This window comes from Lentilactobacillus laojiaonis (genome assembly GCF_020616595.1).
Classification (GTDB): domain Bacteria; phylum Bacillota; class Bacilli; order Lactobacillales; family Lactobacillaceae; genus Lentilactobacillus; species Lentilactobacillus laojiaonis.
Genome location: NZ_CP085278.1, coordinates 634,385 through 749,727, shown reverse-complemented (window position 1 = coordinate 749,727; position 115,343 = coordinate 634,385). Strand labels below are relative to the sequence as shown.

The following is a 115,343-nucleotide window of genomic DNA, read 5'->3' as shown; positions in this document are numbered from 1 at the left end:
AATGGCTAAAAACAATAAGTTTATATTAAAAGTTGACAAACATTACCATAGTAAAGTAGAAAAAAATCATACTGCTACACATTTATTAGATCAAGCTCTAAGAAATGTATTGGGTGGCCATACTCAACAAGCTGGTTCATTGGTTGAACCTAGTTATTTAAGATTTGATTTTACTCACTTCGGTCAAGTTACTAAAGAAGACTTGGAAAAAGTTGAAGAATTGGTAAATGAACAAATTTTTAAAGAAATTGAAGTTAAAACAGTTGAAACTGACCCTAAAACTGGTAAAGAAATGGGAGCTATTGCTTTATTTAGTGAAAAATATGGTGATAAGGTTCGCGTAGTTAGCATCGGAGATTTCTCAATTGAATTTTGTGGTGGTACGCACGTTAAAAACACTAACGAAATTGGATTATTTAAAATAGTTTCTGAATCAGGAGTCGGTGCAGGGGTTCGAAGAATTGAAGCAGTAACTTCTAGCGAAGCTTATGAATTACTAAATTCTAAAACTGAAATGCTAAATACTATTGCTGATAATTTAAAGGTATCTCAAGTTAAAGACCTTCCTAATCGAATTGATCAACTACAACTAGAAATTAAAGAATTAAAACAACGCCAAGAATCTTTAGAAGCTCAACTTGCTAATCAACAATCACAGTCCATTTTTGAGCAAAAGAAAACTGCAGGAAATTACACATTGGTGACTGGAATTATAAAAGATTCTGGAATGGATCAATTACGTCAATTAGCAGATACTTGGAGAAGTAAAAATATTTCGGATGTTTTAGTGCTAGGTACTGGTAAAGGCGATAAGGCCAATTTAATTGTTGCAGTTAATGATTCTAGTATTGCTGCTGGAATTAAGGCTGGCGATTTAATCAAACAAATTTCACCAAAAATTAATGGAGGCGGTGGCGGCCGTCCAAATATGGCTCAAGCCGGTGGAAAAAATCCTGCGGGGTTAAATGATGCAATGCTAGCTGCTAATGAATGGCTAAGTAATCAAAAATAATATTACAATTTTATTATGTTTTTTTATGCGATTGTAGTTTAACTCAATTTCGTGTAAAATTAGATAAACAATTAAATCATAAAGAGGGTAATGCAATGAACTCATTAGATAACACCATGTTTTTTGATTTTAAAGAAGATAAGCCAAAAGACATTCGTGACACTTTGTTAATAGTTTATAAGGCGTTAGAAGAAAAGGGATATAATCCTTATAACCAAATTGTTGGCTATTTGATTTCTGGTGATCCTGCATATATTCCTCGTAATAGTGACGCTCGTAATTTAATACGTCGCCATGAACGCGATGAAATTATTGAAGAATTAGTTAGGTTTTATCTTGATAATCAAACAAAAACTACGAATACTGATATAAATTCAGAAGAGAGTAATTAATGAAATTAATGGGGTTTGATGTTGGCTCAAAAACAGTTGGAATCTCGGTAAGTGATACTTTAGGCTGGACGTCTCAAAGTATAGAAATTATTCCGATTGATGAGGAAAATGAGATTTTTGGACTTGATAGAGTTGAAGAGTTAGTTAAAAAATATCAAGTAGAAGGATTTGTTGTTGGTCTTCCAAAGAATATGAATAATTCTTTGGGCCCACGAGCAGAAGCTTCACAAAAGTATGGTAAAATGTTAAATGAAAGATTTAATTTACCAGTTGACTTTCAGGATGAGCGATTAACAACTGTTCAGGCCGAACGAATGTTAATTGAAAAAGCAGATGTATCAAGAGGCAAACGAAAAAAAGTTATTGATAAGTTGGCGGCTAGCTTAATTTTACAAAATTATTTAGATGCTAACGGAAAATTAACTAAAAAGTGAGGAATTTAATATGGCAGAACCAGTTCAACAACAAATTACATTAGTAGACGAAAACGGTGACGAAGCTTTATACGATGTATTATTTACATTTGAGTCAGAAGATTTTAATCGTTCATATATTTTTATTTATCCTACAGGTAAAGCAAATGATGAAGAAATTGAAATTTCAGCTTATGCAATGCCTAAGGGCGATGATCCTGCTGATCCACAAGGTGGAGAATTGCAAGCAATCGAATCAGAAGAAGAATGGGATATGGTTGAATCAGTATTGAACACCTTCCTTGGCGAAGATGAAGAAGATTCACATGACCATGATGAAAAATAAATAAGTTTATAGAAAGGATTGAAACAAAGCTGAATTAGTTTTGTATCAATCCTTTTTATAATTTTTAAAGGAGTTATATGATTATGGCAAATATAAAACAACGTTTTAAAGCAAAAATTAATGGAAAAAATTATACATTAGTTGGTAATAACACAACTGAGCATATGCAAGCAGTCAATAATCTTTTGAATGAACAAATTGATCAGCTTAAAGAGAGCATGCCTAAGGCTTCAGTGGAAGAGATTGCTATATTAATTGCATTTAATTCATTATCAAATCAATTATCTATGGAAGAAAGTAAAGCCCAATTTAATCAAAAGGAAGACTAATATTAAATATGTTTTTAAATGTGATAATTCTCTTAATAATTGTTTGGGGCTTGTACAAAGGCTACCATCAAGGATTCGTTAACGAAATAATCAATTTATTTGGTTATATAGTATCTTATTTAGGGGCTTTTATATATGCTAAGCCACTAGCAAAAATGATTTGGGATTTGATAGATCATAGTAATTATCTGACGGTTCCTTCTGTCTGTGTAACTATTAGTTTTTTTATAATTTTTACAGTAATCTGGCAAATTTTTAGGCTAGTAAAGAAAATACTAACTCCAATTACTAAATTACCAGTAGTTAATCTTGCTAATCGATTGTTAGGTGGATTAACTGGAGGAGTGATACGTTATTTAGTATTATTTTTAGTAATTCACTTGTTATTATTATTTCCAGTAAAAATTTTTGAAGATCAATATAACGAATCCCAAATTGCCCAATTTATTATTAATCAAACTCCAGTGATCTCAAATCAAATAACCAATCAATTTACAGTATATAAAAATGAGGTGAACATTTAATACATGAATAATAAAGTATTACAAACTCTAGAATATAATAAAATAAAAAATCAACTTAATGACTATATTGTCACTGATCAGGGTAAAAAATTTGTTAGTCAACTAGAACCACAAACGCAACCTAATATTATTAATCAATTATTGATGGAAACTTTTGATGGCGCTAATATTGTAAGATTAAAAGGAGAAATTCCTATACCTAAGATATTAGATATCAATCCCTATTTAAAACGCCTATCAATTGAAGATGCTAGTTTATCAGGTACGGAGTTATCCCAAATTCTTAAAGTCTTAAGAGCAGTGCAAGCAGTTCGGAAGTTTTTTGATAATTTTGAAGATGAAACGGTTGAACTAACCCAAATTCCAACCATTATTTCTACTTTAAGTTACTTGCCTGATATTACGGATCAAATGATTCGCTCAATCAATGAAGATGGTTCAATTTTAGATACGGCATCTGTAGAACTAAGTCATATTAGACAACAAATTGCAAAAATTCAAAATACTATTCGTGCTAAAATGAATCGCTATCTTAAGGGTTCCACAGCCAGTTACTTAAGTGAGCCTTTGGTGACAATTCGTGAAGAACGTTTTGTTTTACCGATTAAGGCGGAATACAAACAAAAATTTGGTGGCATTATTCATGATCAAAGTGCTTCCGGACAAACTTTATATATTGAGCCTAACGATGTAGTTGAGACAAGTAACGAATTAAGAAGAGAACAACTCAAAGAAAAGTATGAAGAACGTAAAATACTTTTAGATTTAAGCAATCAATTAAGACCCTATATTGATGAATTAAAAAATAATGTTAATATTTTAGGCCATTTGGATTTTATCAATGCTAAGGCCAAGTATGCTCATAAAGTAAAGGGGATTATGCCAAAAGTTTCTGAAGCAAACTTAGTGAGTTTAAGACAGGCTAGACATCCGTTGATTGATCAAAGCAAAGTAGTTGCCAATGACATTATATTGGGCGATGAGTACAAAACAATCATCATTACGGGTCCCAATACTGGTGGTAAAACCATTACTATCAAAACTTTAGGAATTCTTCAGTTGTTGGGACAATCTGGTTTGTTTATTACTGCCAATGAAAATAGCCAAATTGGTGTGTTTGATGATATTTTTGCAGATATTGGTGACGATCAATCTATTGAAGCTAACCTTAGTACTTTTTCTTCGCATATGAATAATGTAATAAGTATTTTAAACCAAGCAACTGATCATAGTCTTATATTACTTGATGAGCTGGGAGCAGGTACTGATCCTAAAGAAGGTGCGGCCTTAGCTATGGCTATTATTGATCAAATCGGTGTAATTGGTAGTGAATTAATTGCTACCACTCATTATCCGGAACTAAAGGCTTATGCTTATGATCGTTATTCAACTATCAATGCTTCCATGGAATTTGATATTGATAGTTTAAAGCCTACTTATCAATTGTTATTAGGAATTCCTGGACAAAGTAATGCATTAAATATTGCTCAAAAACTGGGAATGGACAATAATATTATTGACACGGCCCGTTCATTTACTGATGAGCAAAATCAAGACATTAATAATATGATTGATGAATTGGTAGAACAGAATAAAGAAGCTCGCCAAAATGCAGAAGAAACTAAAGCTGACTTAGAAGAAGCCCAAAAACTATTTAATGATTTGAAAGATAAATTTGATAAATATCAACTTCAAAAAGAAAAATTATTTGAGCAAGCTAGAATTGAAGCTAATCAAGTAATTTCAGATAGTAAACAAAAAGCCGATAAAATTATTGAAGATTTAAGACACAAGCAAGCCAATCTTGCTAGTGCCACAGTTAAAGAAAATGAATTAATGGATGCTAAGGGAGCTTTAAATTCCCTAGAAATTGCTCCTAATTTGAAGCACAATAAGGTACTTAAAAAAGAAAAAGCTAAGCATGATTTCCATAAAAATGATGAAGTTTTAGTTAAGTCATATGGACAAATGGGAACGCTAGTACAAAAAATTGGTGATAGTGAGTGGGAAGTCCAATTAGGTATTTTAAAAATGCGAATTGATGAAAGTGATTTAGAAAAATCAAAGGCTCCTAAAGAACCCAAGAAAGTGCGTACAAACGTCTCTAGAACTAAATCGGCAGGTATTTCACCAACGTTGGATCTACGTGGTGAACGCTACGAAGAAGCTATGTATCATTTAGATCAATATGTGGACTCTTCATTACTTGCAGGATATCCAAGCATTACCATTATTCATGGTAAGGGAACGGGTGCCCTAAGAAGTGGTGTTAATAACTATCTAAAAAAACACCCACGTGTCAAGAGCTACGGATACTCTGCTCCTAATGCTGGTGGCGATGGATCGACGGTAGTTAAGTTTAAGTAAAGATAGTTGCAATTTGTAAAAAAGTTGCTAGAATATTTTTAGACAAGGAGGTCGTAAAGAATGGTTACAGAAACAAGTGATAAAACATTTGAAAATGAAACAAATAACGGAATTACTCTAACTGACTTTTGGGCAACTTGGTGTGGACCATGTAGAATGCAATCTCCAGTTGTTGAGGAATTAGCAGAAGAAATGCATGAAGTTAAATTTTTAAAAATGGATGTTGATGCTAATCCAGAAACTGCATCTAAATTTGGAATTATGAGTATCCCTACTTTACTTGTAAAAAAAGATGGACAAGTAGTTGACTCAATTATTGGTTACCATAGTAAGGATCAATTAAAACAAATCTTGTCACAATATACTGACTAAAAAATAAAGTCATAAACCAATGTGGTTTATGACTTTATTTTTTAGTAACTTCTTCGTCTACTATTTCTTCTTGTGGAATTTCTGTCGTTTCATCAAGAACAAAATAGCTAGCACCTTCATCTGTTTGGACAGGGGTTTTGGTAATATAGGTAATAATCTCAACAGTAGCTTTGTTTTTATTAATTTTTTCAATTTCTGATTCACAATCAAATCTACTGGTTATTTGACAAGTTTCACTAATAAATCCTGCTTCTAAGAAGAAATCAGGACTGTCGATTAGACCAATTCGTTTTTTTATTAGTTCTCCGGATAACATCCACGTGATCTTTTGTCCGTTATCTTTTATTTTTGACAAAGTTCCTAATCCGAATTGCTCGAAGAATATTGGTAATTTATCGATAGAAGTTAGAGTATATTGACGAGCCAAATGTTTACCTGCCCAATATAGAATTTGATGAGTATCGTCGCCTAAAATATCAGGTAATAGACTATCTCTAATAAGTTCTTGACCTAAATAATTAGATAAATTTTTATTTTCTAAAAATTGCTTATATGTTTGATCATTCATAGTTGCAAGTCTCCATTTTTAATAGTAATTTCATTATACATTAATTTAGAATTTAGGGGTTATAATGTGTTAACATAATGTTTAGAAAGAGGCGATTAAAATGAATAATCAACCGATTGGATTGATGGATTCTGGAGTTGGCGGATTAACAGTATACAAACAAGTATATAATTTGCTACCTAATGAATCATATGTATTCGTTGGCGATCAAGCCAATCTTCCCTATGGCGAAAAAAGCCCTAAGGAAGTTTTAGATCTAACCAAAAGAATTACTGAATGGTTAATTAAAAATAAAAATATTAAAATGCTAGTGATTGCATGCAATACGGCAACGGCAGCGGCATTACCCAAAATTAAGAGTATGTTCGAAATTCCAATTATTGGTGTTATTGAACCTGGTAGTTACATGGCAGCTACTCAAACTAAAAATAATAAAATTGGCATTATTGCTACGGACGGTACTGTTAAATCAGGAAAATATAATGAATTAATTAGTGAATTTAATAATGAGGCCCAAATATATTCATTAGGTTGTCCTAGATTCGTACCAATGATTGAAGATGGGTTAGCCCATACTCCCCAAATGAAAAAAGTAGTTGATGAAGATCTTGCCTTTTTTGATAATACTGAAATTGATACTTTAGTTTTAGGATGTACGCATTATCCAATAATTCAGGAATTAATCCAAGATCGTCTAAAAAAGGTTGTTTTAATTAATCCTGGAATTGCTACTGCTAATACAGTCAATGAATATTTAGTAAATCATCATTTACTATCTGATCAAGTGATTGGTAATTCTGAATTTATTTCTACAGGAGATACAGAACAATTTACACAAACTGCTAATGAATTGCTCAATCGAAAGGATATAAAAGCCCAACATATTGATATTTAAAGGAAATTATTATGGAAAAACCAGAAAAAATTGTAATTGCTACAAATAATGAACATAAGATAAATGAATTTAAGGCAGCGTTTGAAAAAATTGGTATAAAAGTAATTTCTCAAAGCGAAATTGTTGATAATTTTTCAGTAGATGAAACCGGAAGTAGCTTTGAAGAAAATGCTAAGTTAAAAGCCCAAGGATTGGCAAATCTTACTAAGCTACCCACAATTGCTGATGACTCAGGATTAGTAGTTCCCTCGCTTAATGGTGAACCTGGAATTTATTCTGCTCGATATGCCGGTGATCACGATGATGAGGCTAACAACCAAAAACTGCTAAGAAATTTACAAACCAAATCTGATCGTAGTGCCTATTTTGAAACAGCCTTAGTTTTGATTGTTCCCAATGAACAAAGTATTATAGCTAAGGGCAGAGTTAATGGCAAAATTTTAAAAAGCCAACGTGGTGATAATGGATTTGGTTATGATCCATTATTTTATATTCCAGAATTTGAAAAAACTATGGCCGAAATGACCACTAATGAGAAAAATCAGATTAGTCATCGAGGACGAGCAATTGAAAATTTAATGGAAAAGATTGCAAATTGGAGATAATATAGTGAAAATTTTAGTGGTAAGTGATAATCACGGTGATTATGAAATAATTGAAAAAATAGTCCAAAAATTTAAAAACCAAGTGAATTTGATTTGTCATTGTGGAGATTCAGAATCATTACTTTCTGATCCGATTAATCAACAGATGGCTATAGTTAAAGGAAACATGGATTTTGAATCATTTGATAATAATCAATTAATTGAAATTGAAGATAAAAAAATTCTGCTTACCCATGGACACAAGGAAAATGTTAACCAGGGAATGCTGTCACTAGAATTACTTGCTAAAAGTTACCAAGCTGACGTGGTATTGTTTGGACATACTCATCAACTCCAAGCAATAAGGGATGATGGAATTTTATTTGTTAATCCTGGAAGTATTTCATATCCGCGAGGCGTATATCAAAATCTAAAAGGCACGTTTGCAATAATTGAAGAATGTCACGGCTCTTATCAAGTCCAGTACTATAATCGGGAATTACTGCCAATTGATGATTTAAAATTGGAATTTAGCTAATAATTAATTTTATTGATATAGAAGGTATTTAAATGATAAGCAAACCATTAGATGATGTAATGAAAAAATATAATAAAAGTTACATAATTACTGGTGAAAAAGTTGCTACTGTTAATGAAAATAATGATTTACAACACGTATTTTTAGTATTAACTAAGATAAAGTATTCAAAAATTCCGGTATTGGATAATGATAATCATTTTAAGGGATTTATTTCTCTAGCAATGATTACGGAAAAAATGTTATTGGAAAACAACATTAGTGCTAAGTATCTAGATACGATTACCGTAAAGGACGTTATGCAAACCAATGTCCCGGTAATTAATGATCCTAGTAACCTAGAAGTAATTATGCGATTTTTAGTTGACGAAAACTTTCTACCAGTAGTCGATGATAATAATGTATTTTTAGGAATCATTACTCGTAAAGAAATTTTCAATGTAATTAATTTTACTACCCATACATTTGATTATTACTATCAAACTAAAGAAAACAAAAAAGACGACTAATTAGGGTCGTCTTTTTAATTATTTTGATTTAGAATGATGGGGCTGTTGGGTAAACTGATGTTATTTTTTTGAAGGGCATCCAGATAAAGGGCTAAAAACTTATGTTGAACGTTTCCCTGAGCTCCATTCTTAGTTGTTATATTAACTTGATAGACTAAGCTACCATCTTGAAGTGAAATTAAACCAATTATATTAGGGGGAGCAATGATATCTTTGTAGTTTGAGATATTTTCATCGTTAACATTTTTAATAATGGAATTAATTTTTTCAATTGGTGATTCTGGAAAAACTCTAATTTGGATAATTGCCACCATGTTGTTTCGAGACATATTACTAATTGTTAAAATTAGTCTGTTAGGAATATAATTTTGTGAACCGTCAATTCCAATGATTTGGGTAGTACGGATACCTATGTAAGAAATGGTCCCGCTGATACCGTTAATTAATACGAAATCTCCTACTGCTATTTGATGTTCTAGAATAATGAAAAATCCACCTAAGATATCATTTACTAATCCTTGAGCTCCAAGCCCAATAACTAAACTAAAAATTCCGGCACTTGCCACTAACGTACCGATGGGAAAACCAAGCGCGGTTAAAATAGAATAGATCCATAAAAACCACATACAATATTGAAAAATATTTAGAGATAAAGTGTAGAAAGTTTTAATTCTTTTATCAGTAACATCATTGGCATGTTTTTTTTCATATTTTTTATAAGCATGGTCAATAATGATTTTACCGATTTTTTTAATTATTAAAATACCAATAGTTAGTATGACAATAATAAAAATTTTTTGAACTATTTGAGAAAAAATATTTTGCCAGTCAATTGACTTAATCAGATGGTTAACATTAGATTTAAAAAAGTTTTTCATACCTATCACTCCAGTTAACTAATTTTAACAAACAATAATTTAATTTCAAAATAAAAGTAGGTACTATATCATTGTAAAATTGCATTTCCAATGATATTCTTAATATAAATTAAGTGTTTGTATTGAGGAGGAAGTTGAATGACAGGTGGACAAATTGCTGGTTTAATTGCAGCGATTGCATTATTACTTTTAGTTATTTTTATTGGATTATTCTTATTAAAAATCAGTAAAACTGTTTCAGAAATTAATTTAACAATTCGTTCTTTAACAAGTGATGTTGATGTGATTTCTAAACAGACTGATAAAGTAATTGCAACAACTAATACTTTTGTAAAAGATGTTAATGAAAAAGTTAATATATTAACACCAGTATTTCAAGCAGCAGCAGATTTAGGTACGAGTGTTTCTGATTTAAATAATGCAACCCAAAACTTAACTAAAAAGGTTAAAGATAACAGTAAGACAGGGGCAAAAGCTGGAGTAGCTACTAAGGTTGGTAAAACAGCTTGGAATATGTACCAAAATCGTCGTCAAAATAAGTCAAAATTTTAAAATAGGGATGGTGTAAATATGAGTAAGAATTTAGCAAAAGGTTTATTTGTAGGGGTACTAGGTGCTGGTATGTATGCTGCATATCAAATGATGAGCGATCAAAAGAAAAATAAATTAAAACGTGATATTAAAAACGTAGCTAACAATGCCAAAGATCGTGCTTCCGACTATGCATTCTATGCTAGTGATTTAGTTGATGATTTAAAAGAAGTTGTTAATGACCAAATGAATTCAACTAAAGAAAATTTAAAAGTAGCTTCTAGTGATGTTAAAAACCAAGTTAAACAATATGGTTCAGAAAATTCTTCTAAACTACAAGAAGCTAAAACTCAATTTCATTCAGCTCAAGATCGTTTAAGAATGGAATTACAAGCTGCTAAGAATGACACAACTAATATTGATAAAATGCAAGAAGACATTGTTGTCTCTTCTGACGAAGCTTTAAAAAATTTGCACCAAGATAAAAAGGCTGATATTAAAAAAGATATCCAACCTAAACCAGCAACTGATCAAAATAATAACAAATAAAAAAGCTTAGGAATCAAATTGATTCTTAAGCTTTTTTATTTATCCAAAATATTGTAATTCTTTTGAAGTGTGTGTAAATGGTTCGTTACCATTTTCAGTGATATGTACACAATCTTCAATTCTAACGCCAGCAACGCCAGGAATATAAATTCCAGGTTCAATTGAGAAACACATACCCGGTTGAAGGATCATTTGGTTACCTTCCATGATAGATGGAAATTCATGTTCACTCATGCCCATTCCATGACCTAAACGGTGAATGAAGTATTCGCCATAACCAGCTTTTTCAATGATGTCGCGAGCAACTTTGTCAAGTTCCTCTGCAGTAATTCCTGGTTTAGCATAATCCTGAGCGGCTAATTGAGCTTCAAGACATACTTTATAAATATCCATTTGTTTGTCTGTAGGTGTACCAACAGCAATGGTTCTTGAAGCATCACTAATATAACCATCCCATACAGTTCCTAAATCAAATAATACTAATTCATTATTTTCAATTTTATTTGTACTAGTTGCTCCATGAGGTTCAGCAGCATGGGCTCCAGCTTGAACTAGAGTTTCGAAGCTCATTTGCATAATGCCTTTTTGCATTAAAGCATATTGTAATTCAGCTACAACTTCTTGTTCACTACGACCAACTTTGACTGCTTCAAAGCCTTTTTCAAATGCAAAGTCAGCCCATTGTCCAGCAATCTTTAATTTTTCAATTTCATCGTCAGATTTAATTAGTTTCATTTTTTGAATCATAGGAGTTAAATCTAATGAAAAATTAGAAGCTGGCAAAATTCGACGATATTCTTCGAAACGAGCAACGTTAAGATTTCCTTTTTCGATAGCAATTTCTTTAACGTCAACTTCTCTTTCTTGAATACGGTCATGAATCATATTCCATGGATTTTCATGATCTAAATATCCATAAACTGGGTTAGTCCATCCAGTATCTTTAATTGCTTCTACTTCTAAAGCTGGGGCAAAGATAAATGGATCTTGATGTTTAAAAATAATTAACATCAATACACGCTCAATCGGATCGCTATAAAATCCGGTAAGGTAATCAATGGTTTCAGGATCACTAATAATTGCTAAATCAGCATTATTTTCTCCGATCCATTGTTGAACTTGTTCAATTTTGGTCATAAGAATCACTCCTTAATTAAATTGTGTCCAGTATAACACATGATTTAAGCAAGATTACTTGTAAAATTGAAAAGGTTTTAATATTATGTATTTGTAACCGCTTACTGGTTTGCTATTGAAATTAATTTTTGGTATATTGAAATTTGTTATGAAAATAAATGAAAACTTATGTATCATGGTGAGGAAGGTGTGTCATGGAAAAACAAACGATAACCATATACGATGTAGCTAGAGAAGCTAACGTATCTATGGCAACCGTTTCACGGGTTGTTAATGGTAATACTAATGTAAAGGCTGACACTCGTAAAAAGGTAATGGACGTAATTGAAAAATTAGATTATCGTCCTAATGCTGTTGCTCGTGGTTTGGCAAGTAAGAAGACAACGTCAGTAGGAGTAATCGTCCCGGATGTTACTAATATTTATTTTTCTTCATTAGCTCGAGGAATTGATGATGTTGCTACAATGTATAAATACAACATTATTTTGGCCAATTCTGATGCTAATGACCAAAAGGAAATTAGTGTTTTAAATAACTTATTAGCTAAACAAGTTGATGGAATAATATTCATGGGTAATGAAATTACTGATAATTTAAGAGCAGCATTTCAACGTACTAGAGTACCGATTGTTTTAGCTGGTTCAGTTGATGAACAAAATACTAATCCAAGCGTTAATATTGATTATGTTAAAGCTGTTAAAGAAGAAGTTAAAGTCTTGTTGGATCATGGTAATACTAGAATTGCTTTTATTTGTGGACCGATGTCACAAGCAATTAACAGTAAGTTTAGGCTCTTAGGTTATAAAGAAGCTCTAAAAGAAGCGGGAATACCTTACGATGAAAATTTAGTTTTTGAAACTAATAATAAATATCGTGAAGGATTAGAGCTAAAGGATCAATTGATTGAAGCTAAAGCTACTGCAGCAATGGTAACTGATGATGAGTTAGCTGCAGGTGTATTGAATGGGATGACTGATGCTGGTATTGTGATTCCTAAACAATTTGAGTTAGTAACTAGTAATGATACTAAATTAACTGAAATTACTAGACCAACTATGTCATCAATCACTCAACCGCTTTATGATATTGGAGCAGTTGCGATGCGTTTATTAACTAAGTTAATGGATAAAGAAACTGTTGAAGATAAAGAAGTCTTGCTTCCATTTGGAATGATGAAACGAGATTCAACCAGATAGATTAATAACGGAAGGTGAAAGTCCTGAGAAAAACTAATTATAAAAATAATAAGCCGGGAATATCGGCATTGTTGGGTATTTTATTATTTATCTTTACGATTGGTCTTGGTGTCCAAGCAACTTTCCTAAATAAGGAAAGAATTGAAAGAGATGTTGTTAGAACAAATATAAGTCAAAGAGTAGTTGATGAAATTAATCAAAATTATTCTCACTTTAATAAGTTAACAATAACTGTAACTAAACCAGAAATTGATTCAATTTTTATTTCACAAATTGATCGAGTATGGAGCAATCAAAGTATAAACTTCAATAATTCGACTACTAGAAATCTAATTGAACAGAAGATTAAAAATCAATTTCCAGCAATTTCACCATCCTCAGCTGCATTTTCGTTGCTTTCTGAAAGAATAATTAATTTAACCGTCACTAGTTTAAATCAACAAGTTCAAAATATTAATGCTAATCAAGATGTACAAAAATTTCAATCGATTAAAAAAACAGTAAAGATTTTAACTGAAGTAATTGGTGTAATTTTAGTTGTATTAATAATATATATTCTTTTCAAGAAATTATTATTTTATACATTAGGTCATGGAATGATAATCTCTGCTTTTATATTATTAATTGTTGGCTTGATTACTTATATCTTTAAAAATAATATAACTTCACCGGTTCCCATTATTATGCAACCACTTAGTGTTGGCTTGGTTAGTTCGTTTATAACCTATATTATTTTAGCGGGAATTATTGAACTAGTTATTGGTATTGTGGCTTCATTTATTAGTTCTTTATTCAAAAAGTAGAAAAATAATTTGCCAAAAATAAAAGCAGGCTCTAATTTGTTTTAGAGGCTGCTTTTTATTAATTAAATTATGATTCGTAATCAATGAATTATCGAAAGTTCTAATTATATCAATAAATTTGCTAAGCATACTAAGTATACCTGCTAACCTTGAAACCATGCTCTTAGTTTGATAAAATAAACAGGTATGTAAACAGTAAATTAAATTAATTAAGAAAAGAGTTGTTTTAGATATGTCAGGACATTCAAAATGGCATAATATCCAAGGCCGTAAAAACGCCCAAGATGCTAAACGTGGTAAGATTTTCCAAAAAATTTCACGTGATCTATATCAAGCTGCTAAGGCTGGTGGAGTTGATCCAGATAGTAATGCTCAATTACGTTTGGTAATGGATAAAGCTCGTGCTGCTAATATGCCAAAAGATAATATTCAACGCGCTCTTGATAAAGCTTCTGGAGTAGGCGGAGCCAAGTTCGAAGAAATTACTTATGAAGGATATGGACCTGGCGGATCAGCTGTTATGGTTTCAGCTCTTACTGATAACAAAAACCGTACAGCTGCTGCTGTTCGTTCAGCATTCACTCACCATGGTGGTTCATTAGGATCAACTGGTTCAGTTTCATATATGTTTGATCGTAAAGGTTACATTGTAATTTTACGTGAAGAATTAGATACTGACGAAGATACTATGTTAATGGATGCTTTAGATGCTGGTGCAGATGACATGAATACTTCTGATGAAGTATTTGAAATCTTCACTGATCCAGCAACATTAACTGAAGTACGTGATGCACTTCAAGCTAAAGGTTATGACTTAGATACTGCTGAAGTTACATTGTTCCCAGAAACAACTACTGAAGTTCCTGCAGACAAAACTTCACAATATTCTGGTTTAATCGAAGAATTAGAAGAAAATGACGACGTACAAGATGTGTACGAAGCCGCTACTTTACCAGATGGTGAATAATTAAAAAGAACTAACTTTAATTAGTTAGTTCTTTTTTTGTGCAAAAAATTAATAAGTCACTGTCGTATTTTATATTAAAGGAGTGAAAATATGACAGTTGAAAATGATTTTCGGCAATTATTAATAAGTGCAATTAGTAAAAGGGCTAGTGATGTTTATATTTTGCCACGTGGCCAACATTACCTAATAAAGATTAGGTATCAAGATCAATTAGAGATTTACAATTTATTAAGTTTAGAATCTGGTAAACGACTACTTAATTATTGTAAATTTATATCTAATATGGCGATTAGTGAGCAGCGACGACCTCAGTTAGGATCTTATGAGTTTAACTATAATAAAAATAATTATGCACTAAGATTTTCTTCAGTTGGTAATTTTAACAATCAAGAGTCGTTGGTAATTAGGATAATTTATCCACTAATAAATTCTAATACACTATTTTTTAATCCAAGTAAATTTAATTATTTGGACGAAGTTATTCAGCAACGGGGCTTAGTTTTATTCGCTGGTCCAACAGGTTCCGGCAAGACTACTACTATTTATAGATTAGCTAAAAAGTATGCTGAACAAAAGATTATTATGTCGATTGAAGATCCTGTTGAAATCAAAGAACCCAATTTTTTGCAGCTACAAGTTAATGCAGAAGCTGATATGTCGTATTCAGAATTAATTAAAGTAGGATTAAGACATCGACCAGATATTTTTATAGTTGGTGAAATTAGAGATGAGAGTACTGCAAAAGCCACAATAAAAGCTGCTCTTAGCGGTCATTTAGTTTTATCAACCATCCATGCTAGTGATCCAATTGGAGTGATTAATCGCTTAAAGGAATTAGGGATTAGCCAAAATTTTATTAATCAATCTCTAAATGGAATAGTTTATCAACGTATTTTACCAACTTTAAAGGATTCAATTGGCAAGTGTATGTTGGTGGTACATAAATTTAAAGAACTAGACCATGAACAAAATTATAATTGGAAGGATTGGCAGGATGAATTGGAAATTTTATTTGAAAATAAACAAATATCTGAATATACCAAGCAAAAATTCTATTGGGGTTAAAAAATGGAACAGTCAGCAGCAAACTAAATTTTTTCAATTGATTTCAGAGCTATTACGAATGGGTTTTTCTATTCAGGCAGCATTAACTTTTTTAATGAATACGGAAAAAGATTTGTTATCTGGTATTGCCTATATTCTTGAGGAATTAAAGGATGGAAAAAGTTTAGTAAATGGATTATATCCACTAGTTAATTCGGAAACCTACTATCAACTAATGATTTCAGAGCAACATGGTGAACTGGTTAATAGTTTTGAACAAATCTCTAAATTTAATAAAATCAAGCTTAAGCAAATCAAGAAAATTCATGATTTGATGTTATATCCTATATTTTTAATCCTACTTTTAATTCTGTTAATGGTAGGGATTAATTTATTTATAAAACCTCAGTTAGATTTGATTACTAATACTAAAAATCCGCAGATAAATTATTTTAATATAGTGGCTTTGGGCTTAATAATTTTGGCATTATCGGGGGCACTTTTTGGCTACTATAAAAAATATGCATCCGTAATTCAAAGAATTGAATTTCTAATTAAAATACCAATTATCGGTAAAATAACCAAATATTACTTATCGTATTATATTGCTAATACTTTGGCGATTTTATTGAAAAATGGACTAAGTCTAAAAGAAATTAATTTTCTATTCAAAAGTTTTCCCAGAGATTCCTTACTATACTATTTAAATTTTGAAATAGAGAATATGCTAATTGAGGGGACTTCGTTAGAAAAATTTTCAAGGCAATATTCGTTTATTTCAAAAGACCTATTTAAACTTTTAGCAATTGGAAATAAGGTCGATGATTTAGCTAACAATATGTTTGCATATGCAAATTTGATGTTTAAAAAAATGATAAAAATTACAAATCGGCTAATAAGCATTATTCAACCGACTATGTTTTTAATAATTGGTATTACCATTATTTTGACTTATTTTCAGTTGTTAATGCCTCTATATAATTCTATGAAAGGAATTTAAGCAATATGAAAAGTAATCGTAAAGGATTTACCTTAATTGAAATGACCATTGTGTTATTTATTATTTCATTACTAATTTTAATAATTATTCCTAATTTATCGAATCAGCGAAAACATGCTAAGAAAATTCACACCTCAGCAATGGTTTCGGTAATTCAATCGCAAATTGATGCATATGGTAATGATTTTCCTAAAGACACGCAAATTAATTATGGAGAATTAAAGGAAAAAGGATATTTAACGGATAAACAAATTAACCAAGCTAAAACGGAAGGAATTGAAATAGTTAATAATGAAGCTAAGAAGTAGAAAGGGGTTTACATTAGTAGAAGTAATAATTGGTTTATTTATAGCTAGCAGTATTTTAATTACTACCTTAATGATTGCTGAATTAGTAACCAAGAATAAAATTTCTGAACGCCTATTTTTTCAAGCGTTTGATGCTAACTTTAATGATGTTCAAAGAAATTGCCAAATTAAGCATGAAAATGCAAAAATTATTTTCAGTAATCAGAGTGGAATTTTATTTTATAAAAATCAGGTTTTAGTTAATAAAATCAAAATCCCTAAAAAGTTATGTTTAGCTAGTTATCACCAAATTAATATTACTACTAATGGTTACGTAAAACCGCAAACTATCAATTGGCTAGATAATTCAAAAAATATTGCCTATAAGCAAATTTTTCAATTGGGATGGAGTGGATATAAGCTTGTGGAAAAATAAAAATGGATTTACATTAGTTGATTCAATTATCGGACTAACAATTTTATCAACTTTTATAATTTTATTTGTGCAGTCAAATAAAATTATGAATCAAAAAATTAAAGAACATGAAGTTCAAGTAATTAAATGGCGTAGTAAATATGAAAAAAGTTTTTAAACATCGAACAGGAGCAATTTTAATTGAAGAAATACTTAGTTTAACTATCTGCTTATTTTCATTAGTTTTATCAATGTCATTAGTCAGTGCAATTCAACATAATCATAAAAATTATATTTTAGAATATCATGATTTTTTATACACTATTGAATCCAATTATTATAAATTTGAAGTGATAAGTTGTGATAAAAAACATGTAATTCTTTATAATGCTAATAATGATAAAGAATATCATTTAGAAAAATATAAAAATATGCTTAGATTGACTGGTAAAAGTTTAGGGCATATTAGAGTTTTAAGTAATGTTGGGGATATATCTTGGTCATACCGACACAATAAATTATATACAAAGGTAATTTTTGATGATAAAACATCTTATGATAGCGTCTCATGGTTTAAAAATAAGTCCTGATAGACAGGGGACACTAACCGTTTATGCGATAATTTTCACAGCTTTTTTAAGTGTAGTATTATTTTATGAAATTTCTGTTTTTAACAATAAAATTGATAACTATAATAAAATAATTAGTTTTTATCAAATTAAAACTAATGAGAATTATAAGAATTCTACTTTTAAAGAAAAAAATTCACAAAGTGATAAAAATAAGTGAATTATATTTTGAATTTTCTTTTATAATATAGGCTTAGACTAATCATAAAACTAACTTGAATTAGTGAAGTCAAATCTGGTACTATTTACTAGTAAGATTAGGGAGTGATAAATTGTCTGAAAAACAGGTTGAACAACTATATGGAGTTCTAAATGAATCGGCTGCTTTTTTGCAGAAAAATGAAGAATTATCCTATATTGATTCATTGATTCAAACCATTAATCTCATCCAAGATGAAGATTATGATGGTTATGAACAATTAAGTGAAATAAAGAGTAATTTAGATTTATCTAAATTTTCATCTGAAGATATTAGAAAAGCAATTCAAATGGCAATTTTAACAGCTATTAGAATTGATAATATTCAACCAACTTATCAATTAACTCCAGATACCATTGGAGATATTATTGCGTACTTAATCAGCGTAATTTATCAAAATACTGAAAAATTAAGTATACTTGATCCAGCATTAGGAACAGCTAATTTAATTGAAACTGTTTATTATCAATTAAAACAAGCTAATCCTAAAATGCAAATTGATTTATCTGGAATAGAAAATGATGATGCAATGTTTGAATTAGCTGCACAAAGTTTAGAAATTCAAAAATTATCTAGTGACTTAGTTCATGAAGATTATATTCAAGATGTGGTTATTCCTAAAGTTGATGTAGTAGTTTCTGACTTGCCAGTTGGTTACTATCCAATTGATGAGAATGTAACGAATTTTGAAACTAAAGCTAATACCGGACATTCATATGTTCATCATTTATTAATTGAAAAATCAATGGACAATTTAAAAGATGGTGGATTTGGATTTTTCCTTGTACCTAGTCAATTATTTCAAACAACTGAAGCCAAAGGATTACTTAAATGGATGCAGGGAAATGTTTATTTACAAGGAATGCTAAATTTACCAGCTGAGATTTTTAAAAATAAAAAATCTCAAAAATCAATTTTGATTCTTCAAAAAAATGGTAATGGAATCAACCAAGCTGATCCAATCATGCTGGGTGAATTTCCTTCATTTAAGAAACAAGATGATTTTAAAAAGTTTTTAGATGAAATTAGCGCTTGGGAAAAGCACGAATTAAAATTAATTAAGTAATTAAGGAGATTTATTATATTATGGGAAAATCAATTGCAATTAATGCAGGAAGTTCAACTTTAAAATTTAAACTATACGACATGCCATCCGAAAAAGTTATTGGTAGTGGTGCGATTGAACGAATCGGACTAGGATCATCAGATGTGGAAATTAAATACGATGACGGTAAAAAGTTTGAGGATACCTTAGATATTGATAATCACGAACAAGCAATTCAATTAGTCCTAGATAAATTACTTAGTTTAGATATCATTAAAGACTACAACGAAATTACTGGAGTTGGTCACCGTATTGTTGCCGGTGGTGAAGAATTTACTGATTCCGTAATTATTAATAAGGAAGTCTTAGATAAGATTGAAAGCTTAACTGATTTAGCTCCATTACATCAACCAGCTGCGGTTAAGGGAATTAAAGCTTTCCATAAAATTCTTCCTGATGTAATTAGTGTTGCAGTATTTGATACTTCATTCCATACCACCTTACCAGAAGTTAACTATATTTACAGCGCACCATATGAATATTATGAAAAATATCGTGCTCGTAAATACGGTGCTCATGGTACTAGTTATCGTTACGTATCTCAAAGAGCCGCTGATATGCTTGGCAAACCTCTTGAAGATTTAAAACTAATTGTTTTACACTTGGGTGCGGGTGCCTCAATTGATGCTATAGTAAATGGTAAGTCTTATGATACTTCTATGGGATTTACTCCTCTTGCTGGAATTACTATGGCAACTAGATCTGGTGATATTGATCCTTCTTTATTACAATATGTAATGAAAAAAGAAGGCATTAATGATTTTAACGAAGTAATTGAAATTTTGAATAATAAATCTGGTTTAGTTGGTATATCAGGGGTTTCTGCTGATATGCGTGATATTGAAAAAGTTCAAGATGAAAATCATCGTGCCAAATTAGCCCGTGACATTTTCATTAACCGAATTGTTAGATATATTGGATCATATGTTGCTGAATTGGGTGGCATCGATGCCTTAGTCTTCACTGCCGGAATTGGTGAAAATGATATTACCATTAGACATGATGTTTCTGCTAAATTAGGTTACTTTGGAATTGCAATTGATGATGATAAAAATGATATTCGCGGTGTTGAACGTGACTTATCAAGTGATGATGCTAGTGTAGCTACATTATTAATTCCAACTGATGAAGAACTAATGATTGTTAGAGATATTGAACGCCTAAGTAAATAATCTATAAAGCAACGAAATTATATATTTCGTTGCTTTATTTGTTTATAATTAATTGAGATAGACCTATGAGTTTACGTGAAAGGAATCGGTATAATGGAAAAAATAAGCATTTTACATACAAATGATATTCATTCACATTTAGACAAATGGCCTAGAATTAGGCGATATTTAACAAACGTTAAAGAAAAACTATATCAAAATAATCATTACGATGAAGTTTTAACTTTTGATATTGGGGATGCAATTGATCGAGAACATCCTCTTTCCGAAGCGACCGATGGTAAATACAGTATTAAATTATTGAATGAAATTAATTATGATGGGGTTACTATAGGGAATAATGAAGGAATTACCAATTCACATGAACAATTAAATGATTTATATAACGATGCTAATTTTGATATTATTTTAGCTAATTTAATGGATGGTAAAAACACAATTCCCAGTTGGGCTAAGCCGTATAAAATTATTGAAACGAAACAGCATACTAGAATATTGGTAACTGGTTTAACTTCACCATATGTTGATACTTATAAATATTTAGGATGGAATGTTACCGATCCAATAAACTCATTGGAAAAATTATTAAAGTCACAAAACGGAAACTTTGATATGGTTATTTTATTATCGCATCTAGGTATTACTACTGACCGAAAATTAGCCAAGCGTTTCAGCGATCTAGATATCATAATCGGGGCCCATACTCATCATCTGTTGGTAAATGGTGAAATGGTTAATAATTCACTATTAGCAGCCGCTGGTAAGTGGGGTGAATATATTGGTCAAATTGATTTAGAACTTGAGCATCATAGAATAATTAAAAAAACTGCTAAAGTAGTAGAAACAACAACATTAGAAACAAACTCTGAAGATTTATCTGAAATTAAAAAGTATGTTGATACAGGTGAAAAACTGTTACAACAACATAGATTAGGATTGCTTACTTCACCAATGGAAACTAATTTAATTGGTCCTTCGCGAATAGTAAATGAAAGTCTACATGCTTTAGAAGAATCAACTGGTACGGAGGCTTCCATAATTAATTCCGGATTATTTTTAGATGGTTTACCTATTGGTATTACTGATGAAAATCAAATTCACAAAATTTTACCTCATGCTATGCATCCAATGATTGTGGAGTTAGATGGATATAATCTTTGGCGTATGGTAAAAGAAATGCTTAAAAATAAAAATTTCTTGGTAAAATATCAGCAACAAGGTATGGGATTTAGAGGAAAATATTTTGGTGAATTGAATTTCTTGGGAATTGATTACGATACGAAAAAACAACAATTATTTTGGCATGGTGAATTGGTCTTACCAACTAATCGATATAAGATATCAATGCCTGATCATTATTTATACATTCCATTTTTTCCAACCATTGAAATTATGGGAAAAAATGAAATACTTTATGATCAGACTTTAAGATCAATGTTTGGTAGGTATATTTCCAATCACTATCCTATTGAAAAAGGTGAGTAATATGGATCGAAAAAAGCTTGAAGAATTGATTAGTGAACAAAATGACGGCCGGTTTCCAATGGCTAAAATGTCTCAAGAAAGTGAAACGGAATTATTAATTAATGATCACCGATATTTAATAATTAGTGACGAAAATCATATATTTAATTTTGATGAATTTACTAAAAAATTTAATCCTGCATTAAGTAAGTATGATTATATTGTAGGTGATTTAGGCTATGGTCAGTTAAGATTACAAGGATTTTATGATACTAGTAAGGTGCAGGCTCCGGGACCGTTTATCGATGATCTTCAGACCTATATATATGAAAACTTCAATTTAGGAGCAAAGTATTTTGTTATTCATAATTTAGAAGCTAAAATCTTACCTAAGCGGAGTCGTAATTTTCATAATAGGCATCGTGATAACAATCGAAATTCTAAACGTCACAAGAATACTGATAAAGCTTATATTGATCAAAAAATTACTAAACAAAAAGCCCCTGTTAGTAAAAGAAAAAACAGGGTGGTTAGTGATAAGCAAAATGGTAAACATAAATTTGTAATTAAAGAAAAAAATTCTAAGTAAGGAGAACATTATGAAAAAATATGCTGGATATTTAATTGATTTAGACGGTACAATATATCAAGGAACTCAACAAATTCCTGCCGCTAAACGATTTGTTGAACGGTTGCAGTCTAATAATATTCCTTTTTTATTTGTAACTAATAATTCAACTAAGTCGCCGGAAGATGTAGTGGATAACTTAAAAAATAATCACGATATACAAGTGAATGAAAGTAATGTGTATACTTCATCCCAAGCTACGGCTGACTACTTAAGTGAATATAATAAATTAAGTAATCCCACTGTGTATATAATTGGAGAGAGTGGATTAAAAAATGAAATTTTAAAACAAGGTTTTATTTTTAATGACATTAATCCTGACTATGTCATTGTAGGGTTAGATACTGATTTAACTTATAATAAATTAAAAAAAGCTACGCTAGCGATTCGTAATGGAGCCAAATTTATTGGAACCAATCCGGACTCTAATGTTCCTAGTGAACAAGGTATGATTCCTGGAGCAGGTTCATTAATTCAACTCATTGAATATGCAACGAATGTTTCCCCAATTATTATTGGTAAACCAGAATCAACTGTTTTGAATAATGCTCTTATTAAATTAGGAACTGACCGCGATTTGACATTGGTAGTTGGTGATAATTATCATACTGATATTCAAGCCGCAATTAATAGTAAGATGGACTCGTTACTAGTTTATACTGGATTATCTAAACGAGAAGAGGTAACGGAAGAGTTAGTAGCACCTACTTATGAAATCGATAGCTTAGACGATTGGGAATTATGATAAAAAATATAATTAAATCCTGGATTGTTTTTATTAGTTTTTTATCTTTTTCCATATTTATTACAATTAATAGTATTTGGCTTTATATATGTAGTATAGGTCCCTTAAAGTTAGTTCAAGTTACTGGAGTGAGCAGCAATCACTTAATTAGTGAATATACCAATATAGTTAATTATTTAGAAAATCCATTTTATCATAATTTGAATTTTAAATATTTTACAAGCTCTTATAGTGGAATTTTGCATTTCCAAGATGTTAAAAAACTAGTTATGGTTAATAATTCTATTTTATTAATTACGGTGCCCATATCCTTTTTAATTATAATAAGAATGCTTAATAACCAAAATTTATGTGAATTTATATTACCAATTCGAACTTTAGCTGTCTTTTTGATTTTTTTGTCAGTAATGATGTTTATTAATTTTGATGGAGTGTTTATTGGCTTTCATAAATTATTTTTTAGGAATGATTACTGGATTTTTGATCCAAAGTTAGATCCAATAATTAATGCATTACCAGACAGCTATTTCGCACTATGTTTTGGATTTTGTTTATTAATCTTTATAGTTTTAACTACAATATTATATTTTTATGCTTTAAAGCAAATAAAAAAACACTACTAGGTTTAGTAGTGTTTTTTAAAATGCTCTTACTATTAAAATTATTCCATAGACTAGGAAATATAAACCAACTAAAAATACTAGTGATAAAGCAGAAAAGATTGGCGTGATTAACAAAATAATTCCTAAAATCAATCCGATGACCGAAATAGTTACTGAAAACCAATAGTAGCCTTTATTTTGTTGCTTAAAAAATTTAGAAGCCCATAAATCGGTTGCCGAATCATAAATAAACCAGATAGCAAATAAGATTGCTACAAAGACTGGGCCAAAATTACGGCTAAATAATAATATAATACCAATAATAATATCAGCAATACCATTAAATACAACCATTCCAGTACTTGTATTATCGATATTAGCAATTAAATTTTTTAAAGATAACTCAAATATTCCACCAATAATAGCTAAAATTCCTGCTAATACAATAATAGCCTGGTAGCTAGATATAGGATTTCGTAAAATGGTAATTGATGATAGTACGAATATAATACCTACAATTAATTCAAATAGGTTAAATTTCTTAGTGTATGAATTCATAGTATCGCTCCTTTTAAAAGTTTTCTTTAATAATGGTACAAATCAATGCTAGCATATTGAAAATATATTGGGTTAAAAGACGCCTATAGTTAATGATTAATTGTGAAATAGTTACCAAAAATCGATGGAAATTTATTAAAAATTGTGGTATATTTGTTTTAGATATTAACTTTATTGGGAGAATTAAATGATTACTTTAAATATAAATGGAAACCTTGGCAATCAACAAATTACTTTATCAGATAACTCAGTTGGTCAACTTTCTGGGGTTAGAGTATTTAGCTCATTTACTAGTGGAAGAGACGTCGTTCAATGGACATTTGTAACAATTGGTAATGTTCATGAAGGCTTCGTTTATGCTGGTGATTTCGCTGAAGGTCAAGAAATCTCTTCGATTAATGGAAATACAATATACAAAGTTCACTTTGTAAAATAAATTTTTTAGAGTAAGACTTTAGTTAATTAAAGTCTTTTTATTTTTATGGAGGAAATTATGATAGAAGTTGGAATTGATAAAATCGGATTTTATACTAGTAATTATTATTTGGATGTTGTAGATCTTGCTAAAGCTAGAAATGTTGATCCAAATAAATATCTAATTGGAATAGGTCAAAAAAAACAAGCTGTTATTAATCCAACTCAAGATGCAGTAACAATGGCTGCCAATGCCTCGATTAATTTTTTAACTGAACAAGATAAACAAGATATCAAGATGATTATTTTCGGAACGGAAACGGGAGTAGATAATTCTAAATCGGCAGCAGTTTATTTACAAAACTTATTAGGTATAAATAAGAGCTCTAAGGCCTTTGAAATTAAGCAGGCTTGTTATGGAGCAACTGCTGGTTTACAGATAGCTTGTGATTATGTAAGATTACACCCTGATGATAAGGTCCTAGTAGTCGGATCAGATATTGCCAGATACGGTATTAAAACTCCTGGTGAAATTACTCAAGGTGGTGGGGCAGTATCTATGTTGGTTACTGCCAATCCAGAAATTATTGCTATCAATGAAACAAGTACATTTTATTCAGAAGATATTATGGACTTTTGGCGACCAATTTATAGTAGAAATGCATTGGTTGATGGCCACTATTCTAATGAAATATATTTACAATTCTTCCAAAAAACCTACCATGAATATTTACAACAAACTGGTAAAAAAATTGATGATTTTGCTGCCTTACTATTCCATTTACCATTTACTAAAATGGGAATTAAGGGGCTTAAGTCGATTTTAGATGAAGATAGTGATGAGTATAAGCGTTTATTAGAGCATTTTGAAAACGCTAGAAATTTTAATGCTAATGTAGGGAACCTATATACCGGATCATTATATTTAAGTTTTCTATCATTAATTGCTAACGACCATGGTTTAAAAACTGGTGATTTAATTGGGTTCTTTAGTTATGGTTCTGGTGCCCAAGGCGAATTCTTTAGTGGAAATATAAAAAACATTGATAATGATAAATATCGTTTACCTATTGAAAATATGCTAAGCAAGCGAAAAAAACTAAGTGTTGCTGAGTATGAAAAAATCTATGAAATTACTTTACCTAATGATAATAGTGATTTTGAGTTTGATATTTCTGATGATAAGGCAAGATTTGTCTTAACCGGAAGAAAAAATGGTCATTTAGTCTATGAAGAACAATCGGATCGTATGTTATAATAAAAAAATCATTTACTCATAGCTGGTAATTATTAAGGAGAGAACTCAATGGCTAAAAAAGTATATTTAGCATCACCATTTTTTGATAAGGAACAACTTGAGCGAGTACAACGTGTAGAAGCTGCATTAGCTCAAAATCCTACAGTAAGTTCAGTATTTAGTCCTAGAACCGAACAATTAGAACAATTTGAAGAAGGTACTAAAATTTGGGCAAATGCTATTTTTAAAAATGATATTAATGAATTAGAAGATAGCGACATTATTTTATCTGTTGTGGATTTTGTAGATGATTTTGTTGATAGCGGAACTGCCTTTGAAGTAGGTTATGCAGTGAAAGCTAAAAAACCAATTGTAGTTTTCCATGAAAAAGATAACATTTTAAACTTAATGATTTCAGAAAGTTTAGTGGCTCATCTTACTAAAATTGACGAATTAGTAAATTATGATTTCGATAATTTAAAAGAAATTCCTTATAATGGAAAAATGATTTAAATAAAAAAGAGCTAGCCAATGCTAGCTCTTTTTTATTTAATATTTTTACGATACAATCCGATTACTTTTCCAAGGATACTAACATTGTTTAAGATGATGGGCTCGAATGCATCATTTTCTGGTTGCAATCGATAATAGTCATCTTCTTTGAAAAATCGTTTGCAGGTAGCTTCGTTTTCATCAGTTAGAGCAATCACAATTTCACCATTATTGGCAGTGGATTGCTTCTTAACAATAACATAGTCACCGTTTAATATTCCGCAATTTATCATACTGGTTCCTCTAATTTGAAGCATGAATAATCCGGATTCTTCATTGGCTAAATTAGGTGGCAAGGGGAAAAAACTAGTAGCTTCTTCAACAGCTAAAATTGGTTCACCAGCAGTTACCGTTCCTAACATTGGAATTTTATCCGTGTCTTTAGATATTCCAAGAAATTCAAGACCGGCTTCAGTAACTTCGAGGGCTCTTGGCTTGGCCGGATCCTTTAGGATTAATCCACGTTTCTCTAATCTTGAGAGATGACCATGGACGGTTGAAGTCGAAGACAGGTGGACAGCTTCACCAATTTCACGAACCGTTGGTGGGTAGCCATGTTCGCTAACTTTATCCCATATGTAATTTAAAATTTCAAATTGTTTATTGTGGGGGACTTTGTTCATTTTAATAACCTCATTAATGGAAATTTATTATAATTTAGAATATCATATCAGATAAGGGTTTGCAAACGTGCGTTCGTTAGTAATTGAGATGTTTATATAATAATATTATTTGTTATAATATTTATAAATTAACTTTGAGGAGAAAATTATGACTGATAAAAAAATTGATCAAATAGAAGATAGTGTCATGAAAGAAATCGTTCCTAGAATAAACGAATTAGCTCATAAAGCAAAAGCTGAAGGGCTAACTGAGTTAGAAAAAATTGAACAGGGCGACCTAAGAAAAAAATATCTTGCTCGTTTTAGAGAAAACTTTAAGACACAAGTTGAAATGATCAAAATGTATGATAAGAATGGAAAAGAAATAACTTCTGAAAAAGTTAAAAATATTCAAAGAAAAAAAGGTTTAAGAGACGATTAGTAATTGTTTTTTTAATTGTTCTTTTATTTTCCTTGTATATTGTGTAAAATTAATTAATGATAATGTACAAGGGAGGCCGAATAATTGGCAACTTGGATTTGGATTTTAATAGTTATTTTAGCTTTAGTCCTAGGACTTTTTGGCGGATTTTTCTGGGCAAGAAAATATATGGAAAAATATATTCAAGATAATCCACCGATTGATGAAAACCAATTACGTCAAATGATGCTTCAAATGGGGCAAAAACCATCTCAAAAGAAGCTTAATCAAATGATGAATACAATGAAAAATCAATCAAAGCGTAAAAAATAAATTTTCAAAATAAAAAGGTATCCCTTTGGGATACCTTTTTATTTTGAAACATCTTCATATTTAAAATCAGGATTCACTGACTTATCTAATTTATCAAAAGCAGCTTGCATTTGTTGCTCTAGTTCTTGTTGATATGTATCGTCTAATTTACGTTTACGGTCAACATAAATAGGGTCACCAAACGCAACATAGACCGGTTTTCTACTCAATAGCTTCTTAAAAGTTAAAGGACCTTGATAAACAGTAGGCACTAATGGAACTTTAGAAAGTTGTGCTATTAAATTAGCTCCACCCTTTAATTCACTAGAATGTCTAGTACCAGATGGAAACATAATCAAGGATAAGTCGGTCTTTTTTAATGTTTTAACAGGAGTTTTAATTGCGGATGGACCTGGATGATCTCGATCAACAGGAAAAGCGTTAGCGTTGACTAAGATCCATCGCAAAATAGGGTTTTTAAATAGCTCTTTTTTGGCCATAAAACTAAATTTCTTAGGACTAGCTGCCAAAGCATAGTAAATTGGATCAAACCAAGTTCGGTGTGGACCAACCAAAATGTAATTTCCTTTGGGTAACTTTTCTTTATTTAAATAGTGTGAATTACCATTTATAATAAAAACAATCATTCTTACAATTACTCTAGCAAATGAGTAAAACATACAAATTCCTTCTTTTTAATTGGTATTTGATAATGTTACATTATAATGATAGGATTTGGCAAGTTAATTAAAGAGTAAATAAAGGTAGAAATTATGAATATTGATTTATTAAAAAATGAAAAAATTGATCAACTATATAGTAACAACGTTAAAATCATTCAAAGTACTGAAGTGTTTTCATTTTCATTAGATGCAGTATTACTAGCTGATTTCACCAAAGTTAGTTCAAAAAGAATTAAGAAAATTGTTGATCTATGTGCTGGAAATGGAGCAGTTGGGCTATTTTTAAGCCAGAAAACCGCTGCACAAATAACCGAAATAGAAATTCAACCTCGCTTAGCGGATATGGCTAATCGTAGTATAAAATTAAACGGCTTAGAGAATCAATTTAACGTAATTAATGATGATTTAAGTAAATCTTTGGATTACATAAAAAAGGATTCGGTTGATGTGATTACCTGTAACCCGCCTTACTTTTTAAATTATGATACAAGTAAAAAGAATGACAATGAGTATATGGCAATTGCTAGGCATGAAATAAAAACTAATTTAGACAAGATCATGATGATTTCATCTAGTATGCTAAAAACTAATGGAAAAATGTATGTAGTATTTCGCCCTGATCGTTTATCAGATTTGCTTATAAATATGCGCAAATATCATTTGGAACCTAAACAGATTAAGTTTGTGTATCCACAGCAAGGAAAAAATGCCAATATGGTATTGGTAGAAGCAATTAAAGATGGAAAAATGAATGGATTAAAAATCCTTCCTGAAATTGTTGTTTACGATAATGGATCCTATACAGACTATGTAAATGGTTTAATTTATGGAGAATAAAATTTCTAAGCATTACATGTATGTTATTGAATGTATGGATGGTTCTTTATATACTGGATATAGTTTAGATGTATTTAGAAGATATCAGCAACATGTTGATAAAAAGGGTGCTAAATACACTAAGTCACATCCACCTAAGCGCTTATTGTATTTTGAAGAATTTGATAATAAACATGATGCAATGCATGCTGAATACCAGTTTAAAAAACTAACAAGAAAAAATAAGATTAAATATCTATCTAAAAGGAAAATTTATTTATAATGGTATTTAATATTAATGATTGGAGAGTTTGATTATGAAAATAATGGCCTATGGAATTCGTGATGATGAAAAACCATTTTTAGATCAATGGATTAGTGAAAATACAAATGTAACAGTTGAATCAACTGCAGAATTACTTGATGAAAACACTGCTAAACAAGCTGCAGGTGCTGACGGGGTGGTTGCCTATCAACAAATGCCCTATACAGCAAAGGTGTTAGATACATTAGGTGAATTAGGTGTTAAAAATTTATCATTGAGAAATGTTGGTGTTGATAATATCGATGTAGCAGCGGCTAAACGAAATGATATAAAAGTTACTAACGTACCAGCTTACTCTCCAGAAGCTATAGCTGAATTCACAGTTACTCAGTTATTACGTTTATTGAGAAATACGAATACGTTTGATAGAAAACAAGCTCAAGGAGATTTGAGATGGGCACCAGACATTGCTGATGAACTAAATCAAAAAACTGTTGGTGTTTATGCTACCGGTAGAATTGGTCGAGCAGCCATAAAAATTTATCAAGGATTTGGTGCCAAAGTTATTGCATACGATATTTATCGTAATCCTGAGCTCGATAAACAAGGTATTTATGTTGATACTCCTCAAGAATTATTTAATCAATCTGATGTAATTTCTTTACATGCTCCAGCTACTAAGGAAAATTTCCATATGATAAACGAAAATTCTATTAATCAAATGAAAGATGATGTAATTATTTTAAATCCCGCTCGTGGTGATTTAATTGATACAGATGCTCTAATAAAAGCACTTGATAACGGTAAAGTTAGAGGAGCAGCTTTAGATGTTTATGAAAACGAAGTTGGCGTATTTAATAACGAATTTGATAATTTTGAAGCAATTCCAGATGAACGCTTAAAAAATTTAATGCGTCGAGACAATGTCTTAGTAAGTCCTCATATCGCTTTTTATACTAAAAAGGCAGTGCGAAATATGGTATATTTTGCCATGAATGCCAACAAAGATCTGATTGAAAGTGGTACATCTGACAAATTAGTTGAACTATAAATTTATGCTTGCGATATTAATGAAACTTAGATATACTTTTATAAGTATTGAAATACACACCTAGTGTGATTATCTTAACAGTTGCCAGTATGGTTATTGAGGTAGTTGATCACTAGGGAGGAAAAAACAAATGGAGGCTATATAATGGCTGTTATTTCTATGAAACAATTATTGGAAGCTGGTGTACACTTTGGTCACCAAACTCGTCGCTGGAATCCAAAAATGAAACAATTCATCTTTACTGAACGTAATGGTATCTACATCATTGATTTACAAAAAACTGTTAAATTAATTGATGTTGCTTACAACTATGTAAAAGATGAAGCATCAAAAGATTCAATTTTCTTATTCGTTGGTACTAAAAAACAAGCCCAAGACGCAATTGCTGAAGAAGCAACTCGTGCAGGCCAATTTTATGTAAACCACCGTTGGTTAGGTGGAACTTTAACTAACTGGAATACTATCCAATCACGTGTACGTCGCCTTAAAGAACTTAAAGCAATGGCTACTGATGGAACTTTTGATCGTCTTCCAAAGAAAGAAGTTTCATTACTAATTAAACAACAACAAAAATTAGAACGTTTCTTGGGTGGTATTGAAGATATGCCACGTATCCCAGACGTTATGTTCGTTGTTGACCCACGTAAAGAACAAATTGCTGTTAGTGAAGCACAAAAATTAAACATTCCTATCGTTGCTATGGTTGATACTAACTCAGACCCAGACCAAATTGATGTTATTATCCCATCAAACGATGATGCTATTCGTGCAGTTCGTTTAATTACTGCAAAAATGGCTGATGCTATTATCGAAGGCCGCCAAGGTGAAGATGATGTAAACGAAGAATCATTCGTTGCAGAAGATAGCAAAAACGATTCAATTGAAGAAGTTGTTGAAAACAACGACTAATAAAAATAATTATTAGCATTTAGGCTGACTCAAATTTAGAGGACCGTATTGGCCTTAAATTAAGTCAGCTTTTATTATAATTAAGGAGGCCATAATTATGGCAAATATTTCTGCATCTCAAGTTAAAGAATTACGTGAAAAAACTAGTGTTGGTATGATGGATGCTAAAAAAGCTTTAGTTGCTGCTGATGGTGACTTTGATAAAGCTATTGCATTTTTACGTGAAAAAGGTATTGCAAAAGCTGCTAAAAAAGATGGTAATGTTGCTGCTAACGGTTTAGCACAAGTTGCTGTTCATAATAACGATGCAGCAATTGTTGAAATTAACTCTGAAACTGACTTCGTTTCAACTAATGATACATTTAATGACTTAGTTGATATGGTTACTGATGTAATTGCTATTAAGAAACCTAACTCAATGGAAGGTGCTTTAGCATTACCAACTCCAAAAGGTACTATTAACGATGCAATTATTGAAACAACCCAAATTACTGGTGAAAAAGTTTCTCTACGTCGTTTCGAAGTAGTTAACAAAGATGATAACCAAAACTTTGGTTTCTATTTACACAATGGTGGTTTAATTGCTGCTTTAGTTGTTGTTGAAGGTGCTGATGAAGCTACCGCTAAAGATGTTGCAATGCACGTTGCCGCAACTAACCCAGAATTCTTGGACAAAGACCAAATTTCTAGTGATCGTTTAGCTGAAGAAAAAGAACGTCTTACTCAAGAAGCTCTAAAAGAAGGCAAACCTGCTAATATCGTTGAAAAAATGGTAGACGGCCGTATGCACAAATACTTAGCAGAAATCTGCTTAGTAGACCAACCATTTGTAAAAGATCCAGACCAAACTGTTGGTCAATACGTTGCTTCAAAGAATGGAACTATTAAGAGTTTTGTTCGCTATGAAGTTGGTGAAGGTATTGAAAAAGTTGCTAAGAGTTTCGAAGATGAAGTTCGTAGCCAATTAAAATAATTTTTAATTTAAATAGGGATTGTCCAATTGTAATTGGACAATCCCTATTTTTTGTTAAGAGATTTCAAAGTTATAAGAATTATTGTTGATGTGGCGCAATATATGATAAAATTAGATCTGACTAATTACATGAATTGTAGGAGGCAGTACAATGGCCAACATAAAATATAATCGAATTATTTTAAAATTAAGTGGTGAAGCATTAGCTGGTGATCGCGGAAATGGTATAAATCCGCCGGTTATCAAAGATGTTGCCCAAGAAATTAAAAACATTTATGATCTAGGCATCCAAATTGGTATAATCGTCGGTGGCGGTAATATGTGGCGTGGAGAAGCCGGTGCTGAAATGGGAATGGAACGTGCCCAAGCAGATTATATTGGTATGTTAGGAACTATTATGAATAGTTTAGCTTTACAAGATATCTTAGAATCATTAGGAGTTCCAACAAGGGTCCAAACTTCTATTGAGATGCGTCAAATAGCTGAACCTTACATTAGAAGAAAAGCCGTACGACACTTAGAAAAAGGTCGTGTAGTAATTTTTGCTGGTGGAACTGGTAATCCATACTTCTCAACTGATACTGCGGCAGCATTAAGAGCAGCTGAAATTGGAGCGGATGCAATCTTAATGGCCAAAAATGGAGTCGATGGAATTTACTCAGCAGATCCTAGAACTAATGAAGATGCAGTTAAGTATGATAAATTAACTTATATGGATATTTTGAATAAAGGACTTAAAGTAATGGACTCAACCGCTAGTTCATTATCAATGGATAATAAAATTCCATTAGTAGTATTTAATTTAAATGAAGCTGGTAATATTAAAAAGGTTGTAACTGGTGATACTATCGGAACAACTGTTGAGGAGAAGTAATTATGGCACAATCAGAAACTATTATAAATGATGCTAAAGAAAGAATGAAAAAAGCAGAAGAGGCATTGAATCGCGACCTAGGTGGAATTCGTGCTGGACGAGCAAATGCAAGTTTATTAAACCGAGTAATGGTCAATTACTATGGGGTTCCTACTCCGTTAACTCAGATTGCATCAATTACTATTCCGGAAGCTCGTGTGATCTTAGTGACACCGTACGATAAAACTGCTTTAGAAGATATTGAAAAAGGAATTTATGAAGCTGATTTAGGTTTAAACCCGGCAAATGATGGATCGGCTATTAGATTAGTTGTTCCAGTTTTAACAGAGGAAAGACGTAAGGAAATTGCTAAACAAGTTAAGGCATCTGGTGAAAGAAGTAAAGTAGCCATTCGTAATATTCGTCGTGATGCTATGGATTCTGTTAAAAAGAGTAATAAAAATGATGAATTAACTGATGATCAATTACATGATGCTGAGGAAAAAATTCAAAAAGTAACTGATGCTTCAATTAAGAATGTTGATAAACAAGTTGCTGATAAAGAAGCTGAAATTATCAACGACTAAAGGAGATTTTAGTATGGCAAATGAAAATGAAAATTTCGAGGTAGTACCAGGATCAGAAGAATTTTCTAAAATGCTTTTTAAACTAAACGAACCATTAAATGATAGAAATTTAAGTATCTTAAACTACGGTGGTAATTCGTTACAAGAAATTCAAGATAATTTGTTTACGATGCCCGCTTATATTGCAGATAATTTTAATTTATTTTTTATTGTTTCACCATTGATTGAATCTGACTGGGTAATTGCATTTTCAACTGCAACTATTGAAAATGGTAATGAAATTACTGATTTATCAGAACCAATGACTACTGGTGAAGGGCTAAATATGTTAGGTGAAGTTAGCCCTGAAGATGCAAACCAATTATTAAAATATTTTAATACATTAGTTGAAGCCAATCGTGGTCAATGGCGAATGGTAGAAAAAAACTAAGGTTTAGAATTGTTCGTTATTAGGGATGAGTTTAAAACCTCATCCTTTATTTTTTAACATGAGAAGGTGAAAAAATGTTTTTAAATTCTAAAGAATCAATTTCTCTAGATGTTAACAATGTTCCTAAGCATGTCGCCATTATTATGGATGGTAACGGTCGTTGGGCTCAAAAACGACATTTGCCAAGAATTGCCGGCCATAAAAAAGGTATGAATGTAGTAGAGGATGTAACCATTGCTGCTAGTGAGATTGGAGTTAAGGTCCTAACATTATATGCATTCTCGACTGAAAATTGGAAGCGTCCTGAAGATGAAGTTAATTACATAATGAGCTTACCCGAAAAATTCTTTGATAAATTTGTACCTAAATTAATTGAAAATAATGTTTCGGTTAGAGTTATGGGATTAATTGATCAATTACCAGCAAGTACAAAAAAAGCTGTTGATGATGCGGTATCTAAAACTAGTCACTGTACAGGAATGATTTTAAATTTTGCGCTCAATTATGGTAGTCGGATGGAAATCACTGATGCAGTTAAAAAGATTTCTCAACAAGTCAAAGATAACCAACTATTACCTAGTGAAATTGACGAAAAAATTATTGATGCAAATCTAATGACTGGGTATTTAGAAGAACTATCAGATCCTGATGTGGTTATTAGAACTAGTGGTGAAGAACGCATTTCTAACTTTTTGTTATGGCAAATTGCTTATAGCGAGTTTATATTCACGGATATCTTATGGCCTGATATAACTAAGAATAGTTTTTTAAATCTAATTTTGGAATATCAATCAAGAAATCGACGCTTTGGTGGATTAAAAAATAAATAGTTAAGGGTAGGGATTGCATTTGAAACAAAGAACGATCACAGCAATTATTGCATTAATAATATTTATTCCAATAATAATAGCTGGTGGTATTTGGATAGATATTGCAGCGATGGTATTAGGAATTGTTGCAATGTCTGAATTACTAATTATGAAAAAAAAGATAGTTGTTTCGTTTGAATCAATTATTTCTTATTTGGGGGTTAGTGTCTTAATTCTGCCAACTTTATGGCAAAATATTTTACCAAAAGGCGTTAGTCCAACATTTTTATTTTATATTTTTGTAATGATTTTATTAATTATTACAGTAGTTTCAAAGAACTTGTATTCATTTGATGATGCCGGAGTAACTACTTTAGGTATGCTTTATATTGGTATGGGATTCCACTTTTTTATTGTAGCTAGAAGTATTTCCTTATATGTATTATTGTATGCCTTATTTATTGTTTGGTTAACCGATAGCGGTGCTTATATCTTTGGCAAGCGTTTTGGCAAACATAAATCATCTCCAAAAATTAGTCCTAACAAAACATGGGAAGGCTCAATTTACGGTACTATAGCTGCTACAATTTTATGTATGGTTTGGTTATCATTTTTCCCTATTACTGGATATTCATTTTTACAAATGCTTATTATGACAATTATTTTATCAATTGTTGGGCAGTTCGGTGACTTAGTAGAATCTGCTTTTAAACGATTTTATGGAGTTAAAGATTCAGGTAAAATTTTACCAGGACATGGTGGAATTCTAGACCGTTTTGATAGTTTACTATTTGTTTTACCGGTTTTACACCTGTTAGGAGTTATTTAAATCGAAAGGGGGTAATAATTTGATAACGACTATCATTGTTTTTATCATTGTGTTTGGAATCTTGGTAGTGTTTCATGAATTTGGTCACTATATTGTTGCTAAAAAATCTGGTATTATGGTTCGCGAGTTTTCAATCGGAATGGGACCAAAATTATTCTACTATCGTAAAAAAGGAACGACTTATACAGTTAGACTATTACCAATTGGTGGTTATGTTAGAATGGCTGGCGGTAGTGATGATGAAGAAGAAATTAAACCAGGGACACCTGTAACCTTGAAATTAAACGATCAAAACATTGTTACTAATATCAATACCAGTAAAAAGCAAACGTTATTCCAGGGAATCCCACTAATTATTACTTCAACTGATTTAGAAAAAGATTTATGGGTTGAAGGATATGAAAACGGGGATGAATCTACTGTTAAAAGATATTCGGTGGATCATGATGCGATAATTATCGAAGAAGATGGAACCGAAGTCCAAGTAGCACCAATTGATGTCCAATTAGGATCAGCTTCCTTACCCAAAAGAATGTTAACTAACTTTGCTGGAGTATTTAACAATTTTGTGTTAGCTATTGTAGTTTATACAATTTTGTCATTTGTTCAAGGTGGGGTATTAACTAACACTAACAAAGTTGATGTTTTACCAACTGATTCTATTGCTAAGGATGCTGGTATTCGATCGGGAGATAAAATACTATCAGTAAATAATCATCAAACTGATAATTGGACAGAGATTGCTCAGCAAATTCAACCTAATGCTGGTAAAAAAATTAACGTAAAAATTCAAAGAGATAATTCGACTAAAGAATTGAGCTTAACCCCTAAAAAACAAAAATCCGGTGAAAATACCATTGGAGTAATTGGAATCACGCAAAGTCTCGATCATAGCTTTAAAGCTAAAATCCTTTCTGGGTTTACTCAAAGCTGGGAAATGACTAAGCGATTAGTCTTAGCTATTGCTAGCATGTTTAGTGGTCACTTTAGTCTCAATGATTTAGGTGGCCCAGTTGCCATTTTTGCAACCACTTCTCAAGCTACTAAATTTGGACTAACTGGAGTCCTTAGCTTTTTAGCATTCTTATCATTAAACTTAGGGATTGTTAACTTAATACCTATTCCTGGATTAGATGGTGGGAAATTAGTATTAAATATAATTGAAGCAATTCGCAGAAAACCAATTTCAGAAAATACCGAAACAGTGATTACACTGATTGGTTTTGGTTTCTTAATGTTACTAATAGTATTAGTAACTTGGAACGATATTCAGCGATACTTTTTACATTAAAATAAGGAGTCATTATATTAACTATGAAACAATCTAAAATTTTAGCACCAACTCTTAAAGAAGTTCCAAGTGGAGCTGAAGCTCTTAGTCACCAAATGCTACTTAGAGCGGGATACATTCGTCAAATATCAGCTGGTATGTACGCTTACTTACCATTAGCATATCGTGTACTAGCCAACATTCAAAAAATTGTTAGAGAAGAAATGGTTACAACTGATGCCCAAGAAATGTTAATGCCAGATGTTTTACCAGCTGACTTATGGCGTGAATCAGGACGTTATGAAACTTATGGTCCCGAACTATTTAAATTTAAAAATCGTCATGAAACTGATTTTATCTTAGGACCAACTCATGAAGAAACCTTTACTCAACTAATTCGTGATTCAATTAAATCGTACAAACAATTACCATTATCACTATATCAAATCCAAAGTAAGTATCGAGATGAAGATCGTCCCCGTTACGGACTATTAAGAAGTCGTGAATTTATCATGAAAGACGCATATTCATTTGCTGCGAGCGAAGATGATCTTGACATGACTTATCAATTAATGGAAAAGGCTTATACTAATATTTTTGATAGAATTGGTTTAAATTATCGTGTCATTATTGGTGATGGTGGTGCTATGGGAGGCTCAGATTCTAAAGAGTTTTCAGCTATTGCTAAAATTGGTGAAGATACGATTGTTTATTCAGATGGTAGTGATTATTCAGCTAACCTAGAAATGGCTACTAGCCAATTTATTAGTAAAGATTCAACTGAAAAATTACAAGAGTTAAACAAAGTTGCCACTCCAGATGCTAAAACTGTTGAAGAAGTTTCACAAGTATTAGATATTCCATCTGAAAATATTTTAAAATCAATTCTATTTATTGCTGATGATCAACCCGTATTGGCAGTTGTTCGTGGTACTGATGAAATTAATGATGTAAAATTAAAAAATTATTTGGATGCTAACTTCTTGGATATGGCTACTGATGATCAAGCTAAACAATTTTTAAATGCTAGTTTCGGATCTCTAGGACCAGTCGGAGTTGATGAACAAGTAAAAATTATAATTGATCAAAATGTTGATAATATGGTTAATTCAGCAGCTGGTGCTAATGAAGATGGTTATCATTATCTAAATGTTAATCGGGATCGTGACTTTAGAGTTGATGGTGTCACTGATATTACTTTAGTAAAAGAAGGCCAACCATCTCCTGACGGTAAAGGTAAATTAGTATTTACTCGAGGAATTGAAATCGGACATATCTTTAAATTGGGTACTAGATACTCTGAAAGTCTAGGAGCTAATATATTAGATTCTAACGGAAGAAGTACTCCAATTATTATGGGATCATATGGTATTGGAATTAGTCGTTTATTATCTGCTATTAGTGAACAAAATGCTGATGAAAATGGTTTAGTTTGGCCACTTTCAGTTGCTCCATATATTTTCCATATTATTCCAGTTAATGCTAAAAACTCAGAACAAATGGATGCAGCCAACGATTTAGAAAATCAATTAAGTAATTTAGGATATGATGTATTGGTTGATGATCGTAAAGAACGAGCTGGAGTTAAATTTGCTGATTCAGATCTAATTGGAATTCCTGTCAGAATAACAGTTGGTAAACAAATTAGTGAAGGTATAGTTGAAATTAAAATCCGAAAAACTGGTGAAGTGATTGAATCATCTATTACGGACCTAATTGATAATATTAAAAATCTACTATCTAAAATTGCATAGTTGAAATAATCTTTCGATACTGTAAAATAGATAGAGATGAATTGAGTTTTAGAACCGAGAATTTTCTCGGTTTTTTTGTTTAATGATGTATAGGAGGATTGAATAAATTGGATATTGGAAACACTGAGCTATTTAAAAAATTATTATCTCAAATTAGATGGGATGATGATTTAGCAAAAAATAAATACTTCCAAGCTGCCGAAGTAAATAAAATAGTTATCCATGAAAAAAGTAGACAATGGCAATTTAATATTACAACTAACCAAATCCTACCTTATCCAATACTGGAAAAGTTCAAGCAAAAGACTACCGCAGCGTTTTCTGATATTGCCCAGGTTACAATAAGAATCCAGGCAAAGGATTCTACGTTTAGTCAAGAAATATTGCAAGAATACTGGCAAGCAGCGGTTAAAAATAGTGGCGCAGGTTTACCGATGGCAAAAGAACTTTATGATAATCGTTTTCCATATTTGTCTAATCGACGAGTTGAATTTGCGGTTGAAAATGAAGTCATTAAAAATTTTTTGGTATCTAAACTATTAGGATCAATTGAAGAATTTTATCAACAAGCCGGTTTCCCAAAGTTTAGTATTCATACGGTCATTGATGAAGACCTATCTAAGGAAAAAATTGATACCTTCAATCAAATTAATGAACTTAACAATTTAGAAATTCAGAAAAAAGCCACAGAAATTATCTCAAATAATCATAGTGTATCTCAGTCTAATGATAGTAGGCCTCAAATCGGTAAAAAAATCAAAAATGATTTACCAACAATGCCTCTATCAGATATTTTAGATGAAGAACGCTCAATTATAGTTGAGGGGTATATTTTTAATAAAGAAATTAGAGAATTACGTTCAGGTAGAAAGCTGTTAATGCTTAAAATAACTGACTATACTTCTTCAATTCAAGTTAAAAAATTCTCTAATAAAGGCGAAGACGAATTATTTGATCAAATTAATGAAGGCGATTGGGTTAAGGTTAGGGGAAATGTCCAAGAAGACAATTATTCTCATGAATTAACTTTAAATGCCAATGATATCAATTTAATCAAAAAAGAAAGTCGTAAAGATACGGCTGAAGATGGTAAGAAAAGAATTGAACTACATCTTCATACTACAATGAGTCAAATGGATGCCACGAATAATATATCTGATTTTGTTAAACAAGCTAAAAAATGGGGACATGAAGCAATTGCTATTACTGACCATGCGGGAGTTCAAGGATTCCCAGATGCCTTCCATGCAGCGGAAAAAAATGACATTAAAATGATATATGGAGTGGAAGCTAACCTAGTAGATGATGGAATTCCCATTACCTATAATGATCAACATGTTCCACTAAAGGATGCAGTTTATGTAGCTTTTGATATTGAAACTACTGGTTTATCAGCCATCTATGATAAAGTAATTGAGCTTTCTGCGGTTAAAATTCAAAATAATAATGTTATCGGTGAGTTTGAAGAATTCATTGATCCAGGATTTCATTTATCTGATCAAACTACTAACCTTACTTCTATAACTGATGAAATGGTACGAGGATCTAAAAGTGAAAAAGAAGTTTTTGAACTGTTTAGAGAGTTTTATGGAGATGCTATTCTAGTAGGACATAACGTTACTTTTGATGCGGGATTTTTAAACACAGGTTATGAACGATACGATTTAGAAAAAATCAGTAATCCAATTATTGATACTTTAACCTTAGCACGCTTCTTATATCCACATTTAAAAGGTTATCGTTTAAATACTTTGGCTAAAAAATTTGATGTTGTTTTAGAGCACCATCATAGAGCGATTTATGATGCGGAAACAACTGGACATTTGAATTATCTATTTTTAAAGGATGCTAACAAGCAATATGGAATCGAATATCTTGATCAATTAAATGACCATATGACGGATAATGATTCCTATAAGCATTCAAGACCTAGTCACGCAATCCTACTAGCTAAAAATCAAACTGGTTTAAAAAACATGTTTAAATTAGTTTCGATGTCAAATGTAGACTATTATTACCGAGTTCCTAGAATTCCAAGAAGTGTTCTAGAAGAATATCGTGAAGGCCTTTTAGTAGGTTCTGCTTGTGCAAATGGGGAAGTCTTTACTTCAATGATGCAAAAAGGTGCGGAAGAAGCTATTCAAAAAGCTAAATTTTATGACTATATAGAAATTCAGCCCAAAGCAGCTTATGAATCACTTATTGAGCAGGAACTAATTAAGGATGAAAATAATCTAGAAGAAATCTTAACTAATATGGTTAAGTTAGGAGAACACTTAGATAAACCGGTAGTTGTTACAGGTGATGTTCATTTCTTGGATGCTCATGACTATATTTATCGTAAAATTTTAATCAATTCTCAAGGTGGAGCTAATCCATTGAACCGTACGATTTTACCCGATTTACATTTTAGAACTACTGATGAACTCTTAGACGATTATAGTTTTTTAGGAGAATCAAAAGCTTTTGAAATAGTAGTAGAAAATACTCATGTTATTGCTGATCAAATCGATGAAGTATCACCATTAAAGGACAAATTATATACTCCTAAAATGGACGGTGCGGAGGACGAAATACAAAATCGTACAATGGATACAGCCCATCAAATGTATGGTGAAACTCTACCTGAAATTGTTGAACAACGTTTGGAAAAAGAATTAAAAAGTATTATTGGAAATGGATTCTCTGTAATTTATTTAATTGCTCAAAGACTAGTAGCCAAGAGTAACAAAGATGGATACTTGGTAGGTTCACGTGGATCAGTTGGATCCAGTTTAGTTGCCACTTTAACGGGAATTACAGAAGTTAATCCATTGCCACCACATTATCGTTGTCCGCAATGTCAATATAGTGAGTTCTTTACAAAAGGAGAATATAGTTCAGGATATGATTTACCAACTAAGGAGTGTCCTAAGTGTGGAACGGAATTAATTGGAGATGGACATGATATTCCTTTTGAAACTTTCCTAGGCTTTACCGGTAATAAGGTTCCAGATATTGATTTAAACTTCTCGGGAGATTATCAACCAATTGCCCATAACTATACGAAAGTATTATTCGGTGAAGAAAATGTATTCCGAGCGGGAACAATTGGTACTGTTGCCGATAAAACGGCCTATGGTTATGTAAAAGCCTACGAGCGCGATACTGAGCAAATATTTAGGCAAGCAGAAGAAGATCGCTTAGCTAAGGGAGCGACAGGAGTTAAACGAACGACTGGACAACACCCGGCAGGAATTATTGTTGTTCCTGATTATATGGATATTTATGACTTTACTCCAATTCAATATCCGGCTGATGATCAAAGTGCTGCTTGGAAAACTACGCATTTTGATTTCCATTCCATTCACGATAACATTTTAAAGATTGATATCTTAGGACATGATGATCCAACAATGATTATAATGCTCCAAGACCTATCAGGAATTGATCCAAAATCTATTCCAATGGATGATCCCGGGGTTATGTCATTATTTTCTAGTCCCGAAATTTTAGGAGTAACTGAGGAACAAATCCAATCAAAAACTGGTACTTTAGGTGTTCCAGAATTTGGAACTCGGTTTGTTCGGGGGATGTTAGAAGAAACTCATCCGAAAAACTATTCTGAACTTTTACAAATATCAGGATTATCACATGGTACGGATGTTTGGATTGGAAATGCCGATGAGTTAATTAAAAATGGAACAGCAACTATCGCTAATGTAATTGGTTGTCGTGATAATATTATGACGGATTTGATTCATTGGGGATTAGATTCCGAACTGGCCTTTCAAATTATGGAACACGTCCGTAAAGGAAAGGGTATCCCTGATGACTGGCAGGTCAAAATGCGGGAGGCGGATATTCCTGAGTGGTATATTGAATCATGTCTTAAAATTAAATACATGTTCCCAAGGGCTCATGCGGCTGCCTATATTTTGATGGCCTTAAGAATCGCTTACTTCAAGGTATATTTCCCATTAGTATACTACGCAGCTTATTTCTCAGTTCGGGCTGATGATTTTGATATCGTCTCCATGTGTCGTGGAAAAGATGGTATCAAAAATGCTATGAAGGAAATTAATGATAAGGGTATGGAAGCATCCACTAAAGAGAAAAATTTATTAACAGTTTTAGAAATTGCTAATGAAATGGTCGAACGTGGATTCGAATTTAAGATGGTTGATTTAGATAAATCCGATGCTAGTGAATGGCTAATTGATGGAAATACATTGATTGCTCCCTTTGATTCAGTACCTAGTTTGGGATTGAACGTTGCTAAGCAAATTGTAGCTGCCAGAGAGGATCGACCTTTTATTTCTAAGGAAGATTTAAGTAAACGAGGTAAAGTTTCAAAATCATTAATTGATTTTATGACTGAAAATGGCGTACTAAATGATCTACCTGATGAAAATCAACTTAGTTTATTCGATATGATGTAATAAGTTAAGCAATTATTATAAAAATATGTTATAATAATTACTATTAAATAACTCGTAAAGGAGTGAGCAGAAATGCTCGCTCTTTTTATTGGAAATTTTTAGGAGGTTAATATTTGAGTGAAGTAGTCGATAGAGTAAAAGAAATTGTTGAACCAATTTTAGAAGAACATTCTTTTTACTTATATGATATAGAATTCTTAAAAGAAAATAAGAGTTGGTATTTACGAGTATATATTGATAAAAAAGGCGGAGTAACCATTGATGATTGTGTGATCATTAGTGATGAATTGAGTGAAAAATTAGATGAAATAGATCCGGATCCAATTCCACAAGCTTATTATTTAGAAGTTTCTTCACCAGGAGCCGAACGTGCTTTAAGAAATGATGAAGAGCTAAAACAAGCAATTGGTGAATACGTTCATGTATCATTTTATCAACAAATTGATGGTAACAAATTCTATGAAGGTACTTTAGAACAAGTCAATGATGATAATTTAGTTTTATCAAATAATAATAAAAAGTTTGAAGTTCCAAAAAGTGCGGTCGCAAAATCTAGACTTGCTATTAAATTTTAATAAAAGGGAGTAAAAGAATTATGAGTAAGGAACTTTTAGGTGCACTAACTTCATTAGAAGAAGAAAAGGGCATTAAAAAAGAGATTATTATTGAAGCTTTAGAAGCTGCTTTAGTTTCAGCTTATAAGAGAAATTATGGACAAGCTCAAAATGTGGAAGTTATTTTTGACAGTAAAAAAGGTGACTTACATGTTTATTCAGTTAAGAAAATTGTTAATGATGATGAACTTGAAGATGATCAACTAGAAGTTAGTTTAAGTGATGCTGTTCAAATTAATCGTGGTTATGAATTGGGCGACGAAGTTAAATTTGAAGTAACTCCAAAAAACTTTGGTAGAATTGCTGCCCAAACTGCTAAACAAGTCATCATGCAACGTGTTAGAGAAGCTGAACGTGAAATTGTATTCAACGAATACAGTAAGTATGAAGATGAATTAGTTACCGGTGAAATTGAACGCCAAGATGCTCGTTTTGTTTATGTAAATTTAGGCAAAGTTGAAGCGGTAATGGGTTTACGCGACCAAATGTCTAACGAAGTTTATCGTCCTCAAGATAAAATTAAAGTTTATGTATCTAAAGTTGAAAATGCTACTAAGGGTCCTCAAGTATTTGTAAGTAGAACTGCTCCGGGTATGTTGAAACGCTTATTTGAACAAGAAATTCCTGAAGTTTATGATGGTACTGTTGAAATTGTTTCAATTGCCAGAGAAGCTGGAGATAGAGCAAAAGTTTCTGTAAGATCAAATAATTCTGATATTGATCCAGTTGGTACAACCGTCGGACCTCGTGGCCAACGTGTTCAAACCATTGTAAATGAGTTGCATGGTGAAAACATGGATATTGTTGAATGGGATGCAGATGATGCTAAATATATTTCAAATGCATTGAATCCAGCTGAAGTTATTGCAGTTATCTTTGACAAAAATGCTGAAAGAAGTTGTACTGTAGTAGTTCCTGATCATCAACTATCATTAGCTATTGGTAAAAAGGGTCAAAATGCTCGTCTTGCTGCTAAGCTAACTGGTTATAAGATTGATATTAAACCAGAATCAGAAGCTCAAGAATTATTAAATTCGATTGCTAATGATGAAGTTAATAACTCGGTTGATACTAATAGTGACCAAGGATTTGATGAAGAGCACTATGTAGATGAAATTAATTCTGATCAAAATGAGAATGATTTTGAACAAGATGATATGAATTAAAATATTATTTTAGGAGATAGAATTAATGAAAAAAAGAAAAATTCCGATGCGTAAAGACGTTGTAACGGGTGAAATGGCTCCCAAAAAAGAATTAATTCGAATCGTTAGAGACCAAAATGGCGATGTTTCAATTGATGAAACTGGTAAAAAGTCTGGACGAGGAGCTTATATCTCTATAAATGTTGACATTGCTAAAAAAGCTAGGGATAAAAAGATATTAGAAAAAACTTTTTCAACTAGTTTAGACGATCAATTTTACGAAGATTTGATTGCGTATGTTGATCATAAACAAGCCAGAAAAGAGCTATTTGAAAATGGACAATAAGCAATCCGTTTTAAATTTTTTGGGTATTGCTAAAAGAGCTGGTAAAATAGTAACTGGACAAGATATTATTTTGAGCAATATTAAGAAAAATAAGGTCTATTTTTTATTCATTGCTAAAGATAGTGGTCAATCGACCATTAAAAAATTCAATGATAAGGCGAAATTTTATCAAGTTCCAGTTAACAATAATCTATCAAAAGATGAAATAAGTAGTGCAATTGGTGCTCAAAGGACTATGATAGGTATAACCGATCGTAAAATGTCACAAAAATTATCTGAAATTGTTTAAGCAAGAGGAGGATGATTATGAGTAAAAAAAGAATTTATGAGTTAGCAAATGAGCTAGGTGTGTCAAACAAGCAGGTTGTTGATGTGGCTAATAGCCACGGATTTAATGTTAAGAGTCACATGTCTTCATTAGATGAGGAACAAGTAAATCAGATTAAGCACGATTTAAATAAAAATACGAAATCTTCTGCTAAAAATAAAAAAGCAAATCAGATTTCTAAAAAAGAAGGTAAAATTATTACAAATCAAGATAATAAGCGTCCAACTAATAATGGACCACATAAAAATAATAGTAACAGTGCTTCAACTCGTACTAATTCAAATAATGGAAATAGTTCTACAGCTAAAAGTACTAATTTTAGAAATACTAACAACAGTAACAATCGTTTTGGTAATTCTAACAATAATTCTAACCATAGTAAGAAAGCCAATAAAAAACGTAATAAAAAACAATTTAAACAAAAAAATCAACGTATGAAACAAACTGAGCACCATGGAGCACCGGAACGTAAAGAACGTCCATTGCCAGAAGTTTTAGTTTATACTGATGGAATGAATGCTCAAGACTTAGGAAAACTTTTGCATCGTGAACCAGCTGAATTGGTTAAAAAATTATTTATGTTAGGTGTAATGGTTAACCAAAATCAATCACTTGATAAAGATACAATTGAAATATTAGCTGCTGATTACGGAATTGAAGCCGAAGAAAAGATTGAAGAAAACATTTCCGATATTGATAAAATGTTTGATGAAGAAATGCATAAATCTGATCATTTAGTTAAACGTCCTCCAGTAGTTACAATTATGGGACACGTTGATCATGGTAAAACCACTTTACTTGATTATTTAAGACACTCACACATAACTGCTGGTGAAGCTGGTGGAATTACTCAAGCAATTGGTGCATATCAAGTACGTAATGGAGATAATTTAATTACCTTCTTAGATACTCCCGGACACGCTGCCTTTACAGAAATGCGAGCACGTGGTGCTAATGTAACTGATATAACTATTTTAGTTGTAGCTGCTGATGATGGGGTAATGCCACAAACTGTTGAAGCAATTAATCATGCGAAAGCCGCTGGTACTCCAATTATTGTTGCTGTTAATAAAATTGATAAACCAGGTGCCAACCCGAACCATGTAATTGAACAATTAGCTGAATATGAACTAATTCCTGAAGCATGGGGTGGCGACACAATTTTTGTTAATATCTCTGCTAAATTAGGCCAAAATATTGATGAATTATTAGATATGATTGTTTTACAATCAGAAATGTTAGAGCTAAAAGCTGATCCTGATCAACCTGCAGTTGGTTCAGTAGTTGAAGCTCGTTTAGACCAAGGTAAAGGTTCAGTTGCTACTCTATTAGTCCAACAAGGAACTATGCACGTTGGAGATCCAATTGTTGTTGGTACTACATTTGGACGAGTTAGAACGATGACTAACGAACGTGGTAAAGATATCAAAAAAGCAACTCCATCAATGCCCGTTGAAATTACTGGGTTGAATGATGTTCCAGAAGCTGGGGATCACTTCGTTGTATTTGAAGATGAAAAATCAGCTCGTGCAGCTGGTGAAGCTAGAGCGAAAGAAGCTCAAATGCGTGAACGCCGTAAGACTAACCATGTTACTCTAGATAATTTATTTGATTCATTAAAAGAAGGCGAAATGAAATCTGTAAATATCGTAATTAAAGCCGATGTTCAAGGATCGGTTGAAGCTTTGGCTAACAGTCTTAGAAAAATTGAAGTAGAAGGCGTTCAAGTTAATATTATTCATACAGCTGTTGGGGCTATTAATGAAAGTGATGTATCTTTAGCAGAAGCTAGTGATGCTATTATTATTGGATTTAATGTCCGTCCTACTCCACAAGCTAAGGCTCAAGCTGAGGCTGATAATGTTGATATTCGATTACATCAAGTAATTTATAACGCTATTGATGAAATTGAATTAGCTATGAAGGGTATGTTGGAACCAACTTATGAAGAGCAAATTACTGGTAATGTAGAAGTTCGTGAAACTTATAAAGCTTCTAAAGTTGGTACCATTGCTGGTGGTATGGTTACTGATGGATTCATCCAAAGAGATAGCAAAGTGCGCTTAATTCGTGATGGTGTTGTTATTTATAGTGGCGAATTAAACAGTTTGAAACGCTTTAAAGATGATGTTAAAGAAGTTAAACAAGGATTTGAATGTGGTTTAACAATTGCAGATTATAATGACATTAAAGTCGGTGACGTTGTTGAAGCATACGTAATGAAAGAAGTTCCTGTCCAATAAACTGGAGGTAATTTGAATGGCACAATATCGTGTTGGTCGTTTGGAGCAAGAAATTCAAAGAGAAATTAATGATATCTTATTAAAAAGAGTAAGAGATCCACGGGTACAAGGAGTAACAGTAACGGGTGTTGAAGTAACTGGTGATCTTCAACAAGCAAACGTTTATTATAGTATCCTTTCCGACAAAGCTCATGATGGCCAAAAAACCGAACAAGGTCTTGAAAAAGCAACTGGTTTAATTAAAAAAGAGCTTGGTTCTAGACTAAGTATTTATAAAACACCAGATATTCATTTTAAGCGCGATGATTCTGTTAAATACGGAGATAAAATCGATCGTTTACTTAATGAATTAAATAGTAAAAAATAATAAAAAAGGTTTAACAGCAATCGCTGTTAAACCTTTTTTATTATAAATATGCTTGATAGAATAAAGTTCCAGCAAGTATAATTGCACCCAATGAAATGATGATTTTAAGTAATTTTATATTAGCATGGCGAACAATTATTGGTCCAAGATATCCGCCAATAAAGAAACCGCAACCTAATGGAATTATCCACGACCAAAGCAAGGTGGTATGTAAGCCATATACGATAGATGAAATAATATTCGCACATGCGAACGTAAAGTTTTTTTCAGCATTATAAGTAGCAAAAGAAAATTTACTAATTACTCCAAGTAATACTAGCATTAAAACACCGGCGGCTGCTCCAAAATAACCAGAATATACACCTACTAAGAAGACTCCGAAAAATGATAGAATTTCTGAACCGACACCGACATGATTGGGTCTTACAGGTTTAGGGAGTATCTCGGCAATAGCAGCAAATAAAATAAAAAATGGCACAATCTTTTTAAAAATATTTTCTGGTAAAACAAATAAGAGCAAGGATCCGCTAATACAACCGATTAGTGTAATTGGTAAAATTAAAGATAATTCTTTTTTGGATCCTTTGAGCTCTTTTAATGAAGCAAAAGTAGAACTAACTCCAGAAAATACCAATGAAACTGTATTAGTAACATTAGCTAAAATGGGTGATAATCCTAAAGCTAATAATGCCGGATAAGAAACTAAGGAAGCTAGCCCAGCGATAGTTTGACACAATCCTCCTAATATTCCAACGATAATTAAAATGGTAATTAACAAAACGTCATCTCCATAAAAGACTAATTAATATTTATTTTTATTATACGACTGCCTCGATATAAGTTTTAGTTTTTTTAAGTTATTAAATTGATTGTGTTATAATTTTAGCATGTATTTTAAAGGAGTTTAGTAATGAATGGAATAATTGCACTATATAAAGAACGTGGTATGACTAGTCATGACTGCATTAGTAGTTTGAGAAAAATTTTACATACCAAAAAAATTGGCCATACAGGTACGCTTGATCCTGATGTAGATGGGGTTTTACCAATTTGTGTTGGAACGGCCACAAAACTAAGTGAATTAATTATGAATTCTGGAAAAAAATATCGTGGTGAAATTACTCTAGGTTTTTCAACCACTACCGAAGATATCAGTGGAGAAATTATTGATAAGAAACCAATTCTAACCCCATTAGATAATGAACAAATTAATAGCTTATTAGAAAAATTAACTGGAGATATTGAACAAGTTCCTCCTATGTATTCAGCCGTTAAAATTAATGGCAAAAAATTATATGAATATGCTCGCGAAGGAATAGAAATTGACCGTCCTGCCCGCCTCATTCATATTAGTTATTTTAAACAAATTAAGGATTCATATTATGATGAAGTTAACCAAACTCAGACAATTTATTTTGAAGTTGGTTGCTCTAAAGGAACTTATGTAAGAACTTTGGCGGTTGATTTTGGTAGATTAATCAATGTGCCGTCAGTTATGTCTGACTTGACTAGAATTGAAAGTGGTGGATTTACCATTGCTGATACTTCAACTTTAGCTGAAGTTAAAGAAAAAATGGATAATGATGAAATTGTTGAAATACTACATCCACTGAAGGCTGCATTAACTAAATATCCCACTGTTTTAATTGATGACAATCTTTGGAATAATTATGTAGTAAATGGTGCTTTTATTAAACCTAGCTTACTTAATATCGATTCAAAAATAATTGCGTTAGAATATCAAGGTGATATCCAAGCACTTTATCAATTTGATAGTGAAAAGAACTTATATCGTCCATATAAAATGCTAAAAACTATTTAAAGTAGGTAAATAAAAAGATGAAAATTAATTTTTTACATCATCCATTAGATGAAACCCATAAATTTGAAGATCCTGTAGTTTTGGCTATGGGATTTTTTGATGGTGTCCATTTGGGCCATCAAGAAGTAATTAATACAGCTAAAAAAATTGCTGATGATTTAGGCGTTAAATTGGCTGTTTTAACTTATGATCACCACCCAGCTCTCGTATATAAAAAACTTTCTCAACATGATAAAAAATATTTAACATTAAAAGATGAAAAAATGCGTATATTTAAAGAGTTGGGTGTTGATCAAGTTTTTGTTGTAAATTATTCTTACAAGTTTCAAGATCAATCTCCACAGGAATTTGTTGATAACTACTTAGTTAGATTTAATGCGGTAACGGTAGTTGCTGGATTTGATCACACTTATGGAGAAAAAAGCATCGCTAATATGGAAAATTTAGCTTCACTAGCTAAAGGACGATTTGATGTGGTTACGGTAAATCCAATTCTAGAAAATGAAATCAAGGTAAGTTCTACTAATATTAGAAAAGCTTTAGACAAAAGTAATGTTACGTTAGCAAATAAGTATTTAGGACGAACCTTTCAGACTACCGGCTTAATTGTTCATGGTGATCAACGTGGACGAATATTAGGATTTCCGACTATTAATATTGAACACGATGAAAGACAGTGGTTACCAGGAATAGGCGAATATGTAGTCGAGGTAAAAATTGGGGACCGAGTTTATCAAGGAATGGGATCCATTGGTAGAAACGTTACCTTTGAACCCAATCGACCGGTTACTGTTGAGATTAATCTATTTGATTTCAATGAAAATGTTTATGGTGAAAATGTAACTATTAGATGGCATAAGTATTTAAGGGGAGAAATTAAGTTCGATAGTGCAGATGAATTAATTAAGCAATTACATCAAGATGAAATTGTTGCGAGAAACTTTTTCATTAATTAGCACTCTATCGGATTAATTGCTAAAAAATATTCAAAAAGCATTGACTCACCTAGATATTTTTGTTAAATTATAAGTGTGCCTTAGCACTGTTGATTATAGAGTGCTAATAAAGAGGTGATTTATATATGTTAACGGAAAGACAAAACACCATTCTTCAAATTATTATTCAAGAGTATACTAATTCTGGAGTTCCTGTCGGATCTAAGTTTTTGGCAAATAAACTGGCTAATAAAGTTAGCTCAGCAACTGTTAGAAATGAGATGGCAGTTTTGGAACAAATGGGTTTAATTTCTAAGACACATTTTTCATCAGGAAGGGTACCTTCAATTGAAGGTTATCGGTATTATATTGATAATTTGCTTCGTCCAGATCCCTTAGATACCAATGATGCTGATTTTATTCGCACCTCGTTTGATACTAATTTCAATCAAATTGATGAAATTGTTCAAGAATCAGCAAAGGTTTTATCAGATTTGACAAGTTATACTGCCTTAACAATAAATCCGGATCAAGGGAAAAATTTATCGCTTGGTAGGTTTCAATTAGTTAAGCTTGATGAACGGCAAGTAATGGCTATTCTAGTTACGGATACTGGTCAAGTTGAGAATAAAATTTTTCAATTAGATTATGCTCCTGCTGATGAGTTAAGAATTATTGTTAATATAGTAAATGATCAATTAGTTGGTCATTTGCTACCGGAAGTTTATCGTAAGTTAAATGTTGAATTACCAATTATTTTGTCTAGATATTTAAAAAGTCCAGACCGAATATTAGATACATTAAGTGAAATGCTAAATAACATTAGTCAAGATCATATTTTTGTAGGTGGTAAATTAAATTTACTTCAATTTTCGGAAAATCAAGACATTAAATATCTAAAGCCACTTTATCATTTATTGGATAACGGTAATGACATGTTTGATAGTCTTAAAGACAATAATGGCAGCGATGTACAAGTCAAAATAGGTTCTGAATTAAGCAATGAACTATTAAAAAACTATAGTATTATTACCGGTAAATACGATTTACAAGAATATGGTCATGGACTTATTGCAGTTTTAGGTCCAACCAGAATGCCATACTCAAAAGTTATTGGTATTGTTGAAGCAATGAAAAATGAAATGACAAAAAAAATTCTTGGTTATTATGGTAAATAATTAACCACGGGAGGCAATTGTATGGCTGAGGACAAGTCAAAAGAACTTCATGAAGAAGATGAAGTTAAAGAAGATGAAGTTTTAGACAATAACGATGAAACACAAGATGATCAACAATCTAAAATTGATGAATTAACTTCTAAACTTGATGAAATGGAAAATAAATTTCTACGTTCACAAGCAGAAATTCAAAATATCCAAAATCATGCAAAAAAAGAACAAACTAATTTGATTAAGTATGAAGGTCAAAAATTAGTGACTGAGTTATTACCAATCATTGATAATTTACAACGAGCATTAAGTGTTAAGGTTGATGATGAAAGTGGTAAGCAACTTAAAACGGGTGTACAGATGGTAACTGATCATTTGATTAAAGCCCTTAAAAATAACGGTGTTGAGGAAATTCAATCATTAAATCAGCCGTTTGATCCACAATTTCACCAAGCGGTTCAAACAATTGATGCAGATGAGAATAATCCAAAAGATACTGTTGTCCAGGTACTACAACCAGGATATCTCTTAAAAGATCGTGTTTTAAGACCAGCCATGGTAGTTGTAGCTCAATAATAAAAAATGAATGGAGAAATAAATTATGGCAAGTAATAAAATTATTGGTATTGATTTAGGTACTACTAACTCTGCAGTTGCAGTTTTAGAAGGTAACACTCCCAAAATAATTCCTAATCCAGAAGGTGCAAGAACTACACCATCTGTAGTTGCATTTAAGGATGGCCAACCACAAGTTGGTGAAGTTGCAAAAAGACAAGAAATCACTAATCCAAATACAATTGTTTCAATTAAGAGCCACATGGGTGAAGAAGGCTATACTGTTGATGTTGAAGGTAAAAAATACACTCCTCAACAAATATCAGCAATGATTCTTCAATACATTAAAGGCTTTGCCGAAGAATATCTAGGTGACACTGTTGATAAAGCAGTTATCACAGTACCAGCCTACTTTAATGACGCTCAACGTCAAGCTACTAAAGATGCTGGTAAAATTGCTGGTTTAGAAGTAGAACGTATTATTAATGAACCAACTGCTGCTGCATTGGCTTATGGTTTAGATAAACAAGACAAAGATGAAAAAGTATTAGTATATGACCTTGGTGGTGGTACTTTTGATGTTTCTGTTTTGGAATTAGGTGATGGTGTATTCCAAGTACTTTCTACTAATGGTGACACTCACCTTGGTGGGGATGACTTTGACCAACGCATTATTGATTGGTTAATTGATGGTTTCAAACAACAAAACGGTGTTGATTTATCTAAAGATAAAATGGCCTTACAACGTCTTAAAGATGCAGCTGAAAAAGCCAAAAAAGACCTTTCAGGTGTAACTGAAACAGAAATTAGTCTTCCATTTATTTCTGCTGGTGAAGCTGGACCTCTTCACTTACAAACTAATTTAACTAGAGCTAAATTTAATGAATTAACTGCAGACTTAGTTGAAAAAACTAAAGTACCTTTTGAAAATGCCTTAAAAGATGCTGGTTTATCTACTAGTGATATTGACCAAGTAATCTTAAACGGTGGTTCAACAAGAATTCCTGCTGTTCAAGAAGCTGTTAAATCATGGACTGGTAAAGATTCAAATAAATCAATTAACCCTGATGAAGCGGTTGCTTTAGGAGCTGCTGTTCAAGGTGGTGTTATTACTGGTGATGTTAAAGATGTTGTCTTACTAGATGTTACTCCGCTATCATTGGGTATTGAAACAATGGGTGGTGTGTTTACTAAGTTGATTGACCGTAATACAACTATTCCAACTAGCAAGTCCCAAGTATTTTCAACTGCTGCAGATAATCAACCAGCTGTTGATATTCATGTTTTACAAGGTGAACGTCCAATGGCAGCTGACAATAAAACCTTAGGTCAATTCCAATTAACTGATATTCCTGCTGCTCCAAGAGGAGTACCACAAATTGAAGTTACTTTCGACATTGATAAGAATGGTATTGTAAATGTTTCAGCCAAGGATAAAGGAACTGGTAAACAACAACAAATTACCATCAAAGATTCTTCAGGTCTTTCTGATGAAGAAATCGAAAAAATGATGAAAGATGCTAAAGAAAACGAAGAAGCAGATAAGCAACGTAAAGAATCTGCTGATTTAAATAATGAAGTTGACCAATTGATTTTCCAAACTGATAAGACTTTAGAAGATGTTAAAGGTAAAGTTTCAGATGATGAAATTGATAAGGCAACCGAAGCACGCGATGCTCTTAAGAAAGCACGTGAAGAAAACAAAGTTGATGAAATGAAAGCTAAGAAAGATGAATTAAGTAAAATTGTTCAAGATTTAGCCGTTAAATTATATCAACAACAAGAACAATCATCTGATACACAAGCTAATGATAATTCTGGTAACAACGATGATAATACCGTTGATGGTGATTTTAGCGAAGTTGACGACGATAAAAAGTAGTTAGTTTTTCTTAAAAAGCCAGGGTCCAATTTTGGGACTTTGGCTTTTTATTAATTTGTGATATCTTAATATATACCAAATAAAAGAGGAGTATTTCATGGCTAATAAAGACTATTATGAAATTCTCGGAGTTTCGCGAGATGCTAGTAATGATGAGATAAAAAAGGCTTATCGTAAATTATCAAAAAAATATCATCCGGATCTTAATAAGGAACCCGGTGCAGATGAAAAATTTAAAGAAATAACTGAAGCTTATGAAGTCTTGGGAGATGCAACTAAGCGAGCAAATTATGACCAATATGGTTCTGCAGATGGTCCACAAGGCTTTGGTGGTGGTTCTGCTGGTGGATTTTCTGGATTTGATGGCGGCGGTTTTGGATTTGAAGATATATTTAGCCAATTTTTTGGTGGTGGTTCTCAACAAAGTACAGATCCAAAGGCCCCAAAACAAGGTCGAGATTTAGAATATCGAATGGATTTAAAATTTGAGGAAGCCATCTTTGGAGTTAAAAAGAAGATAAAATATAATCGAAGCTCAGAATGTGAAACTTGTAAGGGTTCTGGCGCTAAGCCAGGAACATCACCTGAAACTTGTCACAATTGTCATGGAGCTGGTTATGTAAATGCTGAAGCTGATACTCCATTGGGAAGAATACAAACTAAACAAGCATGCCCAGTTTGTCATGGTACTGGTAAGGAAATTAAAGAAAAATGTCCAACTTGTCACGGTAGTGGTCATGTAGAACAAAAACATGAAGTGGAAGTTTCTGTTCCTGCTGGTATTGAAAATGGGCAACAAATGCGACTTCAAGGCCAAGGTGAAGCCGGTAAAAATGGTGGACCTTATGGTGACCTTTATATTGTATTTACAGTTGAACCAAGTCGAGACTTTGAACGCCGAGGAACAACCATATATGCTGAAGAATACATTGGATTTGCTAAAGCTGCTTTAGGTGGCGAAGTTAAGGTTAAGACAGTTTATGGCGATGTTTCATTGAATATTCCTGCTGGAACACAAAGTGGTACAGTGTTTAAGCTAAAAGGTAAGGGTGCTCCTAAACTTCATAGCAATGTAAATGGTGATGAAAAAGTAAAAATTCATATTATTACTCCTACTTCACTTAATAAAGCTCAAAAGGCTGCATTGCTAGATTATGCTAAAGCAAGTAACGAAGAAGTTAACAAAGGCAACTTTTTCGATAAAGTAAAAGATGCTTTTGACGGTAAAAACTAATTAAAAGATCGGATAAGTATCCGATCTTTTTTAGTATCTAAAAATAACATGTTATAATTAAAGTTAGTATAAGAATTGAAAGTGAGAATTAATATATGGATTTTAATAAAATGAAAGAGCATCAAAAATTTATTAGGAACTTTTCAATTGTTGCTCATATTGACCATGGTAAATCTACCTTGGCAGATAGAATCCTAGAGATGACAGACACTGTTTCTAAACGTGAAATGAAAGACCAATTACTTGATAATATGGAGCTTGAACGTGAAAGAGGAATTACTATTAAATTAAATGCAGTTGAATTAACTTATCATTCAGATGATGGTAATGATTATGAATTTCATTTAATTGATACTCCCGGACATGTTGATTTTTCTTATGAGGTTTCTAGAAGTTTAGCTGCATGTGAAGGAGCCATTCTAGTAGTTGATGCTGCCCAAGGGATTGAAGCCCAAACACTAGCTAATGTATATTTAGCAATTGATGATGATCTAGAAATTGTACCTGTAATAAACAAAATCGATCTTCCATCTGCTCAGCCCGAAAAAGTGCAAGAAGAGATTGAAAATGTTATCGGAATTGATGCTACAGATGCGGTTATGGCTAGTGCTAAAAAAGGTATTGGTATTAAGGAACTATTGGAACAAATTGTGCATAATGTTCCAGCTCCAACTGGCGATGTTGAATCACCTTTAAAGGCCTTAGTATTTGATTCGATCTACGATGATTATCGCGGAGTAGTTTTAAGTGTTCGATTGTTTGAGGGAACGGTTAAACCAGGAGATAAAATTCGTTTAATGAATAGTGGTAGTGAATATGAAGTTACTGAAGTTGGGGTTAACTCACCTAATCCGGTAAAACGTGAATATTTAATGGCTGGTGATGTAGGATATATAACTGCTAGTATTAAAGACATTGAGCAAACCCGAGTGGGGGATACTGTAACTAATGCTAATACCCCAGCTGATGAGGCTTTACCAGGGTATCGTGAAATGAGTCCAATGGTATATGCTGGTTTGTATCCAACTGATAATGCTAAATTTGATGATCTAAGAGAGGCTCTTGAAAAGCTCAAATTAAATGATGCTGCACTAGAATTTGAACCGGAAGTATCTCAAGCTTTAGGATTTGGATTTAGATGTGGATTCTTGGGGTTACTCCATATGGATGTTGTGCAAGAAAGATTAGAACGTGAATTTAAAATCGAATTGATCACCACCGCACCATCAGTAACTTATAAAGTTAATCTAACCGACGGCGGAATTAAAGACGTTGAAAATCCATCGGAAATGCCAGATGTAACCGAAATTAAAGATATTGAAGAGCCCTATGTAAAAGCAACCATTATGGTCCCTAATGATTATGTTGGAGCTGTTATGGAGTTATCACAAAGTCGACGAGGGATTTTTGAAACTATGGAATATCTAGATGAATATCGGGTAAATGTGGTTTATCATATGCCATTATCAGAAATAATTTTTGATTTCTTTGATAAATTAAAGTCTAGTACCAAAGGTTATGCCTCATTGGATTATGATTTGGAAGATTACCGTGCCAGTGACTTAGTTAAAATAGATATCTTATTAAATGGTGATAAAGTGGATGCTTTGAGTTTTATTGCTCATAAGCAATTTGCTCCACAACGTTCTAGAGAAATTGTTGATAAATTAAAAACTATTATTCCACGACAAAATTTTGAGATTCCGATTCAAGCAGCTATTGGATCAAAAATTATTGCTAGGACAAATATAAAAGCATATCGTAAGGATGTTACTGCTAAGATTCACACAGGTGATCCGGATCGTCGTGCTAAGCTATTAGATAAACAAAAAGCTGGTAAAAAACGTATGAAGGCAGTGGGAAAAGTTGAAATTCCTCAAGAAGCATTTATGGCAGTTCTCCAAACCGGCGATGAACAAAAATCAAAATAAAAAAGCCTAGACATATTGTCTGGCTTTTTTTATTTTTAGATAATTAATTCGTAATTTCATATCCATTAATTAATAATTTGATTTTTAATTAATAACGCCCATGGTATAATTAATTAAGCAATTTATTAATTAATAAATTGACATTGAATCGCTCCTAGATTAACATTATTACTTATACATTTCTAACTAAACAAAATGATTGTGTTTTTATATTCTTTCTATTATTATAGATATAATATGTTTAAATCAGTGTTTTTAAATTAATAAATATCTATTTACTTACAGTTTAGCTAAGGGGGTGCACAAATATGTTAAATAGGACTAAGCAATTTTTAAGAAATAATGGTTATCATTATCGGAAGGAATATATTCGTCCGTTATTGATTCCTGATAATATTTATATATTTAAATTCGGTCGTAAAAATCTAGATAATCGTTTAATTATTAGATATCGTCATAAATGGACAGGCCGTCAAAGTATAAGTGAGATAGATTTAAGATTGCACAAGCAAAAACATCCGCGTGTATTTGCTAACGAGTCAGAACTCCTTCATTATTTAGAAGGACATCTGCTTAGGCATGAAAAAGAAGTTCATAAAGAAGAAGTTCAAAAAGAAGAAAATCTGGCAAAAGACTAAGGTGCATCCGTTGGTGGTGCATCTTTTTGTTTAAATAAATTGAAAATGAGGAATATTTTATGAAATGGACACAGGTTTCGGTATTAACAACAAGTGAATCAATTGAAGCAGTATCAAATATTTTTATGGAACTCGGCGCTGAAGGTGTAGCAATTGAAGATTCTAAAGACTATGAAAAATTAAAACCTGGTAAATATGGAGAGCATGGAGAGATTGTTGATCCTAAAGACCTAATTCATATAACTCAAGGAGCATTAGTATCTTCTTATTTCCCAGACTCTCCAGACTCTATTGATGTCGAAAGTTTAGTTCCGAAATTAGAACAACGAGTTATTCAATTAAAAGAATTTGGGCTAAATCCAGGACCTGCTGAAGTTAAAACTACTGCAATTAAAGACGAAGATTGGTCAACTGCTTGGGAACGTTACTACCATCCAGTTAGAATAACTCATTTTATAACTATTGTACCAAGCTGGGAAGATTATAAATCTAGTTCCCAAGATGAAAAGGTTATTCGTTTAAATCCGGGAATGGCCTTTGGCACAGGAACTCATCCAACTACTAGACTTTCATTACAAGCTCTAGAAACGGTTATTCAAGGTGGCGAAAATATTTTAGATGTGGGTACAGGTTCGGGAGTTTTAAGTATCTCTGCTAAACTAATGGGTGCTAATAATATTAAAGCTTTTGATGTGGATGAAGTTGCTGTTGAATCAGCACAAAATAATTTAGACTTAAATCCAGTGGCTAAAGACATTGAAGTTTCTGCTAACGATCTTTTAAAAGGAATTAATGAAAATGTAGATGTAGTAGTAGCTAATATTTTAGCTGAAATCATTATTCCACTAGTGCCACAAGCTTGGGATAATTTAAAAGAGCACGGATATTTCATTACTTCTGGAATTATCAATGATAAAATTGAAGAAGTAAAAGCAAAAATTGAAGAACAGGGCTTTATTATTTCACAGATTAGTAGGATGAAGGATTGGTATTCAATTATTGCAATTAAGCCAGGTAAAGAGGACTAGATAGGAATGCAACAGTACTTTGTAGATCAAATAGTAAATTCTAATGAATTAGTTAATCTTGATAAAGCATCCAATCACCATCTTGTGACGGTGATGCGCGCTAAAATTAATGAACAAATTGAAATAGTTGATACAAATAAACAGGTTTTTTTAGCAAGTATTCAATCAATTGAAAATAAACAAGCTAATCTGAAAATCAAAAAAGAAATTGATAGGGATAATGAATTACCGATTGATGTCACCATAGTTTGTGGACTGTCTAAAAACAATAAACCCGAACTAATTGTACAAAAATCAACTGAATTAGGAGCTAGTCAAATTATTTTTGTTTCCATGAATCGTTCTATTACTAATTGGAAAAATAAAGCCGAGTCAAAAATTAAAAGATTACAAGAGGTTGCATTAAATGCTGCCCAACAATCGCATCGTAACGTGATTCCGAAAGTTAAATATATTCCAAACTTGTCAGAAATTATGAACTTAAAAGTAGATGCTAGAATTGTGGCATATGAAGAATCTGCTAAGCAGGGTGAGACGAGTACATTAAAACAAACCATTATGAATTTAAATAATAAGGGTTCATTGATTGGGGTCTTTGGTCCTGAAGGTGGTATTGATGAAAGTGAAATTGATTTGATGTTAAAAAATAATTATAAATTAGCTGGATTAGGTCCGAGAATTTTGAGAGCAGAAACAGCACCTTTATATTTTCTTTCATCAATTTCTGTAGTTAGTGAGTTATAAGGGTAAGGGAAGAGATGACGATAAATGTCTAAAAATAAAAATTGGTCAATCGATGAAGTAATTAATAAGGTTTCTGAATATATGGATCAAGGTGAAATTGATACCATAAAGAGAGCCTATGAATTTGCTAAAATCGCTCATAAAGGTCAGGTACGAAAATCTGGTGAAGAGTATATTGTTCATCCAATCCAGGTTGCGGGAATCTTAGCAGATCTTCACATGGATTTTGCAACCATTAGTGCGGGACTTTTACATGATGTGGTTGAAGATACAGGGGTTGAAGTAATTGATATCCAAGAATTATTTGATAAAGATATTGCTTTAATTGTTGATGGTGTAACTAAGATTAGCAAAATTAAATATAAATCATCTGAAGAACGATTATCTGAAAATCATCGAAAACTTTTATTAGCTATGGGAAAAGATATTCGTGTAATGATTGTTAAGTTAGCAGATCGACTCCATAATATGCGAACTTTGAAATCTTTAAGACCGGAAAAGCAGCGTAGAATATCTCGGGAAACACTTGAAATTTATGCACCAATTGCTGATAGATTAGGTATTGGAACCATTAAATGGGAACTAGAAGATACTGCCTTACATTATCTAAATCCGCAACAATATTATCGAATTGTACAATTAATGAATTCCAGACGTGATCAACGAGTTAGTTATATCGATGATGCTATTGAAGAAGTTAACGATACAATTGACGAAATTGGTATTAAAGCGGAAATTTATGGACGTCCTAAACATATCTATTCAATTTATCGCAAAATGGTTGATCAACATAAACAGTTTAACCAAATTTATGACCTTTTGGCATTACGGATAATTGTTAATTCAATTAAGGATTGTTATGCCGTGTTAGGTGCTATTCATTCTAAATGGAAGCCTATGCCAGGAAGATTTAAAGATTATATTGCGATGCCAAAAGCTAATATGTATCAATCCTTGCATACGACTGTCATTGGTCCAGAAGGAAAGCCATTAGAGGTACAAATTAGAACTGAGCAAATGCATCAAATTGCTGAGTTTGGGATTGCAGCCCATTGGGCATATAAAGAAGGTAATTTTGAGGGTGTCCCAGAATCTGGTGATAACAGTAAGCTAAATCTAGTTAAGCAAATTATTGAATTACAAGAAGAAACTGATAATGCTGCTGATTTTATGGATGGAGTTAAAGGAGAACTATTCGGTGATCGAGTCTATGTATTTACCCCCAAAGGTGACGTTTATGAAATGCCTAAGGGAGCAGGTCCGTTAGATTTAGCATATATGATTCATACTGATGTTGGTCATCATACAACCGGAGCCAAAATTAATGGCAAGATAGTTCCTTTAGATCATCAAGTTAAGAACGGTGATATTGTAGATATTGTAACTTCATCAAATTCATCTGGACCTAGCCAAGATTGGCTTAAATTAGTGCATACTCGACGTGCCAGAAATAAAATTAAGCAATTTTATCGTCAAAAAGATCGTGATGTTAATATTGAATTAGGAATGGATGAATTAAATAAAAAGCTCCATGAAGAAAATTATGATCCTAAAGAAATTTTAACTGATGAAAATCTTGAAACAGTTGCTCAAGATATGCATTATCAGCATGCAGACGACTTATTGGCCGCGATTGGTTTTGGAGACGTTCAACCAACCGGTGTCATTAATCGATTAACTGAAGAATTACGTGCGATGGCTAAACAAGCTATGCAAAATAAAGCTCAAAAAGATGTACTAGAAGATCACCAAACGATTAAAAGTGAAAAAAATAGTCTACAAAAACGTGATCTTGATAAATCTTCAAACGGAATATATATTGATGGAGTAGATAACTTGCTAGTTAGACTTAGTCATTGTTGTACGCCGGTTCCTGGAGATGATATTCTTGGCTATATCACTAAAGGTAGAGGGGTTTCAGTTCATCGTAAAGGCTGTCCAAATATGAAAAAAGCCGAAGAAAATGGTGAACGAGTAGTAGCGGTATTTTGGGCTAGTTCAAAGAACAAAAAACCAATCTATACTGCTAATCTATCAGTTGAGGGATATAATCGTTCTGGTTTAATTGCAGATGTAATCTATGCAATTAATAACGTTTCTAAAAATGTTACCTCGATTAATGGAAAAGTTGATAAAAATAAAATGGTAACTATCTCATTGTCACTAATGGTAAGAGATACTGAACAATTAGAAAGGGCAATTGCAACAATTCGAAATGTTTCAGATGTATATGTTGTAAGTCGAGCTTTTAGGTAATTATTATGAAAGTAATTTTGCAAAGAGTTAATCGAGCTAGTGTAAAGATCGATGATAATTTAATATCTTCAATTAATAAGGGATATTTATTATTAGTAGGTGTTTTAGATACTGATGGCTTGGAAGAAATTGAGTATTTAGCTAATAAAATTAGTAAAACGCGAATTTTTGAAGATGAAAATTCTAAAATGAACTTAGATATTCAGTCAGTAAATGGAAAAATATTATCTGTTTCCCAATTTACCTTATTTGCTGACACTAAAAAGGGAAACCGACCTAGTTTTGCTAAGGCTGGTGAACCAGAACATGCTAAATTAATATATGATCAATTTAATCAAGCTTTAAGAGATCGAGGAATTGATGTAAAAACTGGTCAGTTTGGAGCAGATATGCAAATTAGCTTAGAAAATGATGGGCCAGTAACGCTTATATACGATACTGACCAAAAATAATTTTATCTAGGAGAAGCCATGATTAATCAAATTTTTTGGGATTTTGATGGAACTTTATTTAATACTTATCCTAATATGGTAGCTGCTTTTAGGGATAGTTTAATTAATCTAGGGATTGATGAAATTGAAATCGATGATAATGATATCTATCGCACGATGCGTAAAAGCTCGGTAGGAGCGGCCATTCAAAAGTTTAGTTCTCAATATGGTATTAATAAAATTTTTTTGCAAAATGAGTATACTAAGTTAGAACCGGAATATGTTAATTCATCAAAACCATTTCCAGGAGTAATGGATGTATTGAAATTAGTTTTAGAAATTGGCGGGAGCAATTATTTACTAACTCATCGAGATGAACAAGCTAATCAATTGTTAGCTAATTATGATTTATTGCCTTATTTTAAGGATACCGTAACTAAAAGTCAGGGATTTAAACGTAAACCTAATCCTGAATCGTTATTATATTTAATTAATAAGTATTCAATCAATTTATCGGCAGCGGTTATGATTGGTGATCGAAAGTTAGATGTTGAAGCTGGAAATAATGCCAATATCTTTAGTTATTTGTTTGATCCAGACAATCTCATCATACTAATTAATAAACAAACCTTCAGAGCTAGCAATTTTGAAGAAATATATAATAAAATAAAAAATAGCGCTATTTAGCGCTATTTTTTATTGAAATAATTATTTAATCCCGCTTTTATATCCTTAGCAATTTGTTTTTGGTAGTTAGGATTTCTAATATATTTAAAATCTTTACTATTATTAATATAGCCAGATTCTAATAAGACAGAAGGGACCGTTGTATCTCTAATTACTAAGTAATCACCAAATTCAACTCCTCGATTTGTTAAGGGAAGATTACTTAGTGATTGGTTGATGGTATTAGCTAAAGCTAGAGAACTTTCATTATGATAATAATAAGTCGTAAACCCAGTCGCTGAATTATTTAGATCTGACGAATCAAAATGAAAACTTAAAAATAAATCAGCATGATTTTTTTCGGCTAACTGTGGTCGCTCGTTTAAGGAAACGTATTGATCGTTATTTCTAGTTAGAATTACATTGGCACCACTGTTTTTTAATTCCTTATAAACTTGGTTAACTAGCTGCATGGTATATGCTTTTTCGTATTTTCCCTTAATAGAAAGGGCCCCTGCATCTGTTCCGCCATGTCCGGGATCTAATACAATGGTGGCTTCTGACAATTTCGAATAATTATCTAATTTTTTATTTAATAGCCAAGTAGGTACCCATCCGGTTTTGCCGTTAGAATTGATTTTGCTCCAATTATTCTTTTTGGTAATGATTTTAAATTTTGAATTACTTTTTAATTTTGTACTAACAGGATAATCTATGGAGGGACCACTGTGCATTTCTAAGTTATTAATTTGTATATGATTAGACTTTGGATACAACCTTGCTATCAATAATAAGAAAGCCAAAATAGTTACTATGAAAGTCAAAATTATTCGAAAGTCAACTTTTTTATTTAACATTCAATCACCTGTAATATTTAAAAATTATTTGGTACTAACGGTAATTATTATAATATATAAAAACGTTATTGACTTTTTTTATTTTATAAATTATTCTAAACTTAATTAGATATTTGGCCGATAAAAAGAGACTATGATTTTATCATCAAAAGAGAGAATTTATTTGGTGTGAGAATTCGTTGATAATTCATAGATGACACTTTTTGATTATTGAGGTAATAGGTTAAACTATTCGTGATGAGCGTTATTCTTAAGAGTCAATTAAGGTGGTACCGTGCAAATGCACCCTTGAAAATTCAAGGGTGTTTTTTTATCGCCATTTTCAAATAGGAGGAAAAAATAAATGAGATTTCAACGTCCAAAAGGGACAGCAGATATTTTACCCGAAGAAGCTAAAAAATGGGCATATATAGAAGAGACTGCGAGAATGCTCTTTACAAACTATCGTTACCATGAAATCAGAACTCCAATGTTTGAAAATTTCGAAGTTTTTTCAAGAACTTCTGGAGATACTTCAGATGTGGTAACTAAAGAAATGTATGACTTTATGGATAAAGGTGATCGTCATATTAGCTTGCGTCCTGAAGGAACTGCTGGCGTAGTTCGCTCGTTTGTGGAAAATAAATTATATGGTCCTGAATTTTCAAAGCCATATAAAGTGTTTTATATGGGATCAATGTTTAGATATGAACGTCCACAATCTGGTCGATTACGTGAGTTTCATCAAATTGGTGTAGAGGCTTTTGGGAGTGATGCTCCAGAATTAGATGTAGAAGTAATTGATATGGGAATGAATTTATTACAAAAATTTGGATTAAAAGATCTTAAATTAGTAATAAATACGTTAGGCGATAAAGAAACTCGTGAAAACTATCGTCAAGCTCTGATTGATTACTTAGAACCACATTTTGATGAATTAAGTGAAGATTCTAAAAATCGACTTCATAAAAATCCATTACGTGTTCTAGATAGTAAAGACAAAAACGATCAAAAATTTGTGGCCGATGCACCGTCAATCTTAGATTTTCTAAGTCCAGAATCTCAAGCTCATTTTGATAAAGTTAAAAAACTTTTAGAGGCTTTACACATTCCATTTACTGTAGATCCTTCAATGGTCCGTGGTTTAGATTATTATAATCATACTATTTTTGAAATTATGGTAAATTCAAAATCACTTGGTGAAGGATATACTACCATTTGTGCGGGTGGAAGATATAATGGGTTGGTTGAGGAATTAGGTGGCCCAGAAGTTTCAGGGGTTGGTTTTGGACTCGGAATTGAAAGACTAATATTATTAATGGATTCTCAAAATGTTAAATTACCAATTCTAGATAACTTAGATGTATATGTAGTGGGAATTGGTGAAGAGACGACTTATGAAACATCTCAGATTGTTAAAGCCTTGAGATCTAATGGATTTTCGGTAGATCGTGATTACTTAGATAAAAAACCTAAAGCTCAATTTAAAACTGCTAATAAATTAGGAGCAACATACACAATTACAATTGGCGAACGAGAATTGGAACAAGAAACTGTTAATGTTAAATCCATGTTAGATGGTAATGAGGTTTCAGTTCCACTTAATGAGGTTAAATCTAATTTTAACGCGGTTTTAACCGATTACTTTAATGAATAATAAGGGAGCATTAAAAATGAAAAGAACAACTTATGCAGGTTTAGTAGACGAATCATATATAGATAAAAAAGTTGTCCTCAAGGGATGGGTACAAAAGCGTCGTGATTTAGGTGGACTTATCTTTATAGATTTAAGAGACCGTGAAGGAATTGTACAATTGGTATTTAGTGATGAATATAGTGCCGATGCTCGTACAGTAGCTGATCAATTAAGAAATGAATATGTCATTGAAATTGAAGGTAACGTAGTAGCTAGATCTGCTCGTGAAGTTAACGATAATATGAAGACTGGTAAAATCGAAGTAGATGTAATTAATGCCAAAATTTTATCAACTTCTAAAACCCCACCTTTTGATATTCAAGATAACGTTAAAGCTTCTGATGAATTAAAATTAAAATATCGTTATTTAGATTTAAGAAGACCGGAAATGCTTCGCAATATGTTAATTCGCAACCGAATAACTCAGTCAGTTCATAGTTATTTTGATCAAATGGGCTTCGTTGATGTTGAAACTCCAACACTAACCAAATCTACTCCAGAAGGAGCACGTGATTATTTGGTACCGTCACGAGTATATCCTGGTTCTTTCTATGCATTGCCACAATCTCCTCAACAATTTAAACAATTACTAATGGGAGCAGGTTTTGATAAATATTATCAAATTGCTAGATGTTACCGTGATGAAGATTTACGTGGTGACCGCCAACCAGAATTCACACAAATTGATATGGAAATGTCGTTTGCTGATCCTGAAGAAATTCAAGAATATACTGAAGGCTTAATTGCTAAAGTAATGAAAGATACTCTAGGAGTGGAAGTTAAATTACCATTTGAAAGAATTAGTTGGGATGAATCTATGGCCCGTTTTGGTACTGATCAACCAGATACCCGTTTTGGAATGGAATTAACTGATGTTTCTGAAATTGTTAAGGACTGTGACTTTAAAGTATTCTCTGAAACTGTTAAGAATGGTAATCAAGTAAAATCAATTACTGTTCCTGGCGGTGCAGACAAGTATTCTCGTAAAGCTATTGATAGTTTTACCAAATATATTGAACGCTTTGGTGCTAAAGGATTAGCTTGGATTAAAGTAACGGATGACGGATTTAGTGGACCAATATCTAAATTCTTTACTGATGAAGCTCTTCAAAAAGCAATGCTAGACCAAACAGATGCTAAATCTGGTGACTTAATTTTATTTGTAGCCGATGAAGCTCGTGTTGTAGCTGCTTCACTAAGCTATTTACGAGTAACTATTGCTAATGAGCTTAATTTAATTGATGAATCTAAATTTGCATTCTTATGGGTCGTAGATTGGCCATTGTTTGAATATGATGTTGATTTAGAACGTTACGTATCAGCTCATCATCCATTTACAATGCCTAATGAAGAAGATGTTCATTATTTAATGAATGATGATGAAGATCCTCATAAAGCCTATGCACAAAGCTACGACATTATTTTAAACGGACTAGAATTGGGTGGTGGATCAATTCGTATTCACACTCGTGAACTTCAAGAAAAAATGTTTAAAGCCTTAGGATTTACTAAAGAAAGTGCAGAAGAACAATTTGGCTACTTCTTGGATGCTTTAGATTACGGATTTCCACCTCATGGAGGTTTAGCAATTGGATTAGATCGATTTGCTAGATTACTTGCTAAACGTGATAATATTCGTGATGTAATTGCATTCCCTAAAAACTCCAAAGCTGTTGAACCGTTGACTAGTGCACCTCAACCAGTATCAACTAAGCAATTAGGTGATTTAGGAATTTTAGTTGAACATCCTGAAGATATTAACCGTCGAGAATAATATAAAAACCCTAACTTACGATTAAGTTAGGGTTTTTATATATGATAGTAATGCTTAATGTTATAATTACTGGTATTAATATAAATTGAAGGGAATATTTTTTTAATCATGGACGATGTTCAAAAAATTTTCAAACGTCATCAATATGTTGCTAAATTATCAACTGCCTTTATTTACGGAATTTTAGTTTCGATCGCAGTTAACTTTTTTTGGAATCCAGGGCATATTTATTCATCTGGAATGACTGGTTTTTCACAAATATTAAATACTGTTAGTTCGAGATACTTTCCATTTACTATTCCAACTGGGATAGGTTTGTTCGCTTTAAATGTTCCACTATTTTTGCTTGCTTGGAAAGCTATTAGTCACCAATTTACAATTTTCACAATTTTTGCAGTCTTCTTATCAAGTTTTATGATTCAAGCTATTAATCCCGTACCTTTAACTCACGATCCAATTATTTGTGCAATTTTTGGGGGAGCAGTAAATGGATTTGGGACCGGATTAGCGTTAAAAAACGGAATATCAACCGGTGGACTTGATATTCTAGGAATTGTTATTAGAAATAAAACTGGGAAAAGTATTGGGTCAATTAACATTGCGTTTAACTCATTGATTATAATAGCCGCTGCCTTAATCTATGGTTGGCCTTATGCCTTTTATTCAGCGCTAAGTATATTTGTAAATGCTAAAGTAATGGATATGACCTTTACTAAGCAACAAAGGATGCAAGTTATGATAATTACTAGTAGACCAAATGCCGTAATAGATAGTGTTCAAAATCATTTACGTCGAGGAATCACTATTGTTCACAATGCTGAAGGTGCTTATCATCATAATTCTACAACTATTCTATTCACTGTAATTTCACGATATGAAATGGGTGAATTAGAAGAAGCTTTACTAGAAGCCGATACTAGTGCATTTGCTAGTATTTCTGATACGGTTAAGATATTGGGACGTTTCTATGAAGATCAACCATAATATTAAATTTAATATAATTTAAAGGGTAAAAATATTATATAAAATTTTTATGGTATAATATTTCAGTGCGTTAACTAATATTTAAACAATTTGAGGAAGAAAATTGAAAGATATTTATATAAAATTGATTCATTTTATCTCGATATTGAATTTATGGAAAAAAAGAAAAAACATTTTCTATTTAATGAGCTTTGATAGTAATGTTGGATTTATTAAAAAAATGGCTCAAAAACTTCCGAAGGGTACCGAATTAGTAGTTTTATATAAACCTGAAACTGAAGCAGCTGCGACTGATTTGGCAGCCTTTGGAATTACTACTAAGTTGGTAAGAAGTAATTTAAAATTTGCCTTAAATATGGTGCCTAAATTAATGTCAGCTAAAATTATTTTTTGTGATAACTATTTTGCATTTTTAGCTGGATTAGCCCATCCTAGCAATATGAAAATTGTCCAGGTTTGGCATGCAGACGGAGCTATTAAAAAATTTGGCTGGGAAGATCCGAAAACTAGTCTAAGATCAAAATCAGATCAAAAAAGATTTCAAATGGTGTATGACCAATTTGATGAATACATAGTAGCATCAAAGGCTATGGGAAATGTTTTTATAAATAGTTATCGAACCAGTGAAGAAAAAATGCAATTACTGGGTTATCCAAGATCCGATAAGTTTTTTAAAAAGAAATGGATTGATAAAGCTAAACATCGAATTTTTAGAGCTGCCCCTGAATTAAAAAATCGACGGGTGATTTTATATGCACCCACATATCGTAAGGACGTATTTAATTTGCCTAGTGGAATTGATGATGCTTTATCAGCTGATCCTAATTCAATTGTAGTAGTAAAATTACATCCGTCATTACGAGGTAAAGAAAATAATATTCGTGAACAGGGAAATCCACGAATAAAATTTTATCATCAGTTGTCGACCTCCGACTTATTGACAGTGGCTGATACTTTGGTTACCGATTATTCATCAGTGGCATTTGATTTTAGTTTACTCAAAAATGCAAGATCAATTATATTTTTCATGTTTGATTTAGAAAATTATGAAAAAGAAACTGGAATTCAATCAGATTATATGAACTGGTTGCCAAGTAAACCAGTTAAAACCGTTGAAGAGTTAAGAAAAGCAATTTTGAATCCAGAAGCTATGGATTTTACTGAATTTAATGATCATTGGAATACTTATAATGATGGTCATGCGGCTTCTAGGGTTATAAAAAGATATTTATAAAATACTAGGTAAATAGGTTAAGGAGTGCCATCTTGTGAAAGAAGTTATAACATTAGTAAAAGAACAATTTGAAAATTTAGGAATTATTTTTAGAATTTCGCGTTATGAAGATAAAGCGGAATACCAAAGTCATTATTTAGGATTGATGTGGGAATATTTATACCCGCTAATTCAAATCGGAATTTATTGGTTAGTATTCGGTATAGGTTTAAAGCATGGAAATTCTACTCACGGAGTTAATTATTTACCTTGGATGGTAATTGGAATTACTCCATGGTTTTTCATGAATAGATCAACTTTAGATGCATCAAAAAGTATTTATCAACGAGTTGGTATGGTTTCAAAAATGAAATTTCCAGTCAGTGTACTACCAACAATTAAAATCGTTGGTAATTTAAGTTCATTTTGGACCATGTTGGTATTTTCTATAGTAATTGGTTTTATTTATGGAATTACACCTTCACTTTATTGGCTCCAATGGATTTATTATTTTGTTGCAATGATTGCTTGGTTAGTTGCGTTTGGTATTTTTAACTCAACTATTTCTGTTTTAGTTAGAGATTATCGAATTTTATTACAATCGGTTATGCGTATGCTATTTTATTTATCAGGTGTACTATTTAACTTTGAAACTGGGGCCTTTCCAGCTCCGTTTGTCAGAGTTCTTCAGCTAAATCCATTCTTTTATATTATATCTGGATTTAGACAATCGATGCTTTCACAGGGTTGGTTCTGGGAACGTCCAACTCTAAATATAATTTTTTGGGGATTTGTTCTATTCTTCTTATTAGTTGGCTCACATCTCCACTATAAGTTCCGATCAAGATTTGTTGATTTAATTTAATTAATGTGAGGGTGAACGTTATAATGAATCAAAAGTTAATTAATTCATTAAAGTTAGTGGCCCGTTATGAACTCATCGTGATGAACGATGGGTTTATTTGTATGCCGACAATTAAAAACTTAATAATTTTTGAAAGCTTTAATGGAAAAGAAATTAATGATAATCCATATGCGATTTATCAACAATTGATTACTGAACAACCAAAGCTAATTGAAACATGCTATTTTAGTGTGAAACCGTCTGAATATGGTCGACTAAAAAAGAAATTTCCTAAAATAAAAATGTTGAAGCGATTTACTCCTAAGTGGGTAAGATACATTGCTAGAGCTGAATATTGGGTTATGAATTCACGCATGCCACTTTGGTGGAAAAAGAATAAGCAAACGACTTTTATTCAAACTTGGCATGGAACACCTCTAAAAAAATTAGGAGTAGATATTTCTAATGTTGAAATTCCAGGAACAACTACTCAAAAATATCACCACGACTTTACTATGGAAGCCAAGCGATGGGACTATTTAATTGCTCCTAATGAATACTCGAAAGAAATTTTTAAATCTGCCTTCAATTATACAAATCAATTTTTAGATATTGGCTATCCAAGAAATGATGTTTTATATCATGATAATAATGATCAAAAGATAAGCGAATTAAAAAAATCGATTTTGGGTAAAAACATTAAACATGTAATTATGTATGCTCCAACATGGCGAGATGATAATTTTAAAGCAATTGGTACTTATAATTTTACATTGCCATTTTCATTAAAGGAATTTTTTAAAATAGTTCCAGAAGATTATATGCTTATTATTCGTCCACATTACTTAGTAAAAGATCAGATTGATATAAGTGGATATGAAGATCGAGTAAAAATATTGCCAGATCATGATATGAATCAATTGTACTTAATAACTGACTTATTAATTACAGACTATTCATCGGTAATGTTTGATTTTGCTAATTTAAAACGTCCTATGCTATTTTATTCATATGATTTAGATCATTATCGTGATCAATTAAGAGGATTCTACTTCAATTATGATGCAAATACCTTACCTGGTCCTTTGGTTACAGATGAGCAATCATTTTATAAAGCAATTCGGGAGTATGTTCAAGAAAGTGGTTTTTCAAAGTATCAAGTTAATCTTGATGAATTTAATCATAAATTTTGTAGTTGGGAAGATGGTAAAGCTTCTGAGAAGGTTAGTAATTTAATTTTAAGGGGAATGAATAATGAAAAATGATAATTTTTTAATTGGATCACATGTTAGTTTGAAAAGTCCTAATATGTTTTTAGGATCGGCCATGGAAGCTAAAGATCTCAATGAGAATGTATTTATGGTTTATACGGGTGCCCCTCAAAATACAATTCGAAAGCCAATTGACCAGTTAAAAGCTGATCAGGGAAAGACTTTTATGGATAATAATCATATGTATCAAGTGGTAGTTCATGCACCTTATATTGTGAACTTAGGAAATACTTTTAAATTAGATAATTTTAGTTTTGCAATTGAATTTTTACACCAAGAGATTTTAAGGGCCGAAGCTATTGGAGCAACTCAGATAGTACTTCATCCAGGATCTCATGTTAAAGCGGGACCTAAAAAAGCCATTCAGCAAATTGCTGATGGCTTAAATACAATTATTGAAAGAAATCAAAAAATTCAAATTGCTTTAGAAACTATGTCCGGTAAAGGAACTGAAGTAGGAAGAGATTTTGAAGAACTAGCAGCGATAATTGATAAAGTAAAATACAATGAAAAGCTATCGATTACTATGGATACTTGTCATTTAAATGATGCCGGCTATGATGTTAAAAATGATTTTGATGGAGTATTAAATGAATTTGATCATGTAATTGGTTTAGAAAAATTAAAAGTTATTCATTTAAACGATTCTAAAAACGCATTGGGATCACATAAAGATCGCCATGAAATGATTGGGTATGGTACGATTGGCTTTGAGTCACTTAATTATATAGCCCATCATAATCAATTAACTGAATTACCTAAAATACTAGAAACGCCATATTACAAAGCTGATGATGGTAAGAAATATAATCCACATGGTTATGAAGTTGAAATGTTAAAACAGCAACAATTTAATCCTAATATTATTGGTGAAATGATTGAAAATAATGATTAACTATTTATTTATTTATTTTGATGGAATTCATATCTATACTTTCTAAAATAATAGTGGCGGTTTCTTCAATTGATTTGTTAGATACATTGATAATTAAGCATCCAATTTGTCTATAGAGCTTAGTTGCGTACTCCAATTCCTTTTTTATATTATCTTTATCGGAATAGGGAGTAATAGCGTCTAACCCATATTGAAGCATTCGTTGTTTACGGATTTTGCTAAGCTTTTCAGGAGTATTGGTTAAACCAAAAATCCTGCGTTTGTCTACTTGTTTTAGCTCATCTGGTAATTGAAGACCAGGACCGATTGGAACGTTAGCAACTTTGATATTTTGATTAGCTAGATATAAAGATAGAGGAGTTTTAGATGTACGAGATACTCCTAAAATTACGACATCAGCTTTAGTTAATCCCCTAGGAGCTTTACCATCATCATTAGCTACAGCAAATTCAATAGCGGAGATTCTTTCAAAATAGTCTTCGTTAAGATCGTGTACTAATCCAGGAACTCTTTTCGGCTCTTCATTAATAGCTGAACTAATCATATCAATTGGTTCTTGAATGCAATCAAAGTTATACAGTTTGTTAGTTTGGGCAAAATCAGTAACTTGTTTGATTAAAATTGGATTAACCAGTGTATGAAAAATCATAGCATTTTTTTCTTTGGCGATATTTAAAATACCTTTTAAAATTGATTCGGTTTGGATGAATGGATAGCGTTTGATTTCAATGCTTAAATTGGGAAATTGAGAAACTGCCGTTTGAACCACTGTTTGGGCAGTTGCACCACTAGAATCCGATATAATAAAGATTGTTTGATGTTTTGTCATATAAAAATCCCCTTAATATAATGTTATAAAATAAATTTTAACATATTACTAGATATTTTGAACTTAAACCGTTGACGTTAGGGCGTTAAGAATGTATAATTTATTTCGGACAGTTGTAAAGTTACATATTTAACTTTAAGCAGTTACATTTCGAGCTCGGAGGGAGGGAAATTCATATGGCAAAGACTGTAGTTCGTAAAAACGAATCTCTTGATGATGCTCTTCGACGCTTCAAACGCACAGTTTCAAAAAATGGTACTTTACAAGAATACCGTAAACGTGAATTTTATGAAAAACCAAGTGTAAAGCGTAAATTAAAATCAGAAGCAGCACGTAAACGCAATAACAAGAAAAAACGTCGTTTCTAATAATTAAATTAAAGATCAGGGCCTAATTACTTAGTCTCTGGTTTTTTTTATATGGTAAAATCATTTATATAGTTAATAATAAAAGAAGGCAATTAATAATGAATATTCAAGAACAACTAAATGCTGATTTGAAGACAGCGATGAAAGCAAAGGATAAAGTAAGTTTAACGGTAATTAGAGCATTAAAATCTCAATTAACTAACCAAAAGGTTGAACTAGGTAGAGATCTTACTGAAGAAGAGATGGGGGCAGTTGTTTTAAAAGAATTAAAGCAACAAAAGGAATCGCTTGAAGAATTTGAAAATGCTAATCGTGATGAATTAGCTGAAGAACAAAGAGCTCAAATTGAAGTAACTGAAAGATATGCACCCAAGCAATTATCTGAAGAAGAAATTTCAGCGATTGTTAAAGAAACAATTACTCAGGTTAATGCTACTTCTATGGGAGATTTCGGTAAGGTTATGGGAGCAATTATGCCAAAAGTTAAGGGCAAAGCTGACGGTAATCTAGTAAATAAAGTTGTTAAACGTGAGCTACAATAAATAATTTATTTGATAAGAAGGATGTTAATTGGCAGAAGAACTGGAAAAAAGAGATTTTGTGGTCGGTACTCAAGATAAACTTATTCAGCTAGTTGGGCCACAAAATGAATATGTTAATTTAGTAGAAAAAGAATTGAATGTTAATATTAATGTATTTGGAACTACCTTTAAGATTTCGGGACCACAAGATTTAGTAAACGATGCAGTTCTAGTGATCGATAATATGTCTCAATTAATTGACAAGAAGATTGTTATAAATAATAGTGATTATATTAGTGCAATCAATATGGTTAAAAAGGGTAACATTAGATTTTTTCAAGATCTCTATGACCAGGTGTTAATTAAAGATCTTAGTGGAAAAGCTATCAGAGTAAAAACATTTGGCCAACGTCAATATGTTCAGGCAGTTAAGCATAATGATATAACTTTTGGTATTGGACCAGCCGGTACGGGTAAAACTTATTTAGCAGTGGTCATGGCAATTTCCGCCTTAAAAAAAGGACTGGTTGATAAAATTGTATTAACTAGACCAGCTGTTGAAGCCGGAGAAAGTCTAGGATTTTTACCTGGTGACTTAAAAGAAAAAGTTGACCCATATTTGCGTCCAATTTATGATGCTTTACATTCAATACTAGGTAAAGAACATACTGAAAGATTATTAGATCGAGAAGTAATTGAAATTGCTCCTTTAGCCTATATGCGTGGTCGTACTTTAGAAAATGCTTTTGTTATACTGGATGAAGCACAAAATACCACTAACGCACAAATGAAAATGTTTCTTACTAGATTGGGATTTGGTTCAAAAATGATTGTTAATGGTGATATTTCTCAAATCGATTTACCAAATAAAGGTAAAAGTGGTTTAGTTATCGCCAATCATATTTTGACGGATGTTGATAGTATTGAATTTGTTAAATTTGATGCTCAAGACGTGGTTAGAAATCCAGTAGTAGCCGAGATTATCAAGGCTTATGACAACAAAGAATAACGATAAGGAAGAATAAATGGATTTAGAAATTTACGATAAAACTAAAACAGGTGTACCTGATAAACATATAAACTTAGTAAAAGATATTCTTAACTACGCCGGTAAATATATAAAATTAAGCGATAACACTGAGATGTCCGTTACCTTTGTTAATAACGAAGATATTCAAAAAATTAATAAGGAATATCGAGGAGTTGATCGTGCAACTGACGTTATTAGCTTTGCGATTGAAGATGATGCTGAAGATGACATGCCTATTATTTTGGATGAGGAAATGGCTAATGAAATTCCAAATAACATTGGCGATATTTTTGTTTCAATTGATAAGGTTAGTGAACAAGCGGAATTTTTAGAGCATTCATATGAACGTGAATTAGGATTTTTAGTAGTTCACGGATTTTTACATTTAAATGGTTATGATCATATGAAAGATGAAGATGAAGCTATTATGTTTCCACTCCAACGAAAGATATTAGACGATTATGGTCTCAAGAGATAGTTCGAAACAGATTAATAAAAATAAAAACATTTTTCAATCGTTAGGGCATGCAATTAGTGGTATTTTACGATTAGTAAAAGAAGAACGAAATTTTAAATTGGATCTTTTTATTATCATATTTACTGTTATTTTAGGAATTTTATTGAAAGTTAGAATAAACCAATGGCTATGGTTATTTGTAGCATTTTTTGCTGTTATTGAGGCCGAAGTAGTTAATTCGATTATTGAAAATATAGTTGATTTAATTGTTGGTCCTAAATTCAATGATTTAGCTAAGCGTGCTAAAGATATAGCAGCAGGTGGCGTATTAATATCGGCTATTTTTGCATTTTTTGTTGGAATACTAATTTTTGTTCCAGAAATTATAAAATTATTTAATTAATGAGGAGGATTTATGGAAAATCAAACATTTCACTCAGGATTTGTTTCAATCGTAGGACGACCTAATGTAGGTAAGTCAACATTTTTAAATCGAGTTGTTGGACAAAAGGTTGCGATTATGAGTAATAAGGCTCAAACAACCAGAAATAAAATTCAAGGGGTTTATACTACTGATGATGCTCAAGTTGTCTTTATTGATACTCCCGGAATTCATAAACCACAGAATAAATTAGGCGACTTTATGGTAACATCAGCACTTTCATCTTTAAGGGAAGTAGATGCAGTATTATTTATGGTTAATGCTACTGAGCGTCGCGGTGCAGGTGATAACTATATAATTGAACAACTAAAAAATATTGATAAACCAATTTATTTAGTGATTAATAAAATTGATGAAATTACTCCTGATGATATTATGGTGATTATTGAACAATATAGAGATAGTTTGCCATTTAAAGAAGTTTTTCCAATTTCTGCACTCCAAGGTAATAATGTCGATGCATTATTAGGATCATTAGTAAGGGAACTACCTGAAGGACCTCAATATTATCCTAAGGATCAAGTAACTGATCATCCAGAACGATTTATTGTTTCAGAATTAATTCGAGAAAAAGTATTGCAATTAACTAAACAAGAAATTCCTCATTCTGTAGCAGTATATGTTGAAAAAATTAGTAATGATGAAAATAATAAGGTTCATATACAAGCCACAATTATTGTTGAGCGTCCTGGCCAAAAAGCTATTGTAATTGGTAAAGGTGGTTCAATGCTTAAAAAAATTGGTACTTTAGCTAGAAAAGATATCGAAAATCTTTTAGGTAGCAAGGTATACCTTGAATTATGGGTAAAAGTTGAACCTAAGTGGCGTGATAAGACTTCACTTTTACAATCTTATGGTTATCGTAAGAATGATTATTAAGGAGTAATAACTATTTGAATAGTAATAAAATTCAAGATTTTAATGGGATTATTTTATATACCAAAAATTATCGGGAAAATGACTTATTAATAAAGTTTTTAACTGATCAATTTGGTAAAAAGATGTTTTTAGTTAGAGGAGCAAAAAAACCTCGTTTTAAGATGCGGGCAGCGATTTTACCATTTACTTACGGAACTTATATTGGGGATTTAAGGGTTGATAAACTTTCTTATATAAAAACAGTTAAAGATATTAAACATTTTAATAACATTAGCAATGATATTATTTTAAACGCTTATTCTACTTATATAATGTCATTAATCGACTTGGCATATCCTGATGATGAACCGATCAATGATTGGTATTTAAACTTAATAGATGGGATGAATTTGATTAATAATGGTTTTGATTCACAAATTATTACTAACATTTTTGAAATTCAATTATTAGATGCATTTGGAGTTGCTCCTAATTGGTTAGATTGTTCCATCTGTCATCGTTCAGACTTGAATTTTGACTATTCAGATGCTTATGGTGGATTAATTTGTTCAAATCATTTTTCAATGGATCCCCATCGATATCATTTAGATCAAAAAACGATTTATTTTTTAAGATTATTTTCAGCAATTAATTTTAAAAACATCAAGAATATCAAAGCTAGTCAAGAAACTAAGCAAAAATTAAGAACCACAATTGATCAAATTTACGAAAATTCAGTTGGTGTTAAGCCAAAAAGTAAAAATTTTATTGATCAAATTAATGATTTAAGTCTTTAATGATATTGACAATTACCCACTTGTTACTTATGATTAATATCGTAATTTAAATATTTTTAGCTATGATAAAAGAAAAATACTAATTTGAAAGCTTAGCGAGTTTGGGATAGTGAGAGCCAAATGTTTTAAATTTTTGATTTGGCGCTTTTTATGCTAACAGAAACTAAGTGCTGAGTTTTCTCAGAATTAGGGTGGAACCGCGAAAATATCGTCCCTATGTTGATTGAAATGTTATTTCAATTGGCATAGGGACTTTTTATTTAGGAGGAAAATAATGACTGAAAAATTATCAGTTCAAGAAATCATTTTAAGATTACAAAAATATTGGTCATCACAAGGATGTTTATTAATGCAAGCCTATGATACTGAAAAGGGTGCTGGAACTATGAGTCCCTATACTTTTTTAAGAGCTGTAGGTCCTGAACCATGGAACGCTGCTTATATCGAGCCATCTAGAAGACCGGCTGATGGTCGATATGGTGAAAATCCTAATAGATTATATCAACATCATCAATTTCAAGTTGTTATGAAGCCTTCTCCAGAAAATATCCAAGAACTTTATTTAAGTAGTTTAAAAGAATTAGGAATTAATCCTTTAGAACATGATATTAGATTTGTTGAAGATAACTGGGAAAATCCTTCAATGGGTTGTGCCGGTGTTGGTTGGGAAGTTTGGTTAGACGGAATGGAAGTTACCCAATTTACTTACTTCCAAATTGTTGGTGGTCTAGAAATGGATCCAGTTGCTGTAGAAATTACTTATGGTTTAGAAAGACTATCTTCATACATTCAAGATGTGAATTCTGTTTTTGATTTAAAATGGGCAGACAATGTTTTATATGGTGATATCTTTAAGGAACCAGAATATGAACATTCTAAATACAGTTTTGAATTTAGTAATCAAGAAATGTTAATGCAACAATTCGAAAATTACGAAATAGAAGCTAAACGTTTATTAGAAAATAATTTAGTTCATCCCGCTTATGACTATATTTTGAAATGTAGCCATACATTTAATTTATTAGATGCACGTGGGGCTGTTTCAGTAACAGAACGTGCCGGATACCTATCAAGAATTAGAAATATGGCTCGCCAAGTGGCTAGAGAATTTGTTAATGAACGTAAAAAACTCGGTTTCCCATTAATTAAAGATGAAGACAAACGTCAAGCGTTATTAGCTGACGATAAGGAGGAAAAATAATGACTAATAACTTCTTATTAGAAATTGGTTTAGAAGAAATGCCAGCTCATGTTGTTACAGCTAGTATTGATCAATTAGAAACTCGCGTTAAAAAGTACTTAAAAGATCAACAAATTTCATTTAGTAGTATTAAGAAGTTTTCAACTCCAAGAAGATTGGCATTACTAATTTCTGATTTATCTGAAAAACAACCTGATATTGATGAAATGGTAAAAGGTCCTGCTAAAAAAATTGCAATGGATGCAGATGGTAATTGGACTAAAGCGGCTATTGGTTTTACTAAAGGTCAAGGCGTAAGCACTGATGATATAACCTTTAAGGATATCAAAGGAACTGAATATGTATATGTAGAAAAACATATTAAAGGCCAACCAGTTCAAGAAATTCTTGCTAATTTAAATGACATAATTGTATCTATGAATTTTCCTACTATGATGAAGTGGGGAGAAAACACTTTACAATTTGTACGACCTATTAAATGGTTAGTGGCAATGTTAAATAATCAAGTGATTCCATTTTCAATTCTTGATGTAACTACAGATAATATTTCTCGTGGCCATCGATTCTTAGGTAAAGACGTTCAATTTAATGATGCTAAAGAATATGAAGAAAAACTAACTGAACAATTTGTAATTGCAGATGCAGAAAAACGTAAAAATTTAATTCGTAAACAAATTAATGAAATTGTTAGTGATAATAATTGGAAAGTTAGCATTGACAGTGATTTGTTAGAAGAAGTTAATAATTTAGTTGAATGGCCAACCGCCTTTTATGGTAACTTTGATGATAAATATTTAAAAATTCCAGAGGAAGTTTTAGTAACTTCAATGAAGGATCATCAAAGATTTTTCTATGTAACTGATCAAAATAACACCTTATTACCACACTTTATATCAGTTCGTAATGGAAATAGTGAATACTTAGAAAATGTTATTGCAGGTAACGAAAAAGTTCTTACTGCAAGATTAGAAGATGCAATGTTCTTTTATCAAGAAGATCAAAAATCAAGTATTAATGACTATGTAGAACGTCTAAAGAAAGTAAGTTTCCACGATAAAATTTCTACAATGTATGAAAAAATGATGCGAGTTAAAGTAATTAGTGATATTTTAGGTCAACAGCTTAAACTAACTAGTTCTCAATTACAAAACTTGAATCGAGCTGCAGAAATTTACAAATTTGATTTAGTTTCTGGAATGGTGGGAGAATTTTCAGAATTGCAAGGAATTATGGGTGAAAAATATGCACTCTTGCAAAAAGAGGATCCAGAAGTAGCTGCTGCTATTCGTGAACACTACATGCCCATTTCGGCTACTGGTGAATTACCTGATACTTTGGTTGGTAGCATATTAGCAGTAGCTGATAAATTGGACAGTATTTTAACTTTCTTTGCTGCTGGAATGGTGCCTAGCGGATCAAATGATCCATATGCCTTAAGACGCCAAGCAATTGGAATCGTTAGAATTATTGCTGATCAAAAATGGGATATTGATCTAAACAAACTACTAAATAAAGTTGTTGATGTTGAAGGTAATGAAAAAGTTGCCCCTGAAATTGACCAAAAATCACAAATTCAGGATGTTGTTTTATTTGTAAACGATCGTATCAAGCAATATCTAAATGATAAAAAAGTTAGATATGATATTTCTGATGCAGTTATTGCAAGCAATTCAAGTGATGTTTATTACGTCATTCAAAGTGGATTAACATTGAATGAACATAAAGATGATGCTGACTTTAAGGAAATAATTGAATCTTTAACTAGAGTTTTAAGATTAGCAGATAAAGCTAAAGATATAAACTTACCATCCATTGATGCAAAATTATTTGAAAATGATACAGAAAAATTATTATTTAATGATGTAAATGATATTATGGATGGTTTTGATCAAAGCACTCCTGAAGTTGCTTATCAACGTTTGGCAAGTTTAAAAAATGACATTAACAATTATTTCGATGAAACAATGATTATGTCTGATAACGAGAGCTTAAAAAATAACCGTTTAGCTCAATTAACTGCACTTGCTAACCTAATTTATAAATTAGGTGATTTAAACCAATTAGTTGTTAAATAACAATTATTAAAGCTTGTTTTTATAATAGTTTGAATGTAGAATAGAATATGTATTTCTAAAAATAAATTAGTCGCACATTATTAATTAATGTGCGACTTTTATCAGTAATATTAATAAAAGATGGGAGGACATCATGGTTAAAATTCCTGAAAATGTTGTTGATCAAATACAAAGTCAAACCGACATTGTAGACGTAGTTGGACAGTATGTGCAATTAAAACAATCTGGGAAAAATCTATTTGGTCTTTGTCCGTTTCATGAAGAGCGGACCCCATCTTTTTCTGTATCCGAAGAAAAACAAATTTTTCATTGCTTTAGTTGCGGTCGTGGGGGCAATGCGTTTAAATTTATAATGGAATTAGAAAATATATCATTTCCTGAGGCAGTTGCCAAAGTCGCTGAATTTGTTGGGGTCTCAATTGCCCCTCAGTATATAAAAAATGATAATTCTAATAATTCCCTTAACAATAAGCTAATTGAGATTAATGAGCAGGCTGCTAAATTGTTTAATCATATCCTAGTTAATACTAAGATAGGAGAAACTGCTCTAAATTACCTTCAAGATAGAGGTATGGGTAGTGAAGTTATTGAAGAATTTAATTTGGGTTATGCTCCACCCAATCGAATCCTTAAGTCATTTTTTGATGAACACAAGGTTGACTTTCAACAATTAAGAAAATCAGGACTATTTTCGGAAGACCAGCAAGGAAATTTAAGTGATCGATTTGTTGATCGAATTATGTTTCCGATTAGAGATAGTAATGGTAAGACAATTGCTTTTTCTGGCCGACTGCTTAATGCTAATCCAGATATGCCAAAATATTTAAATAGTCCTGAGACGGATATCTTCAATAAGCGTAAAAACTTATTTAATTTAGATAAGGCTAGATTAAGAATTAGAAATAATCAACCGGCTATTTTATTTGAAGGTTTCATGGATGTCATTACCGCTTATAAATCAGGAATTGAGTCGGGAATTGCTTCAATGGGGACTAGTTTAACTGAGCAACAGATTTATTCAATTGAAAAAATAACCGATGAATTGATCATTTGTTATGATGGAGACAGTGCCGGTCAAAAGGCGACTAAACGAGCTATTGAAATTTTGGCTAACTCAAAATTAAGTATTAAAATATTATCACTGCCTAATCAATTGGATCCAGATGAGTTTATTAAACAAAATGATGCAAGTGAATTTATGAATCTATTGAAACATCCGCAAACTCCCATTGATTTTGAACTTGATTATTTGAGAGAGGATTATGATTTTACTTCAGAGAGCGATAAAAGTCGCTATATATCTGAATCTCTTAAAATTATTTCTAAAATAAATTCGCCGATTGAATTAGATCTATATTTAAGTAAACTATCTAATGAATTTAAAATTGATAAAGAAATTTTAAAACTTCAAATTTCTTCAACGACAAATCCACCTACGCGTATAGATAAAAGTACGAATAAACCAAATAAAATTTTTGAAGTTAATGCAAAAAGTAATAAAAAAGTCACGTTGGTTGAACGCACAGAACAAGCACTGCTTAATCGAATGCTTCATTATCAAGATGCTTGGTTACAAGTAACTAGCTTGTCAGATTTTAATTTTTTACATGAGCCATATCAATTAATATTTTTATTAGCTCAAGAATATTTTACAAAATATGAAATTTTTGATGTTTCTATTTTCAGTAACTTAATCCATGAGCCTGATTTACAAAATTTACTAATTGAAATAGATATGTTACCTTTGTTTGGTGATCCAACCAAACAAGAAATTGATGACTATATTAATTTATTAACCAAGAAAATTCCTGTTGAAACAAGAATAGTTAATAAAAAAACAGAATTTAAAGATGCCGTTAAGCAAAATGATGTTAATAAGCAGCGTCAATTAGCAATTGAATTAATTAAATTAGAACAAGAAAAAAGATCGTATCTTTAATGTTATGACTTTAGGAGGTCATTAAATGGCTAAAAAAGAAATCAAAAAAACAGCACCTAAAACACAACCCTATGAAAAAGAATTCAAAGAACTAGTTAAGGATAATAAACCAATTGGTCATATAACTTATGATGAAATTGAAGATCAAATTATTACTCCATATGATCTAGATGAAAAAGCAATTGAAACTTTGCTAGAAAGTGTTGAAGATTCTGGTATTAGTATTGTTGATAAAGATGGTGAGCCAGATATTCGTGCCCTAAATGCGGCTAAAAAAGTTACCAAAAAAGAATTAAGTGATGTTTCCGCACCAACTGGAATTAAAATTAACGATCCAGTTAGAATGTACCTTAAAGAGATTGGCCGTGTTCCATTGCTAAAAGCTGAAGAAGAAATTAGTCTAGCTAAGCGAATCGAAGATGGTGAAGAAGAAGCTAAGCAAGAATTGGCTGAAGCTAACTTAAGATTGGTAGTTTCAATTGCAAAACGTTATGTTGGTCGAGGAATGCAATTTCTTGATCTTATTCAAGAAGGAAATATGGGTCTCATGAAAGCTGTTGAAAAATTTGATTATCGTAAAGGATTTAAATTTTCAACATATGCTACATGGTGGATTAGACAGGCCATCACTCGTGCGATTGCTGACCAAGCAAGAACCATCCGAATTCCGGTTCATATGGTTGAAACCATTAATAAATTAATAAGAATCCAACGTCAGTTGCTACAAGACTTAGGTAGAGAACCTCTACCAGAAGAAATTGGTGCTGAAATGGATATGCCAACTGAAAAAGTTCGTGAAATATTAAAAATTGCTCAAGAACCCGTTTCTTTAGAAACTCCTATTGGTGAAGAAGACGATTCTCATCTAGGTGATTTTATTGAAGATCAAGATGCAACTTCTCCAGCCGATCATGCTGCCTATGAATTACTAAAAGAACAACTTGAAACTGTATTAGACACACTAACTGACCGTGAGGAAAATGTATTAAGACTACGATTTGGTCTTGATGATGGAAGAACAAGAACTTTAGAAGAAGTTGGTAAAGTATTTGGGGTTACTCGTGAAAGAATCCGCCAAATTGAAGCTAAAGCACTTAGAAAATTAAGACATCCTTCAAGAAGTAAACAATTAAAAGATTTCTTGGAATAAAAATTGCAACAGATGTGAACTTTACTGGTTCATGTCTGTTTTTTTGTTTATTTTTACAATATAATTAGTTTATCTAAATTTTAAGGAGAATTTGAATTGAATAGTGATCATTTATCATCTAGATTAAAAACAGTTGCTGGATACGTTAAAAAAAATAGTCGGTTAGCAGATATTGGATCTGATCATGCATATTTGCCAATTTGGCTAGCTAAAAATAATATTATAAATTTTGGAATTGCTGGTGAAGTAGTTAGAGGACCTTACCAAAATGCTAAAAATGAAATTAGTAAGGCGGGATTAAATAATACTATTTTACCAAGATTAGCTGATGGACTTGCTGCTATTGAAGCTAGTGATCACATAGATACTATTACAATTGCTGGAATGGGTGGAACTTTAATTAGTCAAATCCTCGATAGTGGGGTTGATAAACTTAAAAATGTCCAAAACTTAATTTTACAACCTAATGTGGGTGAAAAGATTCTTAGGGAATGGCTAATGCATAATGGATATAAAATCGTTGATGAGCAAATTTTGGCTGAAGATCGCCATACTTATGAAGTTATTGTAGCTGAACCAGTTAATGATAAAATAACTTATTCCGATAAAGAACTAACTTTTGGACCGTTTTTAGTAAATAATCCTAATGAAGTTTTTTACCAAAAGTGGCGAAGTGAAAAACAACAATTAGAGAATGTGTTAAAACAAATTGAAACATCAAAGAAGCCCAATATTGATAAAATAGATGAATTAAATCATCAAATCAAGCAAATTAATGAGGTAATTGGAAATGAAAGTTAGAGAATTAGTTGATCGATTCGAGCAGTTTGCCCCTAAAGAAATTGCAGTAAAAAATGACCCCGTAGGATTACAAATTGGCAGTCTAGATGCGGATATTCATAAAGTGATGGTGACCCTAGATGTTCGACCAGAAATAGTAGAAGAAGCTATTCAAAATAATGTCGATTTTATTTTTAGTCATCACCCCGTAATGTTTCATCCAGCTAAGAACCTAGACTTATCGGACCCACAAAATGCTATGTACGCAAAGATAATTCAAAATAATATTACAGTGTATTCCGCCCACACTAATTTGGATTCGGCTAATGGTGGATTGAATGATTGGTTAGCTGATGAATTAGAATTAGTTAATCGGAGTGGATTAGTTCCGGGAAAAGTCATGAAAATATATCGCCTGACTGTTCAAGTTCCTAATGTTTATGCTAATGCGGTTAGAATGTCATTAGTAGATGCAGGAGCAGACATGAGTTCTGGACCATATACTGGTTATACTTACCAAAGTGGAGGTACCTTATTTTACGTTCCTCATACACCTGCGGATCCTACAGCTGGATTAGCAGGTGAACCAACTGAGTTAGAAGACTCTCGGCTTGAATTTGAAGTTCCCGAATCAAATATGAAAAAGGTATTAAAAACTCTTAAGGATGTTCATCCGTTTGAAGAACCTATCTACAATATTATTGAACTAGTTGATAATCAATCTCGAGTTAGCATGGGAAGAGTTGGTGAATTAGAAAAAACTAAGACACTAACTGAATTTATTGAATATTGTAAAAAAGTATTTAAAATTGATGGCTTGAGAGTTATAGCTAATGATTTAAATAAACCTATAAAAAAGGTCGCAATTCTTGGCGGAGATGGTGGTAAATATTATAATTTAGCTAAACATAAAAATGCTGATGTTTATATTACTGGTGATGTATATTATCATACAGCCCATGAAATGCTCGCAGCTGATATGCCAGTTATTGATCCGGGACACCATATTGAAAGCATTTGTAAAATTAATTTAGTAGGAATGTTTACCCACTGGGCTAATCAGAATGATTGGGACATCGATATAATAAAATCAGAAATTAATACGGATCCATTTAAATTTATGTAATTTGGAGGCTAATACTAATTATGGAAAAATATGCAGACTTAATACCAAATTTTTTAGAATTTGTTAAAGTAAATACTCGATCGGATGAAAACTCTGGAACTATTCCATCTAGTCCTCGTGAAGTTGATTTTTTGAACAGTTTAGAGCAACGTTTGAAATCTATGGGACTTTCTAACGTACATACTAATCAGCAAAGTGGTTATGTATTTGCTACTTTAGAGGCAAATATGGACAATAAAGTTCCAACTATTGGTTTTATTTCTCATATTGATACGGCTGATTTTAATTCAGAGAATATTAATCCACAGATCGTAGAAAATTATGATGGTGAATCAGTTATTAAGCTAGGCCAATCGGGAGAATATACGTTAGATCCTAAAGTATTTCCAAATTTAAAAAACTATAAAAATCATACTTTAATTACTACCGATGGAACAACTTTATTGGGAGCTGATGATAAATCCGGAGTTGCAGAAATTATTGCGGCCATTAATTATTTGATGCAACATAATGAAATTAAACATGGAACAATTAAAATTGGATTTGGACCTGATGAAGAGATCGGTACTGGGGCTGATCACTTTGATGTCAAAGATTTTGGTGCCGATGTTGCATATACAGTTGATGGTGGACCAGAAGGCGAGTTAAGCTATGAAACTTTCAATGCAGCCGAAGCTAAAGTCCAAATTACTGGTACCAATGTTCATCCATCAGATGCGAAAGATATTATGGTTAACGCAATCCAAGTAGGAATCGATTTTCATCAAAAACTACCTGAACATGACCGACCAGAAAATACCGAAAAGCGTGAAGGCTTTTATCATCTAGATAAATTTAATGGTACTGTGGATGAAGCTCAACTGTCATATATTATTCGCGACCATGATCGCCAAAAATTTGAAGATCGTAAAAAATTGTTTAGAGGAATTGCTGATCAAATGAATTTAGATTTTGGTAAAGACCGGTTAAAAGTTGAAATTCATGACCAATACTATAATATGGGAGAAATTATTGAGAAAGATCCAACAGTTGTCAACGTAGCAGAGCAAGCAATGAAAAATGTTGGGGTTGTTCCAAATATTTTTCCAGTGCGTGGTGGTACCGATGGCTCTAAAATATCATTTATGGGCTTACCTACTCCTAATCTATTTGCTGGTGGGGAGAATATGCATGGTCGTTTCGAGTATGTTTCTGAACAAGCAATGGAGAAAGCGGTAGATACTATAATTGAAATTGTTAAATTGTATGCAGAAAAAGGATAAAAAACTTTGGTCAAAATTGGTCAAACTTTTGAAAAAGTGTTAAAATATAGTTATTAAAAAGGTTAAGCTAATTAGTAGTTAGTTAGCCTTTTTTTAATACTATAAAAAGTGAGGGACCTAGATGAATCCAGATAATTTAACTGAAGCTTTAACCAAAGCATTAGCTCAAGCACAACAAATTGCAGTAACTAGAAAGCAACAAGAAATTACAGTTAGTCATTTATTTAAGTTTTTAGTTCAACCTGGGGAACTAGGAAGACAGATCTATTCCGATCTAGGTCTTAATATAGACGAAGTAAATGATGAATTGGATCGAGAAATTGATGCTATAGCAACTGTTGAAGGAAGCAATATAAGTTACGGACAATCATTATCTGCAAACTTATTTGAATTGTTTCAATTGGCACAAACAGAAAAAGAAGATTTAGGGGACACCTATATTGCTATTGATACAATGGCTATTGCTTTAATGAAGCTTAGTGGCGATCGTTTCAATAATTATTTAAAGGATCAAGGAATTACTTTACAAAAAGTAAAAAATGAAGTTGAAAATCTACGCGGTGGCGAAAAAATTACCTCAAAAAATCAAGAGGATAATTATCAAGCACTTGAAAAGTATGGGGTTGATTTAGTAAAAGCTGCTCGTGATAATAAATTAGGACCAATTATTGGTAGAGATGATGAAATTTTAAGTGTAATTACTATTTTATCTCGTAAAACTAAAAATAATCCGGTATTAATTGGAGAACCCGGAGTCGGTAAAACTGCGGTAGTTGAAGGCCTTGCCAAACGTATCGCAACTAATGATGTACCTGAGAATTTAAAAAATAAAACTATTTATGAATTGGATATGAGTTCTTTGATTGCCGGAGCTAAGTATCGCGGTGAATTTGAAGAGCGATTACAAGCAGTTTTAAAAGAAGTTAAAAAAGCTGATGGACAAATTATCATGTTTATTGATGAAATTCATAATATTGTTGGAGCAGGTAAAACTGAAGGTAGTATGGATGCGGGAAATATTTTAAAACCTATGTTAGCTCGTGGAGAATTGCATCTAATTGGAGCAACTACTTTGGATGAATATCGTCAATATATGGAAAAAGACAAAGCTCTAGAACGACGTTTCCAAAAGGTACTAGTTGATCAACCGAGTGTAGATGATACTATTACAATTTTAAGAGGACTGAGAGAGAGTCTTGAAATTCATCACGGAGTTAGAATCCATGATAATGCTTTAGTAGCAGCTGCCAAGTTGTCAGACCGCTACATTACTGACCGATTTTTGCCAGATAAAGCGATTGATTTGGTTGATGAAGCCTCTGCAAATATTCGAGTAGAAATGAACTCACGACCTACTGAGTTGGATCAGGCTTCTAGACAGTTAATGCGATTAGAAGTAGAAGAAGCAGCTCTAAAAGATGAAGTTGACGAAGCTTCCAAAAAACGACTAACTGATTTACAAAAGGAATTGGCTAATACTAAAGAAAAGGTTAATGAATTAAATGCACGTTGGAATCAAGAAAAAACGGTCATTCAAAAAATCAGTGATAAGAAGCAAGAATTAGATCAAGCTAAAAATGATTTGAATCAGGCTGAAAGTAACTATGATTTAAATCAAGCTGCCGTTTTGCAGCATGGTACAATTCCCCAACTTCAAAAGGAATTGGCTGAACTAGAAGCTAATGATCACTCTACGGAGTGGTTGGTAGAAGAATCAGTCACTGAAAATGAAATTGCAGCAGTTGTAAGTCAACAGACTAAAATTCCAGTTACTAAATTAGTAGAAGGTGAACGTAATAAGCTATTACATTTATCAGAAAATCTTCATAAACGTGTAATTGGACAAAATGAAGCCGTAGATTCAATATCTAACGCGGTTTTACGATCACGCGCAGGTCTTCAAGATCCAACCAAACCGTTAGGATCATTTTTATTTTTAGGACCAACTGGGGTTGGGAAAACAGAATTAGCTAAAGCACTTGGTGAAAACTTATTCGATTCTGAAGATCATATTGTTAGAATAGATATGTCAGAATATATGGAAAAAGAATCAGTTTCTCGTTTAGTAGGGGCTGCACCAGGATACATTGGTTATGAAGAAGGTGGTCAACTTACTGAAGCCGTTAGAAGAAATCCATATACCATTGTTTTATTTGATGAAATCGAAAAAGCTCATCCAGATGTATTTAATATCTTATTGCAGGTCTTAGATGATGGCCGTTTAACGGATAGTAAAGGTAGAACAGTAGATTTTAAAAATACAATTTTAATTATGACTTCTAATTTAGGATCGAACATTTTGCTAGAGAATACAAATGATGCTGGAGATATTACTGAAGCCGGTCGCCAACAAGTAGATGAACTACTTAAAGCCCATTTCAAACCAGAATTTTTAAACCGAATTAGTGATATTATTATGTTCACACCACTATCTCTAAATAATATTGAACAAATTGTTCAAAAAATTATTGATCAATTATCGAATAGGACTCAGGAACAAGACATTAGATTATCAATTAATAGTGAAGCTAAAAAATGGATTGCAGATAAGGGATATGATCCGTTATACGGAGCCAGACCTTTACAAAGATTCATTACTAATGAAGTAGAAACGCCACTGGCAAAATTAATTATTTCTGGTGAGGTTATGCCTCATAGCGAAGTTGATATTTCACTTAAAGATGATAAATTAAATTTTGTTTCAAAAGAATTATAAAAATGCATAAAAAAAGACCGTTATATAAATAATAACGGTCTTTTTTTATGATAGTTTGGATACAAAGTAAACTCCATTAACTCCAATGAGTGCAGCAATTACTGCAGTAATTCCAATTTGTAAAATATCATAGTTCATTAATTCAAGAGCTGAACCGATATAACCGATAACTTCTCCAAAAATAAATGACCAGAATATAACTACAAGATTAGCACTAATAATTTTTGGCATTACATACACCTCCACGTTCATCAAAATTTTAGCACAAATTTAGATAAAAATAAATTAAAGGTCAGCAAATTTAAAATTTGATATAATTAGCATAATAAAATCGAAACGAAGGAATTAAATTGAAATTTTACCCAATTCAGTTAACCAGTTCATATAGTTTATTGAAAAGTCCTATTAAGATTAAAAAAATAATAAAATTAGCTAAGCAGTATGGATATGACACTCTATCATTATCCGATGATAATGTTATGTACGGGAGTATTGAATTCTATGATCAATGTATTAAGTATGGAATTAAGCCCTTAATTGCGGTCAATTTGTATTTACCCGGTAAAATTAATTCAGATAAAGAGTATCATTTTACACTAATTGCCCAAAGTAATTTGGGATATCAAAATTTAATAAAAATATCTTCTCTAAAAATGACTGAGAGTATATTAACTTTAGAATCTATCAGTGATTTATTGAAGGATATTTGGATTATTTTACCATCAGATGGAGAACTATTTGATTTAGTATCACAAAAAAAGTTCGATGATGCCAAAAATTATTTGAATTCGGTTAAACAATTAGGTTATCCATTTAAAATTGGTTTAAATGCTTACTCAGACCAAAAAGCCAATGATTGGCTATTGGCTATGGCTAACAAATATGCTATTCCGGTGATTGCTGATGTACCAGTAAAGTATTATTATGCTCAAGATTACTTTACTACACAGGTTTTGATGAATATTAATGCTGGTACAAAAATGACAAATTTGGGTAAATATTATGTAGATGGCCATGATTATTTACGAAAGCCTGAAGAAGTCTATGAACAATTTAAGCAAGCCGGATTATTATCAGCAATTGATGAATTATCAGTCTTGGCTCAAAAGGTAAATTTAAAAATTGAGCATCGTGAACCGGAATTACCTAAGTTTAATATTCCAAATAACATTAGTAGTTCTGAATATTTAGAGTCACTTTGTATAGAGGGTTTTAATAAGTTAATCAATGAACATCCTGATTTAGATAAATCTAAATACCAAAAACGTCTTAACTATGAATTGAAGATTATTCATAATATGGGATTTGACGATTACTTTTTAATTATTTGGGATGTTATTAATTTTTTACATCAACATGAAATTATTACTGGTCCTGGTCGTGGATCAGTAGCTGGTTCATTGGTGGCATATTTGTTACGAATTACCGATGTTGATCCTATAAAATACAATCTTTTATTTGAACGCTTTTTAAATCCAGAAAGACGACAAATGCCGGATATTGATTTAGATATTCCGGATATAAAACGTGATTTGGTAATCCAATATGTTCATGATAAATATGGTCATTCTAGAGTAGCTCAAATAATTACTTTTGGAACTTTCGCAGCTAAGCAATCAATTAGGGATGTTGGGCGAAGCTTTGGACTAAGCACAAGTCAACTATCTATTTGGAGTAAAGCTATTCCTAACGGACTCAGAATAACTTTAGACGAGGCTTATGAAGAGTCACAGAAATTAAAAAATTTAGTGGCAGACAGTGCGCTAAATAAAAAGTTGTTTCAAACAGCTAAGCAAATTGAAGGTTTACCAAGACATTATTCTACGCATGCTGCAGGAATTGTACTTAGTCAAAGCCCTATTGTTAGTTCGGTTCCTGTTCAAAATGGTAATGAAGGATTGCTATTAACTCAGTATTCTAAGAACTATGTTGAATCAATGGGCTTATTAAAGATGGATTTTTTAGGATTAAGAAATCTAACTATTTTGGAAAATGTTTTAAATTCTATTAAACAGCAAACTAATCAGTTGATTAACCTATCTGAAATTCCTATGAACGATCATAAAACTTTAGAGTTATTTCAAAATGGTGATACTAATGGAATTTTTCAATTTGAATCAAGTGGTATTAAAAATGTATTGAAAAAATTACATCCGGATAATTTTAATGAAGTTGCTTTAGTAAATGCATTATATCGTCCAGGTCCAATGAAAAATATTGATGAATTGATTCTTAGAAAAAGGGAAAATAAACCTTTTAGCATCTTAGATGAAAGCTTAAAGACGATTTTAGATTCAACTTATGGAATTATTGTTTATCAAGAACAAGTAATGTCGGTAGCTACTAAAATGGCAGGATTTTCATTGGGAAAATCTGATGTTTTAAGACGGGCTATGAGTAAAAAAAATCTTGATGCAATTGAAAAAATAAAACAAGATTTTATCAAGGGAGCCTTGCAGAATGGCTATAAGATAGAATTGATTAATCAGGTATTTAACTATATTGAGGAATTTGCCAATTATGGTTTTAATAAATCACATGCTATTGCATATAGTAAGATGGCTTATGAATTAGCCTATTTAAAAGTTCATTTTCCTGGAGAATTTTTTACGGCATTACTTAATTCGGTTTATGGTAATGATGATAAAATTAAGCTGTATTTAAGTGAAGCTAAGCATCGAAATATTGAAATATTCCATCCGGATATCAATTACAGTAAAAGCGATTTTGCATATATAAATCATAAAATAATTTTTGGTTTATCAGGAATAAAAGGGATTAGAAGAGATTTTATTAAAGTAATTTTAGAAGAACGAAATACTAAGGGAAAATTTAGTTCGTTTCAGAACTTTTTGAATAGATTGCCTGTAAAATATCTAAAGGTAGATATTATTAATTCTCTAATCTACGCAGGCTGTTTTGATTCACTAGGATTTAATCGAGCTACCTTAATTAATTCATTGGATGAATATATTGAGGCCATTAAATTGAGTGGAAATTCAATTAGTTTGTTTAAAGAGCTGCAACCTAAAATTTCAAAAATAGATGAATTTTCTAATAATGAAATATTGGAAAAAGAAAATGAGTATCTGGGAGCATATTTATCCGGTCACCCCGTTGAAAAATTTAGATGGTTGGGTGATACAATTGGGTCAATTTCACTTGATAAAATTGATTTAAATCTAAAAAGTGCGATTGTGATTGTATATATAAATTCCGTTAAGGTTATTCGAACCAAAACTGGTCAGCAAATGGCATTTGTTAAAGGAAGCGACGAAGTGGGTGAAATTGAAATAACAATTTTTCCTAATATATTCGATAAATTTAAAAACTGGTTAAAAAAAGAAATGATCTTAGTTATTTCTGGAAAGATTGAATATCGTAAGCAACTTCAGTTATTAGCTAATAAAATTGTTCCTGCTGAAAACCTAGAATTAGAGATACAAAAAAATAATGTCAATAAGCAGCTATTTTTACAAATTGATGAAGATTATAAGCAAAATGAATTAGCTAAGTTGTTAAACGAATTTAGAAAAATATATCCAGGACCCACTCCCGTTATTATTTACAATAAAATATCTTCAAAAAAATGGAAATTAGGAACCAATTCTAGTTTGTCAATTAACTCCAAAATGATGAATGAATTAAAGCAACTATTAGGAGATGAAAATGTAGTTTATAAGTAAAAATAGAAAACCCTTTCATTGGTTTATTTTGCAATTTATTCTAAAAACCGTTTGAAATAGGGCAGACAACCCCTAAAAAAAGTGATAAAATACAACTTGAAATCTAAACGGAAAAACCAATCGATTAATTGGCCCGTCTTGATTGATTATTGGTATTGTCCAAAAACCAAAGGAGAGATTTACTTATGAAGAAAACTAAGATCGTAAGTACATTAGGTCCTGCAAGTACTGATGTTGACATCATTGCTGACTTAATTGAAGCAGGTGCTAATGTTTTCCGATTTAACTTTTCACATGGTGACCATGATGAACATTTAGATCGTATGAATAAAGTTCGTGAAGCAGAAAAGAAAACAGGTAAAACTGTTGCATTTATGTTAGATACTAAAGGTGCAGAAATTAGAACTACCATCCAAAAAGAAGGTAAAATTCCATTTAAAACTGGTGATACATTCCGTATCTCAATGGATGCTAGCATTGAAGGTACTAAGGATAAAATTGCAGTTACTTACCCAGGACTTTTTGATGATGTTCATGAAGGTGGCCATGTTTTATTCGATGATGGTTTATTAGACACTGTAATCGATAAAAAAGATGACGCTACTCGTGAATTAGTCGTTGTTGCTCAAAACGATGGTTTATTAGGATCACGTAAAGGTGTTAATGCTCCTGGTGTTTCAATTAACTTACCAGGTATCACTGAAAAAGATTCAGATGATATTCGTTTTGGATTAGATCAAGATATTGATTTTATCGCTGCATCTTTTGTTAGAAAACCTCAAGATGTTTTAGATATTCGTCAATTATTAGAAGAAAAGAACATGGGCCATGTTCAAATCTTCCCTAAAATTGAATCACAAGAAGGAATCGACAACTTTGATGAAATCATCAAAGTATCTGATGGATTAATGATTGCTCGTGGTGACATGGGTGTTGAAATTCCAGCAGAAAACGTTCCTTTAGTTCAAAAATCATTAATTAGAAAATGTAATGTAATTGGTAAACCAGTTATTACTGCAACTCAAATGTTAGATTCAATGCAAGAAAACCCACGTCCAACTCGTGCGGAAGCTTCTGACGTTGCTAACGCTGTATTTGACGGTACAGATGCAACTATGCTTTCTGGTGAAAGTGCTAACGGTGATTACCCAGTTGAAGCAGTTTCTACAATGGCTCGTATTGACGTTAAAGCAGAAAATGCATTTGCTGAATTTGGTACTGATCGTCCAGTATTCCAAACTAATGATGTTACTGAATCATTAGGTGACTCTGTTGCACGTGTTGCAAAAGAATTAGGAATTAAGACTATCGTTGCTGCTACTACATCAGGTTATACTGCACGTATGATTTCTAAATACCGTCCAGATGCTGATATTTTAGCAATCACTTTCGATGAACGTACTCGTCGTGGATTAATGATTAACTGGGGTGTTCAACCAATTGCTGTTGATAAACCAGCTAACACTGATGAAATGTTTGATTTAGCAGCTAAAAAAGCTGTTGAAACTGGTTTAGCTAAAGAAGGCGACCTAATTTTAATCACTGCTGGTGTTCCAGTTGACGAACGTGGTACTACTAACTTAATGAAAGTTCAACTTATTGGTTCAAAGTTAGTACAAGGCCAAGGAGTCGGTGATAAGACTGTCATTGGTAAAGCAGTTATTGCTGATAATGCTGCAGATGCTAATGCTAAAGTTACTGAAGGTAGTATCTTAGTAACTAAGACAACTGATAAAGAATATTTACCAGCAATTGAAAAAGCTAGTGCCGTAGTTGTTGAAGAAGGCGGATTAACTTCTCATGCTGCTGTAGTTGGTATTTCAATGGGTATTCCTGTAGTTGTTGGTGCTGCCGGTGCTACTGATAAAATTTCTGATGGAGAATTAGTTACTGTAGATTCACATCGTGGAATTGTTTACCATGGTGCTTCAAACGCCATCTAATCTTTAATAAAATAGAGCTGCTGACAAGTTATTGTCGGTGGCTCTATTTTATTAAATGGATATTTTATATAGAAACGTGTAAAATGGATAAAAGAATAAGTGATTTGGAGAATATAATGAATGAATTAATTGCCCAGGTGATTACTGGTGAAGTAACAGATGAAAATGATAAAAGTTATTTTATCCAAAAAGATGGCGTTACCTTCTTACTGGATAAAAGTGAAATTAAAAAACCGTTAAAACTTGGATCAAAATTTACTGGTTTTACATATGAAAATGAAAACCATAAATTTCAAATAACTCGAACTGTTCCCGACATTCGTCGCGATCATTACGGATTTGGTACGGTTGTAAAACAAAAATTTGGGTTAGGAATTTTTGTAAATATTGGATTACCTAATAAAGATGTGGTTGTATCATTAGATGATCTTCCAACTATTAATAGTCTATGGCCACAAAAAGGCGACCAAGTAATGATTGCCCTAACCGTAGATAGTAAAAATAGGATTTGGGGTAAGCTGGCTGATGAATCTATATTTGAGGCTATTGCCCAACCAGTAACAGAAAATATGAAAAATAAAAATGTTAAGGCCCGAGCATATCGTCTTAAATTGGCTGGAACTAGATTGCTAACTGAAGATTATCAAATTGCGTTTTTACATCCCAGTGAACGTCAAAAAGAACCTCGTTTAGGTGAAGAGGTTTCAGGTAGAGTGATTGGTATGTTACGAGATGGAACGGTTAACATTTCTGCTAAGCCAAGAAATTACGAAGCAATTGATGATGATTCTACAATGATTTTAGAAGCTTTAAAGCATTCTAATGATCAATCACTTAATTTTAGTGATAAGAGTACCCCGGATAGTATTAAAAAATATTTTGGAATTAGTAAGGGGTCTTTTAAAAGAGCAATTGGACACCTATTAAAAGCTGGATTAATTGAGCAGTCCGATGGAAAAATATATTTAAAATGATTCAAAAAATTGGAGGATAAACAATTATGCTGTATTTTTATCATAAAAGTTATGAAAAAATTGCAATGGGTCTTCTTTCTTTATCCAAAGATATCAGTGATATGAATTTGATTTCCCAAGAGATTAATTGGTACGATACAAATGATAGTAGGTCATTATATCTATGGAAAAATGATGATCAAAATTGGTCTGGTCTAGTAGGGATTGAATTAAGAAATGAACAAGTAATTGTTCATGAACTTTCATTATCACCACAGGAATTAAGCCAACATAATTTTGATACAATGCTATCTGAATTACAGATGAACTATCCAGATAGTAAAATTGTTGGAGATTTAGACAATGCAATGATTTGCATGCAGTGGGAAAAAGATCGAAATTCAGTTATATCTGAAGATGAAAGTGAGAATGATATAGTTGAACCAACTGATGCAGAGCAATTCTAAAAGCCAAATTAAGGTTCACTTAGATGACTTTGACGGTCCTTTAGAATTACTATTACATTTAATTAATCAATCTAAAATGGATATTTATGATATCAATATTTCAGAAATTACTGATCAATATTTAAATTTAATCGCCAACAGTGATCCGGATTTGGATGCTATTGGTGATTACTTTGTAATGGCCACAAAGTTAATGACCATAAAATCAAAATTATTGTTACCAATAGAAGAATCTGATGATGATTTTGATGATCCTAGAAATGACCTGGTTGATCAATTAATTAATTATCAGCAAATTAAATGGGCTAGTGGCCAATTAAGACAACTAGAACTAAAAAAGGATAGTTTTACATCATTGCCAATAGTTCCTATTGAGATAATTGAACCAGTTATTAAAAATAAACAATTTAAAAGTAACGATATACTAGATAGTTATGTACGGATTATAGACAAGTTTAAATTAAAGTCTCCAAAAATTAAAACGTTGACTAAGTGGAATTACAATGTTGATCATCAGATAATCATTATTAAAAATAAGTTAAATGATTTAGGAAATATTCAATTTGAAAGTGTGATAGTGAGTGGTAATTCTGAAGAAATTATTACTAGCTTCTTAGCGGTTCTTGAACTAGCTAAGTTAAAGGAAGTCTATCTTAAACAAAGTGGTTCTACTGCACCTTTAATGATAGATAAGGGAGAATTATTTAATTAATGGATGAATTTTTAATAATTGAATCAATGCTATATATTGCAGGTAATGACGGAGTCTTATTAAAAGATATTCAAAAAGAACTAAATAAAGATGAAGAAGTCTGTAAATGTATTATCAACGACTTAAACCAAAAGTATTCTCTTGATCCGTATACTATATTTACGATAACTGAAACTAAGGGAATATATCGATTAGCTACCAAGCCTTCAATATATGATAAAATCAAACCCATAATAACTAATACTAATAAGCAAATGTTATCAACATCAGCTTTAGAGGTACTATCAATTATTGCGTATCAGCAACCCATTACGAGAATAGAGATTGATCAAATTAGAGGAGTTAATAGTTCTTCGATATTAGCAAAAATGGTTGATCAAAAATTAATAGAGGTTGTAGGAGTAAAAGATACCATTGGTAAGCCTAAGCTATATGCGACTACTAATTTGTTTTTAAATTATTTTGGATTAGCTTCTTTAGATGAACTACCTGAGATTTCAGAAATGATACAAACAACTAGCGAAGATTTAATGGAAACATTCAATCAAAAATTAAATAAGGATTAGGTGAATTGAATTGAGTGAAAGAGTTCAAAAAGTTATTGCTCAAGCGGGAATTGCTTCCAGAAGAAAAGCAGAGACATTAATTACTGAAGGAAAAGTTGAAATTAATGGTGAAGTAGTTACCCAATTAGGTGTAAAAGTAAACAAAAATGATGAAGTTAGGGTTAATGGTATTCCATTAACTAAGGAACCATTGGTATATATAATTATGTATAAACCTCGTGGAGTAATCACTTCAGTTTCGGATGATAAGCATCGTAAAACTGTTATCGACCTTCTGGATAACGTCCAAGAACGAGTTTATCCAATCGGAAGACTTGATTATGATACTTCAGGGCTACTCTTACTAACCAATGATGGAGAGCTGGATAATCGACTTACTCATCCTAAATATGAAGTTGAAAAGACTTATATAGCAAAAGTTAAAGGTGAGATTAAAAATGATGATTTGAAGCAACTAAGAAATGGGGTTGTAATCGATAAAAAGAAAACAGCTCCGGCTAAGGCAAAACTAATTAGATTTAATCGAGACAGTAAAACGTCGATTGTATCTTTAACTATCCATGAGGGTAGAAACCACCAAGTTAAAAAAATGTTGGCATCATTAGATCATCCGGTAATGAAATTAAGCCGAGAATCTTATAGTTTCTTAAATCTAAAGGGGTTAAATCCTGGAGATTCAAGAAGTTTGAAGCCACATGAAATCGAAGAACTTAAAAAGATGGTAAAATTAAAATAAATAAATTATAAATAATGATATATCTTCAGGAACGGGTTAAAATCCCAACCGGTGGTAATAGTCCACGACCTACAATTTGTAGCCGATTTGGTGAAATTCCAAAACCGACAGTAAAGTCTGGTATAAAGAAGATTTTTGTTTTCTTTGTAGTTTTATACGTTATCTCGTATTAATGGAGATTTATCATTGAAAATTATAGGAGTGTTTTCAATGAAAAATAACAAATTTGTACTAAGTGATTTATTAAAAATGTCAATTTTTGCTGGAGTTTCATATATTTTGATGTTTTTTGCGTTTCCAATTATTCCAGTGGTACCATATTTAAAAATTGATTTTAGTGATGTGCCAATACTAATTGGGTCTTTAATTTTTGGACCATTAGGTGGAATTATCATTGCGGCCATTAAATCAATCCTATATTGGATCACAACTGGTCCTTCGGTTCCTAATTTAATTGGAGTATTCTCATCATTTGTTTCTTCAGTTACGTTAGTTGAATCCTTATACTTAGGCAGAAAACTATTTAGAAAGCAAAATGGATTTAAAAAATCTTTTAATATCATAGCTTTAATGACGTTCTTATTAATTTTAATAATGTCAATTTTGAATTGGCTAGTGGTTACACCGTTATATATAAGTTTAATTGGTCTAAAGATAGGCTTTTCTATTCCAACCTTAGTGTTAATTGGTATCGTTCCGTTTAACTTTATAAAGGGTATTTTAATTGGTATTATATTTGTTTTTGTTAAAAATAAGTTTTTACCAAGAATCAAAAATATTTAACTATTTAGGTGAAAAACAATGCAAATAAAAAATATATTAATTTTATTAGGTAGCATTGATGAATTTAGAAAACCAAATGTTATTAAAAATGTTTTGATAGGTAAAAAAACTGTTTCAACACTTTATTGGGGTATGCAATATGACCTCAATTTTTTATTTGGTGTGATGCATAATTATAAATTTGATGATATCAATAGTTCTTTATTAAAGCTAAGTGATCAAAAAATGATTTTAATAAATGACCTTAATGAATATCGATTAACTTCTAAAGGAAATGTTTTAAAAAAGCAATTAGCTAAATTAATGCCAGAAACTAATCAGAAGATTAGTACAAATCACATTGATCAGTTTAAGGATAGATTTAACTTGGCTAGTCAAGTTGTGTCTGAATTTAGTTATGAAAATAATCATTACTATGCGCAAAAAATTGCGTTCGTTGATGAATATCGAGTTAAACGATGGTATTTAAAACACAAGCATAATTTAGTTGAACCCATGTTCCAAAGTATAAATAATTTTTTAAAATCTATAGATGAAAATCTTGCTGATATATTTATTAATAACTTGGTAGGACATGATTTTTTAGGTAAATCTTTAATTCAAATAAGTTATGAAAAACAAATTAGTATTGATATTTTAGAATTGATTATTAATATTATGTATATGAATTTTTTTAATTATATTATTAGTAATAAAATTATTTTTTTTAAAGAATTAATTGATGATTTATATGTAAAAAATTTAGTAACTAAAAGTGCCACAGAAACATTTCAAATTTATCAGAATTTAAAAGATCTAAAATTAGTCTCTAAACGTCGCTCAATTAAGATTTCTACGGTTAAAGAGCACCTATTAGAAATATCGATCTTAGATCCACGAATATTTCCTTTTAAGGATTTTTTAAATGATGATTTGATCAACAAACTTAATAACATATTTAAAACGAATCCAACAATTACCTTTAATGAAATAAAAACTATCTTAACGGTTGATTTTTTTATATTTAGACTTTATCAGGTCTTTAGGAGACAAACTATTGAAAAGTGAAATTGAACTTAAAAAAATATTAAAAGAACGTTTTTCCTTTGATGAGTTTAAACCAGGTCAACTTGAAATTTTACAATCATTATTTAATCAGCAAGATACGTTAGCGATTTTACCGACTGGCGGTGGTAAAAGCCTAATTTATCAATTTTATGGCGAAATTATGCAGCCTCGAATATTGATTGTTTCACCATTAATTTCTTTAATGCAGGACCAAGTTAACCGTATGAATTATTTAGGGATAAAAAAGGCGATTACTATCAATTCTAGTTTGGATTTTAGCTATAGAAATTATGTAATTAAAAATTTAGATAGGTATCAATATATTTTTGTTTCACCCGAAACTTTAAGTAATAATCAAGTAATTAATCGTTTGATGGAAGTAGGAATTGATCTTTTAGTTATTGATGAAGCTCATTGTATCTCTCAATGGGGACCTGATTTTCGTCCAGAATATTTAAATTTAGGTCAGGTAAAGACAGATTTGGGTGATCCATTGACCTTAATGTTAACTGCAACTGCTAATGAAAAGACTAGATTTGATATTTTAAATGGACTTGGTTTTGATAAAAAAAGGGTAAAAATAATTGTTAATTCCATTGATCGGCCCAATTTATTTATAAATTGTGTTGATGTCCATGATGAAAATCAAAAAGATGAAACTTTATTTAGTATATTAAATAAATTAAATGGATCTGGAATAATTTACTTTTCTAGTAAATCAAAAGCTGAGCAAGTTAGCCAGTTAATTAATGAAAATACTAATAAAGCTAGTTTACCTTATCATGGTGGGATGGATGCTCTACAGAGGTTTAAAATTCAGCAACAGTTTATGAAAGATGAAATTGAGATAATCTGTGCTACTAGTGCATTTGGAATGGGAATTGATAAGTCCAATGTTAGGTTTGTTATTCATTATCATTTTCCCGCTAATATTCAAGACTATTATCAAGAAATTGGTCGAGCGGGTCGAGATCAGTTACCATGTGTATCAATTTTATTGTTTAACTATTCTGATATTAATATTCATAATGGTTTAATTGATAACACCTATCCAGACAGTAGTTTAATTCATTACGCTTACACCCATCCTAATTTACTTGAAACATTTAAGGATGAAAAATCTCAATTGATAAAATTTTACTATGATCATGATTATTCGGAATTGGATTTAATTGAATTATTTAAGCAACGAAAGTCACAAAAGCAGCAGCAGCTAAATCAGATGCTTGAATATATTCAATACCAAGGTTGTAAACGAGAATGGCTATTAAATTATTTTGGGGATAAAAAGAAGCATGATTTAGAGTTTTGTTGCAATAATGATAGCTTATTTAATAATTACTTATTAGTTTCTGATAAGTTATTTGAAACTGGTCACAGAACCAATCAGTCAATGAATTGGCAAGATAAGCTTAAAAAAATATTTTTATTAAAAAATTAAAAGAATTTGGTAAAATTTGGTGTTAGTATTATAGTTGGAAAGAGCAATTTAAAGGAGGGATATAATGAAAAATGATGAAGTTAAGGATCATTCAAAAGAAAATGAACCTTGGAATCAAAAATTTGCTGATGGTAGTGATGATGATGGACATTTATCGCGTGTTCAAAGAAGAAAAGCTGATGAAACTAATAATTTAGTTACTTTAGTTTTGGTGGTATTAATTGCAATTATTGCTTTAGCATCGATGATCTATGGAATCTCTAAACAAAGTGCTATGGGAAATAATTCTAATAATACGGAAACAACTACAATTAAAAAGGATACTGCTAAAAAGAATACGGCGAGTAAATCTAAAAGAAGAAGTCCAAACAACGAAAAATCAGCTAATGATGTAGAAAAAAAGTCAAATAAATCTCAAAATATCTCGAATACTAGCTCAGATAGTAATAAAAATACTTATGATGATAGTACAACTAACGTTGAAAAAAAATCTGCTGAAAAAAAATCAAATGATACCAAAAGCACCAATTCTAATACGACCTCAAAAACTAGTAAAGCTAATGATTCTACTGTAAATACTAGTGAATCAGCTAGTCGTGCTGACAATTCAGTTGCTGATACTACTTCAAATAACTCAGAAGTAGCATCTTCAAGTGATAATAGTACTTCTTCTACTGATACCAGTGAATCATCCGGTACTAGTGAATCAGCTGCCAATGGCACAGCAACAACAAGTTCAAATAATAATTCTAATTCATATGCAACTGTCCAAGCTGGTCAGGGTATGTATCGTGTTGCAGTTAATAACGGTCTAACTGTTTCTCAATTAATGGCTTTAAATGGTCTATCTTCTTCATCGGAATTGCATCCCGGTCAAAAATTAAAAATTAAATAAGGAATTGAGTTATAAATATGCATAAAAATGGTCTACAAGTAGCAATTGATGGCCCAGCATCAGCTGGGAAAAGTACCGTATCTAAATTAGTTGCTAATAAATTTAACTATATCTATTGTGATACTGGTGCGATGTATCGAGCTATCACTCTAAAAGTATTAAACAATCAAATAGCTTTAGATGATATTGAAAAAATCTCGGAGTTGGTACTTGATACTAATATTACCTTTGAACCAAGTGAAAATGGTCAAAAGGTATTTTTAGATGGAAAAGAAGTTACTGAACGAATCCGACAAAGTGATGTTACTAACTCTGCTTCTGCGGTTGCAGCTATTTCGTCAGTTCGTAAACAATTGACTGAATCACAAGAATTATTAGCTGCTAATGGTGGAATAGTCATGGATGGTAGAGATATTGGATCGACTGTATTACCAGATGCGGAAGTTAAAATATTTTTAATTGCGAGTGTCACGGAAAGAGCCGAACGTCGTTATAAAGAAAATTTAAAAAAGGGTATTAATACACCTTTAGATGTACTAAAGCAGGAAATTGAGGCCAGAGATTATAAAGATTCTCATCGCCAAATTTCACCTTTAGTTAAGGCTGAAGATGCTATCGAAATTGATACAACGTCATTGGGTATTGAAGAGGTAGTAAATAAAATTTCTAAAGAAATCGAAAAACAACTCTAAATCCTTATTTTACAGTCATTTAACTGGTAAAATTTTGTACTTTAGGATAAAATTAATCTAGAGTTGTTTCAAGGAGGAATGTTGCATGAGTGAGAATGAAGAAAGAAATGAATTATTAGAAGCATTAAATAGTGTTAATGAAGTAAACGTTGGCGATGTTGTTAATGGTGAAGTTTTAGCTGTTGATGATAATCAACAACTTATCGTAGGTATTGAAGGCTCAGGAATTGAAGGAGTATTACCTAAGAGAGAAGTTGCTTCATCACAAAATTTTAATGAAATTAAAGTTGGTGACAGACTAGAATTAGCTGTTACATCAAGAATTGGTAGCGATAAAGAAGGTGGAAGTTACTTACTTTCATCAAAGAGACTTGAATCAAGAAAAGTTTGGGAACAATTAGTTTCACAAGCTGCCACAGAGGAAACTATTAAAGTAAAAGTTACCCAAATTGTTAAAGGTGGTTTAGTAGTTGATGCTGGGGTACGTGGATTTATTCCTGCATCAATGATTTCTGACCGCTTTGTAAATGATTTAAATCAATATAAAGGTCAAGAATTAGAAGTTAAAATTATTGAAATTGAACCTGCTAATAATCGACTAATTTTATCTCATAAAGCCATTGCTCAAAAACAACGCGCTGAAAGTCGTAAAAAAGTATTAGATACTATTCACGAAAATGATGTTATGGAAGGAAAAGTAGTTCGCCTTACTAAGTTTGGTGCGTTTGTTGATCTTGGTGGTATTGATGGACTTGTTCATATATCACAAATTTCATATGATCGCGTAAATAATCCAGCTGATGTATTAGAAGTTGGACAAACTGTAACTGTTAAGGTATTATCAGTAGATTATGATAAAGAAAGAATTGCTCTTTCTATCAAAGCAACTTTACCAGAACCATGGGATGATATTGAAGATAAAGCACCCGTTGGCTCAACTCTTGAAGGAACTGTTAAACGCTTAACTGATTTTGGTGCATTTGTTGAAGTATTTCCAGGTGTTGAAGGATTAGTTCATATATCACAAATTTCACATGAACATGTTAATACCCCTGGTGATGTATTAAAAGTTGGTCAAAGAGTAAATGTAAAAGTTCTAGATGTTGAACCAGAACGTCATCGTTTAGGACTTTCAATTAAAGCATTAATTGAAAAAACAAACGATACAGAAAATAATTCAGATGATGTTGTTAATGAAAAATCACTTGAAGATGCTCCAGAAGCAGAAACTGGTTTTACCTTAGGCGACATCGTCGGTAATGATGATTCAGATAATAAATAGATTTATGGGGATTATCCTGGTATTAGGATAATCCTTTTATTTCTTATAAATAAAAGGAGGAAACAGTTGATGAGTTTACCAACTGTAGCTTTTGTTGGTCGCCCGAATGTAGGGAAATCAACCATATTTAACCGTATTGCGGGAGAAAGAATTTCAATAGTTGAAGATACTCCCGGTGTAACCAGAGATAGAATTTATGCTCATGGTGAATGGCTGGGTAGAGAATTTGCGATGATTGATACGGGTGGTATTGAAATTAGTAACGCCCCATTTTCTGAACAAATTAGAAGCCAAGCTGAAATTGCTATTGAAGAAGCGGATGTAATTGTTTTTGTAGTAAGTGGTAAAGAAGGACTTACTAGTGATGACGAACAAGTTGCTAAAATCCTATATCGTTCTGATAAGCCAATTGTTTTAGCTGTTAATAAAGTTGATAATCCCGAAAGTCGCGATGGCATATATGAATTTTATTCTTTAGGAATTGGTGATCCATACCCAATTTCTGGGGTTCATAGTATTGGAATTGGTGACTTACTTGATGAGATTGTCAAAAATTTCCCTAAAAAAGACGATGTTGATGACAAAGATGATATTAAATTTAGTTTGATTGGTCGTCCTAACGTAGGTAAATCTTCAATTGTTAATGCATTTTTAGGTGAGGATCGAGTAATAGTTTCAGACGTTGCCGGTACTACACGTGATGCAATTGATACCCATTTTGTATCCGATGATACTAAATTTACTATGGTTGATACTGCAGGAATTCGTAAACGAGGAAAAGTCTACGAAAATACTGAACGATATAGTGTTATGCGAGCAATGAAAGCAATTGACGAAAGTGACGTTGTTTTGTTTGTAATTAATGCCGAAGAAGGAATTAGGGAACAAGATAAGAAGGTTGCTGGATATGCCCATGATGCTGGACGCGGTATTATAATTGTTGTGAATAAGTGGGATACTTTGAAGAAAGATAATCATACTCAAAAAGACTTTGAGAATGTTATTAGAGATGAATTTCAGTATCTGGCATATGCTCCAATTATCTTTGTTTCAGCTAAAACTAAGCAAAGAATTGATAAATTACCAGGTATGATTAAAATGGTTTATAATAACCACGAAAAACGTATTCAATCTTCTGCCTTAAATGATGTAATTATGGACGCGGTGGCAATGCATCCTACACCAACTGTAAATGGTAAGCGTCTAAGAATTTATTATGCAACTCAAGTAGCAACAGCTCCACCTACGTTTGTTATCTTTGTAAATGACCCAGAAATGATGCATTTCTCTTATGAAAGATTTTTAGATAACCAAATTAGAGCTAATTTTGATTTTACTGGTACACCAATTAAAATTATCAAACGTAGTCGTAAGTAATTCTTATTGTAGAATAATATTTTTTATTATAAAAGTTAATAAAACGTTGTTTTAATAGTATTCTTATGCTATATTTGAAAAAGAAATGACTTTCATTATTTAATTATTGTCATTTTACATACTAATGAGGAGGTGAATACTCATGGCAAACAAAGCAGAATTAGTTAGTGAAGTTGCAAGCGCAACTGGTTTAACTAAAAAAGATGCTACATCAGCAGTTGATGCAGTTTTTGAATCAATCCAAGCTAACTTAGCTAAAGGTGAAAAGGTTCAATTAATCGGCTTCGGTAATTTTGAAGTACGCCAACGTGCAGCCCGTAAAGGACGTAACCCACAAACTGGTGAAGAAATTCAAATTCCTGCAAGCAAGGTACCAGCATTTAAACCTGGTAAAGCATTAAAGGATGCTGTTAAATAGTATTCATCTTTACAAAAACCAGTTCGTTTAGTCGAACTGGTTTTTTATTTTAAAAAAGTAGGTGTTAAAATGAGTTATTCAGAAGAGTCATTAGACAAATTGGAAAGTGGCAACTTAGAAGAATTTGAAAATAGTTTTAAAAAAGCTTTAGATAATGATACTCCCGAAATTCTTTATTCACTGGCTGAAGAATTATACTCACTAGGTTTTACTAGCCATGCTAAGAGAATCTATGAGCAGGGATTAAAAAATGATCCTGACGAAGATGTATATAAAATTAACTTAGCAGAAATTGCGATTGATGATGATGATATTGATACAGCAATTAATTTTCTCAGTGATATAAATAAAAATTCTGATGAATATTTACGAGCTCTTTTGGTAATGGCAGATTTATACCAGACTCAAGAATTATTTGAAGTTAGTGAACAAAAACTACTTGAAGCTTATCGCATTGCTCCTGATGAACCAGTCATTACTTTTGCATTGGCTGAGTTTTATTATTCAACTAGAAACTATCGTAAAGCGATTGCTGAATATTTAAAATTGATTAGGCAAGGAGTAACTTCACTTTCATCTGTTAATATTGTTGAAAGACTGGGAGTTTCTTATGCAGAAATTGGTCAGTTTGAAAATGCAGTGGGATATTTGGATCAAATTAAACAAGTTGATATGAATTCCGATGTGAAATTTGAACTAGGATTCACTTATCTAAAATTAAAGGATTATAAAAAAGCTATTGGAGTATTCGAAGATCTTTTAGAAAATGATCCTAACTATACCTCACTATATCCGGCGTTAGCAGATGCCTATATTGAAGATAACCAGGTAGATAAAGCTTTGGTTACCATTCAAGAAGGCTTAAGTGTAGATCAATATAATGAAAAGTTATGGTTAAAGGCGGCTAAAATTGCCAATCGTGCTAGTAATGATCAATTAGTTACTGAATATCTTATTAAGGGACTAGAGATTGACCCAGAAAACTATGAACTAATCTCTATGCTTGCTGATTGGTATATTAATAATAATCAGTATCAGGAAGTTATTGATTTATTGACACCATTAAATGATGAAAATTCTTTAGATAGCATTTTAAAATGGAATTTAGCTTCTGCCAATGCTGAATTGGGAAATATTAATGAAGCTGTTCAACTATATCAACAGGCTGAAAATGAATTAGTTGAAGAACCTGATTTTCTAAAAGAATCCGCATTATTTTTCCGTGAAGTTGGAGACGTTCAAAAGAGTAACCAATTAGTGAAACTATATCTTCAAATTGTGCCAAATGATTTTGAAATGAATTCACTTCTAGATGATTATTAAAAAAAGCTTACCAAATTAATTTGGTAAGCTTTTTTATTTGAATAATTTAAATCGCTTAGGGCGTTTATAAGTGAATCCTTCGCCGATTGCTTCGTTTACATTTATAATGGATACAAAAGCTTGTTCATCAATACTTTCAATGATCATCTTTAAGTCATGGAGTTCATTGGGAGCGACGACACAATAGATAACTTTTCTTGGTTGGTTTGAAAAACCACCTTCGGCATCTAAAAAGGTAACACCACGTTCAAGTTGTTCCATCAAGGCTTCAGCAATTCCTTGTGAGTTCTTACTGATAATTAAAATTCCCCTGGCTGTGTAAGCACCTTGTTGGGTAAAGTTAACCAACATAGAAAATATAAATACGTAAATTAAAGTATATGCCATTTGTCGAATGTTTAGATAGACTAATGATGATAACAGTACAACTACGTCAATTATTAATAAGGTTTGTCCCATTTGAACGCCTTTAAACCGTTCAAATAGCCTTGCAACAATATCAACGCCACCAGTGGTACCACCAAAACGATAAACTAGTCCACAACCAAAACCACCAAATATACCTGCACCTATAGCTGAAAGTAATAAATCATGTTCTATGTTGATGGTTAATGGAACTTTTTGCCAAATCCAAAGAAAGACAGCTAGTATAAAGGTTCCATATAACGTGTAAATCATATCTCTTTTACCTAGAAATCGATAACCAATCAAGAATAATGGTATATTGACTAGGATTGTGGAGTAGGCAGGATTAATATTAAATAATGCCTTCAATATAAGCGTTATACCAGTGACTCCGCCGTCAGCTAAATGGTTATACATATTGAAAAATACGATACCAAATGAATAAATACCAGCACCAATTGTCATAACCAACATATCAACAATACTTATGCGTTGTGAAATACTTTTATCTTTGTTCATATATTATCTACCTCTACAAATTAGTCTCAATCCCTAATGATAACAATTAAAATAAATAATAACAAGCAGTTCGCAAATGAGGAACTTTATAATTGATAATGATTCTGTTAAGATTAATTATAATAAACAATAAAGATGGACGGTGATGGTATGCAAATAAAAAAACTTCCTGATGAGTTTTTAGAGGCGTTACCAATTTTAAAGCAAATTAAACAAAATAATTTTGAAGCTTATTTTGTTGGAGGATCAGTTCGAGATACTATTCTTAAATTACCAATTCATGATGTGGATATTGCTACTAGTGCTTATCCTCAAGAAATTAAAACGATTTTTAATAAGACAGTGGATACTGGTATAGAACACGGAACGGTTATGATCTTAGATCATGGAAATGGTTATGAAGTGACTACCTTTAGAACGGAAAGTGGATATCAAGATTATCGTAGACCTGATCAAGTTAAATTTGTTAGATCACTAATTGAAGATTTACAGCGAAGAGATTTTACTATAAATGCTCTAGCTATGGATGAAACCGGAACAGTTGTTGATAAATTTAATGGATTAAACGACTTGGATAATCATTTAATTAGAGCAGTTGGTGATGCTAATGAACGATTTAATGAAGATGCTTTAAGAATGATGCGGGCGGTTCGATTTGCTAGTCAACTTGATTTTGAAATTAGCCTAGAAACCAAAGACGGAATTTACCATAATGCATATCTTTTAGAAAAAATTGCAATCGAGCGGATTCACGTTGAATTTGTCAAAATGATGTTAGGACAAGCAGCTGCTAAGGGTTTAAAATTAATTATTGATACTAAAATGATTGATTACTTACCAGGGTTAAGTGATCATTCAAGTCAATTAGAACTATTATCAAAATTAAATATCCAACTTAAAAATGAAGTCCAGGTATGGGGACTCATATTTAAAGTTTTAAATTTTAATTACTCCGAAATTAACCATATTTTAAAAAAATGGAAGACTTCAAATCAAATTATCGATGATGTTAAATTAACGGTAGAAATATTGAATCAAATTATTGAAAATCAGGTCAATAATGCCGGATTGTTTAATGTTGGAAAAACCAATTTAATTAATGCGATTGAAATAGCCAAAGTGATGGAATTGAATTTTGATGCTGATGAATTAATTCATCAATATGATCAGTTACCGATTAAAACTAAGAAAGAACTCCAGATTACTGGTAAGGATTTGATGGAACAAGACATTGTTAAACCAGGTCCTAAACTTGGGAAAATCTTAATGGAATTGGAAAACTTGGTCATTGATGAGAAATTAGAAAATAATCGAGAGGCCTTAATAACGGCTGCTAAAAATATGAAGGATTGGAACTAAAAAATGGAAACTATGCGGGTTGAAAATTTAAATAAAACATATGGTGAAAAAACCTTATTTGATAATTTAAATTTTATTATTAATGAAAATGATCGAATTGGACTAATCGGAACTAACGGAACAGGTAAAACGTCCTTATTGAATGTAATTTCTGGAATGGATCATGATTTTACTGGGGAGATAATTACTTCTAAATCTTATACAATTGGTTATTTAACTCAAGATCCAGTGTTAGATGATAATCTTTCAATAATGGATGCAGTTTTTGCGGGATCTCAATCAATTTATCAAGTGATTAATAATTATGAAAGAGCCTTAACCAATTATTCAAATAACCCAGAAGATCCAATTATATTAGAAAAATATAATAAAGCTGAAGCAAAAATGAATGAAGAAGATGCTTGGAATGTTCAAAGTAGCGTAAAAACTATTCTTAGCCAATTAAAGATAACTGATTATTCACAAAAAGTAGGGTCACTATCTGGTGGTCAAAAACGCCGAGTTGGTTTGGCTCAAGTTCTAATTCAATCTCCGGATTTATTGATTTTAGATGAACCAACTAATCATTTAGACTTTGATTCCATTGAATGGTTAGAAAAGTATTTGGCCAGCTATAAAGGATCCTTACTTTTGGTTACACATGATCGTTACTTTTTAGATCAAGTTTCCAATAATATTTGGGAATTATCTTTCGGTAATCTATACCAATATGAAGGAAATTATCAAGATTATGTGGGTCAAAAAGCACGTAGAGTTCAAGGAGAAATTGAAGCTGAGCATAAGCAACAGCAATTATATAAATCTGAACTTGCCTGGATGAAGGCCGGTGCTAAGGCACGTTCTACCAAGCAGCAAGCTCGAATTAATCGATTTAATGATATTAAAGATAATTTAAATACTTTGCAATTAGAAGATAATGTAAACATTTCTTTAGGTCAGCAAAGATTAGGAAAACAAGTCATTGAAATTAAGGATGCCGACCTATCTATTAATGATAAAATGATTTTAAATGATTTTAATTTACTCGTTCAAGGAAATGAGCGAATCGGAATTAGTGGTGATAATGGAGCTGGTAAAACGACATTACTTAATGTAATCGCTGGTAAACAGCCGCTGGATTCCGGAATTGTAAAAATTGGTGAAACGGTAAAAATGGCATATTATACTCAAATCACTGAAACTATTCCTGATGATAAACGAGTTATTAATTATTTAAGTGAAGTAGGTAATCAGGTAACTGACAAAAATGGTCAAAAAATTAGTGTAACTGATCTATTAGAGCAATTTCTATTCCCTAAGTTTTTACATGGTACCCTAATAAGAAAATTATCGGGTGGTGAAAAGCGTCGATTATATTTATTGAAATTGTTAATGGAACAGCCAAATGTTTTACTATTAGATGAGCCAACTAATGATTTAGATATTGCTACTTTAACAGTTTTAGAGGACTATATTAAAAATTTCCAAGGAACTGTAATTACTGTATCTCATGATCGTTATTTCTTAGATAAGGTTGCCGATCATCTATTAATTTTTGAAGGTAACGGAAAGATTAAAGATATTCGAGGGTTATTTACTGAATATCTAGTTAATCGGAATGTAAATAATAAAGTTACCAATAAAAAGGATAAAGTAGTATCAAAAGAAAAGAATAATCCTACTAAAAATTCCAAGGAAAAAACTAAACTAACCTATGCAGAAAAATTAGAATGGGATGGATTAGAAGATAAAATTGATTCTTTGGAAAATAAAAAGGCTGAGATTGACCAGCAAATGCAAGAAAAATATGACGATTATAGTAAATTAGCTGAGCTTCAAGCTGATAAGGATAAATTGGATAATGAAATTAACCTTAAAATGGAGCGTTGGGAATATTTAAGTCAATTTGTTTAGGAGATGATATATTGATTTCATTTATTTGGATTGAAGACTTAAACGGAGTAATTGGCTTAAAAAATCAATTACCTTGGAAATTGCCAGCTGACCAACGATACTTTAAAAAAACTACCATGGGACACCCAATAATTTCGGGCAGTAAAACTTATCGTAGTTACAATCATCCGTTACCTGGTAGATTAAATATTGTTTTATCTACTAGTAATGACCGCTTCCCAGAGAAAGTAGTGGTGATGAAAAATTTTAGTGAATTAAAAAAATTTATTGATAATAGTCCTGACGAAGAGTATTTTGTAATTGGTGGTAGCGAAGTATTTAAGCAATTTTTACCCTATGTAGATAAGCTATATCGAACAATTATATATGGAAAATTTAATGGTGATACTTATATGCCAGAAATTAATTATGATAAATTTAAGTTAATAAGTTCAGTAGATGGGGTTATTGATGAAAAGAATCATTTTCCTTATAAATTTGAGGTTTATGTAAATAGTGAATGCGATTAACCATTTAAGTTACAAAGTATATTTGATATAATGACTTACATCTATATTAATTAATAATAAAAGAAACGAGTGGTATTCATGTCAAAAATAAAAATAGTTACTGACTCGTCTGTTGGTTTAACTGAAGATGAAATAAAAAAATATAATATTACTGTGATTCCCTTATCTGTTATGATTGATGACACTTTATATATTGATAACGAAACAATCACTAATGATGAATTTGTAGAAAAAATGGCTAAGTCAGAGGCCTTACCAAAAACTAGTCAACCATCTGTTGGACGCTTTGTGGAAGTATTTAACCAATTGGGTGAAGATGGTAGCCAAGTGCTAAGTATAAATATGCTAGAAGCTATTAGTGGAACAGTTCATACAGCTGAACAAGCAGCAACAATTAGTAGTTCTGATGTAACTGTTATAGATAGCCATACTACTGACCAAGGATTAGGATTTCAAGTTTTAGAGGCGGCTAAGTTAGCTCAAGCGGGTGCCGATTTAGATACTATAATTAAAGCAACTGAAAAAGTTTATGAAAATTCTAAATTATATTTAAGTGTAATGACTCTAGATAATATTGTTAAAGGTGGTCGCTTAAATCCAATTGCTGGTGCGATTACTAACTTCCTAAATATAAAAATTGCTTTAGAAGTTGCAGATGGAAAAATAAAAATACTATCTAAAGGTCGTGGAATTAAGTCAATTAAAAAGACTTTCGCTAAAGTGATTGATGAAATGAAGGCCGTTCCAAACTTAAAAAGAATTGGAATTTCTTATGTAAGTAAAACTGAATTTATCGATGAACTAATCGGCAAACTAAAATCAGAATTTCCAAGTACTGAATTTGTTATTAGGGTTACTTCACCAATTATTGCTACTCATACTGGTGAAGGGGCTTTTGCTTTAATATTTTATGGTGATGACCAAAAATAGTAGATTTTTAATATCTAGTGGTTAGATTTTAAGTAATCTAGCCATTTTTTGTTTATAATTAAC

Annotated in this window: 119 protein-coding genes and 1 riboswitch (1 of these 120 cut by a window edge); of the genes, 108 read left to right on the top strand and 11 right to left on the bottom strand. The window is 31.8% G+C overall.

Going from position 1 to position 115,343, the window contains the following annotated elements:
- The 8 genes from alaS to trxA form a co-directional block, all read left to right on the top strand.
- Window positions 1-1,012, top strand: partial view of an alanine--tRNA ligase gene (gene alaS, locus LHL71_RS03935; protein WP_227360523.1) — the final stretch only. The gene continues 1,634 nt to the left of window position 1, outside the view; the window shows 1,012 of its 2,646 coding nt (coding positions 1,635-2,646); its start codon lies beyond the left edge, outside the window; the stop codon is at window positions 1,010-1,012.
- 95 nt (window positions 1,013-1,107) lie between these two features.
- The gene (locus tag LHL71_RS03930) at window positions 1,108-1,404 is read left to right on the top strand and encodes an IreB family regulatory phosphoprotein (RefSeq protein ID WP_227360522.1); all 297 of its coding nucleotides are present in this window, start codon (window positions 1,108-1,110) and stop codon (window positions 1,402-1,404) included.
- Entirely contained in the window at window positions 1,404-1,838 is a 435-nt protein-coding gene (gene ruvX / locus LHL71_RS03925; RefSeq protein ID WP_227360521.1) for a Holliday junction resolvase RuvX, read from the top strand. The genes LHL71_RS03930 and ruvX overlap by 1 nt, the downstream gene beginning before the upstream one ends.
- Before the next feature lie 10 nt (window positions 1,839-1,848).
- Complete coding sequence (locus LHL71_RS03920; protein ID WP_227360520.1) at window positions 1,849-2,163, top strand: DUF1292 domain-containing protein; 315 nt, start codon at window positions 1,849-1,851, stop codon at window positions 2,161-2,163.
- Window positions 2,164-2,246: 83 nt separating this feature from the next.
- The gene (locus LHL71_RS03915) at window positions 2,247-2,492 is read left to right on the top strand and encodes a cell division protein ZapA (RefSeq protein WP_227360519.1); all 246 of its coding nucleotides are present in this window, start codon (window positions 2,247-2,249) and stop codon (window positions 2,490-2,492) included.
- A gap of 8 nt (window positions 2,493-2,500) precedes the next feature.
- Entirely contained in the window at window positions 2,501-3,016 is a 516-nt protein-coding gene (locus LHL71_RS03910) for a CvpA family protein (RefSeq protein WP_227360518.1), read from the top strand.
- A 3-nt stretch (window positions 3,017-3,019) separates the two neighbouring features.
- Window positions 3,020-5,383: an endonuclease MutS2 gene (locus LHL71_RS03905; protein WP_227360517.1), complete on the top strand. Its 2,364-nt coding sequence runs from the start codon at window positions 3,020-3,022 to the stop codon at window positions 5,381-5,383.
- Window positions 5,384-5,443: 60 nt separating this feature from the next.
- Complete coding sequence (gene trxA / locus LHL71_RS03900) at window positions 5,444-5,755, top strand: thioredoxin (RefSeq protein ID WP_227360516.1); 312 nt, start codon at window positions 5,444-5,446, stop codon at window positions 5,753-5,755.
- Between the two features lie 34 nt (window positions 5,756-5,789).
- On the opposite strand, the gene LHL71_RS03895 is transcribed toward trxA, so the two are convergent.
- Window positions 5,790-6,323: a YslB family protein gene (locus LHL71_RS03895; protein WP_227360515.1), complete on the bottom strand. Its 534-nt coding sequence runs from the start codon at window positions 6,321-6,323 to the stop codon at window positions 5,790-5,792.
- 100 nt (window positions 6,324-6,423) lie between these two features.
- Here LHL71_RS03895 and murI point away from each other — a divergent pair, with 100 nt between their 5' ends.
- From murI to cbpB, 4 genes are read left to right on the top strand one after another with little or no spacing between them, the layout of a single operon-like run.
- Window positions 6,424-7,218, top strand: coding sequence for a glutamate racemase (murI, locus tag LHL71_RS03890; protein WP_227360514.1), 795 nt, complete (start codon window positions 6,424-6,426; stop codon window positions 7,216-7,218).
- An 11-nt stretch (window positions 7,219-7,229) separates the two neighbouring features.
- Window positions 7,230-7,823 carry an XTP/dITP diphosphatase gene (locus LHL71_RS03885; protein WP_227360513.1) on the top strand — a complete coding sequence of 198 codons (594 nt, stop codon included), beginning with the start codon at window positions 7,230-7,232 and terminating at the stop codon, window positions 7,821-7,823.
- 4 nt (window positions 7,824-7,827) lie between these two features.
- Entirely contained in the window at window positions 7,828-8,340 is a 513-nt protein-coding gene (locus tag LHL71_RS03880) for a metallophosphoesterase (protein WP_227360512.1), read from the top strand.
- Between the two features lie 32 nt (window positions 8,341-8,372).
- On the top strand, window positions 8,373-8,849 hold the full coding sequence (cbpB, locus tag LHL71_RS03875) for a cyclic-di-AMP-binding protein CbpB (RefSeq protein ID WP_227360511.1): 477 nt from the start codon (window positions 8,373-8,375) through the stop codon (window positions 8,847-8,849).
- Window positions 8,850-8,863: 14 nt separating this feature from the next.
- Here the strand turns inward: cbpB and LHL71_RS03870 are convergent, their stop codons facing one another.
- Window positions 8,864-9,727, bottom strand: a complete 864-nt coding sequence (locus tag LHL71_RS03870) for a mechanosensitive ion channel family protein (RefSeq protein ID WP_227360510.1) — start codon at window positions 9,725-9,727, stop codon at window positions 8,864-8,866.
- A gap of 138 nt (window positions 9,728-9,865) precedes the next feature.
- Here LHL71_RS03870 and LHL71_RS03865 point away from each other — a divergent pair, with 138 nt between their 5' ends.
- Window positions 9,866-10,279 carry a DUF948 domain-containing protein gene (locus tag LHL71_RS03865; protein WP_227360509.1) on the top strand — a complete coding sequence of 138 codons (414 nt, stop codon included), beginning with the start codon at window positions 9,866-9,868 and terminating at the stop codon, window positions 10,277-10,279.
- A gap of 18 nt (window positions 10,280-10,297) precedes the next feature.
- Complete coding sequence (locus tag LHL71_RS03860; protein ID WP_227360508.1) at window positions 10,298-10,807, top strand: YtxH domain-containing protein; 510 nt, start codon at window positions 10,298-10,300, stop codon at window positions 10,805-10,807.
- Window positions 10,808-10,846: 39 nt separating this feature from the next.
- Here LHL71_RS03860 and LHL71_RS03855 read toward each other — a convergent pair whose 3' ends face one another.
- The gene (locus LHL71_RS03855) at window positions 10,847-11,944 is read right to left on the bottom strand and encodes a M24 family metallopeptidase (protein ID WP_227360507.1); all 1,098 of its coding nucleotides are present in this window, start codon (window positions 11,942-11,944) and stop codon (window positions 10,847-10,849) included.
- 194 nt (window positions 11,945-12,138) lie between these two features.
- On the opposite strand from LHL71_RS03855, the gene ccpA reads away from it, so the two are divergent.
- From ccpA to LHL71_RS06480, 15 genes are all read left to right on the top strand, one after another.
- On the top strand, window positions 12,139-13,140 hold the full coding sequence (ccpA, locus tag LHL71_RS03850; protein ID WP_227360506.1) for a catabolite control protein A: 1,002 nt from the start codon (window positions 12,139-12,141) through the stop codon (window positions 13,138-13,140).
- 68 nt (window positions 13,141-13,208) lie between these two features.
- On the top strand, window positions 13,209-13,943 hold the full coding sequence (locus LHL71_RS03845) for a hypothetical protein (protein WP_227360505.1): 735 nt from the start codon (window positions 13,209-13,211) through the stop codon (window positions 13,941-13,943).
- A gap of 232 nt (window positions 13,944-14,175) precedes the next feature.
- A complete protein-coding gene (locus tag LHL71_RS03840) occupies window positions 14,176-14,910 on the top strand; it encodes a YebC/PmpR family DNA-binding transcriptional regulator (protein WP_227360504.1) in 735 nt (244 codons plus the stop codon).
- 90 nt (window positions 14,911-15,000) lie between these two features.
- Window positions 15,001-15,975 (top strand): competence type IV pilus ATPase ComGA, encoded by a 975-nt coding sequence (comGA, locus tag LHL71_RS03835; protein WP_227360503.1) that lies wholly within the window; start codon window positions 15,001-15,003, stop codon window positions 15,973-15,975.
- A complete protein-coding gene (locus LHL71_RS03830) occupies window positions 15,923-16,954 on the top strand; it encodes a type II secretion system F family protein (protein WP_227360502.1) in 1,032 nt (343 codons plus the stop codon). Before comGA ends, LHL71_RS03830 begins: the two co-directional genes overlap by 53 nt.
- 5 nt (window positions 16,955-16,959) lie before the next feature.
- Window positions 16,960-17,262 carry a competence type IV pilus major pilin ComGC gene (comGC, locus tag LHL71_RS03825; RefSeq protein ID WP_227360501.1) on the top strand — a complete coding sequence of 101 codons (303 nt, stop codon included), beginning with the start codon at window positions 16,960-16,962 and terminating at the stop codon, window positions 17,260-17,262.
- Window positions 17,246-17,677, top strand: a complete 432-nt coding sequence (locus tag LHL71_RS03820) for a prepilin-type N-terminal cleavage/methylation domain-containing protein (protein ID WP_227360500.1) — start codon at window positions 17,246-17,248, stop codon at window positions 17,675-17,677. Before comGC ends, LHL71_RS03820 begins: the two co-directional genes overlap by 17 nt.
- On the top strand, window positions 17,664-17,834 hold the full coding sequence (locus LHL71_RS03815) for a type II secretion system protein (protein WP_227360499.1): 171 nt from the start codon (window positions 17,664-17,666) through the stop codon (window positions 17,832-17,834). The genes LHL71_RS03820 and LHL71_RS03815 overlap by 14 nt, the downstream gene beginning before the upstream one ends.
- Complete coding sequence (locus tag LHL71_RS03810) at window positions 17,818-18,246, top strand: competence type IV pilus minor pilin ComGF (RefSeq protein ID WP_227360498.1); 429 nt, start codon at window positions 17,818-17,820, stop codon at window positions 18,244-18,246. The genes LHL71_RS03815 and LHL71_RS03810 overlap by 17 nt, the downstream gene beginning before the upstream one ends.
- Before the next feature lie 311 nt (window positions 18,247-18,557).
- Window positions 18,558-19,550 carry a class I SAM-dependent methyltransferase gene (locus tag LHL71_RS03805; RefSeq protein WP_227360497.1) on the top strand — a complete coding sequence of 331 codons (993 nt, stop codon included), beginning with the start codon at window positions 18,558-18,560 and terminating at the stop codon, window positions 19,548-19,550.
- Window positions 19,551-19,570: 20 nt separating this feature from the next.
- The gene (locus LHL71_RS03800; protein WP_227360496.1) at window positions 19,571-20,761 is read left to right on the top strand and encodes an acetate/propionate family kinase; all 1,191 of its coding nucleotides are present in this window, start codon (window positions 19,571-19,573) and stop codon (window positions 20,759-20,761) included.
- Between the two features lie 90 nt (window positions 20,762-20,851).
- On the top strand, window positions 20,852-22,246 hold the full coding sequence (locus LHL71_RS03795; protein ID WP_227361608.1) for a bifunctional metallophosphatase/5'-nucleotidase: 1,395 nt from the start codon (window positions 20,852-20,854) through the stop codon (window positions 22,244-22,246).
- A 1-nt stretch (window position 22,247) separates the two neighbouring features.
- Window positions 22,248-22,814: a YutD-like domain-containing protein gene (locus LHL71_RS03790; protein ID WP_227360495.1), complete on the top strand. Its 567-nt coding sequence runs from the start codon at window positions 22,248-22,250 to the stop codon at window positions 22,812-22,814.
- A gap of 10 nt (window positions 22,815-22,824) precedes the next feature.
- The gene (locus LHL71_RS03785) at window positions 22,825-23,598 is read left to right on the top strand and encodes a TIGR01457 family HAD-type hydrolase (protein WP_227360494.1); all 774 of its coding nucleotides are present in this window, start codon (window positions 22,825-22,827) and stop codon (window positions 23,596-23,598) included.
- On the top strand, window positions 23,595-24,221 hold the full coding sequence (locus LHL71_RS06480) for a TIGR01906 family membrane protein (protein ID WP_227360493.1): 627 nt from the start codon (window positions 23,595-23,597) through the stop codon (window positions 24,219-24,221). The genes LHL71_RS03785 and LHL71_RS06480 overlap by 4 nt, the downstream gene beginning before the upstream one ends.
- Before the next feature lie 15 nt (window positions 24,222-24,236).
- Here the strand turns inward: LHL71_RS06480 and LHL71_RS03775 are convergent, their stop codons facing one another.
- The gene (locus tag LHL71_RS03775) at window positions 24,237-24,758 is read right to left on the bottom strand and encodes a DUF308 domain-containing protein (protein ID WP_227360492.1); all 522 of its coding nucleotides are present in this window, start codon (window positions 24,756-24,758) and stop codon (window positions 24,237-24,239) included.
- A 187-nt stretch (window positions 24,759-24,945) separates the two neighbouring features.
- Between LHL71_RS03775 and LHL71_RS03770 the strand changes: the two genes are divergently transcribed.
- From LHL71_RS03770 to LHL71_RS03760, 3 genes are read left to right on the top strand one after another with little or no spacing between them, the layout of a single operon-like run.
- Window positions 24,946-25,194, top strand: a complete 249-nt coding sequence (locus LHL71_RS03770) for a hypothetical protein (protein WP_227360491.1) — start codon at window positions 24,946-24,948, stop codon at window positions 25,192-25,194.
- 60 nt (window positions 25,195-25,254) lie between these two features.
- Entirely contained in the window at window positions 25,255-26,430 is a 1,176-nt protein-coding gene (locus LHL71_RS03765) for a hydroxymethylglutaryl-CoA synthase (RefSeq protein ID WP_227361607.1), read from the top strand.
- Between the two features lie 48 nt (window positions 26,431-26,478).
- A complete protein-coding gene (locus LHL71_RS03760) occupies window positions 26,479-26,922 on the top strand; it encodes a nucleoside 2-deoxyribosyltransferase (RefSeq protein ID WP_227360490.1) in 444 nt (147 codons plus the stop codon).
- Window positions 26,923-26,954: 32 nt separating this feature from the next.
- Here LHL71_RS03760 and lexA read toward each other — a convergent pair whose 3' ends face one another.
- Entirely contained in the window at window positions 26,955-27,584 is a 630-nt protein-coding gene (gene lexA / locus LHL71_RS03755; protein ID WP_227360489.1) for a transcriptional repressor LexA, read from the bottom strand.
- A 187-nt stretch (window positions 27,585-27,771) separates the two neighbouring features.
- On the opposite strand from lexA, the gene LHL71_RS03750 reads away from it, so the two are divergent.
- On the top strand, window positions 27,772-28,005 hold the full coding sequence (locus tag LHL71_RS03750; protein ID WP_430689985.1) for a DUF896 domain-containing protein: 234 nt from the start codon (window positions 27,772-27,774) through the stop codon (window positions 28,003-28,005).
- A gap of 84 nt (window positions 28,006-28,089) precedes the next feature.
- Window positions 28,090-28,317 (top strand): YneF family protein, encoded by a 228-nt coding sequence (locus LHL71_RS03745; RefSeq protein WP_227360488.1) that lies wholly within the window; start codon window positions 28,090-28,092, stop codon window positions 28,315-28,317.
- Window positions 28,318-28,355: 38 nt separating this feature from the next.
- Here LHL71_RS03745 and LHL71_RS03740 read toward each other — a convergent pair whose 3' ends face one another.
- A complete protein-coding gene (locus LHL71_RS03740) occupies window positions 28,356-28,976 on the bottom strand; it encodes a lysophospholipid acyltransferase family protein (RefSeq protein ID WP_227360487.1) in 621 nt (206 codons plus the stop codon).
- Window positions 28,977-29,069: 93 nt separating this feature from the next.
- Between LHL71_RS03740 and LHL71_RS03735 the strand changes: the two genes are divergently transcribed.
- The 19 genes from LHL71_RS03735 to rbfA all read left to right on the top strand — a co-directional run bounded on the left by LHL71_RS03735 (window position 29,070) and on the right by rbfA (window position 48,989).
- Complete coding sequence (locus tag LHL71_RS03735; RefSeq protein WP_227360486.1) at window positions 29,070-29,816, top strand: tRNA1(Val) (adenine(37)-N6)-methyltransferase; 747 nt, start codon at window positions 29,070-29,072, stop codon at window positions 29,814-29,816.
- Window positions 29,806-30,078 (top strand): GIY-YIG nuclease family protein, encoded by a 273-nt coding sequence (locus tag LHL71_RS03730; protein ID WP_227360485.1) that lies wholly within the window; start codon window positions 29,806-29,808, stop codon window positions 30,076-30,078. The genes LHL71_RS03735 and LHL71_RS03730 overlap by 11 nt, the downstream gene beginning before the upstream one ends.
- 34 nt (window positions 30,079-30,112) lie before the next feature.
- Window positions 30,113-31,111 carry a D-2-hydroxyacid dehydrogenase gene (locus LHL71_RS03725; protein WP_227360484.1) on the top strand — a complete coding sequence of 333 codons (999 nt, stop codon included), beginning with the start codon at window positions 30,113-30,115 and terminating at the stop codon, window positions 31,109-31,111.
- A gap of 144 nt (window positions 31,112-31,255) precedes the next feature.
- On the top strand, window positions 31,256-32,020 hold the full coding sequence (gene rpsB / locus LHL71_RS03720) for a 30S ribosomal protein S2 (RefSeq protein ID WP_227360483.1): 765 nt from the start codon (window positions 31,256-31,258) through the stop codon (window positions 32,018-32,020).
- A 97-nt stretch (window positions 32,021-32,117) separates the two neighbouring features.
- A complete protein-coding gene (gene tsf, locus LHL71_RS03715; protein WP_227360482.1) occupies window positions 32,118-32,993 on the top strand; it encodes a translation elongation factor Ts in 876 nt (291 codons plus the stop codon).
- 151 nt (window positions 32,994-33,144) lie between these two features.
- Window positions 33,145-33,867 (top strand): UMP kinase, encoded by a 723-nt coding sequence (gene pyrH / locus LHL71_RS03710; protein WP_227360481.1) that lies wholly within the window; start codon window positions 33,145-33,147, stop codon window positions 33,865-33,867.
- A gap of 2 nt (window positions 33,868-33,869) precedes the next feature.
- Window positions 33,870-34,433, top strand: coding sequence for a ribosome recycling factor (gene frr / locus LHL71_RS03705; protein WP_227360480.1), 564 nt, complete (start codon window positions 33,870-33,872; stop codon window positions 34,431-34,433).
- Between the two features lie 13 nt (window positions 34,434-34,446).
- Complete coding sequence (locus LHL71_RS03700; RefSeq protein WP_227360479.1) at window positions 34,447-34,863, top strand: hypothetical protein; 417 nt, start codon at window positions 34,447-34,449, stop codon at window positions 34,861-34,863.
- A gap of 74 nt (window positions 34,864-34,937) precedes the next feature.
- Window positions 34,938-35,693 carry an undecaprenyl pyrophosphate synthase gene (uppS, locus tag LHL71_RS03695; protein ID WP_227360478.1) on the top strand — a complete coding sequence of 252 codons (756 nt, stop codon included), beginning with the start codon at window positions 34,938-34,940 and terminating at the stop codon, window positions 35,691-35,693.
- A 19-nt stretch (window positions 35,694-35,712) separates the two neighbouring features.
- Window positions 35,713-36,501, top strand: a complete 789-nt coding sequence (locus tag LHL71_RS03690) for a phosphatidate cytidylyltransferase (RefSeq protein ID WP_227360477.1) — start codon at window positions 35,713-35,715, stop codon at window positions 36,499-36,501.
- A gap of 19 nt (window positions 36,502-36,520) precedes the next feature.
- A complete protein-coding gene (gene rseP / locus LHL71_RS03685; RefSeq protein WP_227360476.1) occupies window positions 36,521-37,792 on the top strand; it encodes an RIP metalloprotease RseP in 1,272 nt (423 codons plus the stop codon).
- Between the two features lie 23 nt (window positions 37,793-37,815).
- The gene (locus tag LHL71_RS03680) at window positions 37,816-39,525 is read left to right on the top strand and encodes a proline--tRNA ligase (RefSeq protein WP_227360475.1); all 1,710 of its coding nucleotides are present in this window, start codon (window positions 37,816-37,818) and stop codon (window positions 39,523-39,525) included.
- Window positions 39,526-39,632: 107 nt separating this feature from the next.
- Window positions 39,633-43,946, top strand: coding sequence for a PolC-type DNA polymerase III (locus tag LHL71_RS03675; RefSeq protein WP_227360474.1), 4,314 nt, complete (start codon window positions 39,633-39,635; stop codon window positions 43,944-43,946).
- A 113-nt stretch (window positions 43,947-44,059) separates the two neighbouring features.
- Window positions 44,060-44,521, top strand: a complete 462-nt coding sequence (gene rimP / locus LHL71_RS03670) for a ribosome maturation factor RimP (protein ID WP_227360473.1) — start codon at window positions 44,060-44,062, stop codon at window positions 44,519-44,521.
- A 20-nt stretch (window positions 44,522-44,541) separates the two neighbouring features.
- Window positions 44,542-45,726 carry a transcription termination factor NusA gene (nusA, locus tag LHL71_RS03665; RefSeq protein ID WP_227360472.1) on the top strand — a complete coding sequence of 395 codons (1,185 nt, stop codon included), beginning with the start codon at window positions 44,542-44,544 and terminating at the stop codon, window positions 45,724-45,726.
- A gap of 25 nt (window positions 45,727-45,751) precedes the next feature.
- On the top strand, window positions 45,752-46,051 hold the full coding sequence (rnpM, locus tag LHL71_RS03660) for an RNase P modulator RnpM (protein ID WP_227360471.1): 300 nt from the start codon (window positions 45,752-45,754) through the stop codon (window positions 46,049-46,051).
- Window positions 46,041-46,340, top strand: coding sequence for a L7Ae/L30e/S12e/Gadd45 family ribosomal protein (locus LHL71_RS03655; protein WP_227360470.1), 300 nt, complete (start codon window positions 46,041-46,043; stop codon window positions 46,338-46,340). Before rnpM ends, LHL71_RS03655 begins: the two co-directional genes overlap by 11 nt.
- Window positions 46,341-46,357: 17 nt before the next feature.
- Window positions 46,358-48,622 carry a translation initiation factor IF-2 gene (infB, locus tag LHL71_RS03650; protein WP_227360469.1) on the top strand — a complete coding sequence of 755 codons (2,265 nt, stop codon included), beginning with the start codon at window positions 46,358-46,360 and terminating at the stop codon, window positions 48,620-48,622.
- Between the two features lie 16 nt (window positions 48,623-48,638).
- Window positions 48,639-48,989, top strand: coding sequence for a 30S ribosome-binding factor RbfA (rbfA, locus tag LHL71_RS03645; RefSeq protein ID WP_227360468.1), 351 nt, complete (start codon window positions 48,639-48,641; stop codon window positions 48,987-48,989).
- Between the two features lie 40 nt (window positions 48,990-49,029).
- Here the strand turns inward: rbfA and LHL71_RS03640 are convergent, their stop codons facing one another.
- The gene (locus tag LHL71_RS03640) at window positions 49,030-49,767 is read right to left on the bottom strand and encodes a sulfite exporter TauE/SafE family protein (protein ID WP_227360467.1); all 738 of its coding nucleotides are present in this window, start codon (window positions 49,765-49,767) and stop codon (window positions 49,030-49,032) included.
- A gap of 132 nt (window positions 49,768-49,899) precedes the next feature.
- On the opposite strand from LHL71_RS03640, the gene truB reads away from it, so the two are divergent.
- The 13 genes from truB (at window position 49,900) to LHL71_RS03575 (ending at window position 64,301) form a co-directional block, all read left to right on the top strand.
- A complete protein-coding gene (gene truB / locus LHL71_RS03635) occupies window positions 49,900-50,811 on the top strand; it encodes a tRNA pseudouridine(55) synthase TruB (RefSeq protein WP_227360466.1) in 912 nt (303 codons plus the stop codon).
- A 17-nt stretch (window positions 50,812-50,828) separates the two neighbouring features.
- On the top strand, window positions 50,829-51,767 hold the full coding sequence (gene ribF, locus LHL71_RS03630; protein ID WP_227360465.1) for a riboflavin biosynthesis protein RibF: 939 nt from the start codon (window positions 50,829-50,831) through the stop codon (window positions 51,765-51,767).
- 125 nt (window positions 51,768-51,892) lie between these two features.
- Window positions 51,893-52,924: a heat-inducible transcriptional repressor HrcA gene (gene hrcA, locus LHL71_RS03625; RefSeq protein WP_227360464.1), complete on the top strand. Its 1,032-nt coding sequence runs from the start codon at window positions 51,893-51,895 to the stop codon at window positions 52,922-52,924.
- Window positions 52,925-52,945: 21 nt separating this feature from the next.
- Window positions 52,946-53,491 carry a nucleotide exchange factor GrpE gene (gene grpE, locus LHL71_RS03620; RefSeq protein WP_227360463.1) on the top strand — a complete coding sequence of 182 codons (546 nt, stop codon included), beginning with the start codon at window positions 52,946-52,948 and terminating at the stop codon, window positions 53,489-53,491.
- 25 nt (window positions 53,492-53,516) lie between these two features.
- The gene (gene dnaK, locus LHL71_RS03615; RefSeq protein ID WP_227360462.1) at window positions 53,517-55,352 is read left to right on the top strand and encodes a molecular chaperone DnaK; all 1,836 of its coding nucleotides are present in this window, start codon (window positions 53,517-53,519) and stop codon (window positions 55,350-55,352) included.
- A gap of 97 nt (window positions 55,353-55,449) precedes the next feature.
- Entirely contained in the window at window positions 55,450-56,586 is a 1,137-nt protein-coding gene (dnaJ, locus tag LHL71_RS03610; RefSeq protein WP_227360461.1) for a molecular chaperone DnaJ, read from the top strand.
- Between the two features lie 95 nt (window positions 56,587-56,681).
- Window positions 56,682-58,517 (top strand): translation elongation factor 4, encoded by a 1,836-nt coding sequence (gene lepA, locus LHL71_RS03605; RefSeq protein ID WP_227360460.1) that lies wholly within the window; start codon window positions 56,682-56,684, stop codon window positions 58,515-58,517.
- Window positions 58,518-58,825: 308 nt separating this feature from the next.
- Window positions 58,826-59,155, top strand: coding sequence for a hypothetical protein (locus LHL71_RS03600; protein ID WP_227360459.1), 330 nt, complete (start codon window positions 58,826-58,828; stop codon window positions 59,153-59,155).
- A gap of 59 nt (window positions 59,156-59,214) precedes the next feature.
- Window positions 59,215-60,183 carry a 50S ribosomal protein L11 methyltransferase gene (gene prmA, locus LHL71_RS03595; RefSeq protein WP_227360458.1) on the top strand — a complete coding sequence of 323 codons (969 nt, stop codon included), beginning with the start codon at window positions 59,215-59,217 and terminating at the stop codon, window positions 60,181-60,183.
- A gap of 6 nt (window positions 60,184-60,189) precedes the next feature.
- The gene (locus LHL71_RS03590) at window positions 60,190-60,927 is read left to right on the top strand and encodes a 16S rRNA (uracil(1498)-N(3))-methyltransferase (protein WP_227360457.1); all 738 of its coding nucleotides are present in this window, start codon (window positions 60,190-60,192) and stop codon (window positions 60,925-60,927) included.
- Window positions 60,928-60,951: 24 nt separating this feature from the next.
- Complete coding sequence (locus LHL71_RS03585; protein ID WP_227360456.1) at window positions 60,952-63,183, top strand: RelA/SpoT family protein; 2,232 nt, start codon at window positions 60,952-60,954, stop codon at window positions 63,181-63,183.
- Between the two features lie 5 nt (window positions 63,184-63,188).
- Window positions 63,189-63,635 (top strand): D-aminoacyl-tRNA deacylase, encoded by a 447-nt coding sequence (dtd, locus tag LHL71_RS03580; RefSeq protein WP_227360455.1) that lies wholly within the window; start codon window positions 63,189-63,191, stop codon window positions 63,633-63,635.
- An 18-nt stretch (window positions 63,636-63,653) separates the two neighbouring features.
- The gene (locus tag LHL71_RS03575; protein ID WP_227360454.1) at window positions 63,654-64,301 is read left to right on the top strand and encodes an HAD-IA family hydrolase; all 648 of its coding nucleotides are present in this window, start codon (window positions 63,654-63,656) and stop codon (window positions 64,299-64,301) included.
- 2 nt (window positions 64,302-64,303) lie between these two features.
- Here LHL71_RS03575 and LHL71_RS03570 read toward each other — a convergent pair whose 3' ends face one another.
- The gene (locus LHL71_RS03570; protein ID WP_227360453.1) at window positions 64,304-65,137 is read right to left on the bottom strand and encodes an N-acetylmuramoyl-L-alanine amidase family protein; all 834 of its coding nucleotides are present in this window, start codon (window positions 65,135-65,137) and stop codon (window positions 64,304-64,306) included.
- A 343-nt stretch (window positions 65,138-65,480) separates the two neighbouring features.
- On the opposite strand from LHL71_RS03570, the gene hisS reads away from it, so the two are divergent.
- The 7 genes from hisS (at window position 65,481) to LHL71_RS03535 (ending at window position 73,793) form a co-directional block, all read left to right on the top strand.
- Complete coding sequence (gene hisS, locus LHL71_RS03565; RefSeq protein WP_227360452.1) at window positions 65,481-66,773, top strand: histidine--tRNA ligase; 1,293 nt, start codon at window positions 65,481-65,483, stop codon at window positions 66,771-66,773.
- A gap of 16 nt (window positions 66,774-66,789) precedes the next feature.
- Complete coding sequence (gene aspS, locus LHL71_RS03560) at window positions 66,790-68,586, top strand: aspartate--tRNA ligase (protein WP_227360451.1); 1,797 nt, start codon at window positions 66,790-66,792, stop codon at window positions 68,584-68,586.
- 108 nt (window positions 68,587-68,694) lie between these two features.
- On the top strand, window positions 68,695-69,570 hold the full coding sequence (locus LHL71_RS03555) for a YitT family protein (protein WP_227360450.1): 876 nt from the start codon (window positions 68,695-68,697) through the stop codon (window positions 69,568-69,570).
- 103 nt (window positions 69,571-69,673) lie between these two features.
- Complete coding sequence (locus LHL71_RS03550; RefSeq protein ID WP_227360449.1) at window positions 69,674-70,804, top strand: CDP-glycerol glycerophosphotransferase family protein; 1,131 nt, start codon at window positions 69,674-69,676, stop codon at window positions 70,802-70,804.
- 34 nt (window positions 70,805-70,838) lie between these two features.
- Window positions 70,839-71,648, top strand: a complete 810-nt coding sequence (locus LHL71_RS03545) for an ABC transporter permease (RefSeq protein ID WP_227360448.1) — start codon at window positions 70,839-70,841, stop codon at window positions 71,646-71,648.
- Between the two features lie 23 nt (window positions 71,649-71,671).
- On the top strand, window positions 71,672-72,892 hold the full coding sequence (locus tag LHL71_RS03540) for a CDP-glycerol glycerophosphotransferase family protein (protein ID WP_227360447.1): 1,221 nt from the start codon (window positions 71,672-71,674) through the stop codon (window positions 72,890-72,892).
- Window positions 72,882-73,793, top strand: a complete 912-nt coding sequence (locus LHL71_RS03535; protein WP_227360446.1) for a deoxyribonuclease IV — start codon at window positions 72,882-72,884, stop codon at window positions 73,791-73,793. The genes LHL71_RS03540 and LHL71_RS03535 overlap by 11 nt, the downstream gene beginning before the upstream one ends.
- 4 nt (window positions 73,794-73,797) lie before the next feature.
- Here the strand turns inward: LHL71_RS03535 and LHL71_RS03530 are convergent, their stop codons facing one another.
- The gene (locus tag LHL71_RS03530; protein ID WP_227360445.1) at window positions 73,798-74,622 is read right to left on the bottom strand and encodes a pyruvate, water dikinase regulatory protein; all 825 of its coding nucleotides are present in this window, start codon (window positions 74,620-74,622) and stop codon (window positions 73,798-73,800) included.
- Between the two features lie 176 nt (window positions 74,623-74,798).
- On the opposite strand from LHL71_RS03530, the gene rpsU reads away from it, so the two are divergent.
- From rpsU to clpB, 15 genes are all read left to right on the top strand, one after another.
- On the top strand, window positions 74,799-74,990 hold the full coding sequence (gene rpsU / locus LHL71_RS03525) for a 30S ribosomal protein S21 (protein ID WP_227360444.1): 192 nt from the start codon (window positions 74,799-74,801) through the stop codon (window positions 74,988-74,990).
- Window positions 74,991-75,088: 98 nt separating this feature from the next.
- The gene (locus LHL71_RS03520) at window positions 75,089-75,532 is read left to right on the top strand and encodes a GatB/YqeY domain-containing protein (RefSeq protein WP_227360443.1); all 444 of its coding nucleotides are present in this window, start codon (window positions 75,089-75,091) and stop codon (window positions 75,530-75,532) included.
- 28 nt (window positions 75,533-75,560) lie between these two features.
- Window positions 75,561-76,520 carry a PhoH family protein gene (locus LHL71_RS03515; protein WP_227360442.1) on the top strand — a complete coding sequence of 320 codons (960 nt, stop codon included), beginning with the start codon at window positions 75,561-75,563 and terminating at the stop codon, window positions 76,518-76,520.
- A gap of 16 nt (window positions 76,521-76,536) precedes the next feature.
- Window positions 76,537-77,019: an rRNA maturation RNase YbeY gene (gene ybeY / locus LHL71_RS03510; protein WP_227360441.1), complete on the top strand. Its 483-nt coding sequence runs from the start codon at window positions 76,537-76,539 to the stop codon at window positions 77,017-77,019.
- Window positions 77,003-77,401, top strand: coding sequence for a diacylglycerol kinase family protein (locus LHL71_RS03505; protein WP_227360440.1), 399 nt, complete (start codon window positions 77,003-77,005; stop codon window positions 77,399-77,401). The genes ybeY and LHL71_RS03505 overlap by 17 nt, the downstream gene beginning before the upstream one ends.
- Before the next feature lie 12 nt (window positions 77,402-77,413).
- Window positions 77,414-78,319, top strand: a complete 906-nt coding sequence (gene era, locus LHL71_RS03500; protein ID WP_227360439.1) for a GTPase Era — start codon at window positions 77,414-77,416, stop codon at window positions 78,317-78,319.
- A 14-nt stretch (window positions 78,320-78,333) separates the two neighbouring features.
- Window positions 78,334-79,095 carry a DNA repair protein RecO gene (gene recO, locus LHL71_RS03495; RefSeq protein WP_227360438.1) on the top strand — a complete coding sequence of 254 codons (762 nt, stop codon included), beginning with the start codon at window positions 78,334-78,336 and terminating at the stop codon, window positions 79,093-79,095.
- 274 nt (window positions 79,096-79,369) lie between these two features.
- Window positions 79,370-80,296: a glycine--tRNA ligase subunit alpha gene (gene glyQ / locus LHL71_RS03490; RefSeq protein ID WP_227360437.1), complete on the top strand. Its 927-nt coding sequence runs from the start codon at window positions 79,370-79,372 to the stop codon at window positions 80,294-80,296.
- Window positions 80,296-82,371, top strand: coding sequence for a glycine--tRNA ligase subunit beta (gene glyS / locus LHL71_RS03485; protein ID WP_227360436.1), 2,076 nt, complete (start codon window positions 80,296-80,298; stop codon window positions 82,369-82,371). Before glyQ ends, glyS begins: the two co-directional genes overlap by 1 nt.
- Window positions 82,372-82,504: 133 nt before the next feature.
- Window positions 82,505-84,310: a DNA primase gene (gene dnaG, locus LHL71_RS03480; RefSeq protein WP_227360435.1), complete on the top strand. Its 1,806-nt coding sequence runs from the start codon at window positions 82,505-82,507 to the stop codon at window positions 84,308-84,310.
- Window positions 84,311-84,335: 25 nt separating this feature from the next.
- Window positions 84,336-85,460: an RNA polymerase sigma factor RpoD gene (rpoD, locus tag LHL71_RS03475; RefSeq protein WP_227360434.1), complete on the top strand. Its 1,125-nt coding sequence runs from the start codon at window positions 84,336-84,338 to the stop codon at window positions 85,458-85,460.
- A gap of 96 nt (window positions 85,461-85,556) precedes the next feature.
- On the top strand, window positions 85,557-86,261 hold the full coding sequence (locus LHL71_RS03470; protein ID WP_227360433.1) for a tRNA (adenine(22)-N(1))-methyltransferase: 705 nt from the start codon (window positions 85,557-85,559) through the stop codon (window positions 86,259-86,261).
- A complete protein-coding gene (locus tag LHL71_RS03465) occupies window positions 86,251-87,366 on the top strand; it encodes a Nif3-like dinuclear metal center hexameric protein (RefSeq protein WP_227360432.1) in 1,116 nt (371 codons plus the stop codon). The genes LHL71_RS03470 and LHL71_RS03465 overlap by 11 nt, the downstream gene beginning before the upstream one ends.
- A gap of 20 nt (window positions 87,367-87,386) precedes the next feature.
- On the top strand, window positions 87,387-88,628 hold the full coding sequence (pepT, locus tag LHL71_RS03460) for a peptidase T (protein ID WP_227360431.1): 1,242 nt from the start codon (window positions 87,387-87,389) through the stop codon (window positions 88,626-88,628).
- A gap of 121 nt (window positions 88,629-88,749) precedes the next feature.
- Window positions 88,750-91,344 carry an ATP-dependent chaperone ClpB gene (clpB, locus tag LHL71_RS03455; RefSeq protein WP_227360430.1) on the top strand — a complete coding sequence of 865 codons (2,595 nt, stop codon included), beginning with the start codon at window positions 88,750-88,752 and terminating at the stop codon, window positions 91,342-91,344.
- A 45-nt stretch (window positions 91,345-91,389) separates the two neighbouring features.
- Here the strand turns inward: clpB and LHL71_RS03450 are convergent, their stop codons facing one another.
- Window positions 91,390-91,575, bottom strand: a complete 186-nt coding sequence (locus LHL71_RS03450) for a DUF2929 family protein (RefSeq protein ID WP_227360429.1) — start codon at window positions 91,573-91,575, stop codon at window positions 91,390-91,392.
- Window positions 91,576-91,694: 119 nt separating this feature from the next.
- Between LHL71_RS03450 and dnaE the strand changes: the two genes are divergently transcribed.
- The 16 genes from dnaE (at window position 91,695) to LHL71_RS03370 (ending at window position 109,665) form a co-directional block, all read left to right on the top strand.
- Complete coding sequence (dnaE, locus tag LHL71_RS03445) at window positions 91,695-95,030, top strand: DNA polymerase III subunit alpha (RefSeq protein WP_227360428.1); 3,336 nt, start codon at window positions 91,695-91,697, stop codon at window positions 95,028-95,030.
- Between the two features lie 185 nt (window positions 95,031-95,215).
- Window positions 95,216-96,973, top strand: coding sequence for a pyruvate kinase (pyk, locus tag LHL71_RS03440; RefSeq protein WP_227360427.1), 1,758 nt, complete (start codon window positions 95,216-95,218; stop codon window positions 96,971-96,973).
- 116 nt (window positions 96,974-97,089) lie between these two features.
- Complete coding sequence (locus tag LHL71_RS03435) at window positions 97,090-97,947, top strand: CvfB family protein (protein ID WP_227360426.1); 858 nt, start codon at window positions 97,090-97,092, stop codon at window positions 97,945-97,947.
- Between the two features lie 26 nt (window positions 97,948-97,973).
- Window positions 97,974-98,393 (top strand): reductase, encoded by a 420-nt coding sequence (locus LHL71_RS03430; RefSeq protein WP_227360425.1) that lies wholly within the window; start codon window positions 97,974-97,976, stop codon window positions 98,391-98,393.
- Window positions 98,377-99,105, top strand: coding sequence for a segregation and condensation protein A (locus LHL71_RS03425; RefSeq protein WP_227360424.1), 729 nt, complete (start codon window positions 98,377-98,379; stop codon window positions 99,103-99,105). The genes LHL71_RS03430 and LHL71_RS03425 overlap by 17 nt, the downstream gene beginning before the upstream one ends.
- Window positions 99,105-99,671, top strand: a complete 567-nt coding sequence (gene scpB / locus LHL71_RS03420) for an SMC-Scp complex subunit ScpB (RefSeq protein ID WP_227360423.1) — start codon at window positions 99,105-99,107, stop codon at window positions 99,669-99,671. The genes LHL71_RS03425 and scpB overlap by 1 nt, the downstream gene beginning before the upstream one ends.
- Before the next feature lie 10 nt (window positions 99,672-99,681).
- On the top strand, window positions 99,682-100,407 hold the full coding sequence (locus tag LHL71_RS03415) for a pseudouridine synthase (RefSeq protein ID WP_227360422.1): 726 nt from the start codon (window positions 99,682-99,684) through the stop codon (window positions 100,405-100,407).
- Between the two features lie 17 nt (window positions 100,408-100,424).
- Window positions 100,425-100,544: riboswitch (FMN riboswitch) on the top strand.
- Window positions 100,545-100,617: 73 nt separating this feature from the next.
- Complete coding sequence (locus tag LHL71_RS03410; RefSeq protein WP_227360421.1) at window positions 100,618-101,190, top strand: ECF transporter S component; 573 nt, start codon at window positions 100,618-100,620, stop codon at window positions 101,188-101,190.
- An 18-nt stretch (window positions 101,191-101,208) separates the two neighbouring features.
- Window positions 101,209-102,237 (top strand): helix-turn-helix domain-containing protein, encoded by a 1,029-nt coding sequence (locus tag LHL71_RS03405; protein WP_227360420.1) that lies wholly within the window; start codon window positions 101,209-101,211, stop codon window positions 102,235-102,237.
- Window positions 102,227-103,678 (top strand): RecQ family ATP-dependent DNA helicase, encoded by a 1,452-nt coding sequence (locus LHL71_RS03400; RefSeq protein ID WP_227360419.1) that lies wholly within the window; start codon window positions 102,227-102,229, stop codon window positions 103,676-103,678. Before LHL71_RS03405 ends, LHL71_RS03400 begins: the two co-directional genes overlap by 11 nt.
- A gap of 64 nt (window positions 103,679-103,742) precedes the next feature.
- Entirely contained in the window at window positions 103,743-104,573 is an 831-nt protein-coding gene (locus tag LHL71_RS03395; RefSeq protein ID WP_227360418.1) for a LysM peptidoglycan-binding domain-containing protein, read from the top strand.
- Window positions 104,574-104,590: 17 nt separating this feature from the next.
- A complete protein-coding gene (gene cmk, locus LHL71_RS03390; protein ID WP_227360417.1) occupies window positions 104,591-105,265 on the top strand; it encodes a (d)CMP kinase in 675 nt (224 codons plus the stop codon).
- A gap of 85 nt (window positions 105,266-105,350) precedes the next feature.
- Window positions 105,351-106,547 (top strand): 30S ribosomal protein S1, encoded by a 1,197-nt coding sequence (gene rpsA, locus LHL71_RS03385; protein WP_227360416.1) that lies wholly within the window; start codon window positions 105,351-105,353, stop codon window positions 106,545-106,547.
- 69 nt (window positions 106,548-106,616) lie between these two features.
- The gene (gene der, locus LHL71_RS03380) at window positions 106,617-107,924 is read left to right on the top strand and encodes a ribosome biogenesis GTPase Der (RefSeq protein ID WP_227360415.1); all 1,308 of its coding nucleotides are present in this window, start codon (window positions 106,617-106,619) and stop codon (window positions 107,922-107,924) included.
- A gap of 142 nt (window positions 107,925-108,066) precedes the next feature.
- The gene (locus tag LHL71_RS03375) at window positions 108,067-108,342 is read left to right on the top strand and encodes an HU family DNA-binding protein (protein ID WP_227360414.1); all 276 of its coding nucleotides are present in this window, start codon (window positions 108,067-108,069) and stop codon (window positions 108,340-108,342) included.
- Window positions 108,343-108,411: 69 nt separating this feature from the next.
- Window positions 108,412-109,665 carry a tetratricopeptide repeat protein gene (locus LHL71_RS03370; RefSeq protein ID WP_227360413.1) on the top strand — a complete coding sequence of 418 codons (1,254 nt, stop codon included), beginning with the start codon at window positions 108,412-108,414 and terminating at the stop codon, window positions 109,663-109,665.
- Between the two features lie 33 nt (window positions 109,666-109,698).
- On the opposite strand, the gene LHL71_RS03365 is transcribed toward LHL71_RS03370, so the two are convergent.
- Window positions 109,699-110,589 carry a YitT family protein gene (locus LHL71_RS03365; RefSeq protein ID WP_227360412.1) on the bottom strand — a complete coding sequence of 297 codons (891 nt, stop codon included), beginning with the start codon at window positions 110,587-110,589 and terminating at the stop codon, window positions 109,699-109,701.
- A 150-nt stretch (window positions 110,590-110,739) separates the two neighbouring features.
- On the opposite strand from LHL71_RS03365, the gene LHL71_RS03360 reads away from it, so the two are divergent.
- The 4 genes from LHL71_RS03360 (at window position 110,740) to LHL71_RS03345 (ending at window position 115,280) form a co-directional block, all read left to right on the top strand.
- A complete protein-coding gene (locus LHL71_RS03360) occupies window positions 110,740-111,948 on the top strand; it encodes a CCA tRNA nucleotidyltransferase (RefSeq protein WP_227360411.1) in 1,209 nt (402 codons plus the stop codon).
- Between the two features lie 3 nt (window positions 111,949-111,951).
- The gene (locus LHL71_RS03355; protein WP_227360410.1) at window positions 111,952-113,841 is read left to right on the top strand and encodes an ABC-F family ATP-binding cassette domain-containing protein; all 1,890 of its coding nucleotides are present in this window, start codon (window positions 111,952-111,954) and stop codon (window positions 113,839-113,841) included.
- 11 nt (window positions 113,842-113,852) lie between these two features.
- On the top strand, window positions 113,853-114,350 hold the full coding sequence (locus LHL71_RS03350) for a dihydrofolate reductase (protein ID WP_227360409.1): 498 nt from the start codon (window positions 113,853-113,855) through the stop codon (window positions 114,348-114,350).
- 78 nt (window positions 114,351-114,428) lie between these two features.
- Window positions 114,429-115,280, top strand: coding sequence for a DegV family protein (locus LHL71_RS03345; protein ID WP_227360408.1), 852 nt, complete (start codon window positions 114,429-114,431; stop codon window positions 115,278-115,280).
- Window positions 115,281-115,343: the final 63 nt, after the last annotated feature.

Excerpts from the sequence above, each read along its gene's own strand:
- LHL71_RS03520 (WP_227360443.1), top strand. The coding sequence starts at position 75,089 with ATGAATATTCAAGAACAACTAAATGCTGATTTGAAGACAGCGATGAAA.
- prmA (WP_227360458.1), top strand. The coding sequence starts at position 59,215 with ATGAAATGGACACAGGTTTCGGTATTAACAACAAGTGAATCAATTGAA.
- ccpA (WP_227360506.1), top strand. The coding sequence starts at position 12,139 with ATGGAAAAACAAACGATAACCATATACGATGTAGCTAGAGAAGCTAAC.
- pyrH (WP_227360481.1), top strand. The coding sequence starts at position 33,145 with ATGGCCAACATAAAATATAATCGAATTATTTTAAAATTAAGTGGTGAA.
- LHL71_RS03750 (WP_430689985.1), top strand. The coding sequence starts at position 27,772 with ATGAAAGAAATCGTTCCTAGAATAAACGAATTAGCTCATAAAGCAAAA.
- LHL71_RS03885 (WP_227360513.1), top strand. The coding sequence starts at position 7,230 with ATGGAAAAACCAGAAAAAATTGTAATTGCTACAAATAATGAACATAAG.
- LHL71_RS03530 (WP_227360445.1), bottom strand. The coding sequence starts at position 74,622 with ATGACAAAACATCAAACAATCTTTATTATATCGGATTCTAGTGGTGCA.
- comGA (WP_227360503.1), top strand. The coding sequence starts at position 15,001 with ATGACAGTTGAAAATGATTTTCGGCAATTATTAATAAGTGCAATTAGT.
- infB (WP_227360469.1), top strand. The coding sequence starts at position 46,358 with ATGAGTAAAAAAAGAATTTATGAGTTAGCAAATGAGCTAGGTGTGTCA.
- LHL71_RS03395 (WP_227360418.1), top strand. The coding sequence starts at position 103,743 with ATGAAAAATGATGAAGTTAAGGATCATTCAAAAGAAAATGAACCTTGG.
- LHL71_RS03365 (WP_227360412.1), bottom strand. The coding sequence starts at position 110,589 with ATGAACAAAGATAAAAGTATTTCACAACGCATAAGTATTGTTGATATG.
- lexA (WP_227360489.1), bottom strand. The coding sequence starts at position 27,584 with ATGAACAAAGTCCCCCACAATAAACAATTTGAAATTTTAAATTACATA.
- grpE (WP_227360463.1), top strand. The coding sequence starts at position 52,946 with ATGGCTGAGGACAAGTCAAAAGAACTTCATGAAGAAGATGAAGTTAAA.
- LHL71_RS03405 (WP_227360420.1), top strand. The coding sequence starts at position 101,209 with ATGCAAATAAAAAATATATTAATTTTATTAGGTAGCATTGATGAATTT.
- LHL71_RS03810 (WP_227360498.1), top strand. The coding sequence starts at position 17,818 with ATGAAAAAAGTTTTTAAACATCGAACAGGAGCAATTTTAATTGAAGAA.
- LHL71_RS03725 (WP_227360484.1), top strand. The coding sequence starts at position 30,113 with ATGAAAATAATGGCCTATGGAATTCGTGATGATGAAAAACCATTTTTA.
- ruvX (WP_227360521.1), top strand. The coding sequence starts at position 1,404 with ATGAAATTAATGGGGTTTGATGTTGGCTCAAAAACAGTTGGAATCTCG.
- LHL71_RS03585 (WP_227360456.1), top strand. The coding sequence starts at position 60,952 with ATGTCTAAAAATAAAAATTGGTCAATCGATGAAGTAATTAATAAGGTT.
- LHL71_RS03785 (WP_227360494.1), top strand. The coding sequence starts at position 22,825 with ATGAAAAAATATGCTGGATATTTAATTGATTTAGACGGTACAATATAT.
- LHL71_RS03535 (WP_227360446.1), top strand. The coding sequence starts at position 72,882 with ATGAAAAATGATAATTTTTTAATTGGATCACATGTTAGTTTGAAAAGT.
- dtd (WP_227360455.1), top strand. The coding sequence starts at position 63,189 with ATGAAAGTAATTTTGCAAAGAGTTAATCGAGCTAGTGTAAAGATCGAT.
- LHL71_RS03450 (WP_227360429.1), bottom strand. The coding sequence starts at position 91,575 with ATGCCAAAAATTATTAGTGCTAATCTTGTAGTTATATTCTGGTCATTT.
- pyk (WP_227360427.1), top strand. The coding sequence starts at position 95,216 with ATGAAGAAAACTAAGATCGTAAGTACATTAGGTCCTGCAAGTACTGAT.
- uppS (WP_227360478.1), top strand. The coding sequence starts at position 34,938 with ATGTTTTTAAATTCTAAAGAATCAATTTCTCTAGATGTTAACAATGTT.
- trxA (WP_227360516.1), top strand. The coding sequence starts at position 5,444 with ATGGTTACAGAAACAAGTGATAAAACATTTGAAAATGAAACAAATAAC.
- LHL71_RS03540 (WP_227360447.1), top strand. The coding sequence starts at position 71,672 with ATGAATCAAAAGTTAATTAATTCATTAAAGTTAGTGGCCCGTTATGAA.
- LHL71_RS03680 (WP_227360475.1), top strand. The coding sequence starts at position 37,816 with ATGAAACAATCTAAAATTTTAGCACCAACTCTTAAAGAAGTTCCAAGT.
- truB (WP_227360466.1), top strand. The coding sequence starts at position 49,900 with ATGAATGGAATAATTGCACTATATAAAGAACGTGGTATGACTAGTCAT.
- LHL71_RS03600 (WP_227360459.1), top strand. The coding sequence starts at position 58,826 with ATGTTAAATAGGACTAAGCAATTTTTAAGAAATAATGGTTATCATTAT.
- LHL71_RS03730 (WP_227360485.1), top strand. The coding sequence starts at position 29,806 with ATGGAGAATAAAATTTCTAAGCATTACATGTATGTTATTGAATGTATG.
- rbfA (WP_227360468.1), top strand. The coding sequence starts at position 48,639 with ATGGCACAATATCGTGTTGGTCGTTTGGAGCAAGAAATTCAAAGAGAA.
- pepT (WP_227360431.1), top strand. The coding sequence starts at position 87,387 with ATGGAAAAATATGCAGACTTAATACCAAATTTTTTAGAATTTGTTAAA.
- frr (WP_227360480.1), top strand. The coding sequence starts at position 33,870 with ATGGCACAATCAGAAACTATTATAAATGATGCTAAAGAAAGAATGAAA.
- LHL71_RS03800 (WP_227360496.1), top strand. The coding sequence starts at position 19,571 with ATGGGAAAATCAATTGCAATTAATGCAGGAAGTTCAACTTTAAAATTT.
- rpsB (WP_227360483.1), top strand. The coding sequence starts at position 31,256 with ATGGCTGTTATTTCTATGAAACAATTATTGGAAGCTGGTGTACACTTT.
- LHL71_RS03655 (WP_227360470.1), top strand. The coding sequence starts at position 46,041 with ATGGACAATAAGCAATCCGTTTTAAATTTTTTGGGTATTGCTAAAAGA.
- LHL71_RS03425 (WP_227360424.1), top strand. The coding sequence starts at position 98,377 with ATGCAGAGCAATTCTAAAAGCCAAATTAAGGTTCACTTAGATGACTTT.
- ribF (WP_227360465.1), top strand. The coding sequence starts at position 50,829 with ATGAAAATTAATTTTTTACATCATCCATTAGATGAAACCCATAAATTT.
- rpoD (WP_227360434.1), top strand. The coding sequence starts at position 84,336 with ATGGCTAAAAAAGAAATCAAAAAAACAGCACCTAAAACACAACCCTAT.
- LHL71_RS03820 (WP_227360500.1), top strand. The coding sequence starts at position 17,246 with ATGAAGCTAAGAAGTAGAAAGGGGTTTACATTAGTAGAAGTAATAATT.
- murI (WP_227360514.1), top strand. The coding sequence starts at position 6,424 with ATGAATAATCAACCGATTGGATTGATGGATTCTGGAGTTGGCGGATTA.
- LHL71_RS03505 (WP_227360440.1), top strand. The coding sequence starts at position 77,003 with ATGGTCTCAAGAGATAGTTCGAAACAGATTAATAAAAATAAAAACATT.
- glyQ (WP_227360437.1), top strand. The coding sequence starts at position 79,370 with ATGACTGAAAAATTATCAGTTCAAGAAATCATTTTAAGATTACAAAAA.
- der (WP_227360415.1), top strand. The coding sequence starts at position 106,617 with ATGAGTTTACCAACTGTAGCTTTTGTTGGTCGCCCGAATGTAGGGAAA.
- LHL71_RS03375 (WP_227360414.1), top strand. The coding sequence starts at position 108,067 with ATGGCAAACAAAGCAGAATTAGTTAGTGAAGTTGCAAGCGCAACTGGT.
- LHL71_RS03895 (WP_227360515.1), bottom strand. The coding sequence starts at position 6,323 with ATGAATGATCAAACATATAAGCAATTTTTAGAAAATAAAAATTTATCT.
- lepA (WP_227360460.1), top strand. The coding sequence starts at position 56,682 with ATGGATTTTAATAAAATGAAAGAGCATCAAAAATTTATTAGGAACTTT.
- LHL71_RS03790 (WP_227360495.1), top strand. The coding sequence starts at position 22,248 with ATGGATCGAAAAAAGCTTGAAGAATTGATTAGTGAACAAAATGACGGC.
- aspS (WP_227360451.1), top strand. The coding sequence starts at position 66,790 with ATGAAAAGAACAACTTATGCAGGTTTAGTAGACGAATCATATATAGAT.
- hrcA (WP_227360464.1), top strand. The coding sequence starts at position 51,893 with ATGTTAACGGAAAGACAAAACACCATTCTTCAAATTATTATTCAAGAG.
- LHL71_RS03570 (WP_227360453.1), bottom strand. The coding sequence starts at position 65,137 with ATGTTAAATAAAAAAGTTGACTTTCGAATAATTTTGACTTTCATAGTA.
- rnpM (WP_227360471.1), top strand. The coding sequence starts at position 45,752 with ATGAAAAAAAGAAAAATTCCGATGCGTAAAGACGTTGTAACGGGTGAA.
- LHL71_RS03410 (WP_227360421.1), top strand. The coding sequence starts at position 100,618 with ATGAAAAATAACAAATTTGTACTAAGTGATTTATTAAAAATGTCAATT.
- LHL71_RS03465 (WP_227360432.1), top strand. The coding sequence starts at position 86,251 with ATGAAAGTTAGAGAATTAGTTGATCGATTCGAGCAGTTTGCCCCTAAA.
- LHL71_RS03920 (WP_227360520.1), top strand. The coding sequence starts at position 1,849 with ATGGCAGAACCAGTTCAACAACAAATTACATTAGTAGACGAAAACGGT.
- era (WP_227360439.1), top strand. The coding sequence starts at position 77,414 with ATGGAAAATCAAACATTTCACTCAGGATTTGTTTCAATCGTAGGACGA.
- LHL71_RS03905 (WP_227360517.1), top strand. The coding sequence starts at position 3,020 with ATGAATAATAAAGTATTACAAACTCTAGAATATAATAAAATAAAAAAT.
- LHL71_RS03430 (WP_227360425.1), top strand. The coding sequence starts at position 97,974 with ATGCTGTATTTTTATCATAAAAGTTATGAAAAAATTGCAATGGGTCTT.
- glyS (WP_227360436.1), top strand. The coding sequence starts at position 80,296 with ATGACTAATAACTTCTTATTAGAAATTGGTTTAGAAGAAATGCCAGCT.
- LHL71_RS03590 (WP_227360457.1), top strand. The coding sequence starts at position 60,190 with ATGCAACAGTACTTTGTAGATCAAATAGTAAATTCTAATGAATTAGTT.
- hisS (WP_227360452.1), top strand. The coding sequence starts at position 65,481 with ATGAGATTTCAACGTCCAAAAGGGACAGCAGATATTTTACCCGAAGAA.
- LHL71_RS03855 (WP_227360507.1), bottom strand. The coding sequence starts at position 11,944 with ATGACCAAAATTGAACAAGTTCAACAATGGATCGGAGAAAATAATGCT.
- nusA (WP_227360472.1), top strand. The coding sequence starts at position 44,542 with ATGAGTAAGGAACTTTTAGGTGCACTAACTTCATTAGAAGAAGAAAAG.
- dnaG (WP_227360435.1), top strand. The coding sequence starts at position 82,505 with ATGGTTAAAATTCCTGAAAATGTTGTTGATCAAATACAAAGTCAAACC.
- LHL71_RS03435 (WP_227360426.1), top strand. The coding sequence starts at position 97,090 with ATGAATGAATTAATTGCCCAGGTGATTACTGGTGAAGTAACAGATGAA.
- LHL71_RS03760 (WP_227360490.1), top strand. The coding sequence starts at position 26,479 with ATGGCTAAAAAAGTATATTTAGCATCACCATTTTTTGATAAGGAACAA.
- ybeY (WP_227360441.1), top strand. The coding sequence starts at position 76,537 with ATGGATTTAGAAATTTACGATAAAACTAAAACAGGTGTACCTGATAAA.
- LHL71_RS03355 (WP_227360410.1), top strand. The coding sequence starts at position 111,952 with ATGGAAACTATGCGGGTTGAAAATTTAAATAAAACATATGGTGAAAAA.
- scpB (WP_227360423.1), top strand. The coding sequence starts at position 99,105 with ATGGATGAATTTTTAATAATTGAATCAATGCTATATATTGCAGGTAAT.
- LHL71_RS03700 (WP_227360479.1), top strand. The coding sequence starts at position 34,447 with ATGGCAAATGAAAATGAAAATTTCGAGGTAGTACCAGGATCAGAAGAA.
- LHL71_RS03870 (WP_227360510.1), bottom strand. The coding sequence starts at position 9,727 with ATGAAAAACTTTTTTAAATCTAATGTTAACCATCTGATTAAGTCAATT.
- cmk (WP_227360417.1), top strand. The coding sequence starts at position 104,591 with ATGCATAAAAATGGTCTACAAGTAGCAATTGATGGCCCAGCATCAGCT.
- LHL71_RS03930 (WP_227360522.1), top strand. The coding sequence starts at position 1,108 with ATGAACTCATTAGATAACACCATGTTTTTTGATTTTAAAGAAGATAAG.
- LHL71_RS03770 (WP_227360491.1), top strand. The coding sequence starts at position 24,946 with ATGATTACTTTAAATATAAATGGAAACCTTGGCAATCAACAAATTACT.
- LHL71_RS03575 (WP_227360454.1), top strand. The coding sequence starts at position 63,654 with ATGATTAATCAAATTTTTTGGGATTTTGATGGAACTTTATTTAATACT.
- LHL71_RS03775 (WP_227360492.1), bottom strand. The coding sequence starts at position 24,758 with ATGAATTCATACACTAAGAAATTTAACCTATTTGAATTAATTGTAGGT.
- LHL71_RS06480 (WP_227360493.1), top strand. The coding sequence starts at position 23,595 with ATGATAAAAAATATAATTAAATCCTGGATTGTTTTTATTAGTTTTTTA.
- LHL71_RS03740 (WP_227360487.1), bottom strand. The coding sequence starts at position 28,976 with ATGTTTTACTCATTTGCTAGAGTAATTGTAAGAATGATTGTTTTTATT.
- LHL71_RS03915 (WP_227360519.1), top strand. The coding sequence starts at position 2,247 with ATGGCAAATATAAAACAACGTTTTAAAGCAAAAATTAATGGAAAAAAT.
- LHL71_RS03860 (WP_227360508.1), top strand. The coding sequence starts at position 10,298 with ATGAGTAAGAATTTAGCAAAAGGTTTATTTGTAGGGGTACTAGGTGCT.
- LHL71_RS03370 (WP_227360413.1), top strand. The coding sequence starts at position 108,412 with ATGAGTTATTCAGAAGAGTCATTAGACAAATTGGAAAGTGGCAACTTA.
- LHL71_RS03910 (WP_227360518.1), top strand. The coding sequence starts at position 2,501 with ATGTTTTTAAATGTGATAATTCTCTTAATAATTGTTTGGGGCTTGTAC.
- rpsU (WP_227360444.1), top strand. The coding sequence starts at position 74,799 with ATGGCAAAGACTGTAGTTCGTAAAAACGAATCTCTTGATGATGCTCTT.
- clpB (WP_227360430.1), top strand. The coding sequence starts at position 88,750 with ATGAATCCAGATAATTTAACTGAAGCTTTAACCAAAGCATTAGCTCAA.
- LHL71_RS03555 (WP_227360450.1), top strand. The coding sequence starts at position 68,695 with ATGGACGATGTTCAAAAAATTTTCAAACGTCATCAATATGTTGCTAAA.
- LHL71_RS03345 (WP_227360408.1), top strand. The coding sequence starts at position 114,429 with ATGTCAAAAATAAAAATAGTTACTGACTCGTCTGTTGGTTTAACTGAA.
- LHL71_RS03735 (WP_227360486.1), top strand. The coding sequence starts at position 29,070 with ATGAATATTGATTTATTAAAAAATGAAAAAATTGATCAACTATATAGT.
- dnaK (WP_227360462.1), top strand. The coding sequence starts at position 53,517 with ATGGCAAGTAATAAAATTATTGGTATTGATTTAGGTACTACTAACTCT.
- tsf (WP_227360482.1), top strand. The coding sequence starts at position 32,118 with ATGGCAAATATTTCTGCATCTCAAGTTAAAGAATTACGTGAAAAAACT.
- dnaJ (WP_227360461.1), top strand. The coding sequence starts at position 55,450 with ATGGCTAATAAAGACTATTATGAAATTCTCGGAGTTTCGCGAGATGCT.
- comGC (WP_227360501.1), top strand. The coding sequence starts at position 16,960 with ATGAAAAGTAATCGTAAAGGATTTACCTTAATTGAAATGACCATTGTG.
- LHL71_RS03840 (WP_227360504.1), top strand. The coding sequence starts at position 14,176 with ATGTCAGGACATTCAAAATGGCATAATATCCAAGGCCGTAAAAACGCC.
- LHL71_RS03865 (WP_227360509.1), top strand. The coding sequence starts at position 9,866 with ATGACAGGTGGACAAATTGCTGGTTTAATTGCAGCGATTGCATTATTA.
- rpsA (WP_227360416.1), top strand. The coding sequence starts at position 105,351 with ATGAGTGAGAATGAAGAAAGAAATGAATTATTAGAAGCATTAAATAGT.
- LHL71_RS03360 (WP_227360411.1), top strand. The coding sequence starts at position 110,740 with ATGCAAATAAAAAAACTTCCTGATGAGTTTTTAGAGGCGTTACCAATT.
- cbpB (WP_227360511.1), top strand. The coding sequence starts at position 8,373 with ATGATAAGCAAACCATTAGATGATGTAATGAAAAAATATAATAAAAGT.